The organism is Rhodoferax sp. GW822-FHT02D07 (genome assembly GCF_058802405.1).
In genome coordinates, this window is the sequence record NZ_JBXAOD010000007.1 from 1 (window position 1) to 115,020 (window position 115,020).

Consider the following 115,020-nt stretch of genomic DNA (forward strand, 5'->3'; position numbering starts at 1 on the left):
GCTGGCGACAACGTCGGTATCCTGCTGCGCGGCACCAAGCGTGAAGAAGTGGAACGTGGCCAAGTGCTGTGCAAGCCTGGCTCGATCAAGCCCCACACCCACTTCACCGGTGAAATCTACGTGCTGAGCAAGGATGAAGGCGGCCGCCACACTCCTTTCTTCAACAACTACCGTCCCCAGTTCTACTTCCGTACCACGGACGTGACCGGTGCGATCGAGCTGCCCGAAGGCAAGGAAATGGTGATGCCTGGTGACAACGTCTCCATTACCGTCAAGCTGATCAACCCCATCGCCATGGAAGAAGGTCTGCGCTTCGCTATCCGCGAAGGTGGTCGTACCGTGGGCGCTGGCGTGGTTGCAAAAATCATCGCGTAAGGGTTCTCTAGGGGTATAGCTCAATTGGCAGAGCGTCGGTCTCCAAAACCGAAGGTTGTAGGTTCGATTCCTACTGCCCCTGCCACCTGGGAATAGGTGGTAAGCAAGCCCGCTACGGTGTAGCGGGCTTCAGTGTCTTGAGGATGCTGAAAATTTAGTACAAGTGAAACGCGAATAAAGACTATGGCTACGACACAAGTTCAGACAGTCAACACCAGCGCAGACAAAGCCAAATTGGCAGTGGCTGTACTGTTGGTGCTTGGCGCCTTGACGGCGTTCTATCTGCTGGGCAAGCAAGGTGCCGTGGTCCAGTGGGCTGCGCTGCTGGTGGGCTTGGGTCTGGCTGCGGCGGCGTTCTTCACGTCCGAGTCCGGCCGTCAGCTGATCGCCTTTGGTAAGGATGCCTGGCGCGAAGTGCGCAAGGTGGTCTGGCCCGCACGCAAGGAGGCGATTCAAATCACCGCCTATGTGTTTGGTTTTGTGCTCATCATGGCCTTGTTCCTTTGGCTCACGGACAAGACACTTGAGTGGGTTTTCTACGATCTGATTCTGGGGTGGAAAAAATAATGACTGATGATGTGGTGACTCCCGCAGCAGAGCAGCCCGCGTCCGCGCCTGTGAATCCTGATCTGCGCTGGTATGTTGTGCACGCCTATTCCGGCATGGAAAAGGCTGTTGAGCGCAACATCATCGAGCGCATCAACCGTGCCGGCATGCAGAGCAAGTTCGGCCGTATCTTGGTCCCCATGGAAGAAGTGGTGGAAGTCAAGAATGGCCAGAAGAAAACGACCGAGCGCAAGTTTTTCCCCGGATACGTTCTGGTGGAAATGGTCATGGACGACGACAGCTGGCACTTGGTGAAGCACACCAACAAGGTCACGGGTTTTGTGGGTGGTGCAAAGAATCGCCCGGCTCCGATCTCCGAAGCCGAGGTCATGAAGATCGTCAATCAGATGCAGGAAGGCACTGACAAACCGCGCCACAAGATCGAGTTTGTGGTGGGCGAATTTGTGCGCGTCAAGGAAGGCCCGTTCACCGACTTCAATGGTTCGGTGGAAGACGTCAACTACGAAAAGAGCAAGGTGCGTGTGTCGGTCACGATTTTCGGTCGCTCCACGCCCGTCGAGCTTGAGTTTTCTCAGATCGAAAAGACATAAGGTTTTTCCGCCAGCAATGGTGGATTAGTGTTTGCGTTATCCGACTCGGCGCAGACGTTTTGAAAGAGTCGTTAACCCCGGGGAGCCGGGACCTGAGTGGTTCAGTGTCCAGGCGTTATTACCCGTAAGGAGAAATCATGGCGAAGAAAATCGTTGGTTTCATCAAGCTGCAAGTGCCAGCTGGTAAAGCCAATCCCTCCCCCCCAATTGGTCCGGCCCTGGGTCAACGCGGTCTGAACATCATGGAGTTCTGCAAGGCATTCAATGCCCAGACCCAAGGTGTTGAGCCTGGTCTGCCTCTGCCCGTGGTGATCACAGCATTTGCCGACAAGAGCTTTACCTTTGTCATCAAGACGCCTCCGGCCACCGTGCTGATCAAGAAGGCCATCAAGCTGGACAAGGGCTCTTCCAACCCCCTGAAGGACAAGGTTGGCAAGATCACGCGCGCCCAGCTCGAAGAAATCGCCAAGACCAAGATGAAGGACATGACTGCCGCCGATCTGGATGCAGCCGTTCGCACCATCGCTGGTTCTGCCCGTTCCATGGGCGTGAATGTGGAGGGCGTGTAAATGTCCAAGCTCACCAAAAAGCAAAAAGCCCAAGTGGGCAAGATTGACACCACCAAGCTGTACGCCCTGGCGGACGCTCTGGGTCTGGTGAAAGAGTTTGCCAACGCCAAGTTCGATGAATCCATCGACGTGGCCGTGCAACTCGGTATCGATGCCAAGAAGTCTGACCAAGTGGTGCGTGGCGCTGTGGTGCTGCCCAATGGCACTGGCAAGACAAAACGTGTGGCTGTGTTCGCCCAAGGCGCCAAGGCTGAAGAGGCCAAGGCCGCTGGCGCTGATGTGGTCGGCATGGACGATCTGGCTGCCATGGTCAAGGCTGGCGACATGCCTTTCGACGTGGTGATTGCTGCGCCCGACGCAATGCGTATCGTGGGTACCCTGGGTCAAATCCTGGGGCCGCGCGGCCTGATGCCTAACCCCAAGGTGGGCACTGTGACGCCCGACGTCGCTATGGCTGTGAAGAACGCCAAGGCAGGTCAGGTGCAATTCCGCGTGGACAAGGCCGGTATCGTGCATAGCACTATCGGTCGCCGTTCCTTCGACGCCGCCCAGTTGCAAGGCAACTTGGCTGCACTGGTGGAAGCGCTGAACAAGGCCAAGCCCGCTTCGAGCAAGGGCCAGTACCTGCGCAAGATCGCTGTTTCGTCGACCATGGGTGTGGGTGTCCGCGTGGACCTGCAAACCATCGCGGCGTAATCGCAAAAAATTTGGACAATCGGAAACGGTGGTCCAGAGTGGTGGGCCGCCCTGTTCTTGAATAGGGCGGGCCATCCAAGACCGTTGGTGTGCAAGCGATTGCACTTAATCGTCGGGCTCCCGGGCAACCAGGGTCCAAGCCAACGCAGATGGCGATCCCGCTGCAGATGGAATGAAGTTCTGTTAACAGTTGGTCGCTGCAATGTGGAGCACCCAGTGACGCAAGTTACATGGTGCATTTAAAGGAGTAGACCTTGAGTCTGAATCGCAGTGAGAAAGAAGCGGTCATCAGTGATGTGACCGGCCTCGCCGCTAAAGCTCAAACGCTCGTGATCGCGGAATACCGCGGCATCACGGTCGCTGACATGACCAAACTGCGCAACACCGCGCGCAGCGCTGGCGTGAGCCTGAGTGTTCTGAAGAACACCTTGGCCCGTCGTGCTGTTGCCGGTAGCAGCTTTGACGTTGTTGCTGACCAGATGACCGGTCCCCTGATCTACGGCTTTTCCGAAGACGCAGTGGCTGCCGCCAAGGTGGTGGCCGATTTCGCGAAGACCAACGACAAGTTGGTCATCCGCGGCGGTGCGTACGGCGGCAAGGCCCTGGACGTGAACGGCGTGAAGCAACTGGCAAGCATCCCTTCCAAGGAAGTGTTGCTGGCGCAATTGCTGGGCTTGATGCAATCCCCCATCTCCCGTACGGCCCGTGTGCTGGCGGCGTTGGCGGAGCAACGTGGCGCAGGTGCAGCAGAAGCTGCCCCCGCAGAGGCAGCCGCAGCCTGATCGCTGCCTGTCTGTAGTAACCAATATTGTTAGGAAATCAAAATGGCATTCGATAAAGACGCATTTTTGACCGCGCTGGACAGCATGTCGGTCATGGAACTCAACGACTTGGTGAAAGCCATCGAAGAGAAATTTGGCGTAAGCGCTGCTGCTATGGCTGCTCCCGCTGCTGGCGGTGGCGGTGGCGGTGCTGCTGCTGCTGAAGAAAAGACCGAGTTCAACGTCGTTCTGACTGACGCTGGCGCCAACAAGGTGTCCGTCATCAAGGCCGTGCGTGAAATCACCGGTCTGGGCCTGAAGGAAGCCAAGGACCTGGTCGACGGCGCTCCCAAGGCTGTCAAGGAAGGCATCGCTAAGGCTGACGCTGAAGCCGCTCTGAAGAAGCTGGTGGAAGCTGGCGCCAAGGCCGAACTCAAGTAAGAGTTTGCTTTGCCAGGGCTGGAGGTCCCCACAAGGGCCTCCAGCCTTTGCTGCTTGTGAGACGTGTATTCAGTGCACACTCCAAAGCGGTTCAAAACCGTTTTGGAGTGTCTTCTGATCCCGACTGCAGAAGATGCCTTGGTACGGGCCATGTGCAACGCATGGCCGTCCGCCAGTGATTGGTAGTGGCCAATCGCCAAGCCTGTTGAGAAGAGCGCTCAACGCGACAGTCGCCTAGGACCCCCAGGATTCCTCAGCCTTTGCCCGGAGATCTAATGGCTTACACATACACAGAACGCAAACGCATTCGCAAAAACTTCGGTAGTCGCGAAAGTGTGCTCGAGATCCCTTACCTGCTGCAGATGCAAAAAGATGCGTACACCGCATTCCTGCAGGCAGACGTAGCCCCCAAGAAACGTACCGCAGAAGGCCTGCAGGCTGCCTTCGAAGCCGCCTTCCCCATCGTCTCGCACAACGGTTTTGTGGAGATGAAGTACCTCGAGTACAACCTCGCCAAGCCCGCGTTTGATGTGCGTGAGTGCCAGACCCGTGGTCTGACCTTTGCCTCCGCCGTGCGTGCCAAGGTCCAGCTGATCATCTATGACCGTGAATCGTCCACGGCCCAGAACAAGGTGGTCAAGGAAGTCAAGGAACAAGAGGTCTACATGGGTGAAGTGCCCCTGATGACCGGCAAGGGTTCTTTCATCATCAATGGTACTGAGCGCGTGATCGTGTCCCAGCTGCACCGTTCGCCCGGCGTGTTTTTCGAGCACGACAAGGGCAAGACCCACAGCTCGGGCAAGCTGCTGTTCTCCGCACGCATCATTCCCTACCGCGGCTCCTGGCTGGACTTCGAGTTCGACCCCAAGGACCTGTTGTACTTCCGCGTGGATCGTCGCCGCAAGATGCCGGTCACCATTCTGCTCAAGGCCATCGGCCTGAACAACGAATCCATCCTCGCGAACTTCTTCGTTAACGACAACTTCCGCCTGATGGACAGTGGCGCACAAATGGAGTTTGTGGCCGAGCGTCTGCGCGGTGAAGTGGCCCGTTTCGACATCACCGACAAGAGCGGCAAGGTCGTCGTGGCCAAGGACAAGCGCGTCACGGCACGCCACACCCGCGAGCTCGAGCAGTCCGGTACCTCGCACATCAGCGTGCCGGAAGACTTCCTGATCGGTCGCGTCGTGGCGCGCAATGTGGTTGACGGTGACACCGGCGAAATCGTGGCCAAGGCCAACGAAGAGCTGACCGAAGCACTGCTCAAGAAGCTGCGCACCGCGGGCATCCAGGAACTCGCTTGCATCTATACCAACGAGCTGGACCAAGGTGCCTACATCTCGCAAACCCTGCGCACCGACGAAACGGTGGACGAGTTTGCCGCACGTGTGGCCATCTACCGCATGATGCGTCCCGGCGAGCCGCCGACAGAAGACGCCGTGCAGGCCCTGTTCCAGCGTCTGTTCTACAACCCCGACACTTACGATCTGTCGCGCGTGGGCCGCATGAAGTTCAACGCCAAGATGGGCCGTTCGGAATCGTCCGGCCCCATGGTGCTGACCAACGAAGACATCTTGGCCGTGGTCAAGATCCTGGTGGACCTGCGCAATGGCCGCGGTGACGTTGACGATATTGACCACTTGGGCAACCGTCGCGTGCGTTGCGTGGGCGAACTCGCCGAAAACCAGTACCGTACCGGTCTGGCACGTATTGAGAAGGCTGTGAAGGAGCGTCTGGGCCAGGCTGAGCAAGAGCCCCTGATGCCGCACGACCTGATCAACAGCAAGCCGATCTCGGCCGCACTGAAGGAGTTCTTCGGCGCGTCCCAGCTATCGCAGTTCATGGACCAGACCAACCCGCTGGCCGAAATCACCCACAAGCGCCGCGTGTCGGCCCTTGGCCCGGGCGGTTTGACGCGCGAGCGTGCCGGCTTCGAAGTGCGTGACGTGCACGTGACCCACTACGGTCGCGTCTGCCCGATCGAAACGCCTGAAGGTCCGAACATTGGTCTGATCAACTCGCTGGCCCTCTACGCTCGCCTCAACGAGTACGGCTTTATCGAGACGCCCTACCGCCGTGTGGTTGACAGCAAGGTCACCAACGACATCGACTACCTGTCTGCCATCGAAGAAGGCAAGTACGTGATTGCCCAGGCCAACGCGGCCTTGGACAAGGACGGTACGCTGATTGGCGACCTTGTGTCGGCACGTGAAAAGGGTGAATCCATCCTGGTCGGCGCCGACCGCGTGCAGTACATGGATGTGTCGCCCGCACAGATCGTGTCGGTGGCTGCCTCGCTGGTGCCCTTCCTGGAGCACGACGATGCGAACCGCGCCTTGATGGGCGCCAACATGTCGCGTCAAGCCGTGCCCGTGCTGCGCCCCGAGAAGCCCATGGTGGGCACGGGTATCGAGCGCGTGGCCGCAGTGGACTCCGGCACCGTGGTGACCGCCACCCGTGGCGGCGTGGTGGACTATGTGGATGCGACCCGCGTGGTGATCCGCGTGAACGACGCCGAAGCGCAAGCCGGCGAAGTGGGCGTGGACATCTACAACCTCATCAAGTACCAGCGTTCCAACCAGAACACCAACATCCACCAGCGTCCCATCGTCAAGAAGGGCGACAAGCTCTCCAAGGGCGACGTGATTGCCGACGGTGCATCGACTGACTTGGGCGAAATCGCCATCGGTCAGAACATGCTGGTGGCCTTCATGCCCTGGAACGGCTACAACTTTGAAGACTCGATCCTGATCAGCGAGCGCGTGGTGGCCGAAGACCGTTACACCTCCATTCACATCGAAGAACTCGTGGTGATGGCGCGTGACACCAAGCTGGGTGCGGAAGAAATCACCCGCGACATTCCCAACTTGTCCGAGCAACAACTCAACCGTCTGGACGAGTCCGGCATCATCTACGTGGGCGCGGAAGTGCTGCCGGGTGACACGCTGGTGGGCAAGGTCACGCCCAAGGGTGAGACCACGCTGACGCCCGAAGAGAAGCTGCTGCGCGCCATCTTCGGCGAGAAGGCTTCCGACGTGAAGGACACCTCGCTGCGCGTGGACCAGGGCTCGCAAGGCACGGTCATTGACGTGCAGGTCTTTACCCGTGAAGGCATCCAGCGCGACCGCCGCGCCCAGCAGATCATCGACGACGAACTCAAGCGTTTCCGCCTGGACCTCAACGACCAGTTGCGCATCGTGGAAGCCGACGCTTTCGACCGTATCGAGAAGCTGCTGACCGGCAAGGTCGCCAACGGCGGCCCGCAAAAGCTGGCCAAGGGCACCAAGCTGGACAAGGCCTACCTGGCTTCCGTCGAGAAGTTCCATTGGTTCGATATCCGCCCGGCGGACGAAGAAGTTGCTTCGCAGCTGGAGTCCATCAAGAACTCGCTGGAGCAGACCCGCCACAGCTTTGACCTGGCTTTTGAAGAAAAGCGCAAGAAGCTCACGCAAGGCGACGAGCTGCCTGCAGGCGTGCTCAAGATGGTCAAGGTCTACATCGCGGTCAAGCGCCGCCTGCAGCCTGGTGACAAGATGGCCGGCCGCCACGGCAACAAGGGCGTGGTCTCCAAAATCACGCCCGTGGAAGACATGCCTTACCTGGCAGACGGCACCCCCGTCGACATCGTGCTCAACCCGCTGGGCGTGCCCTCGCGGATGAACATCGGTCAGGTGCTGGAAGTGCACTTGGGCTGGGCCGGCAAGGGCTTGGGCCAGCGCATCGGCGACATGTTGCAGCGCGAAGCCGCAGCGACGGAAATCCGTGGCTTCCTCGAGCAGGTCTATAACAGCGCCGGCCGCAAGGAAGACCTGAGCCAGCTCTCGGACAGCGAAGTCCGCAGCATGGCCCAGGAACTCACCAGCGGTGTTCCGTTCGCCTCGCCCGTTTTTGACGGCGCGACTGAGCAAGAAATCGGCGATATGCTGCAACTGGCCTACCCGGATGATGTGGCCAAGGCCAAGGGCCTGACCGCCGCACGCACCCAGGCGCAGCTCTACGACGGACGCACCGGCGACGCTTTCGAGCGCACCACGACCGTGGGCTACATGCACTACCTGAAGCTGCACCACTTGGTAGACGACAAGATGCACGCCCGTTCGACCGGCCCCTACAGCTTGGTCACGCAGCAACCGCTGGGTGGCAAGGCCCAGTTCGGTGGCCAGCGTTTCGGTGAAATGGAAGTGTGGGCACTGGAAGCATATGGTGCCTCCTACGTGTTGCAGGAAATGCTCACCGTCAAGTCCGATGACGTGCAAGGCCGTACCAAGGTGTACGAGAACATCGTCAAGGGCGAACACTCCATCGAAGCCGGCATGCCGGAATCGTTCAATGTGTTGGTCAAGGAAATCCGTTCCTTGGGCATCGACATCGAACTCGAACGTTCTTAATTGAAAGGGAAAGAGTCACATGAAATCTTTACTCGACCTGTTCAAGCAGTTCACCCCGGATGAGCATTTCGATGCCATCAAGATCGGCATGGCTTCGCCCGAAAAGATCCGTTCCTGGTCTTTTGGCGAAGTGAAGAAGCCCGAAACCATCAACTACCGCACCTTCAAGCCCGAACGTGACGGCCTGTTCTGCGCCAAGATCTTTGGACCCATCAAGGACTACGAATGCCTGTGCGGCAAGTACAAGCGTCTGAAGCACCGCGGTGTGATCTGCGAAAAGTGCGGCGTTGAAGTCACACAGACCAAGGTGCGCCGCGAACGCATGGGTCACATCGACCTTGCCGCGCCCTGCGCCCATATCTGGTTCCTGAAGTCCCTGCCGTCTCGTCTGGGCTTGGTGCTCGACATGACACTGCGTGACATTGAACGCGTGCTTTACTTCGAAGCATATGTGGTGACTGACCCCGGCATGACCCCGCTGAAGAAGTACAGCATCATGTCCGAGGACGACTTCGACGCCAAGTTCAAGGAATACGGTGACGAGTTCACCGCGAAGATGGGTGCGGAAGGTATCAAGGATCTGCTCGAGAGCATCGACATCGAAGGCTCCATCGAGAAGCTGCGCAACGACCTGACTGGTTCCGAGCTGAAGATCAAGAAGAACGCCAAGCGCCTCAAGGTGCTCGAAGCCTTCAAGAAGTCCGGTATCAAGCCCGAGTGGATGGTGCTGGACGTGCTGCCCGTGTTGCCGCCGGACCTGCGTCCGCTGGTCCCGCTGGACGGCGGCCGCTTCGCGACCTCCGACCTGAACGACCTGTACCGCCGCGTCATCAACCGCAACAGCCGTCTGCGCCGTCTGCTGGAGCTCAAGGCTCCGGAAATCATCGCGCGCAACGAAAAGCGCATGCTGCAAGAAGCCGTGGACAGCCTGCTGGACAACGGTCGCCGTGGCAAGGCCATGACGGGCGCCAACAAGCGCGCACTGAAGTCCCTGGCCGACATGATCAAGGGCAAGAGCGGTCGTTTCCGTCAGAACTTGCTGGGCAAGCGCGTGGACTATTCCGGTCGTTCCGTGATTACCGTGGGCCCGACGCTCAAGCTGCACCAGTGTGGTCTGCCCAAGCTGATGGCGCTGGAACTGTTCAAGCCCTTCATCTTCGCGCGCCTAGAAGCCATGGGCATTGCGACCACCATCAAGGCCGCCAAGAAGGAAGTCGAATCCGGCACGCCCGTGGTGTGGGACATCCTGGAAGAGGTCATCAAGGAACACCCCGTGATGCTCAACCGTGCGCCTACGCTGCACCGTCTGGGTATCCAGGCCTTTGAGCCCATCCTGATCGAAGGCAAGGCCATCCAGCTGCACCCCCTCGTTTGCGCGGCCTTCAACGCCGACTTCGACGGTGACCAGATGGCTGTGCACGTTCCCCTGTCGGTGGAAGCGCAAATGGAAGCCCGCACGCTGATGCTGGCCTCCAATAACGTGCTGTTCCCAGCCAACGGCGAACCCTCCATCGTGCCCTCGCAGGACGTGGTGCTGGGTCTGTACTACACCACCCGTGACCGTATCAACGGCAAGGGTGAAGGCCTGATTTTCGCCGATACCGGTGAAGTGCAACGCGCCTTTGACGCGGGCCAGGTCGAGCTCAACGCACGCATCAACGTGCGCCTGACCGAATGGACCAAGGACAAGGCCACCGGCGAATTCGTGCCCTCGACCAAGCTGTGGGAAACCACCGCCGGCCGCGCACTGCTGTCTGAAATCCTGCCCAAGGGCCTGCCTTTTGCCAACATCAACAAGGCGCTCAAGAAGAAGGAAATCTCCAAGCTCATCAACGTGAGCTTCCGCAAGTGCGGCCTGAAGGAAACCGTGGTGTTTGCCGACAAGCTGCTGCAAAGCGGTTTCCGTCTGGCGACCAAGGCCGGTATCTCCATCTGTATCGGCGACATGCTGGTGCCTTCCGAAAAGCACGACATCATCGGTCGCGCCCAGAAGGAAGTGAAGGAGATCGAACAGCAGTACGTCTCCGGTCTGGTGACCGCTGGCGAGCGCTACAACAAGGTGGTGGACATCTGGGGCAAGTCGGGTGACGAAGTGTCCAAGGTGATGATGGCCAAGCTCTCCAAAGAGATGGTGATCGACCGCAACGGCAAGGAAGTGGCCCAGGAGTCCTTCAACTCCATCTACATGATGGCTGACTCCGGCGCCCGCGGCTCTGCCGCCCAGATCCGCCAGGTGGCCGGTATGCGGGGTCTGATGGCCAAGCCTGACGGTTCCATCATCGAGACGCCCATTACCGCGAACTTCCGCGAAGGTCTGAACGTGCTGGAGTACTTCATCTCCACCCACGGTGCCCGTAAGGGTCTGGCCGACACGGCGCTAAAGACTGCCAACTCCGGTTACCTGACACGCCGCCTGGTCGACGTGACCCAGGATCTGGTGGTGACCGAGCAGGATTGCGGCACCCACAGCGGTTACCTGATGCGCGCCATCGTCGAAGGCGGTGAAGTGATCGAATCCCTGCGCGACCGCGTGCTGGGCCGTACCACTGCCGACGACGTGCTGCACCCCGAAAACCGTGGCGTGCTGGCCAAGGCCGGCGACATGCTCGATGAAGACCTCATCGAAGAGCTCGAAGCCGCTGGCGTGGACGAGGTCAAGGTGCGTACCGCGCTGACCTGCGAAACCCGCTTTGGCATCTGCGCCAAGTGCTATGGCCGCGACCTGGGCCGTGGCGGCCTGATCAACGGCGGCGAAGCCGTCGGTGTGATCGCTGCCCAGTCCATCGGTGAACCCGGTACCCAGCTGACCATGCGTACCTTCCACATCGGCGGTGCCGCTTCGCGCGCTGCCATCGCCTCCAGCGTGGAAGCCAAGTCCAACGGCGCCATCGGCTTCAACGCCACGATGCGCTATGTGACGAATAGCAAGGGTGAACTGGTGGTGATTGCGCGTTCCGGCGAAATCATCATCCACGACGAACACGGCCGTGAGCGTGAGCGCCACAAGGTGCCCTACGGCGCCGTGCTGACCGTGAAGGCCGACCAAGCCATCAAGGCTGGCGCCATCCTCGCCAACTGGGACCCGCTGACCCGCCCCATCATTACCGAATTCGCCGGCAAGGCGCATTTCGAGAACGTGGAAGAAGGTCTGACCGTGGCCAAGCAGGTCGACGAAGTGACCGGCTTGTCCACGCTGGTGGTGATCGACCCCAAGCGCCGCGGCGCTGCCAAGGTCGTGCGTCCCCAGGTCAAGCTCATCGACGCCTCCGGCCACGAAGTGAAGATCCCTGGTACCGACCACTCTGTGACGATCGGCTTCCCCGTGGGCGCCCTGGTGCAAGTGCGTGACGGTCAGGACGTGGGCCCCGGCGAAGTGCTGGCGCGTATCCCGATCGAAGGCCAGAAGACCCGCGACATTACCGGCGGTCTGCCACGTGTGGCCGAACTCTTCGAAGCCCGTTCGCCCAAGGACAAGGGTGTGCTGGCCGAAGTGACCGGTACAGTGTCGTTCGGTAAGGAAACCAAGGGCAAGGTGCGTCTGCAGATCACCGACCCCGAAGGCAAGGTCTGGGAAGAACTCGTGCCCAAGGAAAAGAACATCTTGGTGCACGAAGGCCAGGTGGTCAACAAGGGCGAAAGCGTGGTGGACGGCCCGGCCGATCCGCAGGACATCCTGCGCCTGCTGGGTTCCGAAGAACTGGCCCGCTACATCGTGGACGAAGTGCAGGACGTGTACCGCTTGCAAGGCGTGAAGATCAACGACAAGCACATCGAAGTGATTGTTCGTCAGATGCTGCGCCGTGTGGTGGTCGAGAACGCCGGTGACTCCAGCTACATCAATGGTGAACAGGTGGAGCGTTCCGAAATGCTCAACACCAACGACGCCCTGCGCGCCGAAGGCAAGGTGCCTGCGACCTACACCAACCTGCTGCTGGGTATCACCAAGGCATCGTTGTCCACCGACAGCTTCATCTCCGCGGCGTCCTTCCAGGAAACCACGCGCGTGCTGACCGAGGCTGCCATCATGGGCAAGCGCGACGAGCTGCGTGGCCTGAAGGAAAACGTCATCGTGGGTCGCCTGATCCCCGCTGGTACCGGTCTGGCCTACCACGACGCCCGCAAGGTGCGCGAGACCATGGACGACGCCGAACGCCGTGCGATCGCCGAAGCCGAAGCCGCCGAACTGGCGGGTGGCTCCGACGCCGTTGGTGAGGTGGAAACCAACGAAGGCTCTGCAGCTGAATAAGCGGCACGCCTAGCGCGCTTTGCGCCAATGCCCCAAGCATGTCCTGCGCAGCTTGGGGCATTTTTTTTGAAAGTCGCTGACCATGGATCTGTCTTTGCTGTTGTGGCTGGCTCTGGCGCTGCTGCTGTTCTGGGGTGTGGGTTTGTACAACCGCCTCATGCGCTTGCGCGCGCGCGGCCTCGAAGTCATGGGCGTGGTGGAAAAGCACGCGGGGGCCTGCGCTGCGCTGGTTAAACAGGCGCTGGTGCCCCAGGGTGAACTGGAGGCGCGCGTACGCGTGCCCACCTGGGCGGCGTTGGAATCGGCGGCCTCGCATCTGGAGCATGTGCTGGCGCAGGCGCACCTCACGCCCCTGCTTCCGGCCGATGTGCGCGCCCTGTCCGAGGCTTGGTCCGCCATGCAGACCACCTGGGAGCAGGGCTGTGAAACCCCCAATGACCTCGCCGGCCCCGTCATGCCTGCTGAAGTGTTGGAGGCCTGGACAGCGGCCAGCAACAAAGTGCAAAGCGCCAGCGGTGGCTACAACCAGATCGCCGCGCGTTACAACGAAGCGATTGCGCAGCTGCCGGCCCGCTGGGTGGTGCGCACCATGGGCTTCGCGCCCGCAGGAATATTCTGATCCATGAATGAAGTCGTAAAAGCGCCGCCGCTGTGGCGGCAGTTGCAGCAGGTGGCGCGTGTCTGCCACGCGGTCCAGTCCGGTATCTCGGGCACCGTAGCGTTGGAATCTGTGGACTCTGGCCTGCGCGGTGGCGTGCAGGCCCTGTGCTTCCACGCCTGGCGGCGTTGGGGCCAGGCCCAGGCGCTGCGTGCGCAGCTCGCGCGCAAGGCGCCGCCGCCCCTGGCTGATGCCTTGCTCTGTGCCGCACTGGCGCTGGCCAGCGACGCCGAGGCCCAGGCCTACGACGCCTTCACGCTGGTCAACCAATCGGTGGAAGCGGCCAAGCGCATGTCTGAAACCAAGGCCCAAGCCAATTTCATCAATGCTTGCCTGCGCCGCTTCCTGCGCGAGAGCGAGGCCTTGCTGCAGGCTAGCGATGCCGACCCGGTGGCGCGCTGGAACCACCCGCGCTGGTGGATTGCGCGCCTGGAGAAAGACCATCCTGAACATTGGGAGTCGCTGCTCGCTGCGGCCAACCGCCACGCGCCCATGACGCTGCGCGTCAATCCGCGGCGTGCCGAGGTCGGGGCCTATTTGCAGACCTTGCAGGACGCGGGCCTGGCAGCGAGGCACTGTTCTGCCAACACCATTGAGCTGTTGCACCCCGTGCCCGTGGACAAGCTGCCCGGCTTTGCCCAAGGCTGCGTCTCAGTGCAGGATGCAGCGGCCCAGGTCGCCGCGCCGCTGCTACTGGATGGCTATGTGGTCCCGGGCCCGCTGCGCATCCTTGACGCCTGCGCCGCGCCCGGCGGCAAGACCGGCCATCTGCTGGAGCTAGCCGATGCCGAGGTTGTGGCTCTGGAGGTGGATGAGCGCCGTGCCCAGCGCATTGAAAGCAATGTCGAGCGCTTGGGCCTGCAGGCGCAGATCCGGGTGGCCGACGCGGGCGCCGTGGCGAGCTGGTGGGATGGCCGCGTGTTTGACCTCATCCTGCTGGACGCGCCGTGCACAGCCTCGGGCATTGTGCGGCGCCACCCCGACATCCGCTGGCTGCGCCGAGAGGGCGACAGCGCGCAGCTCGCCGCTATTCAGACCGAGTTGCTGCGCGCACTCTGGCCGCTGGTGCGCGCCGGCGGGCGCCTGCTGTTCTGTACCTGCTCCATCTTCCGCGCCGAGGGCGATGCGCAGGTGCAAGCGTTTCTTGCAAACAACACTGACGCCCGTTTGCTGCCTTCTCCCGGCCATTTGCTGCCCCGTAGCAACGTAGGGCCAGGCCTTGTCGCTGACAATCCATTGGGTGACCACGACGGTTTTTTCTACGCACTTTTCGAGAAGCGCGCTGCTTGACCGGGCAATGCGTTGGCTGCTGACCGCCTGCTTGTTGTGCCTGGGCCTGCTGGGCCAGGCACAGGCTTCGGTGGAGCTGGCCTCGTTCGAGCTGGAGCGCGGCAGTGAAGAACTCAGTCTCTCGGCCCAGCTCCAATTCGAACTCTCCACCACGGTGGAAGAGGCCTTGCTAAAGGGCATCCCCATGGTGTTTGTGGCCGAGGCCGAGGTGCTGCGCGAACGCTGGTACTGGTATGACAAAAGCGTGGTCAGCTCGGTGCGCCAGTTCCGGCTCGCGTTCCAACCTCTGACGCGGCGCTGGCGCCTGACTGTCAGCTCCGGTGTCCCCAATGCTGCAGGTCAGGGCTTGGCGCTGAACCAGAGCTTTGACACCTTGCAGCAAGCCATGGCCTCCATCAAGCGTATTTCGCGCTGGCGCATTGCCGGTGCCAGCGAGCTGGATCCGGCATTGCGCTACCGCTTTGATTTCCGATTCCGCCTTGACCAAAGCCAGTTGCCACGCCCCTTTCAGATCGGCGCGATTGGCCAGCCGGACTGGGATATCTCGATTTCTCGCTCCGAAGTTCTGGCGCCTGAGGCTGCCAAATGACAAGGGCCGTGGTGCCGGCGTCGACCGATCGCGTGCTGACTTCGCGTGCGGTGCGACGCACCATCACGCTGGGGGCTGCCGTCATGGTGCTCATTGGCCTGCTGTTGCTCTATCTGTTGACGCAGGCCACCACCAACCGGGAGTTCTATGAGGAGAACTACGCCCGCCTGTTTGTGGTCAATGTCATAGTCGCGTCCGCATTGGCGATCGCCATTGCCTGGGTGGGCTACCGTCTGATGGCTCGGCTGCGCCAAGGGCGTTTTGGTAGTCGCCTGCTGGTCAAGTTGGCAACCATTTTTGCCCTTGTGGGCGTCGGGCCTGGTCTTCTGATTTACGTGGTGTCTTATCAGTTTGTCTCCCGATCCATTGAAACATGGTTTGATGTAGAGGTGGAAGGCGCGCTTGAGGCCGGGCTGAGTCTGGGGCGTGTGACACTCGAAACCTTGTCCAGCGACCTGGCCAACAAGTCCCGGGCAGCGTCGTCTCAATTGGCGGAGGTCAGCGATAGTGGTGTGGGTGAAGTTGCGGAGCGATTGCTGGAGCAGCTTGGTGCCACTGACATCACCGTGTGGACGGGAAGCGGCAAACTGATTGCCAGTGTGGGGCAGTCCCGGTTTCAGTTGAGTCCGGACAAGCCCAGTTCCAGTCAGTTCCGGTCGGCGCGGCAAGCTCGCTCGCTTTCCTGGATTGAGGGATTGGAGGAATCTGCACCCGGGGCTTTGGCCAATGCTCAGATTAAGGCCCTCGTGCCCGTTTCCAGCGCCGTTTTGGGCTTGTCGGCAGATGCCCGCTATTTGTTGGTGTCCCGTACCCTTCCTTCGGGTTTGGTGGCCAATGCCATGGCGGTTGAATCCGCCAACCGCGAATACCAGGAGCGGGCTCTGGGGCGTGAGGGGCTCAAGCGCATGTACATCGGCACCTTGACGCTCAGCCTTTTCCTCGCTGTTTTTGGAGCTGTTTTACTGGCCGTGATTTTGGGGAACCAGATTGCCAGGCCCTTGCTTCTGCTGACAGAGGGCGTGAGCCAGGTGGCAGCAGGGGACTTGACGCCCAAGCTTGCAATGCAGGGACGCGATGAGCTGGGCGGTCTGACGCGCGCCTTTGCGTCCATGACCCAACAGCTTGCAGAAGCACGCCAGTCTGTTGAGACCAGCATGACACAGGTGGATGCAGCGCGTGCCAACTTGCAGACTATTTTGGACAATCTGACGTCTGGCGTGGTGGTGCTGACAGCAGATGGCCGGATTGTTTCCAGCAACCCGGGCGCAACACGCATTTTGCAGTTGCCTCTGGCGTCACATGAAGGCCATGCCCTTGAGGACATCCCGGGGTTGGAGGCCTTTGGCCAGGCTGTGCAGGAGCAGTTCAACCAATACTTTTCGGGTCAAACCGAACACGAGCTGGACCACTGGCAGCAATCGTTCGAGCTGGGCGGCAACGCCGCCGTGCAAAGCCCTTTTGAACGCGCCCTCACACTGGTTGCGCGCGGAGCGGAACTGCCCGGTGCGCAGCGCCTGCTGGTGTTTGACGATATTTCCGAAATTGTTTCGGCCCAGCGCGCGCAGGCTTGGGGCGAAGTGGCACGCCGCCTGGCCCATGAAATCAAGAATCCGCTGACACCGATCCAGCTCTCGGCCGAGCGCCTGGAGATGAAGCTCGCGGGCAAGCTCGAAGGCAGCGAGGCTGTGGTCTTGAGCAAATCCGTCAAGACCATCGTGGATCAGGTCGATGCGATGAAACGCTTGGTCAATGAGTTCCGCGACTATGCGCGCCTGCCCTCGGCCGAACTGAAGCCGGTGGACCTCAATGCGCTGGTGCGCGACGTGCTGCAGCTCTACGAGACCGACGCCAGCAAGGTGCTGGTGCAGGCCGAACTCGACGCTGCCAGTCCACCGGTGCGTGGCGACGCGCAGCAACTGCGCCAAGTCATCCACAATCTGGTGCAGAACGCACAGGACGCCACCGAATCGTCCGGTCTGGCCGAGTCCGGGCACGTCACCATACGCACCCAGTACCAGGCCGCCACCGACCGCGTGCGCCTCTCGGTGCTGGATCAGGGCACGGGCTTTCCCGAGCAGATTCTCAAACGCGCTTTCGAGCCCTATGTCACTACCAAGGCCAAAGGTACGGGCTTGGGGTTGGCCGTTGTCAAGAAAATCGCCGACGAACACGGCAGCCGTGTTGACATCACCAACCGCATGCTGGACGGCAAAGTGGTTGGGGCGCAAGTGTCGTTATCATTGAGCATAGACCACAGCGCACAGGTTTGAGTGCGGACAAGGGCATCAAAGGGACTGCGCTAACAATGGCAAACATACTGGTAGTCGATGACGAGCATGGCATACGGGACCTGCTTTGGGAAATTCTCAATGACGAAGGCCACACCGTAGAGCTCGCAGAGAACGCGGCGCAGGCCCGTGCGGCCCGCCTGCGCGAGCGTCCGGACCTCGTGTTGCTCGACATCTGGATGCCCGATACCGATGGTGTCACTCTGCTCAAGGAATGGTCCACCACGGGTGCCCTGACCATGCCAGTCATCATGATGAGCGGCCACGCCACCATAGATACCGCCGTGGAAGCCACCAAGATAGGCGCGCTGGCGTTTCTGGAAAAACCTGTCACCCTGCAAAAACTGCTCAAGGCGGTGGAGCAGGGGCTGGCCCGTAACAACCTGCGCAAGCCTGCGGCGCTGCCGACCACCAGCCAGCCTGTGGCCGAACCCACCGCTGCGCCTGCCGCCATGGTGGTTGCTACCGTGGACGCCGGCCCCGTGTCTGAGCAGCGATTTATGCTCGACAAGCCGCTGCGCGAGGCACGCGACGAATTCGAGAAGGCCTATTTTGAATACCACCTCGCCAAGGAAAACGGTTCTATGACTCGAGTAGCCGAGAAGACCGGTTTGGAACGCACCCACCTGTACCGCAAGCTCAAACAGCTCGGCGTCGACCTGACACGCGGCAAACGCAACGGCCCCTAAAACTGATGCTATAATTCAAGGCTCAGGCCCGGTAGCTCAGTCGGTAGAGCAGAGGATTGAAAATCCTTGTGTCGGTGGTTCGATTCCGCCCCAGGCCACCAAACCTAAAAATGGCTTCCAGCAATGGAAGCCATTTTTTTTGTCCCGCTACTGTGGAAAGCTAGTCCACCCGGACTCTTGTCGCCCCCGGTCGGTGCAGGTAGTCTTGTGAACCGTAGGTAAACCTCGTTGAGCGCACGGCAAAGCAGGTTGGTAAAACAAATAAGGCTGGAGTAACATGCAGCCGACAGCACGAGGGGAACGCATGTTCAGCAGGTTTCGGGGCAAAGGGGATACAACGGATCCCGCGAGGGATGCGCCGGATTCCCGTGGCCTGGAGGTAAAGGAAGACGACCCGGACACCGCCTGGAGCCTCTGGGACAGTGCCTTGGCCGAGCAAGACTCCCGCTTTGTGGATCTGCCTCCCATCAGCAGTGCAGTACCGCTGGCCGCCGAACCAACTGTGCCAAGCCCGCTCAGGCCCGCCGCTCCCTTCCCTGATCTGGATATTCCCACCCAGCCCATGGGCCTGGAAGAAAGCACGCCGGCCCAGCGCATGAAGGCTGCGCTGGACATTGTGGAGCTGCACCACCACCGCATTGCCAACACCATACGCACGCTATGGGGCTACAAGGAGTGCAGCGTCTACATCAACAAGCTCATCATGAACGGTGGCGACGGCATGGGCAATGCGCGCATTGGCTTCAACCAGGATGCGGCCGACGCCATGATGGTGCTGGCGGATCTGCATGACGCCGAGTTCGGCAGCACCGAGTTTGGCGGCGATCTGGGCTTTGGCGATTCGTCCTTTCACCCCGGCTACAACGGCCACCGCTGAGCGGCGGCCTCTCCTTCCCTTTCCCGATTTACCAGTCCAGCAGCGTCAGCCCGACGCTCAGCACCGTGCGGCGGTGGTTGTAGTCGGTGATGGTGTCGCCATAACCGCTGAACAGCTCGGTGTGGAAGCGCAAGCTGCTGCGGTCGCTATTGGCACCGGCGGAGCCAATCTTGCGCAGCCAGCCCAAGCGTACCGAGCCATTGCCTTCCGCCTTGAGCGAGTGCCGTACCGTGACGGCCAGCGTGTTCACCGGATCCACATTCCAGGCCAGTGCCACTTCCGCCCGGCCCACCATGTCTTCGATGTCGGGGTTGTCGTCACCGGCGGCGCTCTCCGGCAGGCGCTGCCACAGGCTGGCGTTGACGGCCAGGGTGTTGCCCAGCTCGAGCCCGGTGCGGCCGATGATGCGGTTCCAGCTGCGCGAGAGCGGCAGGCTCTGGCCATTGCTCTGGTGGTTGAGGCTGACGCCGGCAAAGCGCAAGCGCCAGCCCGAAGGCAGGGCCGAGGCCAGCGGGAAGATGTAGGTGAGCTCGGGCTCGTGGTCGGTGGCGCGGAAAGGGCGCGACAGGTCAGGGTTGAAGAGCTGCCAGTAGGACTGCTGGCTGTAGGCAAACCACAGCGAATCGAGTCGGTTCGGGTCGCCCCCGGTCAGCAGGCCCTGGGCCACCTTGGTACGCACCGAGAGCTGGATGCGCATTTCCTGCGTGGTGTAGGGCTGGAAGGCGGCCGTATGCCCCGAGGCAGGGGAGCTGGGTGTGGTGTTCACGCCGTCCGAGCCAATGACCGACAGGCTGATGGGCCGGTAGCCGCGCAGGGTGAAGGTGCCGCAGTCACTGGCCGGTTCCAGCTCCCAGAAGCGCGAGAGCGGAGTGGCCGCCGGGTTCTTGCAGCTCACCACCTCCACCGGAACGGGGGTGTCGATGGCTGGCGTGGCCTCGGCCACCGGCAGGTTGCTGGCCAGGGCTCCTGTGTCATTCTGGGCCTTGGCCCCCGTAGATAGTGCGCAAGCAGCTATGAAAATAGTAGCAATTCGGTGGTGGGGTGTCATCGGCTGGAGGCGGCGGCGGCCGCATTGGCTTGGGCTTTGGCGGCAAATTCGGCGCGCAGGGCGCGCAGTTTCTCGCGCGGGTCTTCTTTGGCGGTGGATTGGTCCAGGCCCATTTCGGCAATGAAGCGGCTGGGCAAGGCAGCGACCATTTCGCGGCCCTTTTTGCGCCGGCGTGTCCAGCTCACGGCCAGGCTGCGCTGGGCGCGGGTGATGCCCACATACATGAGGCGGCGTTCTTCCTGCAGGCGCAGGGCCATGTCTTCGTTGCTGGACTCGTCCTCGCGGCTGGAGCCGCCCAGGGTGTCGGCGCCATCCCCCAGCTTGAAGGGCAGCATGCCCTCGGTCACGCCCACTAGCATCACATGCGGCCACTCCAGGCCCTTGGAGGCGTGCAGGGTGGACAGCGTCACCACGTCCTGGTCCTTCTCGCGCTCGCTGATGGTGGAGAGCAGGGCGATGGTTTGGGACACTTCCAGCAGGTTCTTGGTCTCGCGCGTGCTGGTGGTGCCCGCTGCGTCCTCGATCTGGCCGCCGCAGCGCTGCGCCATCCATTCGCAGAACTCCATCACATTGCTCCACTTGGCCGAGGCCACGGACTCGCTGTCCTCGCCGTCGTAGAGGTGCTTTTCGTAGCCAATCTCCTTGAGCCATTCCATGATGAAAGCCATGGCGGCCTCGGCGCCTTCGGTGTGGCGGGCACGGTACTGCAAGTCGTTGATGTAGCGGCCGAACTCCTGCAGGCTGCCCAGCGCCTTGGCGCTCAGCACGCTGGAGAGTGAGGAGGAGAACAGCGCTTCGAACAGGCTGAGCTTGTACTGCGTGGCAAACACGCCCAGCGCACCCAGCGTCTGGTGGCCGATACCGCGCTTGGGCGTGGTGACGGCGCGCAGGAAGGCCGGGTCGTCGTCCTCATTGGCCCAGAGGCGGAACCAGGCGCAGAGGTCGCGGATTTCGGCGCGGTCGAAAAAGCTCTGCCCGCCCGAGACCTTGTAGGGAATGCCAGCCTTGCGTAGCGCCTTCTCGAAGGGCTTGGCCTGGTGGTTGGCGCGGTAGAGGATGGCGAAGTCGCGGAACTCCTTGTACTGCTTGCCTTGCGCGTCCACGGTGCCATTCGCGCGCAGGCTCTGGATGCGGGCCACCACGCGTTCGGCCTCGTGCTCCTCGTTGTCGGCGTCCACAATGCGCACCGGCTCGCCTTCGCCCAGTTCGCTGAACAGCGTCTTGGGGAAGAGCTTGGGGTTGGGGCCGATCACGTTGTTGGCCGCGCGCAGGATGGCGCTGGTGGAGCGGTAGTTTTGCTCCAGCTTGATGACTCGCAGCGTGGGGAAGTCGACTGGCAACTTCTTCAGGTTGTCCAGCGTCGCGCCGCGCCAGCCGTAGATGCTCTGGTCGTCGTCGCCCACAGCGGTGAAACGGGCCTTCTCTCCGACCAGCAGCTTCAGCACCTCGTACTGCGTGGCGTTGGTGTCTTGGTACTCGTCCACCAGCACATGGCCCAGCATGGCCTGCCAGCGTTCGCGTACTTCAGGATAGTCGCGCAGCAGCTTGAGCGGCAGGCTGATGAGGTCGTCAAAGTCCACGCTCTGGTAGGCCACCAGGCGTTCCTCGTAGCGGCCCATGACGGTGGCGATGATGCGTTCGTTGTCGTCGGCCGCCTGGGCCAGCGCCTGCGCGCTGGTCAGGCCCGCGCCCTTCCAGGCGCTGATGGTCCATTGCCACTGGCGGGCGGTGGCAGCGTCCACGGTGCCGCCTGCGTCCTTGAGGATGCTGGTCACGTCGTCGCTGTCCAGGATGCTGAACTGCGGCTTGAGGCCCAGCACCGCACCGTCCTCGCGCAGCAGGCGCACGCCCAGTGCGTGAAAGGTGCAGACCAGCACGTCCTTGGCCGCCTTGCCGATCAGGCTCTTGGCGCGCTCGCGCATTTCGGCGGCCGCCTTATTGGTAAAGGTGATGGCCGCAATGCGGTTGGCCGGCATGCCGGTCTGGATCAGGCGCCCGATCTTGTGCGTGATCACCCGCGTCTTGCCCGAGCCCGCGCCGGCCAGCACCAAGCAAGGGCCTTGCAGGTAATTGACGGCTTCTTGCTGGGCGGGGTTCATGCCATGGTGGGCGTTGGGGGAGGGGGCAGACATCAAAAACGCGGAAGCGGGGAACTCGGGAACGCTGCTCCAAGGGGGCAGAGGGGGGCGCGCCATCTTAACGGGTCAGCAAAAGCCGTGCCCTGGCCGGGCTGCCTGTCAGCCCGGCCAGGGCGCAGGCCAAAAACCCCGCGAGAATAGGGGCCGTGCTGCAAATCCTGATCGTCACCTTCCCCTTCTTTGCCCTGGTGCTGTGCGGCTACATTGCCGCGCGCCGTGGCATGTTGCCGCTGGCGGCCATTCCTGGGCTGAACGGCTTTGTGCTGTTCTTTGCGCTGCCCTGCATGCTGTACCGCTTTGGCGCCAGTACGCCGATTGCCCAGCTGCTGGACCCCAATGTCGCGCTGACCTATCTGCTGTGCGCACTGATCATGGTGGGGTTCATCGTGGCGGTGACCCTGCATGGCCGTATCGGCTGGAACGACGCGGCCTTTGGTGCGCTGGTGGGGGCCTTCCCCAACACCGGCTTCATGGGCGTGCCGCTGCTGGTTGCGCTGATGGGTGCCAAGGCGGCCGGCCCGGCCATCGTCACCATCCTGGTGGACATGGTGATTACCTCATCGCTGTGCATCGCGCTCTCGCGCCTGGGCGAGAACACGGCGGCTGGCGGCGTATCCGCCATGCAGGCCGCCAAGAACGCCCTCAAGGGCGTGGCCACCAATCCCATGCCCTGGTCCATCCTGCTGGGTGCGGTGGTGTCGGCCCTGCAAATTGAGTTCCCCACGCCGGTGGTCAACACCGTGGGGCTGCTGGCCGACGCGGCATCGCCCGTGGCCCTTTTCACCATCGGCGCCGTATTGGCGCGCTCGCAGTTGCTGGCCAAGGACGACAAATCGCACGAGGTGCACTGGCAGGAATATGTGCCGGTGGCCCTGATCAAGCTGTTTCTGCACCCGCTGTTGGTACTGCTCGTGGGCGTGTCGGCGGTGAGCCTGGGCGTGGCCATCGACAAGTTCTCCCTCACCGTACTGGTGCTGCTGGCTGCGCTGCCCAGCGCCAGCAATGTGTCTCTGTTGGCCGAACGCTTTGGGGCAGACAACGGACGCATTGCGCGCATCATTCTGGTGTCCACAGCGGCGGCCTTTTTTACCTTCTCGGGCGCGGTGGCGCTGATGGTGGGGATGTAGTTTTCCGCGTCGGTGCAGCAACCGTATTTTTGCGGGGGCTTGGCGTGCGGACTACCATGGGGCCATGGAAATCATCTTTAACGTGTTGCGCCGCATCGTCAAACTGGTCCTGATTATCTGGGTCAGCCTGCTGGCGCTGAGCATCTTGCTGGTGGTGTTGGCCGCGGTGGCGGCGAACGTGCTGTGGTCCCTGTTGTGTTGGCGTCGTCCGGCCCTGTTTACTACCTACACCCGTTTCCGTCAGGCTTCGCAGCAGTTCCGTGGTGGGGGCTGGAACCGTGCAGAGGGCTTTGCCCGGCCGGTGGCGGAGGATGTGGTGGATGTGCAGGCCAATGAGGTGCGGGAGGCTGTGTTGCCTTTGCCTCCTTCTGCTTCTGACAAGTCCTGAGTTTTTGTTACGGCTTGGTTGGTGGGGCCGGCAGCGTGGCCCGCGTTCTCCGGTTCAGCTCGCGGGCGGGCATTCTTGGTGGTTTGAGGTTTTTGCGCTAAGGCCTTGGTTGGGGCGCCTGCTCTGTGGCAGCCGCGAATCGAACCTGCGCCCGCGGGCCCCACTACCGGCCGAAGTGGCGCACTTGGGTATTGATGTCTTTCACACCGCCACCTCGCAGGGATGGTGAATTGGGTGCCCGGGCGCCGGCCCGATTCGCCGTTGCCACGGAGTTGGCGCACACGGGATGTGTTCACGAACCACTGTCGGCTGACCTGTGTGTTCGCCGGCGAGCCTGGGCCAGAGAACGGGTACCCGGTTCACCAGCCCCACCCATCCGGTAGCGTACCAATCCAAACTAATCGCTATAAAAACAGTAGCTTCTCGCGCAATATCAACGAGTGATAGAGGCGGAAATGTCGTTAAATCGCCAGCGGATCCACATCCACCGCCCAGCGGATCAGGCCCTTGCATTCGGGGCGGCTGCGGCTGGCGTGGAGTACGCTTTGCCAGGCGTTGAGGAACTGCTGCAGCGCCGCGCGGGAGGGGCTCTCGATCAGCATCTGGGCGCGTTCCACATTGGCCACGCGCTGGATGGTCATGGGCACGGCGGGGTAGAGGGTGATCTGGTCCAGCACAGCGGCCCAGCCGTCCCATTGCAGCATCTCATTCTGCGCAAAGTTGCGCGCCGCACTCAGGAAAGCCTGGGCGGCTTCCTGTGTCTTGGCTTCGGCGCGCACCAGGGCCTGGGCGCTGAAGGGGGGCATGGCGGCCTGCTCGCGCTCTTCCAGTTGCTGCGCGGCAAAGGCCGGGTAGTCGTGCTTTTTGAGCGCGGCGTAGAGCGGGTGCGTGGGCTGGAAGGTCTGGATCCAGACCTCGCTGCGCGCGCCTAGGGAGGCATCGCGCCCGGCGCGGCCGGCGGCCTGCATGAGCAGGCTGAACAGGCGCTCAGGCGCGCGGAAGTCGCTGCTGAACAGGGCACCGTCGGGATTTACGGCGGCCACCAGCGTGATGCGGCGGAAGTCGTGGCCCTTGGCAATCATCTGCGTGCCCACCAGCACATCCACATCGCCGGCATGCACGGCTGCCAGTTGCTCTTCCAGCGCGCCCTTGAGCTTGGTGCTGTCGGCGTCGATGCGGGCGATGCGGATGTGCTCGCCCTCCGGCGTTTCGGGCGTGACGGAGCCGGCGCGCCGCACGTCCACCAGCAGCTTTGCCAGGTGTTCTTCCAGCTGTTCGGTGCCGCGGCCAAAGGGGGCGATGTCCACATTGCCGCAGTCCGGGCAGGCACGGGGCACGCGCTCGGTGAAGCCGCAGTGGTGGCAGCGCAGCGTGCGGTCTATCTTATGGAATACGCGGAAGGCGCTGCAGTGCGGGCATTCGCTCTTCCAGCCGCAATCGTCACAGGTCAACACCGGGGCGTAGCCGCGCCGGTTGAGGAAGACCATGCACTGCTCGCCGCGTGCCACGCGCTCCTTGATGGCGTCGATCAGGGGCAGCGAGAAGACGGCGCGCCGGGGCTGGTGGTTCATGTCCACGCGGCGCACCAGAGGTAGCTGGCTCGCTTCGCCAACCCGGCTGGGCATGTGCAGCCGCAGGTAGCGCCCGCCTTCTTCGGCGGGGCGGCTCTGGTGCCAGCTCTCCAGCGACGGCGTGGCCGAGCCCAGGATGACCTTGGCGCCTTCGAGCCGGCCGCGGTAGACGGCCAGGTCGCGAGCGGAGTAGCGGGCGCCCTCACTGCTCTTGTAGCTGGGGTCGTGTTCCTCGTCCACCACGATGAGGCGCAGCTTCGGGCAACTGGCGAACACGGCCATGCGTGTGCCCAGCACGATGCGCGCGGCGCCACCGTGCGCGGCCAGCCAGCTCTTGAGCCGCTGCGGGTTGGTCATGCCGCTGTGCAGGCTGACCACGGCCTGCTCGCCGTAGAGCGGCGCAAAGCGCGCCTTGAAACGCTCTTCCAGCTGCGGCGTGAGGTTGATCTCGGGCACCATGATGAGGGCTTGGGCGTCCGGGTCGGCGGCCAGCAGCTTGTGGACGCAATGCAGATAGACCTCGGTCTTGCCGCTGCCGGTGGCGCCAAACAGCAGGAAAGGTCCGGCATGTGCGTCGATCTGGGCCACGGCCGCGGCCTGCTCCGGCGTGAGGGCGGGCACCGCCAGTACCGCGCCGCTGGCGCCTTCTGCCACCTTTTTGCGTTTGAGGCGGCGCGTCATCTGTTCCGCGGTGAGTTCGCGCAGCTGCGGTGGCAGGGCAGCCAGTGCCACTTCACCGACCGAGCGCTGGTAGTAGCCAGACGCAAATGTAAGCAGTTGTTGCCAATTGGCGCTCAGCGGCGGCAGGCCTTCCAGCACCCCGGCGATGGCGCGCACCTTGGTCGGATCGAACTCACCCGTGGCCTCGGGGGCACCTCCGTCCCAGACCACGCCCAGGGTCTCGCGGCTGCCCAAGGGCACGCGCACCAGCGTACCCGGCGCGAGTGCCTGCTCACTTTGGTAGGTGAGCACGGGACCGAGCGCCGCGTGGGCGGGCGTGTGCACCAAGACAGGTAACCAATGGCTCATGCGGGGCTGTGCGACGGGAGGAATGCGCCGAAGGGGGGAGTGGCTATTTGGGGCTGACTATTCATGTGAACTTGCGAAAGAATTCCTAAGTACTTGATTTCAAAACACTTTACATGCCGTTCACGGTTTCTGTGGATAACTTTGTTGATAGTTATGGTCCGCCGCCTGCGAAGCCTTGTAAATCAAGGGTTTGCTTGCAATGCCCAGAAAAAAAGCAAAGTTGGAAGTCCTTATAAATCAAGTACTTACGCGCGCTATGGCTTTGATAGCGGGCCTCCCCCAAACGGGGGAGGGGATAACCCCCGTACCCCCATTTTTGTGCATAAGTAAGCGCGGGGTGCGTTGGTTTGGCGCAAAAAACGTGGTAATGCGGTTACGCGCGCAGGCGTTTGGAGTGGCTGTGTACCGCGGCCACCAGCGCCGCCACATGCTCGGGCGGCGTGTACTGGCTGATGCCGTGGCCCAGGTTGAAGATGTGCGTGGGACCGGTGCCGCTGCCCTGGTAGGGTGTGCCAAAGCTGTCCAGCACCTTGGCCACTTCGGCTTCGATAGCGGCCGGTGGTGCAAACAGGACGTTGGGGTCGATGTTGCCTTGCAGCGCCTTGCCGGGGCCGTTGTCTGTGCCACCCACCATCGCGCGCGCGGTGCCCAAGTTCACTGTCCAGTCCAGGCCCAGTACCTCGCAGTCCAGCGCCTGCATGTCTTTGAGCCAGAGCCCTCCACCCTTGGTGAACACAATGCGCGGCACCACTTTGCCATCGGTGCCAAAGCGTTTGAGCTGCTTCAGGACGCGAGCGGTGTAAGCCAGGCTGAATGCCTGGAACGCGCCATCGGCCAGCACACCGCCCCAGCTGTCAAACACCATCACAGCTTGCGCACCCGCGTCGATCTGGGCATTCAGGTAGGCGGCCACGGCGTCAGCATTGACGGCCAGCATGCGGTGCATGAGGTCGGGGCGGCTGTAGAGCATGGTCTTGACCAAGCGGTAGTCGTCGCTGCCCTTGCCTTCGACCATGTAGCAGGCCAGCGTCCAGGGGCTGCCGCTGAATCCGATCAGCGGCACGCGGCTCTTGCCATCTACCGTGAGCGCCTTGCGGATGCTGCTGACGGCGTCAAACACGTACTGCAGCTTGGCCATGTCGGGTACTTCGAGCTTGGCCACGTCGGCCTCGGTCTTGACGGGGTGGGCAAAGCGCGGGCCCTCGCCCTGTGCAAAGGACAGGCCCAGGCCCATGGCGTCGGGCACGGTGAGGATGTCGCTGAACAGGATGGCTGCGTCCAGCGGGTAGCGCTCCAGGGGCTGCAGCGTGACTTCCGTGGCGTAGTCGGTGTTGGTGGCCAGGCTCATGAAGCTGCCAGCCTTGGCGCGCGTGGCGACATATTCGGGCAGGTAGCGCCCGGCCTGACGCATCAGCCATAGGGGCGTATGGGGCGTGGCCTGGCGCATGCAGGCCTGCAGAAACGTGGGGTTGTGCAGCGTGTCGAAAGACAGGGAGGCTTGGGCGTTCGGGGTGGTATCGGTCATGGACCGATTGTCGCAGGCTGGCCCTGCCAGACCTTGATCCGGGTCAAGGGGCTGGAGTCAGGGCGCGAGGCGGGCGTGCTCCACCAGCAGGCATTTGTCTTGCACGGTCTGCAGGCCGGCGGTTTGCGCTTTCGCCAGCGCGGCGTCGTGGCGTATGCCCAGCTGCAGCCAGATGGCGGGGGCGCCAATGGCAATGGCTTCATCCACCACGGGCGGCACGTCTTCGCTGTTGCGGAACACGTCCACCAAATCAATCTTCTCGTGTGAGGCGGCCTCGGTCAGGCTCCGGTAGACCTTCTCGCCCAGGATCTCGCTGGCATTGGGGTTGATGGGGATGATGCGCCAGCCCTGGCGCTGCATGTACTGCGCGACCTTGAAGCTGTCGCGGTGCGGTTTGGGCGAGAGGCCCACCACGGCCACGGTGCGCGGTGTACGGACGAGCTGGGCAATGGTCTGGGCTTCTTCGGTCATGGGGGTGTTCACAGGGTGGCCAGCGCCTCGCGCAGCGCGCCGGGGGTGAGGATTTCGGACAGCACCACGGGCGCCTTGCCCGGCGCGTAGAGCACATAGACCGGCACGCCGCTGCGGCCCAGCGCCTGCAGCGCCTGGGTGATGGCGGGGTCGCGCCGCGTCCAGTCCGCGCGCAGCAGCGCGACCTTGCGGGCGGCAAAGTCGGCCTCGACGTCGGCATTGGCGAGGGTGGTTGTCTTGTTCACCTGGCAGGTGATGCACCAGGCCGCCGTGAAGTCCACAAACACCGGCTGGCCCTGCGCCAGCCTGGTCTGCACCGCGTCGGCGGACCAGGGCTGCCACGGGCCGGCGGATGCGCTGACCGCAGCTTGGGTGGGTGCTTCGGTTTTCAAGCCATATTGGGCTGTAGCCCCCATGAAAAGTGCGCAAGCAGCTATGGAAATGGTAGCGAAGATGGTGCGACTGCGGCCCTGCAGGCGCAGCGCCCAGACCAGCATGCTGAGGCCCAGGATCAGCAGCAGCAGGCTGGCCGCGCCGTCCACCCCGCTCAGGTGGCCCAGCACCCACACCAGCCACACCACCGTGGCCGCCATGGGAAAGGCCAGGAAGTGGCGCAGCGTGTCCATCCAGGCGCCGGGGCGCGGCAGCCAGCGTGTGACCGCAGGCACCCAGCTCGCCAGCAAGTAGGGCAGCGCCAGGCCCAGGCCCAGCGTGGCAAACACGGCCAGCGCCTGTGTAGCGGGCAGGCCAATGGCGTAGCCCAGCGCGGCGCCCATGAAGGGCGCGCTGCAGGGCGAGGCCACGGCCACCGCCAGCACGCCCGAGAGCCCGGCCTCGGCCACCGGGTGGCGCATCTGCAGCGTGGCCAGACTTTGCGGTAGCACGCTGCCCACCGTGAGCCAGCCTGCCAGGTTGAGCGCAATGCCGGTGAACAGCAGTGCCAGCGCAATGATCACGCCCGGCGTCTGCAGCTGAAAGCCCCAGCCCAACTGCTCGCCACCCGCGCGCAGCGCCAGCAGCAGGCCGCCCAGCGCCAGGAAGGACAACACCACGCCCGCCGTATAGGCCAGGCCTTGGGCGCGCTGCGAGGCGCGCGATTGCCCGGTTTGCGCTGCAAAGCCCAGCACCTTGATGGCCAGCACCGGGAACACGCAGGGCATGAGGTTGAGGATGAGGCCACCCAGCAGCGCCATGGCCAGCACAAGGGGCAGGCCCTGCGCCGCAGCGGGTGCGGAGCTTTGTGCGTTGGCCGCCAGCGCGGCCTGGAGTGCGGGGCTTACTTCGGCACGGGGCGCCACGGCGGGCCAACTGCCTTGCACCGTGGTTTCGACCCGCAGGCGCTCTTCGCCCTGCACCAGCACCCAGGCCACGTTGCTGGGGCTGCTGCTCCGCTGGGCCGAGTGCGGCACGCTGGCCGTCCAGACGCCGTCGCTCCAGCCCTGGGTGCCGGCTTGGCTGGCGGTGGTGGTTTGCACCGCGTCGGCGGCAGCCGGCAGGGCCGGGGTGTGCAGCAGCTCTGCGGTTTCGGGGAAGGCGTTCACCGCCTTGCCGCGCCAGCTGGCGGGCAGGCCGCTCACGCGCAGGGCCATGCCGCTGTCGGACACGGTGGCCTGCATGGCGCCGGCAATGGGCTTGGGTGCACTGGCCCAAGCGGTCTCGAATGCGGCGCGCTGCAAAGCCGTGGAGACTTTCAATGGAAGGCGCAGCGAGAAGCGGCCCTCTTGTGGGATGCATTCCTGCCGGCAGACCAGCCAGCTCGCGTCCACCCCAATCTCCAGGTCCTGCGCCAGCGCGCTCGGGCGGAAGTCGGAGCCTATGGTCAGCGGTACCGGCAGCAGCACCGTGCCCTCATAGCCCAGGTTGGCCAGGCTGCCAATGGCAATCTTGTGTGGCGTGGGCCAGGCAATGTCGCCCGCGGCCACGCCGGCGGGCAGGTTCCAGCTCAGCGTGGTGGGCAGGCCGGAGTCGCCAGGGTTCTTCCAGTAGGTATGCCACTGTGGCTGGTGCTGCAGCTGCAGGCCCAGCCAGACCTGGGCGCCGGGCACCACGCCTTGCGGCGCATAGGCCATGAGCTCGGCGCGCACCTGCTCGGTCTGCACCACGGCGCTGGCGCTGGGCGACATGCCTGTGCTGGCAGTTTGGGTGCCAATTTGAGCCCTGGCCCCCATGGATATTGCGCCAGCAGCTATCAAAAAAGAAGCAAATCGAAGCGCCTGGTGGCACAGGTAGAGGGCAGCGCGAGAGGTCATTGCAGGGTGGGAGCGGCGGGGCGGACTAAAGTTCCGGGCCCCCCATTGTGCTGGGGACTGAGCGGCGTTATAACAGTCCCCCGGCCTTGGCCGGGTCACATGCCTAACTTCTACCTCAGCACAGGAGATTTGGTGATGAACCCTACCCGCGTATTGCGTTTGGCGTCTCTCGTGTTGGCTGCCGCCCCGCTGGTGGCGCAGGCGGATGAGGCCGGCACGGTCTACACCCAACTGGGCATCAATGGGCTGGGGCTGGGGTACGCCACCTCCGTCAGCCCGGACTGGGCGGTGCGGGGGCAGCTCAACTGGCTACCCAAACAAAATTACACCGGGAACGTGGGCGACTTCGGGTCCAGTGCCAACCTGAACATCGACCTGACCTGGAGCTCTCTGCAACTGGTGGGTGACTGGTACCCCGGGGCTGGCGGCTTTCGCTTCACGGGCGGGGTGGTTTTCAACGACAACAAAATCACTTTGACCGGAACCGGCAACGTGAATGGAACGCCGGGTACGGTGAATGGCGAGATCAAGTTGAGCCAGGATCCGGCCCCTTACTTGGGGCTGGGCTATTCCATTCGCCCGCGTGCCGCCAAGGGGCTGGGTTTCAATGTCGATGCCGGCGTGATGTTCCAGAACCCCAAGGCCAGCCTGAGTGCCACCGGAGGCCCCAGCGCTGCGGATGTTGAGGCCCAGCGTATCAAGATGCAGGAGGCCATTGACCAGCTCAAGGTCATGCCTGTGCTGGCCGTCGGCGTGAGTTACTCCTTTTAGTCTGGCGTCCGCTTCGACTGCGTGAAGACGCAGGCAGTTTTTCGGGGCCCATGCGCCGCTGGTAGTGGCCTGGCGGTGACGCAGGGGCATGCCCGCACATCAGAGTTCGGTATCCAGCGTGCCTTATGCTTGACCTGTGCCAAGCCGGGCGCCGATACTTTGTGCACCCCCACATAGCTGCCATCTTCAGGGAGTCAGGTTTTTGCCCCAGTCCACCGGTTTCCTCGCGCGCCTTCCCCTGCTGTCCCTGCGCCAGACGCTGATGCTGGGTGTCGCGCTGGGCATCTTGTTACCGGCGCTGTTTCTGGCGTATTTCCAGGTCACGGCCAAGCTGCAGACCGAAGTGGCCCTGCGTGTGGAGGCGCCCATGCGCCAGTACGCCGAGGTGCTCTCGCGCGGCATGGCGGTGGCGGTCTGGAACCTGGACCGCGGTGTGGCCGGCGAGCTGGTGGACGCAGTGATGCGCAACCCCGACGTGGTGAGCGTGACCGTGGCCGACGAATTCCAGGAAGTGTTTGTGCGCAGGCACAACGATGGCCTGCAGCCCGGCCCCACGCTGACGGACCAGCGCGACATCATCTACAACGGCACCCGTGTGGGCCGGCTCACCGTGGAAATGACGGCCCAGCGCATTGAGCGCGAGATGCGGCAGGACCTGCTGCGCTTCGCGCTGGCGCTGGTGTTGCAGATGGCACTGGCCTTTCTGGTGATCTGGCCCTTGTTCAACCGCCGGGTGCTCAAGCCCTTGCTGGAACTGCGCGAAGACGCCCGTCGCCTGGCGCGCGGCGAGCTGGCGCTGCCGCTGCTGCCCCAGCGCAAGGACGAGATGGGCGAGCTGGCCGGCGCGCTGGACACCATGCGGCAGGACCTGGCTGCCCTGATGGCCGAGCGCGAGCAGAAGACCCAGGCCCTGCAGCAGGAGCTGATCGAGCGCGCCCGCACCGAAGAAGCCCTGCGCGTGAGCCAGACCAAGTTCAAGGCCATCTTTGACGCCTCTCCCGCAGCCATGTCAGTTTCGCGCGTGAACGAGGAAACCACCACGCTGGACGTCAACAGCGCCTGGGTGCGCCTGTTCGGCCTGGACCGCGATCGTGTGATCGGCTCCAACGGCGCACGCACCGGCATCTGGCGCGACCCCGGCGAGCGCGACCGCGGCATGCGCATCCTGCGCCAGACCGGCGAGCTTTCCGACTACCGTACCTGGATGTACCGCTCCAACGGCCAGGTGGAAATGCTCTGCGAACTCTCGGGCCGGCTGGTGACACTGGGCGACGAGAAGGTGCTCATCATGGCGTTTGACGACATCACCGCCAAGCACCGTTACGAGGAAAACATCCTCCAGCTCAACGCCACGCTGGAACAGCGCGTGACCGAGCGCACGCAGGAACTCTCGACCACGCTGGCCCAGCTCACCGCAGCGCAGAGCGAGCTGGTGCGGGCCGAAAAAATGTCGGCCCTGGGTTCGCTGGTGGCTGGCATTGCGCACGAGCTCAACACCCCCATCGGCAACAGCCTCACCGTGGCGAGCACCTTGCAGGACCACGCCACCAGCTTCTCCGCCAGCATGGGCCAGGGCCTCACCCGCAGCCGGCTGGAGGAGTTCGTCAACAACACCCGCCAGGGCGCAGGCATCCTCATGCGCGGCCTGCAGCACGCGGCCGAGCTGGTGTCGAGCTTCAAGCAGGTGGCGGTGGACCAGACCAGCCTGAACCGCCGCACCTTCAACCTGGCGTCCACGGTGAGCGAGATATTGCTCACGCTGGGCCCCACGATCCGCAAGTCCAACCATTTGGTGGAGTGCGATATCCACGCCGACATCGTCATGGACAGCTACCCCGGACCGCTGGGGCAGGTGCTGACCAACCTCATCAACAACGCGCTCCTGCATGCGTTCGAGGGCATACCGCATGGTGCCGTGCGCGTGACGGCCAACATGGCGGAGGATGGCTCCGTCCACCTGCTCGTGAGCGACAACGGCTCCGGCATTCCGCAGGCCCACCTGGCGCGCGTATTCGACCCCTTCTTCACCACCAAGCTGGGCCAGGGCGGCAGCGGACTGGGCCTGAACATCGTCTACAACCTGGTCACCAAAACCCTGGGGGGCACGGTGCATGTGGCCAGCGAAGTGGGGCATGGCGCTACCTTCCGCATGGTGCTGCCGCGCTCCGCACCGGTGGTGGCCTTTGACGGCGTGGAGCCCGAGGCGCTGGCGCGCTAATGCTCCGGCTCCCCAGCCTCTAAGATAGGCGCATGCAAACCCCTTCCCGTTTCTGGGCCGACTGGAGCACGCGCGAATTTGCGCAGGCGCAAGCCAGCGGCATGCTGGCCTCCACCATTGCCGTGCTGCCCGTGGCCGCTACTGAACAGCATGGCCCGCACCTGCCCTTGCGTGTGGACAGTGCGCTGGCCGATGGCGTGGTTGCTGCCAGCCTCGCGCACATTCCGGCCGAGGTGCCAGCCCTGTTCTTGCCTACCCAGGCGGTGGGTTTCAGCCCCGAGCACACGCAGTTCCCCGGCACGCTCACGCTCAAGGCCGAGACTGTGATCCGGCTATGGACCGAGCTGGGCGAGTGCGTGGCGGCCAGCGGTGTGAAAAAACTGGTGCTGCTCAATGCGCATGGCGGACAGGTGGGTCTTATGGATGTGGTGGCACGCGATCTGCGCGCGCGGTTGGGGCTCTTGGTCTACAGCGTCAACTGGTTTGGTTTGCCGCTCACCGGTCCGGCGGGTGAGGATGTGAATGCGCTGTTCAGCGCGCACGAGCACCGCTTTGGCATCCACGCGGGCGAGATCGAGACGTCCATGATGCTGGCGCTCGCGCCCCAGCAGGTGGACATGGCGCAGGCACAGAACTTTGCCTCCACCTCCGAAGACCGGGCGCGCCAGTTCCCCATTCTGGGCAACGGCAAAAGCGCCAAGCTGGCCTGGCAGATGCAGGACTACAACGCCGCTGGCGCTGTGGGCAATGCTGCGGCCGCTACCGCCGAGAAAGGCCGCGCCGTGCTCGATGCCGCCGGTCGCGCGCTGGCGCAGACCCTGGCCGAAATCCACCGCCTGCCTTCCGACACGCTACGCGATTTGTCCTAGTCGGCGTTACGGCACTGCTGCACTGCGGCGTCGCCGCGTTGCCAGCAGGGGCTGGCGGTGTTGTGGTCGGGTGTGGGAATGCCTTCCATGTCGATGCGGGCGACCCGTGTGTCAAAGGCCTGCACGCCTGTAGCATCCAGGCGCAGACGCAGCACCCAGCCCACGCGCTGGTTGGCGTTGTCGGTTTCCTTCATCACGAAATTACCCACGCTGTAGACAATCGGCTTGCCTCGGTAGTGCTCGATGTCTTGCGTCACATGTGGGTGGCCGCCAATCACGGCATCGGCCCCGGCATCTACCATCAGGCGTGCCAGCTTGCGCTGGCGCACGTTGGATACGGGCTCGTTCTCCCAGCCCCAGTGCATCACGGGGATGACCAGATCCGCCCGGTGCGCGCTGCGTGCGGCGCGGATGTCGGCCACCACCTGTTCGTCCTCGCTCCAGGCTGAGCCCGGGGCGTCGGCATCGGCCTCGAAGCTGCGCGGCATGAACTCGTTGTAGCCCAGGAGCGCAATGCGCAAGCCCTTGCGTTCCACGATCAGCGGCGTATGCGCCTGCTGCAGGTTGTAGCCCCCACCAAAGTAGCCCAGCCCGCTGTGCTGCAGCAGACCCAGCATTTCCGCAAAGGCTTCGCGCCCATAGTCACCCGAATGGTTGTTGGCCAGGGCCATGGCGTCAAAGTGGCGCTTGAGTACCGGCAGCACGCGCGGGTGGGCGCGGAAGGTGTAGTTCTTGTCGCCAGCCGAGCCTGTGGTGGCGACCACGCACTCCAGGTTGCCGAGGCGAATGTCGGCGGTTTTGAACAGGGGCGCAAACGCGGCAAAGGGGTCCTGCCCGCGCGCAATCATGGCGCCGGCCACGTCGTCCAGTACGATGTCACCCGCGAACACCAAGGTGACCGGAGCTTGCTGGGCCAGGGCGGGCAGAGCCCCCTGCAGCGCGAGCAGGACAGGAAGACCTATGCGTAGTAGCGTGCGCCTCATGGAGCTGCCCCCTGCAGGGTGCATTCGTATTGCAGTTCCCGCTCCACGGCACCGGCGTAGACAAACTGCTTGCCGGTCAGTGAAGGGCCAGCCGCAAACGGCGGCAGGTAGGTGGCCTGTTGCACCAGCACCGGCTGGCGCCGTGTCTCCACATAGGCGTAGAGCTTGATGTAGTCCGGCTGCGCCGTGCTACCCACCATGACTGCCTTAAAGCGAAAGCGCCCGCCCACATCGACGGACTCCACCCCATAAGGATTGGCCACGGGCGCAGCTTCCAGTGTCTGGGTGCTGCCGGCATAGGTGAGTTGGCATAGAAGCCGGGGGCTGGCCCAGGCCGTGGGCCAAGCCAGGGCGACCGTGCAGGCCAAGGAGATGGTGCGTATGGGGATACGTGATACGAGGTTGAACTGGCGCATCCGCCCCATTGTGCGGCTTGAGCGCCCCGACGCCATCAGGGCTTTTGCTAGCGGATGCCGCGGATGTAGCGGTGCGCTTCGCTCTCGCTGGCACCGATCAGGGAGTCGGACGCGCCGGGCAGCGGGGCGGGTTTGGTATTGCCACTGATGACGCCAAACAGGCGATCGCGTGTGGGGCGCTGCGCGGGCGTGGGAACCATGGCCAGCTCCAGCTTGGCTGCCCATTCGGCCAGATCGGTGTGGCCGTCTTCTTCGGCGGCGGCGCGTGCAAAGCGCACGATCTCGGCGGCGTATTCGGTGTTGCAGGCCATCCACTCGGTGTCGGTGACGCGCCCGGTCTTGCGGCGCAACAGCACATGCAGGTGGGCGGCAACCGCCAGTTTTTCACTGTTCAACATGCAACACTCCTTGTAAAGGCCCTAAGCCGGGCCGTATCAGGTCCCCAGATGCTCCCGGTGCTGCGAGACATCCAGGCCGGTGAGCTCAGAGTTCTCGTCCACCCGCAGACCCACAATCAGCTTGGTCAACCAGAGCAGGCCCCAGCTCACCAAACCGCTGTACACCACCACCACCAACACGCCCAAGGCCTGGGTGGCCACGCTGCCGCTCACGCCCGAGATGGTTTTGCTTGCAAAGTAGCCCGTCATCAGCGAGCCCACGATGCCGCCAATGCCGTGTACGCCAAACACGTCCAGCGAGTCATCGGCATTGAGCATGCGCTTGAGCCCGGTCGCGCCCCAGTAGCAGGCCAGACCGGCCACGCCACCAAAGATTACTGCCGCACCCGGCGTCACAAAACCGGCGGCCGGTGTGATCGCCACCAGGCCCGCCACCAGCCCCGAGCACAAGCCCAGCAGCGAGGGGCGGCCGCGCATGATCCATTCGCCCAGCATCCAGGCCATGGCACCGGCCGAGGCGGCAATGTGCGTCACCGCCATGGCCAGGCCCGCGCGTCCGTCAGAGGCCACGGCCGAACCGGCATTGAAGCCAAACCAGCCCACCCACAGCATGCCCGCCCCCACCATGGTCAGGCCCAGGTTGAAGGGCTCAAAGGGTTCGCGGCCGTAGCCCTTGCGTGCGCCCAGCATGTAGGCGCAGACCAGACCGGATACGCCGGCATTGATGTGCACCACCGAGCCGCCTGCAAAGTCCAGCACGCCCAGCTGCACCAGCCAGCCGCCCGGCTCCCACACCCAGTGGGCAATGGGCGCATACACGACTACCGACCACATGCCAATGAACCACAGCATCGCAGAGAAGCGCATGCGCTCCACAAACGCGCCCACAATCAGTGCGCAGGTGATGATGGCGAAGGTCAGCTGGAACATGGCGTAGACCGACTCCGGGATGTTTGGTGCCACATGGCTGACGGCGACCATGCCGGCTTCCTTCATGTAGTTGAGGCCGCTGAACCAGAGCCGCTCGGTGCCACCCAGCCAGGTGTGGCCGGGGGTAAAGGCCAGCGAGTAGCCCACCGCGAACCACAGCAGGCTGACCAGCGAGGCAATCGCCACGACACTGGCCATGGTGTTGATCACGCTCTTGCGTCGCACCATGCCGCCGTAGAACAGGGCAATGCCGGGCAGGGTCATCAGCAGCACCAGGGCGGTACTGGTCATCATCCAGGCGGTGTCTGCCGCATTGATGGTGTCCTGGGCCACCACGCTGGGTTTGGTCACCGGGGCAGGGGCTGCGGGCGCTTCTGGTGCGGGCGCAGCGACGGGGGGTGGCGCCGCGGCGGCTGGGGCCGATACCTCCGCCACCGGAGCAGCTGCAGGCGCCGATGCGCCGGCATCCGGGCTGGGTGCCGTCTGTGCCATGCCGGCCAGACTCCAGGTCAAAACACAGGCGCCCAAGAAAGGCGCAACCCACTTCGTTCCGAATCGGTGCATCGTTTTCCTCTGTGCGGTCCAACAGAGGGGGCAAAGCACGAGCCGTGCCAATCACGTCACGCCTTGTTACAAAGCCGACGCGGTTGCCGGAAAGCTCAGGAGTAGGTCACCCAGTCGGCGTGCTGGGCGTCATCCAAGTGCGGCAGGGTGTTGTAGGTCACCAGCATGTGGCGCTTGGGCGTGTAGGCCAGTTCGGTCAGTGAGCTGTTACGGATACGCAGGTTCAGCTCGATGGTCGTCTCGGGCGTGGTGCCCAGGATGTGGCCCACTGCGGTGGAAATGGGCCCGCCGCTGCTGACGATCAGTACATTGCCCGTGTGCGCCTTGCGTACATGGTCCAGCGCGCTGGTCACACCGTGCACAAAATCATCGTAGCTGGACATGCCTTGCGGGCTGATCACGCCGTTCATCCATTGCGTGAGCCCGTCACGCAGCAGCCGGAAGTGGTGGCGGTACATCTCGGGCGTGTCCGGCTTGGCCAGTGGCGCGGGGTGGATCGCCCTGATGACGGCTTCGCTGTCATATTCATTGAGCCCGGGCCATTCCAGTGGCGTGTGGGTGAGGCCGGCCCCTTGGGCAATACCCGCCCAGGTCTGCGCATGGCGCCTGAGCGTGCCGGTGATCACGGCCTCAAACTGCAAGCCCTTGCCCGCAAAGTACTCTCCCAGCCGCACACTCTGCCGGTGGCCGAGTTCGCTGAGCTTGTCGTAATCCGCAGCCCCGAAAGAAGCCTGCCCGTGCCGCACCAGATAGAGATTGCCCATGGGGATATTTAAGCCCAATCGGCACCTGGCGCTTGTTAAATGTGCGACAGCAGCTATGAAAATCAGAGCGCCGTGGCCAGCCAGGAATGCGACTTCTTAGTGCTCGGGCAGGAGCCGGTACCCCATATGGGGCCAATTGCCAGGCCCTGTGGCCAAAGCCTTGATGGCGGCGACGAACTCTTGTCGATGCCGGGGCAGGCGACCTGATTCGACGGCTTGTTCCAGCAAAGCGTGTGCCTCCGAACGGCTCAAAGCCAGATTGCCGGCGAACCAGTCGGTCAGCCGCGCCATGTCGGCCTCGGCCATACCACAAGTGCCTGGTGTGCTTTGAGCCGGTCCAAATGAAGAACGTAATGCGTGAGATATCGATGTACGAGGGTTTGGGGGCATGGTGCATGACTCCACAAAAGGCCCCGGCGGCTGCTCCGGGGCCTTCTGCTACCTGGGCTCAGTAGTCCATATCAGCCGTGGCGGGAGCCACCGGCTTCTCCTCCTTGGGCGCTTCGGCCACGCTGGCGTCCGTGGTCAGGATCAAGCCGGCCACCGATGCCGCGTTCTGCAGCGCCGTGCGGGTGACCTTGGTAGGGTCGATAACGCCCATCTCGATCAGGTCGCCGTACTGCGAAGTGCCCGCGTTGTAGCCCCAGGCGCCTTTGCCAGCCAGGACCTTGTCGATCACCACCGACGCTTCGTCGCCGGCATTGAATGCGATGGCACGTAGCGGCTCCTCAATCGCGCGCAGCACGATCTTGATGCCGGCGTCCTGGTCCTCATTGGCGCCCTTGAGGCCTTTGATGGCTGCACGTGCCCGCAGCAGGGCTACGCCGCCGCCGGGAACGATGCCTTCCTCGACCGCTGCGCGCGTGGCGTGCAGTGCATCGTCCACACGGTCTTTCTTCTCCTTCATTTCCACTTCAGTGGCTGCACCGATCTTGATGACCGCCACCCCGCCAGCGAGTTTGGCAATGCGCTCCTGCAACTTTTCCTTGTCGTAGTCGGAGGTGCTGTTCTCAATTCCGGCACGCAGGGTGGAGACGCGGGCCTTGATGGCGGTTTGGTCGCCCGCGCCATCGATGATGGTGGTGGTGTCCTTGTGGATTTCCACCCGCTTGGCGCGGCCCAAATCGGCCAGCGTGGTCTTGTCCAGTTGCTTGCCCACTTCCTCGGCAATGACGGTGCCGCCGGTGAGGATGGCGATGTCTTCCAGCATGGCCTTGCGGCGGTCGCCAAAGCCGGGTGCCTTGACCGCGGCCACCTTGAGGATGCCGCGCATGCTGTTGACCACTAGGGTCGCCAGGGCTTCGCCTTCCAGGTCTTCTGCGATGATCAGCAAGGGGCGGCCAGCCTTGGCCACTTCTTCCAAGACCGGTAGCAGGTCGCGGATGTTGGAGATCTTCTTGTCATGCAACAGGACCAGCGGCTCGTCCAGCACGCAGGTTTGCTTGTCGGGGTTGTTGACAAAATAGGGGCTGATGAAGCCGCGGTCGAACTGCATGCCCTCGACCACGTCCAGCTCGTTGTCCAGGCTCTTGCCGTCTTCCACGGTGATCACGCCTTCCTTGCCCACCTTTTCCATGGCTTTGGCAATGATGTCGCCGATCGCGCTGTCCGAGTTGGCGGACAGGGCTGCCACCTGGGCAATTTCCTTGTTGGTGCTGCAGGGTTTGGACAAGACTTTCAGCTCGGCCACCACGGCTTCGGTCGCCTTGTCGATGCCGCGCTTGAGGTCCATCGGATTCATGCCGGCCGTCACATACTTCATGCCCTCCTTCACGATGGCCTGGGCCAGCACAGTTGCCGTCGTGGTGCCATCACCCGCCACATCGGCAGTCTTGGATGCGACTTGTTTGACCATCTGGGCGCCCATGTTCTCGAACTTGTCCTTGAGCTCGATCTCTTTGGCCACGCTCACGCCGTCCTTGGTGATCACCGGTGATCCGAAGCTCTTTTCGATCACCACATTGCGGCCTTTGGGGCCCAGCGTGACCTTGACGGCGTCGGCCAGGGTGTTCACACCCTTAAGAATGCGGCTGCGGGCACCGTCATGAAACTTGACTTCTTTTGCTGCCATTTTTCAATCTCCTTGTGTATCTGTGAAATGCGTGTTCAGGCGACCTTTTTGAGAGGTACCGTTGCAGTGGTTTCGATGATGCCCAGCACATCCTCTTCCTTGAGGACCAGCAACTCCTGGTCGTCGACTTTCACCGTCTGTCCGGCGTACTTGCCAAAGAGCACCCGGTCGCCCTTGGCTACCTGCAGGGGGCGGATGGTGCCGTCGTGCAAGAGGCGCCCGGTGCCCACGGCTATCACGTCGCCCTGCTCGGGCTTTTCCGTGGCCGAATCGGGGATGACGATGCCGGAGGCGGTCTGACGCTGTTGATCGATCCGCTTAACGATAATCCGGTCGTAAAGGGGACGAATTTCCATGACGAAATCTCCTGTTCAAAATCAGATTAAGGGTAAGTTCGCCCCGCCTTGGGGGGCGGAGCAGACTGACTCAATGAATCAGCGATTTTTGAAATAGGGATTCGGGAATTTTTTTCAAGCCCTTTTTTTGCCGACCTGCGTTTGGCTTACAGAAGCACGATTCGGCTGCTATGCCCCAGGTGGTAACGGGTCAGGGATTGCCGCACGCCCACCGCCGGGCGGGCCGCAACCGGACAGGGCGGCTGGCGGCTCCCATCAGACTGCAGGGTGTCGTCCGCACCAGCGTCCTTCCACAAGCCATTTTTGACCGGCCTGAACAACCAGCGGATATAACCCACCCGCGCGCCCAAGTGCATCAGCTCTTCCCGGTCGGGTGCCTCGGTCAGCATGAAGTCGTCGGTCTCTTCGCCGAACGGGTGGTCTGCAAAGGCTTGTCGACACTCCAGGGCTTCCCGCTCGGTGGCACCCGCCGTGTTGCAGCCACGTCGTTCTTCCCGCACCAGATCCCAGGCCCCGAGCTGCCATGCCGCACCCAGCATGGCGTCATCCAGGTTCGCCATGCGGGACCAGGGCTCGCTGAGCTGCATGGCTGTGCCCGGAATGCTCGTTAGCGTGTCCTGCGGCAGGGTGGAGGGCGGATCGCGAGTTAGGTCGCGCTTCGCAAAGCCGTGCCAGTGCACGGACAGCAAGACCGGCGTGTTGGCACGGGGCACTGCGGTGAGGGACACCGCGACCACCGGCAATCCCACGGATTGAATCTGCGCTAAGACCTTGTCAAAGACTTGCATCCATTACAACCTCCTTGGCAGAAAAAATTCTGCATCAAGTGATGGCGTTTCGCAACCGCCGGGGCAATGAAGGCACAGGCTCATCCAGGGCTTCAGACTTGCAGTACGTCGGCAAACACCGCCGAATCCACATTCCCGCCGCACAGCGTAATTCCCACGGTCTGGCCGCGCAGGCTCTCGCGTTCTTGCATGGCCGCCGCAAAGCTCGCAGCCCCCGCGCCTTCAGCCACGTTGTGGGTGCAGGCGAAGATCTGGCGCATGGCTTGGGCGACTTCGGCGTCTGTAACCTGCGCGATGTGGTCGATCTCGCCGAGCAAGATGTGCAGGGCCTCGGGGTCGGCCACGCGGCAGGCCATGCCGTCAGCCAGCAGGGTGGTGACGGGGGCTTCGACCACCTTGCCGGCCTTGAGCGAGTCGGCGTAGGTGGTGGCGTGGGCGCTGACGACGCCGACGATGCGGGCGTTGTGGCCCAGAGCCTTTTTTGCGGCCACGGCGCTGCAGGCGCCGCTGCCCTGGCCGATGGGCACGTAGATGACGTCAATGTCAGGCGCGGCTTTGAGCAGCTCCCACCAGTAGGTACTGACGCCGCGCAGCAGGTCGGGGTGGAAGCTGGGCACCATGTGGGCGCCACGTTCCTTGGCAAGGCCTATGGCGAATTCGCGGCTTTCCTGGAAGTCGCTGCCGTGTTCGATGAGGTTGACGCCCAGTGCGCGCATGGCGGCGTTCTTTTCCACCGAGTTGCCATGCGGGACCACGATGGTGCAGGGCACACCGTGAGCCCGCGCCGCCCAGCCAATGCTTTGGCCGTGGTTGCCGCGCGTGGCGCTGATGACTTCGGCAGGCAGGGCGCCGCGCTGGGCGAGCTGGTCAAAGTAGGTCAGGCCGCCGCGGATCTTGAAGGCGCCCACGGGGGTGTGGTTCTCGTGCTTGACCCAGCAACTGGTGCCCAGCAGGGCGTTGAGCTGGCCCCAGCTGTAGTGCGGGGTTGCGGCGAATTCACGGTAGACCACCTGGGCGGCGGCTTCGATGTCGTGCAGGGTTGGGAGCAGGGCGTTGGCGGTCATGCGGTTTTCAGTCGGGCGGGGTCAGTGGGCGTGGGTGCTGCTGCGCAGCAGCTGCAGTCCGGCCAGTCCGAATACGGCGGCCAGCAGGCCTTCAAACCAGCGGCGCGACGTGGTGTAGAGGCGGCGTGCGGTGGGTGTGGAAAACGCCAGCGCGTAGCCAAAGAAGACGAGCACACCCAGCGTCATGCAGCCCGCCAACACGGTCAGCACCACGGCACGCGGCGCATCAGGCGGCAGCGCCAACGTGACGATGGCCAGCCAGGAGAGGATGGCCTTGGGGTTGGTGAGGTGCATGGCGGTGCCGCGCAGGTAGAGTGCGCGGGCGCTGACGTCTTTGGCGGCCGTGGTGGCGTTGGGTGGTGCATCGGCCTGGCAGGCCGAGCGGCCGGACTTGTAGGCCAGCCACAGCAGATAGAGCCCGCCCACGATCTTCATGGCGATGAGCCCGGTACTGAAGGCCGCCAGCACCTGCGAGATACCCATTGCGGCCAGCACACCCCAGAACCACGAGCCGCTGACCACGCCAGCAGCCAGCCACAGCGCGGGCCGGCGCCCGGCGTTCATGGCCATGCCCATGATGGCCATATTGCTGGGGCCGGGACTGGCGGTGTTGACGATGTAGGTGGCCCAGGCCAGGCCCAGGTGGGCGGTGAGCAGCGTGGTGCTCATAGCGCCACCTTGCCTTCAATGCAGGTGACCGAATCGCCACCGACCCAGACCTGGCCCGTTTCATCCTGTTCGATGAAGACGCGTCCATCCCGGCCTATGCAGGTGCCCTGGGCTGCCACATAGCGTGTGGGTGCCAAGCCGTCGGCGATCAGCCATTGCGCCAGGCTGGCGTTGAAACTGCCGGTGACCGGATCTTCGGTGACGCCGATGTCGTCGGCAAAAAAACGCACCTCCACGCTGGGAGTGTCGTCGCTGGCAGTTGGTGCGGCGGCGGTACGGGCGCCAAAGGCACGCGCTTCGCGGTTGCTGCGCACTATTAAATCAGGAGCTGCTTGCGCAATATCCATACCGGCTACACCGATTCCGCGTGCCAAACCCTTGAGGACGGAATGGTCCGGGCGCAGCTCCAGCACTGTCTCCGTACTATCGAGCAGCAGACCCAGCCACACCGGGCCGTTGTCCAGCCACTGCGCGGCGCGGATCTGCCCGGGCTGCACGCCCAAGCCCACCGCCACGCGGGCCAACAAGGCGGCATCGGGTGTGCTGCGTTGCAGGGGCGGCGCGGCGAAGGCCAGGCGGCTGCCGTCGCGCTTGAGCTTGACCAGACCTTTCTTGCATTCCTGCACGATGTGGCCGGCTGCCTGGGGCTGGCCCCCGGCTTCCAGCCAGGCGTGGCAGCTACCCAGTGTGGGGTGGCCGGCAAATGGCAGCTCGTCGGCGGGCGTGAAGATGCGCACTTGGTAGTCTGCCCCCTGAGCCGCAGCGGCCGGGCTGGGCGGGAGCAGAAAGGTGGTCTCGGACAGGTTGGTCCACAGGGCAAAGGCCTGCATGGCCTCGTCGCTAAGGCCACTGCCGTCCATCACCACGCCCAGAGCGTTGCCCAGGTAGGGCACAGCGGTGAAAACGTCGACTTGCCGGTAGGCGCGTGGGGGCATGGAATGGCTCCTGAACAATCAGAGGGTGATTTCGCCGCGTATGCAGGTGACGGAATCGCCACCCACCCAGACCTGGCCGCTGCTGTCCTGCTCAATATGGACGCGGCCCTCGCGCTGGATGCAGACGCCTTGGGTGACGACGTACTTTTTGGGCATGTATTCGTCGGCAATCAGCCACTGGGCCAGATCGCCGTTGAAGCTGCCCGTCACCGGGTCTTCGTTGATGCCTTCAGGCGCGACAAAGGCGCGCACTTCCAGCTGGTTGGCCACCAGGTTGATGGCGTTCTGCACATTGGCCACGCCCGCCACGCCCACCTTGACCCCCATGCGCTTGAGCGCGGGGTAGTCGGGCTGCAGCTGCAGCACGGTCTGGCGGTCGTCCAGCAGCAGGGCCAGCCAGTCGGTGCCGTTGCTCAGTGTTTGCGTGGCCACGATCTGTGCGGCCTTGAGGCCCAGCGCGACCGCTACCTGGGCGAGCTGGCTGGGGCTGGGGTTGCGGCGGCGCACCGGCGGCGCAGCGAAGGCCAGGCGGGTGCCGTCGCGGCAGATCTGCACCAGCCCGCCCTGGCATTGCTGCACGATGCGCTTGCTGTTTTTGGGCTGGCCGCCCGCTTCCAGCCAGGCGTGGCAACTGCCCAGCGTGGGGTGGCCGGCAAAGCCCAGTTCCACCTCGGGCGTGAAGATGCGCACCTGGTAGTCCGCGCCCTGGGCCGCCGCCTCGGGCGTGGGCGGCAACAGAAACGAGGTCTCGCTCAGATTGCTCCATCGCGCAAACGCCTGCATCGCTGCCGTGTCCAGTCCCGTCGCATCCAGCACCACGGCCAGAGGGTTGCCCAGGTAGGGCTGGGCGGTGAAAACATCGACTTGGGCGAAGCGGCGTTGCTGGGGCACGGGAAACCTTTCTGTGGTGGGGGAGGGAACTATGAGAGGGGAAGATCAAGCACACCGCGGGTGGCGGGGCGCTCCAAGATGCTGGCGAACCAGCGCTCCAGATGCGGCCAGGCCGGACGCGCCTGGGGCAGCGCGAACCAGCGGTGCACATCGCAGGCCACGGGAATGTCGGCCATGCTGAACTGTGCGCCGCAGACATAGGCGCGGTCCGCCAGATGGTCGTTGAGCTGGGCCATGGCCGGCTCGGTGGCGGCGGTGGAGCGGGCGATGATGGCGGCATCGCGCTTGTCCTCGGGTGTGCGGAACCATTGCACAAAGGCCAAACCGCTGTCGCGGTTCAGCGTGGTCTGCTGCCAGTCCATCCAGCGTTCGGCGTCAAAGCGCTGTTCCAGATTGGCGGGGTAGAGCTGGTCACTGCCATACTTGGCGCACAGGTAGCGAACGATGGCATTGCTCTCCCAGAGCGTGAAGTCGCCGTCCTGCAGCGTGGGCACCAGGGCGTTGGGATTCATGGACAGGTATTCGGGCGTCTTGACCACGCCGTAGGCCAGGCCTGCGTCGCTGCGGGTGAAGGCCACACCGGTTTCCTGCGCGGCCCAGACCACCTTGCGCACATTGAGGGAGGACAGGCGTCCCCAGATATGAACCGCCATGCTCAGCCCCTTTGTTCTTGAATCGCGGCGGCCAGCGCGGCCACGCCGCGGCGGATTTCTTCCACGCTGGGTGTGACGAAGGACAGGCGCATGGTGCGCGGATCCCCACCGTTGGCGTAGAAGGGCTCGCCCGGCACAAAGGCCACGCCCTTGTCCACGGCGTGGGGCAGCAGGTTCACCGCGTTCATGCCCTTGGGCAGGCGCGCCCAGAGGAACATGCCGCCGGCCGGGGTGTTCCAGGTCAGCGTGTCATTGGCGTTGGCGCCGGCGGGGAAGTGCTGTGCCAGCGCCTCCAGCATGGCGTCGCGCTGCGCCTTGTAGAGCGCGCGGATGGCGGGCACATGGCGGTCCAGAAAGCCGTTTTGCATGACTTCCACAATGGCGCGCTGGTTGAAGCCGGGGCTGTGCAGGTCGGCGGCCTGCTTGGCCTGCAGCAGCTTGGGGTAGACGGCCTTGGGCGCCACGATGAAGCCCATGCGCAAGCCAGGGGCCAGCACCTTGGAAAAAGAGCCCAGGTAGATGCCACCCTCGGGGTTGCGCGCGGTCAGCGGGGCGGGCGGCGGGGTGTCGAACCAGAGGTCGCCATAGGGGTTGTCTTCCATCAGCGGCAGGCCCAGGCGGGCGGCGGTGCTACTCAGGGCGGCACGGCGGGCTTCGCTCATGGTGCGGCCGGTGGGGTTCTGGAAATTGGGCAGCACATAGAGGAAGCGGGCACCGTCGGCCTTCTTTTCCAAGTCAGCAATGTCCACGCCATCGTCATCGCTGGCCACGCTCACTACCTCGGGCTCCATGGGTACAAAGGCGGATACGGCGCCCAGGTAGGTGGGCGACTCGACCAGTACCTTGCTGCCCGCGTCGATCAGGATCTTGGCCACCAGGTCCAGGCCTTGCTGCGAGCCGGTGGTGATCAGCACCTGGCCGGGGTCCACGTTCCAGGGCAGCTGGGCTGCCACCATCTCGCGCAGCGGGCCGTAGCCCTCAGAGGCGGCGTACTGCAGGGCGCCAGCCGGATCGTCCTTCAGCACCTTGGCGCAGGCGTCCCGGAATTCGGGCACGGGGAAAGTCTGGCTCGACGGCAGGCCGCCGGCAAAGCTGATGATGCCGGGCTTCTCGGTCACTTTGAGGATCTCGCGGATCACCGAGGGGTTCATCTTGGCAGCGCGTGCGGCCAGGGTCCAATGGGTCGTCATGGGGTCTCCAGTATTTTGGGTGTGTGGGACAGAGTGTCGCATTTCATTCAATTGACCAGCATGGGGTACAGGGACGCCCCCAGCGCCAGCGCCATGGTGATGTTGAAGATGCGCAGGCGCAGCGGGTCCTGCAGCAGGCCGCGCATGGCTTGGCCAAAACCCACCCAGACCGCCGAGCAGGGGCTGCCCAGTACCAGCGACATCAGCGCCAGCACCATGACCTGCGAGACGCTGGCGTCCGGCGGCAGGTAGGCGCTCATGGCGGTGACGATCATCACCCAGGCCTTGGGGTTGATCCACTGGAAGGCCGCTGCACCCCAGAAGCCCAGGGGCTTGGCGGCGGGGGCGTCCGTGTCTGCGTCCGCAGGGCGGGCCGTGGCCAGCTTCCAGGCCAGCCACAGCAGATAGGCCGCACCGCCCCAGCGCATGATTTGGTAGATGGCCGGAAACTGGTCCAGCACCGCATGCAGGCCCAGGCCCACGCACAGCAGCATGACGGTAAAGCCGATCTGCACGCCGAGCAGGTGCGGCAGCGAGCGGCGCACGCCGAAGTTCACGCCTGAGGCCATGAGCATGGTGTTGTTGGGGCCCGGCGTGACGGAGCTCACGATGAGGAACAGGCCGGCGGCGATCATCAAATCGTGGTTCATGCAGGCAGCCCCTCCAGTGCCGGCGTGATGTGTGCCAGCGCGCGTTCCAGGTACAGCTCTTTTTCGTTGACCGGTGCGAAGTAGTACAGCACCTCACGGGCGTCTTCCAGTCCCTTGAGGCGCGCGATCAGCCAGGCTGCTACGTACTGGGCCGACAGGCAGCCGCCCGCCGTGGCGATATTGCCCTGGGCGTGGAAGGCCTGGTTCACCACGCGCACGCCGGCAGCCTGCACCCAGGGCTTGCTGGTCAGGTCGGTGCAGGCGGCCAGGTTGCCGGTGAGTCCGAGTTTGGCCAGCAAAAAGGTGCCCGAGCACTGCGCAGCAATCAACTGGCGCGCCGGGTCCAGATGCAGCTGGGACAGAAGGGATGGATCGGCTGCAACCTCACGCGTCTTCATGCCACTGCCAATCAGCACGGCGTCGGCTGTGTTGGCGTCCGCCAGACTGCAGTGGGCGTCGATGGTCAGCCCGTTCATGGAGGTCACCCGCGGTGTGGGGCTGGCAATCTGCACCTGCCACGCGGTGTCGCCGCGCAGGGAGATACGCCCCAGCATGCCGTAGGCGATGAGGGAGTCGAGTTCGTTGAATCCGTCGAAAGTGAGAATGGCAATGCGCATGTTCAGGCTCCGCGAGGTGGGGGTGGGCTCGCCAGGCGTTTGCCGGCGAACACGGTGGTGACGACTGCAAGTGCGAAGCCCACAGTCACCACATCCAGCGATTCGCCCAGCAGTGGTACGGCCACCAGAATGCTGAGAAAAGGCTGCAACAGTTGTACCTGGCTGACCTTGAGCATGCCGCCCAGCGCCAGCCCGCGGTACCAGGCAAAGAAGCCGGCCCACATGGAAAACACGCCCACGTACGCCAGCGCACCCCAGGACGCGGCCTGCACCGGCTGCGTGGGCCAGGTGAACCAGGCGCCTGGCAGTGTGACGGGAAGGGCCAGCACGCAGACCCAGCAGATCACACGTTCTGCCCCCAGCGTGGGTGTGACCTTGGCGCCATAGACATAGCCCAGCGCCCCCGCCAGCACGGCGCCCAGCATCAGCAGGTCTGCCCATTCCAGCACCAGGCCGCCGGGCTGGGCGGCGCGCAGCAGCGAAAACGCCACCACCAAGGCCGCCCCCAACACCGCGCAGAGCCAGAAGCCAAGCCGCGCGCGCTGGTGCAGTACCAACGCCGCCACTGCTGCGGTGGCCAGCGGCAGCAGCGCGAGGATCACGGCCGCGTGGCCGGCGCTGACGTGGCGCAGCGCATAGGCGATCAGGATAGGGAAGCCCAGCGCATTGCCCAGCGCGGCCAGCAGCAGCGGCCCGCGTTCGGCCGCCGTGGGCCAGCGTGAGCGTGTGGCGAGCAGAAAGAGAACGGACAACCCGCCCGCCAGCGCCCCACGCCCCAGCGTGATGAACCAGGGGCTCAGTTGTGGCGCATCGGCCGTACCGGTGGCAAGGCGTGTCATGGGCAGCGTGGCCGCGAAGATGGCTACGCCCAGAAAGCCCAGCCAGAGGCCGCGTGCCTCGTTGCTGAGGGTGTTTGCGCTGGAGGCGGTGTTCATAGCGATCCCATCCAGATGGCGGTGGCCACCAGTACAGCGGCCATGCCGCGGTTGAACCAGCGCAGGCGCCGCCCCGTGGCCACACCGTTGACTACGGGGCCACCCAGCCAGTCGCGCAAGAGTGAGCCGATGGCGGCATACAGCAGGTTGCTGAAGAAGCCGAAGGCCAGCATCAGTGGCAGCGTGAGGGCGTAGCGCGCCAGTGCGTCTTCGCGCCCGGCCAGCCAGCCGGCGGTCACGGTCAGGCCCAGCATCCAGGCCTTGATGTTGAGAAACTGCAGCGCCACGCCCTGCCAGAAGGTGACGTTGAGACGGCTGGAATCCGCTTCGCCCAGGCTGCTGGCGCCGGCCAGCTTGAAGGCCAGCCACAGCAGGTAGGCAATGCCCAGCCACTGGATGGCGGTGCGCAAGAGCGGCAGCGCCACCACCAGAGCACCCAGGCCACCGGCACACAGAGTGAACAGCAGGCCCCAGCCCAAAGGCACAGCCAGCACAAAGTGCAGCGCGCCACGCAAACCACGGTTGGCCGCCAGCGCGGTGGACAGCGTGGTGTTGGGGCCGGGCGTGAAGCTGGCTGCGGTGGACAGCAAGAGCAGCGCAGTGAATTCGGCAGGGGGCATGGGGAGCAGCATGCGATTCACTGTACTTTCAAAAACAGCACACTTGCAGTACAGTTTGATGAAACAGTTAATAAACTGTATTGCTGGCACGGCCAACACAGAGGGCAGCACGCATGTTGATGAAAACCACTTCCCAGACCCTGGCTGAGCAGCTCGCCGGGGTGTTTGCGCAGCGCATCCGCGACCGCCTGCTGGCGCCCGGCGCGCGCCTGCCCTCGGTGCGCCTGTGCGCGCAGCAGCAGGGCGTGAGCCCGTCCACGGTGGTGGGCGCCTACGACCAACTGCTCGCCCAGGGGCTGGTGGAGGCTCGCAAGAACCGTGGCTTCTATGTGCGCGATCTGCCCTCGGTGGCCGTGGGCAGTGCGCAAGCAGCTATCGAATCAGGAGCGCACGGGGTGGCCAACCTCATGCTCACCGTGCCCCAGCGCTATGCGCCGCTCAATGCCACGGCCCTGATCCGCGGCATGTTCAAGGGCGTGAGCAGCAAGCCCCAGCCCGGCATGGGCGTGTTGCCCAAGGATTGGTTGCAGACCACCTTTCTGGCCACGGCGGTGCGGCGCAGCTGCAGCGTGGAGGCGCTCAACGCCTTCTCCCTGCAGTACGGCGAGCCAGCGGGTGACATGGGCCTGCGCCGCGCGCTGTCCACCAAGCTGGCGGGACTGTCGGTGCCGGCGGCCCCTGAGCAGATCATCACCACCGTGGGCGCCACCAACGCGCTTGATGTGGTCAGCCGCACCCTGCTGCGCGCGGGGGACTACGTGATGGTGGAAGAGCCCGGCTGGGCGATCGAGTTTGCCCGCCTAGACTCCCTGGGCATGCGCATCCTGCCGGTGCCGCGCCGTGCCGACGGGCCAGACCTGGAGGTGATGGCGCAGTACTGCCAGCAGCACCGACCCAAGCTGTTCGTGAGCGTGAGCGTGTTCCACAACCCCACGGGCTACTGCCTCACGCCCAGCAGCGCCTACCGCATCCTGCAGTTGGCCACGCAGCACGACTTCCACATCGTTGAGGACGACACCTACAGCCACTTCGCGCCCGAGCACTCCACCCGCCTGTGCGCGCTGGACGGCCTGCAGCGCACCATCTATGTGGCGGGCTTCGCCAAGATCCTCGCGCCCAACTGGCGCGTGGGCTACATGGCCGCGCCCAAGGATCTGGCCGAGCGCCTGCTCGACACCAAGCTGCTGTCCACCCTGACCACGCCCGCGCTGCTGGAAAAATCCATGGCCTGGTGCATCGAACAGGGCCAGCTGCGTCGCCACGCCGAGCGCATACGCACCCAGCTGGATGCAGCGCGCGCGCGCAGCGTCAAGCTCGCGCTGGCGCATGGCTGCACCTTTGCGTCGGACCCGGTGGGCATGTTCGGCTGGGTGGAAACGGGGGTCGACACCGACGCCCTGAGCCAGCGCATGCTGGACGAAGGCTACCTGCTCGCGCCCGGTGCGCTGTTCCACGCCCAGCGCACACCCAGCAGCCTCATGCGCATCAACTTCGCCAGCACGCAGGAGGCCCAATTCTGGAAGACCTTTGCCCGCTTGCGCGACGAGCAGGTGCGCGCATGAAGCGCTTGCTGCTTCTGGCGCTGTGGACGGCCTGCGCCGCGCAGGCCGCGCCCGCGTTGCGTTGCGGCTGGTGGGACAACCCCAGCCCCGGCAATGTGTGGCTGCATGACAAGGATGGTGAATGGGAAGTGGCCGTGCAAGGCGGCCACCAGGCCGATGGCGACTGGCCCGAGATTGCCGCGCGTCAGAAAGTGCGCGTCAACGGTAGTTACGGCTACGGTTGCGCCTGTGCTCGCGTGACCGTGAACACCCAGACCCGCCAGGTGCTGCGCATTCTGAGCGCACAAGCCCGCCCCCTGGCCCAGTGCCGTGCCGACGCTGCGCTGGGCAAACCACCCGGCTGATTTTTCAATGGAGACACTTTGATGGTGACGTGCTATCTGCGCTATGTGATCGATCCCTACAAGCTCGCCGAATTCGAGCATTACGGCAAGCTCTGGATTCCGCTGGTGGAACGCTTCGGCGGCCAGCACCACGGCTATTTCCTGCCTTCGGAAGGCGCCAACAACATCGCGCTGGCCATGTTCAGCTTCCCCAGCTTGGCGGCCTACGAGACCTACCGCCAGCAGTCCATGCAGGATGCCGAATGCCAGGCCGCCTTCCGCTACGCCGAAGAGACGCGTTGCATCATCAGCTACGAACGCAGCTTCTTCAGGCCGGTGTTTCGCTAAACCTGCCATGCAGATCCGCCCCGAAACCCCGGCCGACGTGGATGCCATCACGGTGCTCACGGCGCAGGCCTTTCTGCATGCAGAGCACACCAGCCACACCGAGCAGTTCATTGTCAACGCGCTGCGGCGGGCAGGCGTGCTCACAGTCTCGCTGGTGGCGCAGGCAGGGGATGACACGCTGCTGGGCCATGTGGCTTTGTCGCCCGTCACTGTGTCCGAATGCAGCGCGGGCTGGTATGGCCTGGGGCCGATTTCGGTAGCTCCGGCGCATCAAGGGCAAGGCATAGGCAGCCAGCTCATGCAGCGCGCCCTGGACGATCTGCGGGCGCTGGGGGCGGCCGGTTGTGTACTGTTGGGTGACCCGGCCTACTACGCCCGCTTCGGTTTTGCGCCGCGTGCAGGGCTGGTGCTGGAAGGTGTTCCGCCCGAATACTTCATGGCGCTGGCTTTTGGCGAAGAATTGCCACGCGGCGTGGTTCGCTACCACGCTGCGTTTGAGGCCACTGCGTAAACGGTGTTTTGTTTTGGGAAAATTGCTACGTTTTTAGTAGCTGCTTACGCAAATTGCATAAGGGTTATAGCCCTGATTGGCCCGTAATCAGGCTGTGGCCGCCAGCGAGCGCAGCAGCGCGCGGTTGACGTGGTCAGCTGGCAGGTCGTGGGCCTTGCAGACGTCGCGGATCATCTTGGTGGAGCCGCTTTCCAGCGCGCGGGCCACTTCCAGCCAGGGCGCGTAGGGACCGGTGTTGCCCAGCACGGCGGAGGCCACGCGGCCTGGCAGGGGCAGGCGGTGCAGGGCACTGCCCAGGTTGTCGCCCAGCAGCAGGTCCACCTGCGAGAAGATGCCGCAGAGGAAGACCTCGCGGCGCAGATCATCTTCGGCACCCGCGTCAGATAGGCGCTCCATGATGCGTGCGCGCAGCACCATGGCCGCGCGTATGGGGTGCAGGTTGGCGTCGCCGCTGGCGTGGGGCATCTGCTCCATGAGCCAGGCGCGCAGGCGGCTATAGCCCAGGTTCATGAGGCCCTGGCGCACGCTGCCAATCTCGTTGCGCAGCGCCAGTGCCGCCGAGTTGGCGTAGCGCAGAAAGCGGTACATCAGCAGCGGCTCCTCGCCCATGCGGCGCTCCAGCGCTTCCACGGATTCGTCGGCATCGATGGCCTGCACCAGTTCGCGCAGCAGCTGGCGTGCGGGCTGGATCTGCCGGTAGCGGTAGCCGTACAGCATTTCCTCCATCGGCCAGCCGGCCACGCCCCAAACGGCCTGGTGGTCCAGCGCGTGTTCGACCAAAGCCTGGCTGGCCAGGCCTTCATAAATGGTGTCCGGCACGATGGGGCTGGGCACGACGCCAGCCACGCCGCTGCCGCCGTCCTGGGTGCGGCGCAGCGCAGCGCGCAGGGCACGCAGGGCTTCTTCGGGGCTGAGGCTGCGCAGGGTTTTGTGAAAGCAGCCTTGCACCTCGGTGCGGGAGGCCTGGGGGTGTTCCCCGCTCCACACCAGGCGTTTGCTGCGCGCATGGGCCTGGCGCACCTGGTTCACGAGCGTGGCGTTGTCCAGCCAGGCATCGGGAACTTCCAGCCATATGCCGCCGGGCGGGGTGTGCTCCAGCAGGTCGCCCAGCAAGGCGGGCGAGCGCACGCTTAGGAGTTGGGTTTCGCCGCTGGCGGGCCAGAGCTCCTGCACGGCGGCAAGCAGGTGCTGCGCGTCCACGGCCTGGCCATTGACCGGGTCCACCCAGAGGCGGACTCCGCAGCGTTGGCGCCACTGGTTCCACAGGGGCTGGTAGCCCATGGTGACGCTGCCCAGCACCGAGTCGGTCATGGCCAGCCTAGCTGATGAAGTTAAAGAGGGAGAGCTTCTGCACTTGCGCGTAGGACTGCAGGGCGGCCGAGTAACCGGTCTGCTGGTTCTGGAAGTCGGAGATGCCCTTGATCATGTCCAGGTCTTCGGCGCGCGAACGGTTGCCTTCCTGCTCGATGTTGCGCTTGTCGTTGTCGCTGGTGATGCGGTCGGCCCGCCCCAGCAGGTCGCCGGCCTGGCCGCGCACGGCCGAGACGCGGGCCATGCTGATGTCGATATTGTGCAGGGCCTGGGCCACCGCTTGGGTGGCGGCGTTGCCGTTGGCGGCTTTTCCGATGTCGTTGATGGCAGTGTCCAGCACGCTGAAGACGCTGCGCTTGAAGTTCACGCTCACCGTGTCACCCACGGCGGGGCTGCCGACCACGGTGGCACCGGCGTCCTTGTCCGTGGTGGGAGGAATGCCGTTGATGTTGAAGGACAGGCCGGGGATGCCGGTGATGGCGATCTTGGCGGCGCTGCCGGTGGCGTAGGAGGCCGTGCCTCCCGACACCAGCGGGCTGGGGCCGCTCACGGGCGGTGTCTCCACGATGTCGTAGGTGACGGTGGTGGTGCCCGGCGTGGTGGTGGAGTCCAGCGCCGTGAAGGTGATGGTGTAACTGGGGTAGTCCGGGTTACCGGCCGTGGCCTGGGCCAGGGCGGCCGTGCTGGCCACGGTGGCGCTGTTGTTCACCACCACGCCATCGGTGGTCAGCGAGCGAGTGGCCGGGATCAGGCCGGTGCTGGTGTTGCCCACGGTGACGTTGAACACGCCATCGCGCGAGGGCTGGTTCATGAAGGCGGCTTCGCCGTCCAGCGTGAAAGGGATGGCGTACTGCCCGCTGGCGCTTTGGCCGGGCAGGCCGTTGAAGGTGTAGTCGGGTGCGGTGGACTGCGGGCCGACAAAGGGCGCGAGCGCGCTGCCCAGGGCGGCAAACAGGGGCAGTCCGTTGCTGTCCTTGGTGTTGGCCAGCGCGAGGATCTGGTCGCGCATGCCGCTGAGCTGGCCGGCGATGGTGGTGCGTTCCGAGGCGGTGTAGGCGCCGTTACCGGCAGTCACCACCAGTTCGCGGAAGTTCTGCAGCGCGTCGGTGATGTTGCCCAGCGTGCTTTCGGCCAGGGCGATGGAGTTGCGCTGGGCTTCCAGGGCGCGCTGGTCGGTGGCGATGCGGGCAATGCGGTTCATGGCGCGCTCGGCCTGGGCGGCGCCCGTGGGGTCGTCGGCGGCGCTGTTGATCTTCTTGCCCGAGGTAAGGCTTTCCTGCAGCTTGGAAAGATCGGACTGGCGGGTCTGCAGATTGCGCAGCGTGTTGTCGTAGGCGTTGGCCGAGGCCAGGCGGGTGAAGGAGGTCGAAGCCATGCGTTACTCCCGGGCGGCTAGCGCGAAAGGCCCTGGATCAGGGTCTCGAAGATGCTCTGGGCAATCTGGATCATCTTGGCCGAGGCCTGGTAGGCCTGCTGGTACTGCAGCAGCTTGGCGGCTTCTTCGTCCAGGTTCACGCCCGAGACACCGGCGCGGTCTTTTTCGGCATTGGTGGCGATGTTGGTGGACACCTGGGCCGAGTAGTTGGCGCTTTGCGAGCGGATGCCGATCTGCGAAATCAGGCCGGCGTAACCGTCGGTCAGCGCAGCGCCGTCAAACATGGCCACGTCGCGCAGGTCCATCATGGCCGTGGCATTGCCGCCGCTGGTCGCGGCATAGGCGTTCTGGCCAATCGTCACGGTGTCGCTGTTGGCGGGAGAGCCAGTGAGTTTGATGGAAAAGCCCGGAAAGCCGGCCGGCGTGTATTCGATAGCCTGGCCCGACACGTAGGGCTGGGCGGTTACGCCGGGCGTGAGGCCGGTGTTGTCCACGATGCTGTAAGTCGTGCCCGTGGGGCCGGTGGTGAAGGTCAGCGTGAAGCTGGGCTGGGGCACGGTGGAGGCCGTGGTGGCCAGGGTCTTGGCGCTGAGGCTGGAGAGGGCCAGCGAACCGGTGTTGGTGGGCGTGAGCTTGGCCGCCAGCGGTGCGGCCACGGCCAGCGCGCGTGGCGTGGCGAACTCGCGGGCGACCTTGCTGGCCGAGGTGCTGTAGGGCTTGAGCAGGAAGTGGTCGCCTGCGGTGGCTCCACCCGCGCCCGCAGCGGTAATCGTGAGACCGTCCACGGTGACCGGGTTGGTCATGTCGAAGGTGCGCACCAAGCCGTCGCTCATGCGCTTGATGGTGGCATTGGGTGGCGTGGTGAAGCGCACCTCGTAGTCCGACGCTTCCATCTGTGTGACATCGGCCACCGCCATGGACAGGCTGGCGGCCGAGGTCTGGCCGGTGGCCTCGTAGATGTTGGAGGAGCTGAAGGACACCGGTGTAAAGAGGTTGCCACCCACATTGCCGTCCAGGTCCAGGCCCAGCTTGTGCTGGTCGTTCATGGCCGTGGTGACACCAATGGTCAGGCGGCCCAGCAGGTTGCGTCCCTCGGCGAGGTCATTGTTCTGGAAGCGCAGCAGGCCCGACACTTCGCCGCCACCCAGGGCGTTTTCGTCCAGCACCATGGAGCTGCCGTTGCGCGTGATGGCCAGGCGGCTCTTGAGCGTGTCGCCGTATTCGTCGGGGACGATGGAGACGGGGGCCACCTCGGTGCCCAACACCAGGGCCTGGCTGCCGCCAATGAAGATGCCCAGCGTGCCATCGTCCGCCGGGATGGTGGTGGTCTGCACGTACTGGTTCAGGTCGCGGATCAGCTGGTCGCGGCGGTCCAGCAGGTCGTTGGGTGGCTGGCCGTTGCCTTGCGCGCGCGAGATTTGCTCGTTCACGTCGGCAATGTTGTGCGCCAGCGTGTTGATGGCGGTGACTTTCTCGCCGATGGACTGGGCGATGCCGCTTTGCAGGTCGTCCAGGCTTTGCGAGGCAGCGCGCATGCGGCGCGCGGTTTCGTCCACGCGCGTGAGTGCCACGGTGCGGGCGGTCAGGTCGGTGGGGGCGCTGGCCACGTCCGAGAACGCGTTGAGCATGTCGTTGATGCTGGCGCCCAGGCCGTCGGTACCGCCCTGGAAGATGTTGGTGAGCTGGGTGAGGTAGTTGGCGCGGGTGACGTCGGCCGCCTGCGTGGTGCTGGCCAGCGTGCTCTGGCGGTTCAAAAAGGAGTCGAAATTGCGCTGGATGGTCTGGACCGACACACCCTTGCCGATGTAGCCACCACCGGTGAATTGCCCGGCCACGGTTTGCAGCACCACCTTCTGGCGCGAGTAGCCCGCGGTGTTGACGTTGGCAATGTTGTTGCCCGTGGTCTGCAGGGCCACCAGGTTGGCCTGCAGGGCCTGCGCGCCGATGTTGAGAATGCTCATGGGGTTCTCCGCTTACACCTGCACGCGGCGCAGCTGCAGTGTGGTGTTGATGGCGCGGCTCAGCTTGGCGGCGTACTCGGGGTCGGTGGCATAGCCGGCCTTCTGCAGGCCGGTGGCAAAGGCATGGGCCGAGGTCGTGGCAGTGCGCGCCTTGGCGTAGCGCGGGCTTTCCGAAATCAGGCGCGCGTAATCCTTGAAGGAGTCTTCGTAGGAGTCGTAGGCCCGGAATTTGGCGACCTGTTTGCGGGCCACTCCATCCACGTATTCGGTGGTGGTGACTTCGGCCACCTTGCCGGTCCAGCCGGCGCCGGCCTTGATGCCGAACAGGTTGTAGGACTGGGTGCCGCCCTTGCCCTTGATCTCGTACTTGCCCCAACCGGTCTCATGGCCAGCCTGGCCCAGCATAAAGCTGGCGGGAATGCCCGTGGCCTTCTCGACCTTGCTGGCCGTGTCGGAGTGCTTTTTGACGAAGTCGCTCTGGCTTTCGGTGGGTGCGCGCTTGGTCTTGACGGGCGTGATCTTGGCGTCCATACCCAGATCGGTGGTGGCGGTGACTGGGGGGGTGGCGGGCTTGGCGATGGGTTCCGTGCCGGGCATGGTCACGCCCATTTGGCGCGCCAGCTGCTGGGAGATCAGGTCCGACAGGCCGCCGGGCTGGCCCGACATCTGCACGGAAAACTGCTGGTCCAAAAGATCGGTGCCCAGGTCGCTGCCGGGGTTGTCCAGCATGCCAGCCTTCATCGCATTGTTGGCTTCGCGCATGCTTTTGACCAGCTCGCGCATGAAGAGGGACTCGAACTGCTTGGCCGTTTCCTTGATGGTCTCAACCGTGGCCTTGCCGGCCTCCAGCTTGAGGTTGGACAGCGACTGGGAGTCCGCGGCCAGGTTTTGGGTGATGGACGCCGAGGAGGTGCCGTAGATGGAACCGTAGCTCATGTCAGGCCTCCTGCCGAGCCGCCTCAAAGGAGGCCGCGCCCCCCTGGGGGGCAGTGCGTACACGAAGTGATGAACGTGGGGGCTTCATATGACCTCCAGTTCCGCGTTGAGGGCGCCGGCAGACTTGATGGCTTGCAGGATGGCCAGCAGGTCTTGCGGGGTGGCGCCCAGCGAGTTCAGGGCTTTGACCACATCGGTCAGCTGCGCGGCGGCGCCCAGCTGGATCAGTTTGCCGGGCTCGGACTTGATGTCGATGTTGGCCTTTTCGGTTACCACGGTCTGCCCACCTGACAGGGGGCTGGGCTGGCTCACCACCGGGGTGCTGGAGATGCTGATGGAGAGGTTGCCGTGCGCAATGGCGCAGGGGCCCAGCGTCACCGCCTGGTTGAGCACGATGGAGCCGGTGCGTGAATTGATGATGACCTTGGCGGCCGCCACCGAGGACTCGATGGGCAGCTCTTCCATTTCGGCGATGAAGCTCACGCGCTCGTTGGGGTCGAGGGGGGCCTTGACCTGTACGGTACGGCCGTCCTGCGCCTGGGCCACGCCGGTGCCAAACTTGCGGTTGATGGCTTGGGCCACCTTGCGGGCGGTCTGGAAGTCGGAGGAACTCAGGCTCAGGCTGATGCTGTCGCCCTCCTGCAGCGTGGTGGGCACCGAGCGTTCCACCTGTGCACCGTCGGGGATACGGCCCACGCTGAGATGGTTGACGGTGACCTTGCTGCCGCCGGCGGCAGCGCCTGCACCGGCCACGATCAGGTTGCCCTGGGCCAGGGCGTACACCTCACCGTCCACGCCCTTGAGTGGGGTGGAAATCAGGGTGCCACCCTTGAGTGACTTGGCGTTGCCGAGCGACGAGACGTTGATATCCAGCAATTGGCCGGGGCGGGCAAAGGCGGGCAACTGGGCCGTGACCAGCACTGCGGCCACGTTTTTCATCTGCAGCTGGGCGGCCTGGGCGGGTGCCAGCGTCAGGCCCAGCTGTTTCATGTAATTGGCCAGGCCCTGGGAGGTGTAGGGCATCTGGGTGGTCTGGTCACCGGTGCCATCCAGGCCCACGACCAAGCCAAAGCCGGTCAGTTGGTTGGTGCGCACACCCTCGATGGCGGCGACTTCCTTGATGCGGGTGGCGGCCAGGACCGTGCTGCTGGCGGCCACCGTGAGGGCCAGGCACATCGCGCGCAACCAGGGGCGGCTGCGGCGGGAGGGGGCGTGGTTCCAGAGTGTCATGTGCAGAGTCGGTAACGGGGTCGGTCCGACTGGACCTATTACCCCTCGGCACAATTCTGGAGAACTTTAGAAGGGGTTAAAGTTCAAAAAGAACCGGGATAACCAGCCAACTGTTTGGGCTTCGTTCTGGGCGCCGCGGCCCTTGGATTCGACACGGACGTTGGCCACCTGCAGCGAGCTGATCAAATTGTTGGGCTGCAGCATGCGCGGGTTGACGGTGCCGGTGAAGCGCATCACGTCCACGTTCTGGTTCACGCCAATCTGCTTCTCGCCGGCCACCACCAGGTTGCCGTTGGGCAGCACCTCTATCACGGTGGTGGAAATGGAACCGCTGAAGGTGTTGGCGGCTTCGGTGCCGCCCTTGCCGGAGAAGTCGTTGTTGGTCTTGGCCGTCATCTCCAGGTTTTTCAGGTCTGGCCCCAGCATGCTGGGCAGCGGCGGGGTGATGGCGGAGTCGATCGAGGTGTTGCGGTTGACCGTGGACTTGGACACCTGGCTGGCGGCCAGGCTTTCAACAATCTGGATGGTCACGATGTCGCCCAGCGCGCGTGCACGGCTGTCCTCAAAGGCGGGGCGGTAGGTGGCAGGCTGGTACAGGCTGCCCTTGCTGGGACGGGCCTGTGCGGCATTGACGGCAGCGGACTGCTCGGGTTTGACCTCGGCAAAGTCCACCACGGCCTTGGGCGGAATGCCTTGGCAGCCGGTCAACCACAAAGCGCTGGCCAATGCGGCATAAAAACTGCCTCTGGCCCTCATGGTATGTGCGCAAGCAGCTACTGTTTTCATAGCAAGCCTCATAGCTGTCCGAGTTTTTGCAGCATCTGGTCCGAGGTCTGGATCGCCTTGGAGTTCATTTCGTAGGCGCGCTGGGTCTGGATCATGGTGACCAGTTCCTGCACCACGTTGACGTTGGAGGTTTCCACAAAACCCTGCAGCACGGCGCCCAGGCCGTTGGCATTGGGCACGCCTGCGTTGGGTTGGCCCGAGGCGGCGGTTTCCTGGAAGATGTTCTGCCCCTTGGGCTCCAGGCCGGCGGGGTTGATGAAGCTGGCCGTGGTGATGTTGCCCACGGTTTGTGGTGTGGTGTTGCCGGGCACGGTGACGGAGACCGTGCCGTCCTGCGCGATGGACAGGTTGGTGGCGTTGGCCGGTACCGTGATGCCGCCCTGCACCAGCAGGCCGGATGAGGTGACCACGCGGCCCTGGTTGTCGAGCTGGAAAGCACCGTCGCGGGTGTAGCCGGTGGTGCCGTCGGGCATGGTGACCTGGAAGAAGCCGTTGCCCTGGATGGCGACGTCCAGGTTGTTGTTGGTCTGCTGCAGATTGCCTTGCGAGAAGGTGCGGCTGGTGGCCACCGTGCGCACACCCAGGCCCACCTGCAGGCCGGTGGGCAGGGTGGACTGCTCGGAGCTGTTGGAGCCGACCTGGCGCAGGTTCTGGTACATCAGGTCTTCGAAGACGGCGTGCGCCTTCTTGAAGCCGTTGGTGGAGACGTTGGCCAGGTTGTTGGAAATCACGTCCAGCTGCATTTGCTGGGCTTCCATGCCGGTCTTGGAGATCCAGAGGGAGTTGATCATGGTGTGTTTTCCTTAAGCGTTAGCCTTGCAGGCCCAGGAGCTGGCCGGCGGAGCGGTCGTTGGATTCGGCGGTCTGCATGAGGCGCATCTGGGCCTCGAACTGGCGGGCGGTCTGGATCATGCCGACCATGGATTCGATGGCGTTGACGTTGGAGCCTTCGAGCACGCCCACTTGCACGCGGGCGGTGTCTTCGTTGTTGAGCGGGTCGCCAGAGAGCGTGCGGAACAGGCCGTCCTCGCCGCGCTTGAGCGGGTCTTCCGCCGTGGGCACCGCCAGTTTGAGCCGGCCGATCACGTTGGCGGGCTGGCCGCCGGTCTTGGCGCTGATGCTGCCGTCCGGGCTGATGGTGACTTCGGCACCGATGGGCGCTGTGATGGCGCCGCCGTCGCTGGAGAGTACCTGGCGGCCGTTGCCGGTGACCAGGGTGCCGTCGGTGGCGATTTCAAAGTTGCCGTTGCGTGTGTAGGCCTCGTTGCCGTCCAGGCCCTGCACGGCAAACCAGGCGTCGCCCATGGCCATCGCGTCCAGCGCGCGGTCGGTGCGCTGGGCCGGGCCGGGCGTGTTGAGGTGGCCGGCCGTGGCTTCCACGGCAAACACGCGGGTGGTGGCGCCGTCGCCGCGCAGGGGTACGGCGCGGTAGGTGGCCAGCTGGGCGCGGAAGCCGTTGGTGGAGACGTTGGCCAGGTTGTTGGACAGCACCGACTGGCGGCTGGCAGCCGCATTGGCGCCCGTCATGGCGGTATAGATCAGGCGGTCCATGGTGCTCTAGCCTCGGTTAGCGCAGGTTCACCAGGGTCGACATGACCTGGTCTTGCGTCTTGATGGTCTGGGCGTTGGCCTGGTAGTTGCGCTGCGCGGTCATCATGTTGACCAGCTCGGCCGTGATGTCCACGTTGGATTCCTCGATGGCGCCGGCCCGGGTTTCGCCGAACTTGCCCACACCGGGCTTGCCCAGCACCACGTTGCCGGACTTGAAGGTTTCCAGGTACTCGCCGCCGCCAATCGGCGCCAGACCCTGCAGGTTGCGGAAGTCGCCCAGCGCGATCATGCCGCCGGTCTTGAGGGTCTGGCCGTTGGAGTAGCTGGTGCTGATCACGCCCTTGCTGTCGATGGACAGGCTGGTGAATTCACCGGCTGCGTAGCCGTCCTGGGTGAGGTTGGTCACGCTGAAGGCCGCGCCGAACTGCGAGACGTTGCTCAGGTCCACCGTGATGGGGTCCGGCAGCATGCGCACGCCGCCCACCACAGTGGTTTCGTTAGGGTTGTTGGACGGGATGGTGCTGCCCGGGATGGTGATGCCGAAGCCGCCTGAGCCCAGCGCGGGGCCGGTGACCTTGCCGGTGGAGTCAAAGGTGATGGTGCCCACCGGTGTGGTGCTGGTGAGGTCGGTATAGACGTCCCAAGAGTTGGCCACGCCATCGGTCTTGACGAAGTACATATTGGCCGAGGAGGCCACGCCCTGCGCGTCATAGACGCTGATGGAGGTGCCATAGGTGGCACGCGGTGAGGGCGTGACGCCAGCGGCGGCGGACTGGGTCGCGTCCTTGGCGCGGGCGTCGAGGTTGAATTCGGCGGTGATGGAGGTGCTGGCCTTGGCCGGGATGGGCGTGCCCGTGGGCAGTACCAGCTTTTGCGGCGTGATGCTGGTGGCCACGCCGTTGGTATCGGTGGGGTAGCCCATCAGGAAGGAGCCGGTGTTGGTGATCAGGTTGCCACTCTTGTCGAGCTTGAACTCACCGTCGCGCGAGTAGGCAATGGTGCCGTCGGTCTTGGTGACCTGGAAGAAGCCTCCGCCGTTGATGGCCACATCCAGGCTGTTACCGGTGATGTTGATGTTGCCCTGGGTGAACTGCTGGGCGATGGCGGCTGTTGCCGCGCCAATGCCTGCGGAGTTGCCGCCGCCGGTGCCCAGGGAACCCGCTACCAGTTCCGAGAACTCGTTGCGCGAGGACTTGAAACCCACGGTGCTGGAGTTGGCGATGTTGTTGCCAATCACGTCCAGGCTCTTGCTGGATACATTGAGACCGGAGAGTCCTGTTTGAAAGCTCATGGGGTGGTCCTGTTCTTCGGGTTTACAGAATGGATTTGATGTCGCTGTAGGCGACGGCGCTGCGGCCGGCCAGTTCCACCGTGAGGTTGCCCTCGTTGGAGCCGACGGCGACCACGGTGTCGTAGGCCAGCGGCGTGTTGGCCACGGTCTTGCCGTTCAGGGTGGCGGTGACCTTGAACACTGGCGAGCCTGTGCCCGTGTAGTTGGAGGCATCCCACTGGAAGCCGGCCAGGCCCGCTTCCTGGGCGCCGAGCTCGATCTTGTCGACCTGCTGGCCGCCGGGCGTAAGGATCTGGATGGTGACCTTGTCGGCCTTGGTCTCCAGGTTGACTGCACCGGCAGCCACTTTGTTTTTGATCGTCAGCGTGTTGGACTCCAACATCACGCCCTTGCCCACCATGGCCGAGCCTTGCAGGAACTGCATGGCGTTGAACTGCGTGGCCATGGACTTCATGGTCTCGTTGAGCTGCTGGATCCCCGAGACCGTGTTGATCTGCGCCATCTGACTGGTCATCTGGGCGTTGTCCATGGGGTTCATGGGGTCCTGGTTGTTGAGCTGGGCGACCAGCAGCTTCAGGAAACGGTCGGTCTGCGCCTCGGCACTGGTCAGTGCGGTGGTGCTGGAGGTGTTGGTGGAGGAGGTGTTGTTGACGGCGGCGACCATGGTGCGAGTCCTTCCTGTTATTGACCCATTTGCAGTGTCTTGAGCAGCAGCGTCTTGGCCGTGTTCATGACTTCCACGTTGTTCTGGTACGAGCGCGAGGCGGAGATCATGTTGACCATCTCCTCCACCGGGTTCACGTTCGATTGCATGACGTAGCCGTCGGCGTCGGCCGAGGGGTGAGTCGGGTTGTGTACCCGGCGCAGCGGGTCGTTGTTCTCGCGGATGGAACTGACCTTGACGCCTGCAGATGCATCGGAGCCCATGGGCACAGTTTCGAACACCACCTGGCGCGCCTTGTAGCCCTGGCCATCGGGGCCAGCCACCGCATCCGCGTTGGCCAGGTTGCTGGCCACAACGTTGAGCCGCTGCGACTGGGCGCTGACGGCGCTGCCCGAGACGTTGAAGATGGAAAACATGGACATGGTGTGTCTCCGGTGGCGGCGCAGGCGGTTTACTGCCCTTGGATCGCGCTCAAGATCGTGCGCGAAGAGCCGTTAATGAAACGCAGGGTGGCTTCGTAGCGCACCGAGTTGTCCACAAAGTTGGCACGTTCGCGGTCCATGTCCACGCTGTTGCCATCCATGGCAGGCTGGCTTTGTGTGGTGTAGTCCAGCTTGGCCTCGCCGTTCTGGCCCGCGCCCAGGGTGCTGGGCAGGGGGATATGGCGGGGGTTGGTCGTGCCATCGCTGGCTAGGCCGCGGCTGCTGCTCAGGGCCAGCGTGAGGTTGGAGCCTTCGCCGGTGGCGTCGGCCATGGCCTGCTTGAAATTGAAGTCGCGCCCGCTGTAGCCGGGTGTGTCGGCGTTGGCGATGTTGCTGGCAATGACGCGTTGGCGCTCTGCGCGCAGCACCAGGCCTTTCGCTTGAAAGTCCAGGGCATTGGTCAGATTGGCAAACATGGGTTACCTCGGCTAGGGGCGTCCTGTCCAGACGGGTGGCCGGGACGGGGACGTGCGGCAATTATGGGAAAAGCTTTAATTTTTTAGCTCGTGAATAGCGGGGTGAATGGCCTGCATTTGCCGGGTTTGCGCGCGCGGGTGGCTGCCTATAGTGGTGGCAACTTAGGAGTGCCGCCATGTCCCCGTGTCTGCCATCTGCGCATTTGTTGACCCGCACGTTGCGGCGTGGTCTGGCGCTGGCAACGCTGTTGCTGGCCCCGGCCGTCTGGGCGCAGGAGATGGCCCTCGCCGATCTGCAGGCCATGGCCCAGCGCTGGGTGCGGGACGCCGTGGCGCGAACCAATGCCGACAACCCCGGCTTGCGCATGGAAGCCACGGTGGGTGCGCTGGATGGCCGCTTGCGTCTGGCGGTGTGCGGCAATGTCGAGGCCTATATACCGCCCGGTGCTCGCCTCTGGGGGCGCAGCCGTGTGGGCTTGCGCTGTGCGGACGGTATGGGCCGCTGGAATGTGTCGTTGCCGGTGGTCGTCAAAGCGGTGGGGCCGGCCTGGGTGTTGAAGAGCCAGATCTCGCCCGGGGCCGTGTTGAGCGAGTCGGATGTGATGGCTGCAGAGGTGGATTGGGCGGAAGAGCCCACTGCCATCTTGCAGGACCGCGCCTTGTGGCTGGGCCAGACGACCACCCGCGTGCTGGTGGCGGGGCAGCCCCTGCGCCAGGGCATGGTCCGGCCGGCCCAGGTATTTCAGCCAGGAGCCCAGGTACGGGTTGTGGCCCAAGGGCCGGGGTTCCAGGTTTCCAGCGATGGCCAGGCGCTGTCTGCGGGCGTGGTGGGGCAATCTGCCCGGGTAAAAATGGACAACGGGCGCGTGACTTCTGGCACGGTACTGGATATGCGAACAGTTCGGATCGACCTTTGAATGCCACTTTTTCTGCAAAGAACCCTAAAGTCCGTCATGATTCGGCCGATACAGATGCCACGAGGCCGCGCATGTTGCGGCTTTGGAGAACGCCATGAAAATAGGTCAACCCACCGATATCCCTTCGTCCGTCACGTCCACGGTGTCTGGCGCTGCCCAAAAAGCGGCCCAGAACAGCAGCGCCAGCACGGCAGCCGCCAACAGTGCGGCGGAAGGTACGCGCTCGGCGGGGGTGGCCGTCACCGTGTCCACCCTGGCACGGTCGCTGGAGAAACCCGACCGCAGCGAAGTGGCGGATGTGGACGCCCAGAAAGTGGCTTCCGTGAAGGCGGCCATCGAGGACGGAACCTATGTGGTGAACGCCGAGGCGATCGCCGACCAACTTCTTTCCAACGCGCAGGAAATGCTGAACCGCACCACGCGGTAAACAGAGCCCCTCAGCCGGCCTGCGCACTTTTCACAGTGCGGAGGTACCGGAATGTCTGACAACACGTCTACAGGTTTTGAGGCGCTAGAACAGCAGTTCGGTGCCGTGTCATCCGCCTTGCGCGACGGGGACTCCACCCAGTTGGAGGTGCTGAGCGGCCAGCTTCAGCAGATGACCGTCGATTTTGCGCGTGCCATCCAGGACGCGCCTCCCCAGAATGCCATGTCAGCCACCCAGTTGCGGCGTATCCGCGCTTTGGGCCAGGGCTTCCAGGTTTTGCGCGAAAGTCTGGCCCGGCGCCAGGCCTTGGTCGACCAGGCCCTGCGCGTCGTGGTACCTGCGGTGCAGACCGCGACTTACGGCGCGCCCACGGGTAGCCCTTATGGCGCGGGCCCCAGGGCTTCCGGCAAATTGCATGGTGTGCAGGCCTGAGGCGGGTCTGGTTTTTCCACAAAAAAAGCGGCCATCTGGCCGCTTTTTTGTTCCACCGGAACCCTCAGTGCGATCGCATCTTGGCGCGCAAGCGGGCGATAGACTGGCTGTGCAGCTGGCAGACGCGTGATTCGGTCACATCCAGCACGGCAGCGATTTCCTTGAGGTTCATGTCCTGTTCGTAGTACATGCTCATGATGTACTGCTCGCGTTCCGGCAGCGACTTGATGGCGGCCACCAGGGACTGGCGCAGCCGTATGTCGCGCAGCAGGCTCATCGGGTCCGCATCATTGTCGGCCACATGGCGATCGAGGAAGGTGTCGTCGTCCTCGTTGCGGCCAGTCATGTCTTCCAGGTAGACCAACTGAGTGCCACGCACCTTGCCCAACAGCGTCTGGTAGTCCGCCAGGCTCATGCCCAGTTCAGCGGCGATCTCGGATTCCACGGGGCTCCGGCCCAGCTTGTGCTCCAGCTTGCGCAGGGCGCTTTCAATTTCCTTCTGGCTTTTGCGCGATCCGCGCGACATCCAGTCGTTCTCGCGCAGCTCGTCGAGCATGGCGCCACGGATACGCTGGGTGGCAAACGTCTCGAACTGCACACCCTGTGACGCTTCGTATCGCGTCAACGCGTCAGAGAGGCCGATGAGGCCCACCTGAATCAGGTCGTCCACCTCCACGCTGGCGGGAAGCTTGGCCATCATGTGATGGGCCAGCCGGCGCACCAGGGGCTGGTATTGCTTGATCAGGGCCGTACGGTCCAGCTGACCTTTGGCGGAGTACATCAATGGGCCCCCGCGGGATAGTGGTTGCGAATCTGCGGGGCGTAGGGGCGGGCTGTGCTGATCCAACCACCCTGCAGTGCCAGGGCGTTTTCCAAGAGGCCCAGTACCAGCCGTTCAATGTCCGCCGAGGGGCGGTCCTCATTGCTGGAGGCCGCGATATTCAGTGCATTCACTTCGTAGTTCAAAAAATACTTTGCGCAATCATTCAGGCTGGTCGGCGTGCGCTGCGGCGCTGCCGAAATTCCTGTCTGCGCATTGTCCACCACATTCACGATGGTAGGCGCGAGTAGGCCTTTGAGCAACAGGCGCTTGAGCGCCAAATAGCTGGTCAGCAGTGAGGTTCCGGCTGCTGAAACGGCCAACACCGGACGAACCTGGCTGCCGTGCAGCAGTTGGGCCAGGATTTGCGCGGTGCTGTAGAGCACTACCACTTGGTCTTGCGCAAAGAGGCGCCCAGTACTCGCCAGCGCATTCAGCCCGGCCCCATTGCCGGCCGACAGCGTTTGCAGCCCAAGGCGTGCCGGTAACACCGACCAGCTTGGGCTATCGCTTTCGGTTACAGGCGGGATCTGGTTGTCGTACAGCTGGGCCAAGCCCGGGTTGTCGGGGGCCTCCTGTACGGTGCCATCGAGCACCGTAACGGAATGTCCCAGGCGTGTCAGCGCGGTACACATTTGCAGCAACAGGGGCAGCTCCACCGCATCGTCGCCGTGGCTGACCATGGCGATCAGTTGTGGCGAGGGCCTGATGGCCAGATCCAGCAAGCCCGTCGCCTGATGGTGGGAATGGTCAAGCACCCATGCGCCCCTGTGCGTTGCTGGTTTTGGCCGGAGGGCTGAAGAAAAAGCCCAGGTCGTCTACCTTGGGGTCATAGGCCGACATGCCAGAGGTCCGCATGGACTGTCGTACCAACTGGGACGCGACAGCGGGTTCCCAATCTTCGGGCACGCGCTGGCCGTTGGTCACACCACGCAGCACCAGCTGGTGGCGGATAACGGCGTCAATGGCAGGGCCGAGTTTCACTGCTTCGTCGGTCTTGGACAGGATGGCCTGTTGCGGCGTGGGCGTCTTGAAGCAGCTCACCGCCTCGTCCAGCGTATCGCCGTGGCCACCTGCATTGAGGACCAACAGGCGCTTGATGCGGGGCAGATCCAGCAGTTCCAGCAGCTCGCGTTTGCGCGGATCGCGCGGGGCTATGCCGGTGGTATCGATCAGCACCATCTTCTTGTTGGCCAGCAGGCCCAGGAGATCCTGCAGCGCGGCCTTGTCGTGGGCCAGGTGGGCCACCACACCCAGCATCTTGCCGTAGGCGCGCAGCTGTTCGTGCGCGCCGACACGGTAGGTGTCCAGGGTGATGAGTCCCACACTGCTGGGGCCATGGGTGCGTGCGCACAGGCCGGCGAGCTTGGCGGTTGTAGTGGTTTTGCCCACGCCGGTGGCGCCGATCAGGGCGAAGACACCGCCCTCTTCGTGCAGTGCGGGGGTACTAGCGTCGGTGCGAAGATTCCGTTCGAGCACGTCCATGACCCAGCGTACCGATTCAGCCGCGTCGATGTCTTCGGGCAGGCGCTCCAGAATGGTCCGCGACAGCGTGGGCGAGTAGCCCGCGCGGATCATCTTCAGCATCAGGTTGGACTGGATGGGGTTTTGCCGCGCCTGGCCCAGCCAGTTGAGCGTGTTGAAGCGGTCTTCAATGAGCTCCTTCATCGCGTGCAGCTCATCCATCATGTTCTGCGGAATGACACCGGTCGGCGCCGCTGCGGGCTTGCGCACGGTCGTGATACGCGGGGGCGGGGTCTCCATGTCCATGGGGATGCGCTGCAGCATTGGCTGGGGCGCAGCCGCCTTCGGTGGGCTGGGCAGGGTGGGTTGGGGGGCGCTTTGCCCGCCGTCCTGGCGGCGTCGGGCCATGCGTTCACGCACATAGTCCTGAAAGGAGAGGGTGCTCATGGCGAGCTGGTCGGCATCGTCCTCGACCTTGCTGGCGGCCGGCTGGTAGCTGGGGGCGTTCAGGCGTGGGGAGGCGGGGCGTGCACCTCCGGCCTGTTGGTCCAGTGCGGCCAGTGTGTCTTCGGCCGTGGCCATGACTTCAACGCCATGCTCGGTGGGACGGTTGGAGAGGATCAGCGTGCCTTCGCCAAAGGCGGCACGCGCCTTGGCCAGAGCTTCCCGGGAGGTGGCGGCGGTAAAGCGTTGGATGTTCATGGTGTTGCACCTCTCAGGATCGGGCCAATTCGGATAGTGTGGGTTTCAGGTATTTCGCTGTGGGCCAGGACTTGCAGGCGGGGCGCCACGCGACGCACCAAACGGGAAATGGCACCGCGAATCTGGTCAGGCACCAGCAGGCAGGCAGGCACACCAATCTCCTCCTGCTTGAGCGCGGTTTCTGCGGCCGTGCGCGTGAGCATGTCGGCTACGCCGGGGTCCAGCGCCGGGCCGGAGGCACCGCCCAGGGCTTGCACCAGCAGGCGTTCCAGACCGGGGTCGATGGCAATGACGTTGAGTTCCCGGGTCGGGCCGTAGATCTGTTGCACGATGGCCGGCGACAGGGCCACGCGCACGCGGCGCGCCAGTTCCATCGGGTCGGAGGTGCTGGCGGCGTGTTCGGCAATCGATTCGATGATGGTGCGGATGTCGCGAATATGGACAGACTCTTCGAGCAGGAGTTGCAGCACCTTCTGGAAGACCGCGACCGAGACCATCTTGGGCACGACTTCTTCGATCAGTTTGGGGGCCAGCTTTGCCACGTGTTCCACGAGTTGTTGTGTTTCTGTCCTGCTCAGCAGCTTGGCGGCCTGGACTTGCATCAAGTGTGACAAATGGGTGGCCATGACGGTCTCGGAATCAACCACCGTAAACCCGGCCATTTGCGCTGCTTCCTTTTGCTTGTCGTCGATCCAGTGGGCAGGCAGGCCAAAGGCCGGGTCGGTGGTGGCTGCGCCGATCAGTGGTGTGGTGATGCCGCCGGGGTTGATGGCCAGGAACATGCCGGGGAAAGCCTCGCCTTCGCCCACGATGACACCGCGCAATGTGATGCGGTAGGCGCTGGGCTTGAGTTCGAGGTTGTCGCGCACATGCACGGCGGGTGGCAAGAATCCCACCTCTTGTGCGAACTTGCGGCGCACGCCCTTGATGCGGTTGAGCAGGTCGCCCTGGCGGGTTTTGTCGACCAGGGCGATGAGGCGGTAACCCAGCTCCAGGCCCAACTGGTCCACGGGTTGCAGATCGTCCCAGGAGGCTTCGCCATCACCAGCCGGTGCTGCAGCCTGGGGGGCAGGCTCCGCAGGGGGCGGGCGGTGGGCCAGTGTCCATGCGGCGTAGCCCAGAATGGCTGACAGACTCAGAAACACCAGGTGCGGCATGTTGGGGATGACGCCCAGGATGAAGAGGATGGCGGCGGTCACGCCCAGCACCTGGGGCGAGACAAACATCTGGCCCACGATCTGCTTGCCGATGTCCTTGTCCTTGCCCACGCGCGAGACCACCATGGCGGCTGCCACCGAGATCAACAGACCCGGGATCTGGGCGACCAGCGCGTCACCGACGGCCAGCAGGATGTAGGAGTTGGCGGCCTGGCTGGCGCTCAGGTCGTGCTGCAGGATGCCGATGGCAAAGCCGCCGAAGATGTTGATGAGCAGGATCAGGATGCCGGCGATGGCATCGCCCCGCACGAATTTGGAGGCACCGTCCATGGAGCCGAAGAATTCAGCCTCGTCGCCGATTTCGGCGCGGCGGCGTTTGGCTTCTTTCTCGTCAATAAGGCCTGCATTCAGGTCCGCGTCCACCGCCATCTGCTTGCCGGGCATGGCGTCCAGGGTGAAGCGGGCCGACACTTCGGCGATACGTTCCGAACCCTTGGTGACCACCACGAAGTTGATGACCACCAGGATGGCGAACACGATCAGACCCACGGCAAAGTTGCCACCGATCAGGAAGTGGCCAAAGGCCTCGATCACGGCACCTGCAGCGCCGGGGCCGGTATGGCCTTCCAGCAGCACCACGCGGGTGGAGGCCACGTTGAGCGAGAGCCGCATCAGGGTGGTCAGCAGCAGTACCGAGGGGAAGGCCGCGAAATCCAGCGGGCGGATCATGTAAGCCGCCACCATCATGACCATCAGCGCCACAGCTATGTTGATGGTGAAGAAAGCGTCCAGTAGCAGCGGTGGAAGGGGCAGCACCATCATGGCCAGGATGGCCACAACCAGCATGGGCGCAGCCGCGCCCTGGAATGCGCGGGTGTTGCTGGTCAGCCAGCTTTGGATGGAGCGGAATTGGGCGTTCATGGCGTGGCCGCCTTCAGGGTTTTGGAGTACGGATCGAGTTCAGGGGGCACATAGGGCTGGGGCACTTCCTGCGGCATGGCGCCTTCGCCGCGCAGCGCTGCGCGCACGCGGTACACATAGGCCAGCACCTGGGCGACGGCGGTGTAAAGCGTGGAGGGGATGTTCTGATCCAGCTCCGCATTGGCGTACAAGGCGCGCGCCAACATGGGGGACTGCAACACGGGCACAGAATGCTGTTTGGCAATGTCGCGGATCTTCATGGCCAGCAGGTCTGCGCCCTTGGAAACCACGCGGGGTGCGACCATGGTCTTTTCGTCGTAGCGCACGGCCACGGCAAAGTGGGTCGGGTTCATGACCACAAAGTCCGCCTTGGGCACCGCGTTGACGCTGCTTTTCTGGGCCAACTCCCGCTGCTTCTGGCGGATCTTGCTCTTGAGTTGCGGGTTGCCGTCCGACTCCTTGTTTTCTTCCTTGACCTCCTGGTACGACATCTTCATCTGGTCTTTGTGAAGAAAGATCTGCAGGGGCACGTCCACCATGGCAACGAGGAAGATCACCAGCAACAGCAGGCCAATGCCACCGGTGATCCATTGCGTCAGGGTGATGATGGCGGCTGAAGAGGGTTGGCGTATCAGGGCCGCCATGGTTTGCAAGCCGGAACTCAGAAACCACGCCGCAATGGCGAACAGCACGCCGGTCAGGAGCAGCATCTTGAGCGTGTCCAGCAGCCGTTTTTTGGTGAACATGTTGGCCAGCCCGGACAGGGGGTTGAGTCGGCTGAAATCCGGCATCAGGGGCTTGAGGCTGTTGACCCATCCGCCGGTAGCAATCGTGGCGAGGATCGCGGAGGTCATCACGATGGCGGCGAAGGCGACACAGCCGGCCAGACCCACAGTGGAGGCGTCGCCCAGACGTTGCAGCATGGTGCCGGGGCGCATGACAGTGGCCGCATCAAAGGACAGCTGCTGGCCAAGGGTCTCTTTGAGATGGTCAAACAGGACGGGGGCAAGCACCAGAACGGCGACAGCGCCCGACCCCAGCACGGCAAGGTGCGTGAGGTCTTGCGAGCGACTGACCTGGCCGTCTTCGCGCGCTTTCCGGAGCTTGCGTTCTGAGGCCGGTAAGTTGCGGTCTTGGCTGCCTTGGTCCATGGTGAAGAAGCTCTTGAGTTCTCACCATTGTCGCAACCGACCCCTCAAACTAAAGTGCAAAAAGCGGGGTGTTCCCCCGCTTTATCAAAGAGGCTAGCTCTCTGTCAGAAACCCAGGCTGGCCAGCAGGTCGTCGACTTGGGATTGGTCAGTGACGACTTCCTGAAAAGCCTGACCTTCGACCACAGGGCCGGCCAGTGCGGGCGTGTACTCCGGGGCCGCAGCGGCCGCCGCTGCCTTGGCCTCGGCCGGGGCTGTCTGCAGCAGCAAGAGCACGAGCTGCTCTTCGATGGTGGCAGCCAGATTGACCACCTTGGCGATCACCTGGCCGGTCAGGTCATGGAAGTCCTGCGCCATCATGATTTCGGTCAGGTGCTCGTCCACCTTCTTGCTGGACTGCTCCACATCGGTGATGAAGTTCATCACATGGCCCTTGGCCACAGCGGCTACCGGGTCCTTGACGATGAGGGCGCCGATGCGGCGGGTTTCTTCGGCAATGTGGTCGTGCTCGGCCTTGGCCTGGTCGACACGGTTCAGCACCTTTTCGGCGGCCTGACCAGTCAGGCGCGCAATATAAGAGAGGCGGCTCTTGGCGTCTGGCAGCTCGCCTGCCCAGTCTTTCACTTTGTCAGCCAGTCCCAATCCGTTCAGGGAGTCGTGCAGCTGACGCGTCAGGGCGCCCAGTTGCTGGTGAACTTCGCCCGTGGACAGCGTCGAAGGAAGGTTTTCCGCGGCCGACATGGTTACTTCAATCCCATCTTGGTCAGGATGTGGTTGACCTTGTCTTCCAATGTCGCCTTGGTGAAGGGCTTGACGATGTAGCCGGCAGCGCCTTGCTGGGCGGCGAGCACGATGTCTTCCTTGCGGGCTTCGGCTGTCACCATCAGGACAGGCAGGTGCTTGAGCTTGTCATCTTTCTTGATTTCCGCCAGCAACTGGAAGCCGTTCATATTGGGCATGTTGATGTCGCTGACCACGAAATCAAACGTGCTGTTGCGCAGCTTCTGCAGGGCGATCAGACCGTCCTCGGCCTCATCGGCATCGGCGTACCCGCTTTCTTTCAGCAAGTTGCGCACGATCCGCCGCATCGTGGAAAAGTCATCAACAATGAGGAAGCGCAGTTCTTTGGACATAGATAAGCCTTTGCCAGCCGATTTTCGAATTTCTTTAGTATGACTGAATTTTCGCAGAGTTACGGCGGGGATTTTGCCTCTGCCGCCGCTGCGGAGCCAGTGTTTTCCGCTTCACTTTCCAACGGCACTGCGCGCACGCCCAGCAGCCGTTCTTCGGCCTCCTTGGTCATGACCAGGATGCTGATGCGCCGGTTGCTGGGGTCCAGGGGATTGTCCGGGTCCAGTGGCACGCTGGATGCCATGCCCACCACACGGGCCAGTTTGTCCTCGGGCATGCCCGCAGCGATGAGTTCGCGTCGTGAGGCATTGGCCCGGTCGGCCGAAAGCTCCCAGTTGCTGTAGCCGCGCGCTGCGTTGCCATAGGCCTGGCGGTCGGTGTGGCCGTCGAGGCTGATCTTGTTGTCAACCTCGGCCAGGGTGAGGCCGATTTCGCGCAGGATGTCGCGCATATAGGGTTTGACCGAGGCGCTGCCGCTGTCGAACATGGGGCGGCGCTGGTCGTCCACGATCTGGATTTGCAGGCCGTCGGGGGTGATCTCCAGCTTGATTTGCGAGCTGAACTCGGCCATCTTGGGGTTGTTGGAGATCGCGGTGGCGATCTTGGCGGCCAGTGTGGCCATGGCCTTTGCGTCCTTTTTAGCGCGCTCGATCTTGGCCTGTTCTCCCGACATCTTTTTGGCTGACTTCTCTTCGCCATCGCCACGCCGGGATTGGCCAGCCTGCTGGGTCAGGTCATTGCCGCCGCCACTGATCACGCTGTTACTGGCGCCCGCCCCCGGGCCGCCCTGCATGGCAACTTTGAGCGGGGACTGGAAGTAGTCGGAGATACCTTTCTTGTCGCCCTCGGTGGTGCTGCCCAGCAGCCACATGAGCAAAAAGAAGGCCATCATGGCGGTCACGAAGTCGGCGTAGGCAATCTTCCAGGCACCGCCGTGCGCAGCGTGGCCGCCTTTCTTGACCCGCTTGATGATGATCGGCTGGAGTTTCTTGGCGTCTCCGGCCATGCTCAGGAGGCCTTATTTCTTCTTGACATGGGCCTCCAGCTCGGAGAAGGAGGGGCGTTCCGTGGAGTAGAGCACCTTGCGGCCGAATTCAATGGCGGTGGACGGGTTGTAGCCCTGCATGCTCGCCAGCAGGGTGGTCTTGATGCATTGGAATTCCTTGCTGCCTTCTTCGACCTTCTGCTCCAGCAGGCCGGCTAGGGGCTCGGCAAAGGCGTAGGCCAGCAGAATCCCGAGGAAGGTTCCCACCAGGGCGGAGCCGATCATGCCACCCAGCACGGCCGGGGGCTGGCCCACCGATCCCATGGTGTTCACCACGCCCAGCACGGCGGCCACGATCCCGAAAGCAGGCAGACCACCGGCAATGCGCTGGATGGCGGCCACGGCGGCATGCTCTTCGTGGTGGTGGGTTTCGATCTCGCTGTCCATCAGCGATTCGATCTCGTGGGCGTTGAGGTTGCCAGAGACCATCATGCGCAGGTAGTCGGTGATGAACTCCACCACGTGGTGGTCAGAGCCGACCGTGGCGTATTTCTTGAAGATTTCGGACTGCTCGGGCTCTTCGACGTCCTTTTCGATGGCCATCAAGCCTTCCTTGCGGGCCTTTTGCAGGATGTCGAACATCAGGGCCAGCAGCTCCATGTACCGGTCTTTGGTGTACTTGCTGCCCTTGAAGCAGGCACCCAGACCGGCCATGGTCTTCTTGATGACCTTCATCTGGTTGTTGGCCACAAAGGCACCAATGGTGGCGCCGCCGATGGTGATCAACTCGAAGGGGAGTGCGTGCAACACCACGGAGATGTTGCCTCCGTGGGCGATGAACACCCCGAAGACACAGCCCAGACAGATAAGCCAGCCGACGATTACAAACATAGCTTCATTGTGACAGGGAAGCCGGAGGCTTCAATAGTGGAACAGCCACGTTTTCAGGGGCTTTCCCTATCTTATCGTCAGTCGATGCTGTCAGCTTGAGTTTATTGCCAAATATGGCAATAGCCCCCGTGGAATGTGCGCAAGCAGCTATCAAATCAATAGCTAGTGCAGCAGGATGCCGCCAGCGGCACTGCCCTTGCCGGCGCGGGCAGGGGGGCTGCACAGTCCGCATTCGAAGTGGCGGGAGGTCTCGTAGGCCTCCGAAACAAAGTGGCCGCCGCACTTGGAGCACTTGGTCATGGACAGCATGTTGTTGTCAATGAACTTGACCAGACGCCAAGCGCGCGTGATGGAGAGCAGGGGTTCGACGCCGCAGGCCGCGATCTGCTCTGTATAGAGGCGGTAGGCCGCCATGATGGCGTCGATGTCCTCCATGGCGCTGACCTTGGTCAGGTATTCATAGGTGTTCTGGAACAGCGAGGCGTGGATATTGGGCTGCCAGGTCAGGAACCACTCGGTGGAAAAGGGCAACTGGCCCTTGCTGGGGGAGCGGCCGGCCACTTCCTTATAGAGGCGCAGCAGGCGCTCGTAAGAGAGATTGGTCTCGCTTTCCAGCACCTGGAGGCGTGCGCCCAGCTGGATCAGGGAAACGGCGCGCTCCACTTGCTTGGAGTCGTGCAGAACGCTTTTGGTGGCCATGGCGTGCTCCTGCGGGTGGGGGTTAGACGGCTTCGGCGAAACGGCCGGCCATGAGGATGCTGGCGTGCAGCTTGGTCGTGGCGTCGTTGTCCACCTTGGTGGCCGAGTGGTTGGTGAGCAGGTTCCAGACGATGTCGTCATCGACGCGGAAGCGGCACAGCAGCATGTTGCCGGAGGCAATGCGCAGGATCTGAGCGGGCGACAGGGCACCAATCATGTTGGCCGCTTCCTCTGACATGCCCAAGCGGAAGAGGGCTTCCGCCTTGTCCTTGCGGATCAAGGTCTGGGCAAGCATGAGGTAGGTCATATTGGCTTCGCGGATCTGGGCCAGCAGCTGTTCGTCGTTCATCATCGGCTCCTGTGAAGGGCGGCAATTCGTCTGAATCACCATGGAGCGAATTCTGGTTGCCGGGGCGTGAAACTTGAATCGGAAAACGGCTAATCCGCGTGCCGGAAACGCGGAAGCAGCCTGTAGGTCAAATTCCTACAAGCCATCAATGGGATGTGCTGTGGCGAAGGCCGCCTGTGACAGGGCGACACCATGAGGCGGCACCTGCTAACCGCTGTATCGGCCAGACCACCGCGAACTTGAGAACAATGTTTCGGAGGCGTACGACGCCACCCACCGCCGCGTCGGGCGATGCGCCAAGGCGCTGAGCCTGGAGCTCAGCCCTTGAGCAGTTGCAGTACCGATTGGGGCAGCTGGTTGGCCTGGGCCACCATCGCAGTGCCGGCCTGTTGCAGGATCTGCGTACGCGTGAGGTTGGCGGTTTCCAGCGCGAAGTCCGCATCCTGGATACGTGAGCGCGAGGCGCTCAGGTTTTCCGAGGTGGTTTGCAGGCTGCTGATGCTGGTCTCGAAACGGGATTGCAGGGCACCGAACTTGGCACGCTGGGCCGAAATGACCGACAGCGAGGAATCTACGGTGGATAGCGTACGGGTCGCTGCTTCCACGGTGGACACGTCCATGGTGGAGGCCGGCTGCAGTTCGCTGGCTGAGTTGGTGGTGGTGAAGTAGCTCGCGCCATTACCTGAGCTTTCGCCGTTGGCATTGCTCACGCTGAAGCTGCCGTTGGAATCCAGCGTGAGGGAGCCCACGATATAGGCGCTACCACCGCCGGCCGCCACAGCGACTGCCGTTCCGGGTGTTGTTACCCCGGCAACCGGGCCTATAGCCTTGTTGACGATATCAAAGGTGCTGGTGGCCGACGGAGACGCGTTGTTGATCTGGATGTCAGCGCCTGCGTCATTGGTTAGCGTGATGCCGTTGCCGGCTCTGTTGATTTTGGCGGTGACGCCGGTTTGGGATGAGTTGTCGTTGAATGCGGTGATTGCGGCGGCCAGGCCGTCATTGGTGTTGAGGGCGGCACCTACGTTGAACGCGACGGTGACTGGGGTAGCCGCCGGGTTGTTGGACACTATGTTCAGGGAATAGCTGCCTGCAACGAAGTTGCCGAGGTCAATTTCGGTGCGTGCCGTGGCGGTGACACCAGTGATGCCGGCCTGGGCATTGATGGCTGCAGCCACCGTCTTGGCGCTGTCGCCTATGCCGACGGAGACGCTGGCGGCGCCGGTGGAGCCGTTGATCACGAGCGTATCGGCGGTAGTGACCGGGCTGGTGGCGCCGGTCACGCCAGTGGTCGGGTTCGTGCCCGCGCTGGTCGTGCCCAGCACCAGGTCACCTGGTCCGCCCGTGGTGCTTGCCACCGAAGCGCCCATACGGTTGTTGCCGTACTTGGTGGTCGTGAAGTTGGCCGTGGTGGCGATGATGGTCTGGTTGGCGTTGGCACCGACCTGGAAGGTGGCCGAGGTGAAGGAGCCATCCAGAATGTTCTGGCCGTTGAACTGCGTGGTCTGGGCGATGCGGTTGAGTTCGGCGGTCAGCTGGTTCACTTCGGCGTTCAGGGCGGCGCGGTCCGAAGAAGAGTTGGTGGCGTTGGCCGATTGCACTGCCAGCTCGCGGATACGCTGCAAGATGCTGGACGCGCTACCCAGTGCGCCTTCCGCCACCTGGGCCAGCGAGATGCCGTCGTTGGCATTGCGTGCCGCCTGGTTGACGCCGCGGATCTGCGCGGTGAAGCGCTCACTGATGGCCAAACCGGCAGCATCGTCCTTGGCGCTGTTGATGCGCAAACCCGAAGACAGGCGCGCCATGGAAGTGCCCATCGCCGACTGCGAATTCGCGAGGTTACGCTGCGCAGTCAGCGACTGGACGTTGGTGTTGATGGTTGAGGCCATTGCGGAACTCCTAAAAAGTGAATCAGCGTCGCCGCCGATTGCATAGCCTGCTAGCCCGCAGACAATCAGTAACGATGGGTGAATTCTGGAGAAGCCCTCTGCGCGCATATGTCTGATAAGCACGGCAAAAGTCCGCCTAATTTCTTGGTGCAGATGAATCTTGATAGGGGTAAACCCTATGTTTTTTGAATTGACGGGAAAACACCCTGCTGATCTCGAAAGCGCTGAAAAAACAGCGTGTTAGAGGCGCTTTGCACCGAAGCCCCTAAAGTTTTTCGAAAGACTCCCGAAAACAGTTGCAACGGGCCTTAGCGGGCCTGTTGTCCGGAAGGCGCCACTGTGGCGCACCGGTCATGGCGGTCTGTAGCAATGCAGGCGTTGAGATCGGCATCTCGCCGGATTTACAGGTTCTTAACAGGAGTTTTGAAATGGCACAAACCATCAACACCAACATCAATTCGTTGACTGCGCAGCGGAACTTGACGACGAGTCAGTCCTCGTTGAGTACTTCGATTTCCCGCTTGTCTTCGGGCTTGCGCATCAACAGCGCCAAGGACGATGCGGCTGGTCTGGCCATCAGCGAGCGCTTCACCTCGCAGATCCGCGGTCTGAACCAAGCTTCGCGCAACGCCAACGACGGCATCTCGCTGGCGCAAACCGGTGAAGGCGCCTTGGGCTCCTCCAGTGCAATCCTGCAACGTGTGCGTGAACTGGCCGTGCAATCGGCCAACGCGACCAACAGTGCCAGCGACCGCAAGGCGATCAACGCTGAAGCGAACCAACTGCTGGCCGAACTGGATCGCATTGCGACCACCACCCAGTTCAACGGCACCAACCTGCTCGACGGCTCGTCCTCGACTTCTGTGTTCCAGGTCGGCGCGAATGCCAATCAGACCATCACCACGACCACCAGCAACTTCCGCACTAACAACTACGGCGTGCAGCTGCTGGACTCCACATCTGTGGCTGCTGGCGCAACGGCAACTTCCCTGGCTGGCGTCTTTGTGATCAACGGTGTGAAGACTGCTTCTGTCACGCTGAGTGCTACCGACACTGCCAAGACGGCCGCCGCCGCGATCAATGGCCAGACCGAAACCACTGGTGTGGCTGCAACGGCACGCAATAATGCTGAACTGAAGTTCACTACAAACACCGGCACTGTGCTGCTGGCTGTCAAGGGCGCGAACACCACGGCCACGACCGTGTCCTTCACCGCCGCCACCAACGATGCCGATGGTTTGGCGAATGCAGTGAACGCCTTTAACGATGTGTCGGCCAGCACCGGTATCACCGCGTCCTTGAATTCCGCCAAGGACGGCATCATCCTGACCAGCAGTGCCGGTGACAACATCGACCTCACCAACAACTCCGCCACGGCTGCGTTTACGTTGGCAGCCGAAGACAACACTACGACCGCGCTGGACTACGGTGCGACGGTCGCGGCGGCGGCGGCGGGTGGTACCGCGGTTGCGCAAGGGTCTGTGCAGTTGACCTCCGAAAAGAGCTACTCCATCGGCGCCTCCGCATCTGCACAATTCGCCGCCAACGGAGCTTCCACGCTCAACGCCGTTAGTTCCATCGACCTGTCCACTGTTACAGGTGCAACCTTGGCTCTGAAGATTGCCGACGCGGCTTTGGCCTCGGTGAACTCCCAGCGTGCAGCCTTCGGTGCTATCCAGTCGCGTTTCGAGACCACGGTGTCCAACCTGGCGGTGACTGCGGAAAACGCTACAGCATCCCGCTCACGCATCCAGGACGCCGACTTTGCGGTGGAAACTGCCAACCTGTCCCGCGCCCAGATCCTGCAACAGGCCGGTACGGCGATGGTGGCCCAAGCCAACCAGCTGCCCCAAGGCGTGCTGGCTCTGCTGCGTTAATCGGTATAGGCGGCGACAAGCGGTCTCAAGTCGCCGCCGCAACGTCCGATATAGAGGGCGGTACGAGAGAAATCTCGTGCCGCCCTTTGTTTTTTGGCGGAAAACCGGGGCTTTTCGGGGCTTATTCGCGGCGCTATGGTGCGACACTGATGAGTCTCAGACTGAACAGGAGGCTGAAATGGCTACCATTTCGTCATTAGGGGTGGGTACCAACGGGGCGCTGGATTCGGAAGCCATCGTGACCAAGCTGGTCGAGCTGGAAAAGGCGCCGCTGACCGCCTTGAAGACCCAGGCTACCCTGGATCAGGCCAAGATTACATCTTTCGGCCAAATTCAGTCCCAGTTTTCTGCACTTGCCGATGTGGCTGCACGCATTGCTTCGACCTCCGTTTGGTCATCGCGTGTCGCCACATCGTCCAATACAGCCGCAGCCACCATCACTGCCACTGCATCGACAACGGCGACCTCTTTCACGCTGGATGTCGATGCTTTGGCCAAAGAGCAGTCCAATTCGTCGGCTTCGGTCGCTATCGGCTCTCTGGTGGGCGCCGGTACTTTGACCTTCAGAACCGGTACCTGGTCTGACTCTGGTGGCTCGACGTTTGCCACGAACAGCAGTAGTTCAGATGTTGCGATTACGGTCACGGCCTCTGATACCGTGACCACTTTGGCTGCCAAAATCAATGCCTCGTCTGCAGGCGTTGTCGCGACGGTATTCAAGGATGGGACCGGCGAACGTCTTTTGCTGCGGTCCAAGTCCACGGGGGCGGACGCCGGGTTTCGTATCCAGGCGACTGACGCAGATGGCGTCAACACCGACAACAGTGGCCTCTCGCGCTTTGCCTATGACCCCGAAACCGGCGCCTTCGGCATGGCCAGCGCGGGGATCCCGGTGCAAAACAGCCAGGACGCCAAGGTGCGCATCAACGGTCTGGCGGTGACCTCCAAGACCAATACGCTGACGGACAACATCCCGGGGGTGACCATTACCTTGGCGGCGACGACGACAACTGGCTACGGTACGGTGAGCGAAGTGCGCTCGCCTGCGACCATGGCGATCCGCGAGGACGTGACGCCGGCTGTGAAGAATGTGCAGGACTTTGTCACGGCCTACAACGCGCTGGCAGCCTCGCTGGCCGATATGACCAAATACGATGCCGCGACCAAGACACCGTCCATTTTCCAGGGCGACTCGGCTGTGGTGGGGCTGCAGAACATTCTGCGCAATATGGTGAGCTCCATTAGCTCGGGTTCGGCTTACCAGCGCCTTTCAGATGTCGGCATCGAGCGCCAGCTGGACGGGTCGCTCAGCCTCAACACCACCAAACTCAGTACGGCCGCTAACAATGGCACCGAGCTGCAGAAGCTGTTCACCAACACCAATACCGGCAACGCCCAGACCGATGGCTTCGCCGTGAAGTTCAAGACCCTGGCTCAGGGCGTGCTGGCCTCAGGCGGCTCGGTGACCAACAAGGCCAAGGCGCTGCAAAAGGACCTGGACCGCAATGCCACAGAACAAGAGCGCGTGAATGATCGCGCGGCTGCGGTTGAGGTTCGTCTGCGCAAGCAGTACACGGCGCTGGACACCAAGATGGCCAGCCTGACGGCGCTGAGCACGTATGTGAGTCAGCAGATCACGACTTGGAACAAGTCCACCAGCTAATAGGTAAACGCGCATGATCCGGCCGGTACTTTCCTGCTTGATGGCCGCTGTGCTGCTGGCCGGCTGCTCGGCACCGCCCGTGCAGCAGGTGGCGCTGAATCAGCCCATGGGTGCGCCCATGGATGCCAAGACGCGCATCATCCAATTCCGCAAAGCGACTGACCTGTTGCCCAAAAGTGACCCCATTGGCAAGACGCGTTTTGGCGCCCTGTGCATTCCGGGCAAGGCGCTGGCCTGGCGCGATGGCCGTGTCAGTCTCACCGACGACGAGCTGGCCGAGAGCTTCCGCAAGGAAGTAGAAAAAGCCAAATTCGCTGTGCTGGCCGAGCCGGGCCCCATGCTGGAGGCGCCGGTCAATAGCAAGACCGAGTACGTGGTCTCGGCGCAGCTGCTCAAGCTCAATGTGGACGCCTGTTCACCCTGGTCGGATTTTGGCAACTGGCGCGACGCCAAGGGCGGCGCCTATGTCAAGGTGCAATGGCAGGTCTACAACGTGGCCCAGCGCAAGGCCATGTTCGAGGCAGTGAGCGAGGGCTCTTTCCAGACCGACGAATCGGTCGAGGGCGGGCTCAATGAGTTGATTCGCAACGCCTTTGGCGCGGCTACCCAGAACCTGCTGGCCGACACCTCCTTCTACCGCGCCATCCACGGCGAGCCCAAGGCCAAGCCCCAAGCAGTGGGACCCATGACGGTAGACGCTGTGCGTACCATTGAGCAGAACAAGACCGAGCCGGCCAGCACCGAGCCCAAGACGGCAGTGTTCACCGTGATTGCAGGCGCAAACCGTGGCACCGGCTTTGTGGTCAGCACCGATGGCTATCTCATCACCAACGAGCGCACGGTACGCGATACCCAATTGGTCAAGCTCAAATCGGCCTCGGGGCGCGAGTCGCTGGGCTTTGTGGTGCGGCGCGATCCGCAGAATGATTTGGCCCTGGTCAAGCTGACCGAGCGCAGCACGGCTTCGCTGGCCATGCGCCCCGCCCCTGTTGTAGTGGCTGGTGAAGAGGTTTATGTGCTGGATCCCTCGGTGGCCCGTCCGCCGGATGTGGGCATGCGCCGAGGCGTGATTGGCCCGGCCAAGGAGCTGGCTGGCGCAGGCGTGGTGCGCACGACGGTGCCGTTGACGCCTCTGGACGCGGGAGCCCCCTTCTTTGACAAGACCGGCAAGGTGGTGGGTGTGGCGGTCTGGCCGGCCGCCGAAGGTGGGGCGCAGTCGGTGGCGGGAGGCTTTGTGCCGATTGCCGTGGCCATGGAGCGCTTGGCCCTGAGTTTGAAATAGAGCCAGGTTTTGGCTTTAATGGGGGCTTGATTTCGATTCGAATGCCCTTTAGTCGGCGCCGGGTGTGCCGATATAGGTTGCAAGAAGAGAAGGAATTGCAGCATGTTTACATCCGTCAGCGCCCGTTCCGCATCCGCCTACAAGCGTGCGAGTGTGGATGCCAGCGTGGAGATGGCCTCTCCGCACCAACTGGTAACGCTGTTGTTTGAAGCGCTGCAGCGCTCCTTGGGCGCCGCCGCCTTGGCCATGGAAGCTGGTGATATTCCCGGCAAATGCAAACACATTGACTCCGCCATCCGCATCCTCGAGGAAGGCCTCATCGCCCCTCTGGATATGGATCGCGGCGGTGAGATTGCACGCAATCTGCACAATCTCTACGAATACTGCGTGAGCCGTCTGGTGTTCGCCAATGCCAAGAACGACCCGGCACTGCTGCAGGAAGTCAAGCGCCTCATCGAGCCCGTGGTGAGCGGCTGGAAGCAGATTGACAGTCAAGGCCCCGCGTATTTAAAAGCGGTCTGAGTTGCAAGGGGTTTTCCATGCCGAACGCGCTGATTGAGTGTTACCGCGCTATCGAAGCCAGTAGTCTGCAGATGCTGGAAGCCGCCCGCTCCCAGGATTGGGACACTGTGGTTCACTATGAAGGCGTCTGCGCCGTGCTCATCGAGCAGTTGCGCAACCAGGCGCGCCAGGTGGAACTTGATGCCAGCGACAAGGCTGAGAAGTCCCGCATCATGCTGCGCATCCTTGGCAATGACGCCTTGGTGCGCGATCTCACCGAACCCTGGTTGGCCCATTGCGAGGCCCATCTGGGCTCTCAGGGCCGGGTGCTGCACTAATCTAGAGATCAGCGACCAATTGCTGGAGCGACTGCTCCAGATTCCTGACAAAGCGCGGCGTGTCAAACAACACGCCGTTTTTCTTTTCCTCGGCCAGATGGCGGCGCAGGCGGACCAGCTCGGCGGGCTGCTGGGCCAGTGCCACGGCTTTTTCCTCGTAGTCCGCCAGCGTATAGGTGATGAGCTCGGGCAGACGGGCCGCCGTTAGCAGGGCGCCGGCCATGCGCGAGGCGAAGGAGCGGCCGGTGTAGGTCAGCAGGGGCAGCTCCATCCACAGCGCGTCGTTGGCGGTGGTGCCGGCGTTGAAGGGGAAGGTGTCCAGGAACAGGTCGGCCACCGCATAGCGTGCCAGGTAGTCTGGCGGCAGCACGCGCGGGGCAAAAAACAGGCGCGAGGCATCCACGCCATGCGCTTGGGCATGTTCGCGCAGATGGGCTTCTGCCCAAGGGTTATCGGCCAGCAGCCAGAGTACGCTTCCGGGCGTGCGCTGCAGGATGCGCATCCAGGTGCCAAAAACCTCGGGCGTGTACTTGTAGGTGTTGTTCAGCGAGCAGAACACAAACGCGTCCTCGGGCAGTCCACAGGCGGTACGCGTGGGCCGGGCGCCGACGGCCCGCTGGCGGTCGCTGACCTGGTACACATCGGGCATGTACAACGGTTTCTCCGAATAATAAGGCGCGTAGTCTTCGGGGATCAGGAAGCGGTCGGCGATCACATAGTCGATGGAGGGCAGGCCTGTGGTGGCCGGCAGGCCCAGGTAGGTGATCTGGATGGGGGCGGGCCGGTAGGCCAGTAGGTTGGCGCGCGCGCCTGCGGTCTGGCCTTGTAGGTCGACCAGGATGTCGATTTCGTGCGCGCGTATGAGCTGGGCGGCCTCCTCATCGCCCATCTTGTCGATGCGGTGGAACTGGTCCATGCTCTTGATCACGCGGCGGCGCAGGTCCGAGCCGTCTTCCGGGCTCCAGCAATAACCATAGACCTCAAAGGCGTTGCGGTCGTGCAGCTCGAACAGCTCGGCGGTCAGCATGGAGACTGGGTGCAACGAGAAGTCCGACGAAACATAGGCAATGCGCAGCTTGGCGTGGCCATATGCCTTGGTCGGCGACAGGCGTGGCACGTTGGAGATCACCTTCTTTTCGACAAAACGGCGCGCAGCCTCGAGCTGCTGGGCAGGTTCGTCGGAGACATTGATCATGGCCAGCGCTGAAGTCGCTAGGCGCATGGCCTCGGGGCTGACGCCGGGCAGCGGTGTGTAGACCGGCCACAGGCACTGCTTTTGCCGTAGGTGCACCCAGTGGTGAAGGGCGTCCTCCTGCTCGGGGTTGAGCGCCAGGCTCCTGGTCAGCCACTCCGAGGCTTCCTGCATCTGCTTCTTGCTCTCCAATACCCGCCCCAGGTGGTTGCAGGCCATGACCACCAGTGCCCGGTTCTCGGGCGCCTCGGCCGGAATGTTGTTGGCCACCCAGCGCCACTCGGTCAAGGCTTTGTCGATCTGGCCCATGCGCTCGAACAGTGAGCCCAGGTTGAGGCGGGGCTGGGGGAAGGTGGGGAACAGCTCGATGGACTTGCGATAGGCTGCTTCGGAGTTGCCGAAGTCATTGAGATTGGACAGCGTCACGCCCAGGTTGAAGTAGGCCGCATAGGCATAGGGCGAGTTGCTGCGGCTGGTCCAAGTCTGGTAGAGCACGGCCGACAGCGGGGCGAGCTTGCGGGCCTCGAGCTGGCCGGCGCAGTCCAGCAGCTGGGCGAACTCCAACTGCCCGTTCCAGGCACGCATGATGACGTCTAGGTAGTTTTCCTCAAAAGATGCCACTGTGCTGGGACTTTCACTGGGTTAGGAAGAGGGAGGCTGCCATTACAACAAGCCCGGCTGCGCGGCAAACCCGCAAAACCGGGGGAAAAGGGCGACATTTGTGGTCTTGCCGCCCGTTCGGCCCACGTAGTATCCATGCGTGCTTGGTTTTCCCGGATCTATGTACAGAGCCTATTTTCTTGCTGCATTGTCACTGCTGCTGACTGCCTGCTCGCAAACCGAGCTGCAGCGCCCGGCCGCGCCCATACCGGCCAAATGGGCCATGGCGGGTGAGCCCAGCAGCTTTGATGCCACCCCCGCGCACTGGCGCTCCTTTTTCACCGATCCGCGCCTGCGCACCCTGCTGGAGACGGCGTTGGAGAACAACCGCGACCTGCGCATTGCCGCTGGCCGCGTGCAAGAGGCACGCGCCCAGTACGGCGTGGCACGCGCCGACAAGGTGCCCACTGTCAGCCTGGGCCCGGCCACCGGAACCGCCATCACTACCGGTTACAGCGCGCCTCTGCTGAGCGCTTTCTATGAGTTGGACTTCTGGGGTCGCGTGAGCGGCATGAATGAGGCGGCCCGCTTCAGCTACCTGGCTACGGAGGAGGCGCGGCGCGCGGTGCAGCTCACGCTGATTGCCGATGTGGCCAACGCCTATTACGAAATCCTGCAGCTCGACGAACTCATCGGCCTGCTGCGCGCGGCCGTGGACCTGCGCGAGCACAGCCTGGAGCTGGTCGGGCGTGGGCGCGACATCGGTGCCACCAACGACAACGAATTCCTGCAGATGAGCGTGGCGCTGGAGTCCAGCCGCAGTGGCCTGGCCGTGCTGCGCCATCAGCGCGTGGTAGCCGGCAACCGGCTGGACTTTCTGGTTGGCAAAACCGGCGTGGCCGTGCCCGAGGGCAAAGCGCTGGAAGAGCCCAGCTTTGACCGCCTGCTCAAGCCCGGCGTGCCCAGCGAGGTGCTGCTGCTGCGCCCCGATGTCATGGCCAGCGAGCAGCGCCTGCGTGCGGCCCATGCCAATATCGGTGTGGCGCGCGCGGCTTTCTTCCCCAAGATTCTCATCACTGCCGGCTTTGGCACGGCAGCTGGCGGGCTCAACAGCCTTTTCGCGCCCGACACCAGTACATTGGCGCCCCTGGTTTCTCTGCCTGCCTTGTGGGATGGTGGCCGCACTTCGGGAGGCGTGGCGGTGGCCGAGGCGCGCGAGACCATTGCCGTTGCCGAGTACGAGCGCACCATCCAACAGGCCTTCCGCGAGGTGGCCGACCAGCTCTCCTTGCGCGATTCGATTGCCAGGCAGCTGCGCGCCGCGCTGGCCAACAAGACCGCGCAGGAACGGCGCCTGCAGATTGCCCAAGGCCGCTACGACGGTGGCGTCACTGCCTACCGCGAGGTCATCGACAGCCAGCAGGACCTTCTGAGCGCCCAGCAGTCCCTGATCAGCCTGCGCCGCTCCCAGTTGGAGGCGGAGGTGCAGCTCTATAAAGCCCTGGGGGGCGGAGACCAGCGTGTCCAGTAATCTGAAGCCCTCTCTGCCATGACCACCAGCCGCGAAAAAATCCTGTTTGCCCGCACGCTCAAGTCCGCGCGCCTGGGTTTGCCCGATGCCCAGTACGAGGTGGGCCTCATGTATGCCAATGGCGTGGGCGGCCCGCAGGACTTCAAACAGGCCGTCCACTGGATACGCCAGGCTGCCGAGCGCGGCCATGTGCCGGCCCAGTATCTGCTGGCCACACGCTATGCCAGCGGCGTAGCGATAGAAAAAAGCGAAGCCCAGGCCTTTCACTGGTTCCTGCGCGCTGCCGCCCAAGGCCACCCCAAGGCGCATTACCGCCTCGGCCGCCTGCACTCCGCGCCGCAGGCCGAGGCCGCCTTTTCCAGCTACCTCAAGGCCGCCGAACTGGGCATGGCTGAGGCCCAGTTGGCAGTGGCCGAGGCTCTGGCCAACGGCCAGGGCGTGACCCAGGACCTCGAGCGCGCTTGGGGCTGGGCGTACAAAGCGGCAGAGCAGGGTCTGGCCACGGCCCAACACCGGCTGGGTGATATGTACCTGCACGGCGAAGGCGTGGCGCCCGATGCCGAGCAGGCCTTCCTCTGGTATCGGCGTGCCGCCGCCCAGCGCCATGCGCCTGCCCAGGTCGCCATGGAAATGCTGGAAGACAGCGATACCTCCCTGCCCACCGGGCGCAGCGGCGCGCGCCGCAAGCGCGGGGGCGCTGAGCGTCGCCAGGCTCAACCGTCTGACTGGGCTGCCGCAGCAGAACATGGCGACGCCAATACCTGGTACCACTTGGGCTTGATGTTTGCGCAGGGCCTGGGCGTGCCTGAGGATGAGGAGCAGGCAGAACACTGGTACCAGCGTGCCGCCCTTGCTGGCGACGCGCGCGCGCAGTTGGGTCTGGCAGAGCTGCTGGAGGCCCGGCAGGCCTTCGGCGCCGACGAGTGGTACCAGCGTGCCGCCGAACAGGACCAGCCCACCGCCCAACTGGCGCTGGCGCGCAGGCTCACCGAGACCGGCCATGGCGCGCTTCGCGACCCCATGCAAGGCCTGGCCTGGTATCTGCGCGCTGGCGAGCATAAGGACGCCAGGGGCTGGCGCGAGCTGGCTGAGCTACTGGCTGGCAGTGCGTCCGAGCTGGCGCAAATCAGTTACCGCAAGGCGGCCGACGCAGGCGATGCCCAAGCCCAGTATGTACTGGCCCAGCAATACGCCACGGGCAGTGCGGGCGCGTCCCTGGACGCGGTCGCTGCATTCCGCTGGTACCAGCTGGCGGCTGAGCAGGGCCACAGGGAGGCGCAAAGCGCGCTGGGCGCCTGCTATCTCGCGGGCAATGGCGTGGCACGCGACCCGCACCAGGCGCTCACTTGGTTGCTCAAGGCGGCCGAGCAGGGCGACCCCAAGGCCCAGTGGAACCTGGGCGCGGTCTACACCAGTGGCCAAGACGGGCTCAAGCGCGACCTGCCACTGGCCTTTCGTTGGTGCCAGAAGGCTGCCTCTGCTGGCTTTGTGCCGGCCCAGGCCACGCTGGGCGTGATGTTTGCCAAGGCCAAAGACTTTGAGCAGTCCGCGCGCTGGCTGCACAAGGCCTCCGCTCAGGGTGACGCCGAGGCCCAGTACAACCTGGCCAATGCCTATATCAAGGGGCTGGGGGTGCCGCAGGACCTGCATCAGGCGTTTGTGTGGATGGTGTCGGCTGCCGAGCAGGGTATTCCCCAGGCCCAGTCGCGCCTAGGCCTGATGTTTGCGACCGGAGAGGGCGCGGTGCTGGATCCGGTGGAGGCCCACAAATGGCTGTTGATTGCGGCGCAGGCGGGTGATGCCACAGCCTTACCCAATCTGAAGCGCTCGGAAATCCTGTTGGGGCTGGCGCAAATCAGGGAAGCCAAGCGCCGGGCGGAGGCTTGGTTTAAGGTTAGTGAGGGCAAACTTTCTTGAAAATAAATGCAACAAAGGTGACTGGCGCGTAAAAATACCTACTTTTCCCGCCTCTATCCTGTGTTTCTGGTGCGGGGTTGTGCGGTAAGGTGCTGCTTTTATAGGCAGTCCTGCCCTTGAGTCGAAGCAAAACGCAGAATTGATTTAAGTTTTGAAAAAAGATGTCGTTATGAAGGAACGGGCGAACTCCATTGGTGGAGGGCGTTTGCGCGTTTTCGTGGTCGGCGACTCATTTGCATCATCGTGGTGGATGCAAATAAATAGGAATAGAGGTTAAACATGGCAGCATCAAATTTCATTCTGGGTAGTACAACCGCGCAGATTGCGGCCCTGACTACCAAACAGATCACTGGGCTGTCCACCGATGACTTTGGGGCGTTGACGACGGCCCAGATAGGGGCCCTGACTACGGCCAACCTTGTCATCCTCACCTCCGACCAGTTCCAGTCGCTGTCCACCACGGCAATAGGTGCGTTGCGCACCAACCAGGTCCAGGCCCTCACCACCGACGAAGTCGTTGCGCTGACCACCGCGCAGATCGGCGTGCTGAGCTCCGGTGCCCTGGCTGCCCTGAGTACCAAGCAGCTGGCCGCGATCGAAACCACCGACATTCAGGCCCTGTCCACCTACCAGGTCTCCAACCTCTCGACCACCTTCCTGCAGTCGCTGACCACCGATCAGATCGCTGCCATCGAGACTCAGGACATCCGTGCGCTGACCACCACCCAGCTCGGCGCCATTGGCACCAGCACGATTGCGGCCCTGTCGACCGACCAGATTCAAGCGCTGGACACCAAGCAGCTTGGCGCCCTCAGCACCACTGGCGTTAAAGCGCTGACCACCGACCAGATCGTGGCATTGACCACGGCCCAGGTCTCGGGTCTGAGCACGCGTACCGTCCAAGCCCTGACCACCACGGCGATTGCGGCCCTGACCACCGACCAGATTGGCGTGATTAACACGACCAGCTTGGCGGCACTCACCACTGGCCAGATCAAGGCCCTGAGCACCGACGCGATTGCTGCGCTGTCTACCTACCAGGTTGCTAACCTGACCACGGGCACCATGGCTGCGCTGACGACTGCGCAGGTGGCCGCCATTGAGACCACCGATATCCAGGCCCTGCGTACCAGTCAATTGGCCGGCCTCGCCACCTCGACTGTCCAGGCGCTGACCACCGACCAGATCATCGCGCTGACCAGCGATCAGGTTTCGAACCTGACCACGGCCACCTTCAAGGCTCTGACCAGCGACCAGATTGCTGCCATTGAGACCACGGACATCCAGGCTCTGCGTACCAGCCAATTGGCCGGCCTCGCCACCTCGACTGTCCAAGCGCTGACCAGCGATCAGATCATTGCGCTGACGACGTCCCAAGTCTCCAACCTGACTACAGCCACGCTGGCTGCGCTGACGACGGCGCAAGTTCAGGCGATTGAAACAACCGACATCCGCGCGCTGACTACAGGTCAACTGGGTGCCATTGGTACCAGTACTGTTGCTGCACTGTCTACTGATCAAATCCAGGCCCTGGATACCAAGCAGCTCGGTGCCTTGGGTACTGCGGCGGTGAAGGCGCTGACGACTGACCAGATCGTTGCGCTGACCACGGACCAAGTTTCCGGTCTGAACACGCGTACCGTACAGGCGCTGACCACCACGGCGATTGCCGCGCTGACCACCGAGCAGATCGGTGTGGTCAATACCGCCGGCTTGGCCGCGCTGACCACGGGCCAGATCAAGGCCTTGTCCACCGACGCGATTGCTGCGTTGTCGACCTACCAGGTCGCCAACCTGACCACCACTATCCTGGGCTCACTTACCACGGCGCAGGTCGCCGCCATTGAGACCACCGATATCCAGGCCCTGCGTACCAGCCAACTGGCCGGCCTCGCCACCTCGACTGTCCAGGCGCTGACCACCGACCAGATCATCGCGCTGACCAGCGATCAGGTTTCGAACCTGACCACGGCCACCTTCAAGGCCCTGAGCAGCGACCAAGTCGCGGCGATCGAGACCACCGACATCCAGGCGTTGCGCACCAGCCAGCTCGCGGGCCTTGCGACCTCGACCGTTCAGGCGCTGACCAGCGATCAGATCATTGCGCTGACCACTACCCAGGTCTCCAATCTGACGACGGCAACCTTGGCTGCGCTGACTACAGCGCAAGTTCAGGCGATTGAAACAACCGACATTCGCGCGCTGACCACGGGTCAACTGGGTGCCATTGGCACCAGTACCGTTGCCGCGTTGTCCACTGATCAAATCCAGGCGCTGGATACCAAGCAGTTGGGTGCCTTGGGCACCTCGGCCGTACGTGCATTGACCACTGATCAGGTGGTGGCGCTGACGACCAGCCAGGTCTCCGGCTTGACCACGCGCACCGTTCAGGCCCTGACCACAACTGCGATTGCGGCCCTGACCACCGACCAGATTGGTGTCATCAATTCTGCTGGCCTGGCCGCACTGACCACCGGCCAGGTGAAGGCCTTGAGCACCGACGCGATTGCTGCGTTGTCCACCTACCAGGTCTCGAACCTGACGACAGGGACGCTGAGTGCGCTGACCACCGACCAGGTGGCCGCGATCGAGACCACCGATATCCAGGTGTTGCGCACCAGCCAGTTGGCAGGCCTTGCCACCTCCACCGTCCAGGCTCTGACGAGCGACCAGATCATTGCGCTGACCAGCGATCAAGTCTCCAACCTGACCACGGCTACCCTCAAGGCTTTGACCAGTGACCAAGTCGCTGCAATTGAAACGGCTGACATCCAGGCCCTGCGCTCCAGTCAACTGGCCGGTTTGGCCAGTTCCACGGTCCAGGCCCTGACCAGTGACCAGATCATCGCGCTGACAACAACGCAGGTTTCCACGCTGACCACGGCCACCTTGGCCGCACTGACCACGGCACAAGTCCAGGCGATTGAAACCAGTGACATCCGCGCGCTGACAACCGGCCAACTGGGTTCCATTGGCACCAGCACCGTGGCGGCCCTGTCGACCGACCAGATCCAGGCATTGAGCACCAGCCAACTGGGTGCTTTGGGTACCTCTGCCGTGCGTGCCCTGACGACCGATCAGATTGTCGCGCTGACCACCAGCCAAGTCTCCGGCCTCAATACTCGCACTGTGCAGGCGCTGACGACCACGGCCGTGGCCGCGCTGACGACCGACCAGATCGGCGTCATTAACACCGCCGGCTTGGCCGCATTGACCACCACGCAGGTCAAGGCGCTGAGCACCGATGCGATTGCCGCGCTGTCGACCTACCAGGTTTCTAACCTGACCACCGCTACCCTGGGTGCGTTGACCACAGAACAAGTCGCTGCCATTGAGACGACCGATATCCAGGCCCTCCGAACTAGCCAACTGGCCGGCCTCGCCACTTCGACGGTCCAGGCCCTGAGCAGCGATCAGATCATTGCGCTGACCAGCGACCAAGTCTCCAACCTGACTACTGCCACCCTCAAGGCCCTGACCAGCACGCAGATCCAGTCCATCGAGACAGGTGACATCCAGGCACTTCGTTCCAGCCAGTTGGCTGGTCTCGCCAGTTCCACGGTCCAGGCCCTGACCAGTGACCAGATCATTGCGCTGACGACGCAGCAGGTCTCCACGCTGACCACGGCCACGCTGGCCGCATTGACGACGACGCAAGTCCAGGCGATTGAAACCAGTGACATCCGTGCGCTGACCACCGGTCAACTGGGTTCCATCGGAACCAGCACGGTTGCCGCTCTGAGCACCGATCAGATTCAGGCCTTGAGCACCAGTCAGCTGGGTGCCTTGGGCACTTCTGCAGTCCGTGCTTTGAGCACCGATCAGATCGTTGCGCTGACGACCAGCCAGGTCTCCGGCCTCAATACCCGCACGGTCCAGGCGCTGACCACTACCGCGATTGCCGCGCTGACGACCGACCAGATTGGCGCTATCAACACCACCGGCTTGGCGGCCCTGACGACCACTCAGGTCAAAGCGCTGTCGACCGATGCGATTGCCGCGCTGTCGACCTACCAGGTCTCCAACCTGACCACGGCCACCATGGCTGCGCTGACGACTGCGCAAGTGGCAGCCATTGAGACCACCGATATCCAGGCCCTGCGCACCAGCCAGCTGGCCGGGTTGGCGACTTCCACGGTTCAGGCCCTGACCACCGACCAGATCATCGCGCTGACCAGTGACCAGGTTTCGAACCTGACCACGGCAACTTTCAAGGCCTTGAGCAGCGACCAGATCGCCGCTATCGAAACCGCCGACATCCAGGCTCTGCGCAGCAGCCAACTGGCTGGCCTCGCGACCTCGACCGTGCAGGCACTGACCAGCGACCAGATCATTGCGTTGACAACAACGCAGGTCTCCACGCTGACGACGGCGACACTGGCTGCCCTGACGACTGCACAAGTCCAGGCGATTGAGACCAGCGACATTCGTGCGCTGACTACCGGCCAACTGGGCTCCATTGGCACCAGCACCGTGGCGGCCCTGTCGACCGACCAGATCCAGGCCTTGAGCACCAGTCAGCTGGGTGCCTTGGGCACTGCTGCGGTACGTGCGCTGAGTACAGATCAAATTGTGGCTTTGACCACGAGCCAAGTCTCTGGCCTCAATACCCGTACCATCCAAGCGCTGACCACGACCGCGATTGCCGCCCTGACGACCGATCAGATCGGCGTTGTGAACACAGCCGGCTTGGCTGCCTTGACGACCACGCAGGTCAAGGCGCTCTCGACTGACGCGATCGGCGCGCTTTCGACCTATCAAGTCTCCAACCTGACTACGGCCACTCTGGGGGCGTTGACCACAGAACAAGTCGCTGCCATTGAGACGACCGATATCCAGGCCCTCCGAACTAGCCAACTGGCCGGCCTCGCCACTTCGACGGTCCAGGCCCTGAGCAGCGATCAGATCATTGCGCTGACCAGCGACCAAGTCTCCAACCTGACTACTGCCACCCTCAAGGCCCTGACCAGCACGCAGATCCAGTCCATCGAGACAGGTGACATCCAGGCACTTCGTTCCAGCCAGTTGGCCGGTCTCGCCAGTTCCACGGTCCAGGCTCTGACCAGTGACCAGATCATTGCGCTGACTACGACTCAGGTCTCTACACTGACCACGGCGACGCTAGCAGCTCTGACGACGGCACAAGTCCAGTCGATTGAGACCACGGACATCCGTGCGCTGACGACCAGCCAGTTGGGTTCCATTGGTACCAGCACGGTTGCCGCCCTGAGCACGGATCAGATCCAAGCGTTGAGCACCAGCCAACTGGGTGCGCTGGGTACCGCAGCGGTGAAGGCTCTATCCACCGATCAGGTGGTGGCGCTGACGACCAGCCAAGTCTCCGGCCTGAGTACGCGTACTGTGCAGGCGCTGACGACCACCGCCGTGGCTGCGCTGACCACCGACCAGATCGGTGTGATCAACACGACCAGTTTGGCGGCTCTGACCAGCGGTCAGATCAAGGCCCTGTCGACCGACGCGGTTGCTGCCTTGTCTACATACCAAGTGGCCAACCTGACCACGGCCACCATGGCGGCGCTCACAACAGCGCAAGTGGCGGCTATTGAAACCACCGATATCCAGGCCCTGCGCACCAGCCAGCTGGCCGGTTTGGCGACCTCTACGGTTCAAGCGCTGAGCAGTGATCAGATCATTGCGCTGACGACTGACCAGGTGGCCAACCTGACGACAGCTACGCTCAAGGCCCTGAGCAGCGACCAGATTGCTGCCATCGAGACGACGGACATTCAAGCGCTGCGTAGCAGCCAACTGGCTGGCCTCGCGACCTCGACTGTGCAAGCGCTGACCAGCGACCAGATCATTGCGCTGACCACTACCCAGGTCTCCACGCTGACCACGGCGACCTTGGCGGCCCTGACGACTGCACAAGTGCAGTCGATTGAGACCAGCGATATTCGTGCGTTGACCACCGGTCAACTGGGCTCCATCGGCACCAGCACCGTGGCCGCCTTGAGTACCGACCAGATCCAGGCCCTGAGCACCAGCCAGTTGGGCGCTCTGGGTACGGCGGCGGTGAAGGCGCTGTCCACTGATCAGGTGGTGGCACTGACGACCGGTCAGGTCTCGGGTCTGAGCACCCGCACCGTCCAAGCCCTGACCACGACGGCGATTGCAGCCCTGACGACCGACCAGATCAGTGTGGTCAACACAACCAGCTTGGCGGCCCTGACCACGGGTCAGATCAAGGCCTTGTCCACTGACGCGATTGCGGCCTTGTCCACTTACCAGGTGGCCAACCTGACCACCGCTACCATGGCTGCGCTGACGACCGCGCAAGTGGCAGCGATCGAAACTACGGACATTCAGGCTCTGCGTACCAGCCAACTGGCCGGCCTTGCGACCTCCACCGTCCAGGCGCTGAGCAGCGACCAGATCATTGCGCTGACGACTGACCAGGTTGCCAACCTGACGACGGCGACTCTGAAGGCCCTCTCCAGCGACCAAGTGGCTGCGATCGAAACTGCGGACATTCAAGCGCTGCGTAGCAGTCAACTGGCTGGCCTCGCGACCTCGACCGTACAAGCGCTGACCAGCGACCAGATCATTGCGTTGACAACGACGCAGGTGTCCACGCTGACGACGGCGACCTTGGCGGCGCTCACGACGGCCCAAGTGCAGTCGATCGAGACCAATGACATCCGTGCGCTGACGACCAGCCAGCTCGGCTCCATCGGAACCAGCACGGTGGCCGCCCTGAGCACGGATCAGATCCAGGCCCTGAGCACCAGCCAGTTGGGCGCTCTGGGTACCTCGGCTGTGCGTGCCCTGACCACCGACCAGATCGTGGCCCTGACCACGGCCCAGGTCTCTGGCCTCAATACCCGCACCGTGCAGGCGCTGACGACCACTGCTGTGGCGGCGCTGACCACCGACCAAATTGGCGTGATCAACACGACCAGTCTGGCCGCGCTGACGACCACTCAGGTGAAAGCCCTGAGCACTGATGCGATTGCCGCGCTGTCTACCTACCAGGTCTCCAACCTGACAACGGCGACCTTGGGTGCGCTGACGACAGCGCAAGTTGCCGCGATTGAGACGACCGACATCCAGGCGCTGCGATCCAGCCAGCTCGCCGGTTTGGCGACGGCTACGGTGCAGGCGCTGACCAGCGACCAGATCATTGCCCTGACGACAACGCAGGTTTCCAACCTGACGACTGCGACCCTCAAGGCCTTGACCAGCGACCAAGTGGCTGCCATCGAGACGACGGACATCCAGGCCCTGCGTTCCAGCCAGCTTGCCGGCTTGGTGAGCACGACAGTGCAAGCGCTGACCAGCGACCAGATCATTGCGCTGACGACCACCCAGGTCTCCACGCTGACCACGGCGACCCTGGCGGCGCTCACGACCGCGCAAGTGCAGTCGATTGAGACCAGCGACATCCGTGCGCTGACCACCAGCCAGTTGGGCTCCATTGGCACCAGCACGGTGGCTGCTCTGAGCACGGACCAGATCCAGGCCCTGAGCACCAGCCAGCTGGGTGCCCTGGGCACCTCTGCGGTCCGTGCCTTGACGACCGACCAGATCGTGGCGCTGACGACCGATCAAGTCTCCGGCCTGAGCACACGCACGGTCCAAGCGCTGACGACGACCGCAGTAGCTGCGCTGACGACCGACCAAATCGGTGTAGTCAATACTGCTGGCTTGGCTGCGCTGACGACCACGCAGGTCAAGGCGCTTTCCACCGATGCGGTGGCGGCCCTGTCCACCTACCAGGTCTCCAACCTGACTACGGCTACCCTGGGTGCCTTGACGACTGCGCAAGTAGCGGCCATTGAGACCAGTGATATTCAGGCCCTGCGCACCAGCCAACTGGCCGGTCTGGCCACAGCGAATGTGCAGGCCCTGACCAGCGACCAGATCGTTGCGCTGACCAGTGACCAGGTCTCCAACCTGACGACCGCCACCTTGCGTGCGCTGACAACGGCCCAGGTGCAGTCCATCGAAACGGCTGACATCCAGGCCCTGCGTTCCAGTCAGCTCGCCGGTTTGGTGAGCACGACAGTGCAAGCGCTGACTAGCGACCAGATCATCGCGCTGACGACCACCCAGGTTTCCACGCTGACCACGGCGACGTTGGCGGCGCTGACGACGGCTCAGGTGCAGTCGATTGAGACTACGGACATCCGTGCGCTGACGACTAGCCAGCTGGGTTCGATTGGTACCAGCACTGTGGCAGCCCTGAGCAGCGATCAGATCCAGGCCTTGAGCACCAGCCAGCTGGGCGCCCTGGGGACCTCGGCTGTGCGTGCCCTGACCACCGACCAGATCGTGGCCCTGACTACGGGCCAGGTCTCCGGTCTGAGCACCCGTACCGTGCAAGCGCTGACGACGACTGCAGTAGCTGCGCTGACGACCGACCAGATTGGTGTGGTCAATACTGCCGGCTTGGCTGCGCTGACGACCACACAGGTCAAGGCGCTGTCGACCGATGCGATTGGAGCGCTGTCGACCTACCAGGTTGCCAACTTGACGACGGCGACCCTGGGTGCACTGACCACAGACCAAGTCGCTGCGATTGAGACCACGGACATCCAGGCACTGCGCACCAGCCAACTGGCCGGTCTGGCCACCTCCACGGTGCAAGCGTTGACCAGCGACCAAATCGTTGCGCTGACGACCGACCAGGTCTCCAACCTGACCACGGCTACGCTGAAGGCGCTGACCACGACCCAGGTGCAGGCGATCGAGACGACCGACATCCAGGCGCTGCGCTCCAGCCAGCTGGCCGGTCTGGTGAGCACCACGGTGCAGGCCCTGACCAGTGACCAGATCATTGCGCTGACCACCACCCAAGTCTCCACGTTGACCACGGCGACCTTGGCCGCGCTGACGACGGCCCAGGTGCAGTCGATCGAGACCGCGGACATCCGTGCGCTGACGACCAGCCAGCTGGGTTCCATTGGTACAAGCACGGTGGCAGCCCTGAGCACGGATCAGATCCAGGCCTTGAGCACCAACCAGCTGGGTTCTCTGGGCACCTCTGCGGTGAAGGCCCTGACGACGGACCAGATCGTGGCCCTGACCACGAGCCAGGTCTCCGGTCTGAGCACGCGCACCGTGCAAGCGCTGACGACCACATCCGTGGCGGCGCTGACGACTGACCAGATCAGTGTGATCAACACAGCTGGTTTGGCTGCGCTGACGACGACACAGGTCAAGGCCCTGAGTACCGAGGCGATTGGAGCACTGTCCACTTACCAAGTCTCCAACCTGACGACGACAGCGCTGGGTGCCCTGACTACGGCGCAGGTGGCTGCAATCGAGACGACAGACATCCAGGCCATGCGCACCAGCCAGTTGGCAGGTCTCTCGACCTCCACGGTGCAGGCGCTGACCAGCGACCAGCTGATTGCGCTGACTACGGATCAGATCCAGGCCATCTCTACCGCCGGTATCAAGGCGCTGAGTACCGACCAGATCGTGGCGATCGAGACGGCGGATATCGCGGTGCTGACCACCCGTCAGCTCAGCGCCATGTCTACGGCACAGACTTACTCGTTCACGACCACCCAGGTCGAGGCGCTGCAGTCTAGCCAGATTGCCGCCTTCGGCACAGCCGCCTACCAGTACCTGACGACGGGCACGCCAATCATCCTGGATCTGAATGGTGATGGGGTGCGCACGCAAAGCATCGATGCGGGCGTGAAGTTCGACTTGTTCGCTGAAGGTTCTGCCATCCAGACGGGCTGGGTCAGCTCCAGCGACGGTTTGCTGGTCTTGGACCGCAACCACGACGGCAAGATCAACGACGGCTCCGAACTGTTCGGTTCGTCCACGGTCCTGTCCAACGGTCAGAAGGCCAGCGACGGTTACACCGCCCTGCGTGAGCTCGACAGCAACCAGGACGGCGTGATCAGCAGCGATGACGAGGCTTACGGCGCCCTGCGTGTCTGGATTGACAGCAACTCGGACGGTATCAGTAACGAAAGCGAACTCCACACGCTGTCCTCGCTTGGCATCGCCAAGATCAGCGTCAATGCGACGGCGGGTACTGGCACCGATAACGGCAACATCCTGGGCTTGAACTCCAGCTACGAGACTACGGATGGCGTCACCCATGACGCGGCCGACGTATGGTTCTTGGCCAACCGTACCCCGACAGCGGCGACCACCACGCCGACGGCGACCAGCACCGTGGACAGCGCCATTGCGGCCCTGAACACAACGACGGCCAGTACCACTGCGGTGGAGACTCCGCCAGCGCAGGGCGCCGTAGCAGCTACCGCAGCGGCGGCGGAGTTGCCGCCAGTGGTGGCGGCCGCAGCGGCCAGCACCGGGGCCAGCGAGGCACCGCCCGCGGTGAGCGGCACGACCAGCGCGTTGCGCGCCCAGGTCAGCAACATGGCGCAGGCCATGGGCTCCTTCGTCGAGGCTGGTCTGAACCCGCCTGCAACGGCAGCACCTGGCGCAGCGGCGGGCGAAACAGCGGCCTCGTCGCTCAGCCCGGTGGCGCTGGCTGTCAATAGCATGGCCGACGCGATGAAGCAGTTCGATGCCAATGGCAACGCAGCGGGGGCGCCGAGCCTGGGGGTTTCTGCCCAGCCGGCACTCAAGCTCAACACTGGAGCCAACCCGGGGGCGGGGGATATCCTCACCACAGGGGGAAAGACCTGATTTAACTTCCATGTGAAGCCACATCGGCCGCTGGGTTACGTGATGCAAAGGCTGCTCAACGTCCTGCCCATTCCCTATCCAGGGGCTGATGTGCCATGACCGGGTCCATGAACTATGTGGTATCTATTGCTATTGCTGGTATCACCGTCCATAGGAAGATTCGCTGAGACCCTTTCCGACCGTTTTGCCGAATTTGGCAATTGGCTGACCAATCTGTTCGGGCTCAAGGAACGTGCAGCGGATCCTCCGGCCCCGCCGGTTGTCGTCTACCCTCCCGTCTATCCGCTTAACACGGCGACGATTCCAGGGCTCACCACCGCCCAGGTGCAGCAGATCACGACTTCACAGATCGTGGCGCTCAACACCGAAGAAGTTCAGTCCTTTACGACGGATGGCATCGCCGCGCTGCTGACCTCGCAATTGGCCGCGCTCGAAACGATCGATTTCGCCGCACTCACCACCGACCAAATCGTCGCGCTCACCACCTATCAGGTGCCCAATCTGGTGACGGCTGATGTGGCCGCGCTGACGACCGACCAGGTTGTTGCCATCGAAACCCGGGATGTGGCCACGCTGACGCAAAGCCAGGTGGTCGCGTTGACCACGGACCAGATCGTGGCGCTGACGACGGACCAGATCTCGGCCATTTCGACCAACTCCCTGCAGGCCCTGACAACCGGCCAGGTGCGCGCCATCGAAACCCAGGACATCGAGGCGCTGAGCACCAACCAGGTCCGCGCCCTGACCACGCGCGAGGTGAATGCACTAACTACCGACCAGATCGTGGCGCTGACCACGGGTCAGATTTCCGCCATCACCACCAATGCGATACGCGCGCTGACCACCGAGCAGGTGCGTGCCATCGAGACCCAGGACATCCAGGCGCTGACCACAACCCAGGTGCGTGCCATGACCACGCAGGAACTTAGCGTGTTCACGACCGGCCAGGTGCTGGCGCTGACTACGGCGCAGTACAACGCACTGACCACAGCGCAGCAGGCGGCACTGCCGCCCATGCCGCTCTACATCCCGGGCTTGAGCACGGCCCAGATTGCTGCGCTGACCACGGCCCAGATCGTTTCACTCTCCACCGACGACATCGTCATCCTCTCCACCGCCCAGATTCAGGCCCTGACCACGCGTGCCATCACGCTGCTCAACACCGAGCAGATTCAGGCCATGGAGACGCAGGACGTGGCGGTGCTGCTGACATCCCAGATCGCCGTCATCAGTTCGCAGCAAACCATGGTCATGACCACCACCCAGGTGGAGGCGTTGACCAGCGAGCAGATTCCGGCCTTCACCACCACCGCCTACCAGTACCTGACCACGGGCACGCCCATCATCCTGGACCTGGACGGCAACGGTGTGCGCACCCAGGGTATCGACGCCGGTGTGCGCTTCGACCTGTTTGCCAACGGCTCGCCGGTGCGCACCGGCTGGGTCAGCGCCACCGATGGTCTGTTGGTGTTGGACCGTAACCACGATGGCAAGATCAACGACGGCTCTGAACTATTCGGCTCGTCCACCGTGCTCTCCAACGGGCAGAAGGCCAGCGACGGCTACGCCGCGCTGCGCGAACTCGATAGCAACCACGACGGCGTCATCAGCCAGGACGACACCGCCTATGGCGATCTGCGCATCTGGATAGACGGCAACTCTGACGGCGTCAGCGACGAGAGCGAGCTGCACACCTTGACCTCGTTGGGTATTGCCAAAATCAACCTCGCCACGACGGCGGGTACGGCCACCGACAACGGCAACATCCTGGGCCTGAACTCCAGCTACGAAACCACCGACGGTGCCACCCATGACGCGGCTGACGTCTGGTTCCTGACGGACCGCCTGTCCGCAGCGCAGACGGTCACGCAGACGGCTGCACCTGCCATGACGCAGCCCACGGCGCGCGTCACAGGATCGGTGGACAGTGCAATTGCGGCGCTCAACCCCGCCATCGTCGCCCCGACTCCGCCGCCTGCGGCAGCCCCTGCGCCGATACAACCCACAGCGCAGCCAGCCGTGTTGGCGGTAGCCCCTGTCAGCGAGCCACAGCCGCTAGTGCTGGGCAATACAAGTGCATTGCGTGCCCAAGTCAGCAATATGGCCCAGGCGCTGGGCTCTTTTGTCGACGCGGGCATGACGCCCGCTGCACCAACCGCAGCCAACACAGAGGGCAGGGCAGGCGCGTCCGGCCCGGTTGCTTTGGTCGTGAGCAGCATGGCCGACGCTATGCAGCAGTTCGATGCCCATGGCCAACGGGTCGCCATGCCCGGGCTCGGCGTGGCCAGTCCTTCTGCACCCAAGTTCCACTCCGGTGCCCCGCCCGGCAGTGGCGGTGTGCTCGCCAGTGCCGAGCCGAAATAGCCCGTTTTTTCGCCCCCAATTGGTGGGTTTACATCGTTGATGCCATGTTGAAATAGTTGCTCCCCCAGTGGGACTTACTTCAACCATGGCCGATCGTTTTCCGCATACCACCATCCAGTGCCTAGCCGCTATTGCGCAGCATCACCGCCTGCCAATCAACCCTGAGCGCTTGATTGAGGACTACGCTTTGGGCGCGGAAGAGCCCACCAAGGCCACGGTGCTGCGCATTGCGGCCGATATCGGCCTCAAGGCCCGTGTCGACACGCTGAGCTGGGATGCGCTGCAGGCCCAGGGCGGCGTGTTTCCCATCATTGCGCGCATGAAGGATGGCAACTGCGTCATCGTCATGGCCGCTTCCCCCAACGAGGGCGGCCAGGTCGCCATCCTCAACCCCCTGGCCGACAATCCCACCGCGGTGTTGCTGGTCGGGCGCGAGCAGTTCACGGCACAGTGGGGCGGCGAAGTCTTCTTCATGAAGCGGATCTTCGCCAACACCGAGACCGCACAGCCTTTCGGGTTCCGCTGGTTCCTGCCTGAAATCCTGCAGCAGAAGTCGGCCTTCCGCGACATTGCCATCGCCGCCATGGCCATGCACTTTCTGTCGCTGGCCTCGCCCATGTTCTTCCAGCTGGTCATCGACAAGGTGCTGGTGCACCAGAGCATCTCCACGCTGTGGGTGTTGGGCGTGGGGGTGGTGATGGCGCTGGCGTTTGACTCCCTGCTGGGTTTTTTGCGCCAGATTCTTACCATCTCGGCCTCCAACAAGATCGACATGCGCCTGACCCGGCGCACCTTCGCCCATCTGCTCTCGCTGCCGATTGACTATTTCGAGACCACCACGGCCGGTGTGGTGACGCGCTACATGCAACAGGTCGAGCGCATCCGCGCCTTCCTCACCGGGCGCATGTTCTTTACCGCGCTGGATGCGACCTCGCTGATCATCTTTCTGCCCATCCTGTTCGCCTACTCGGTGCCGCTGGCGCTGGTGACTCTGGTGTTCACGCTGATGATTGCGGGTGTGGTCATGATCATGGTGCCCATCTTCCAGCGCCGCCTCAACGACCTGAATATTGCCGAGGGCTCACGCCAGTCCATGCTGGTGGAAACCATCCACGGCATGCGCACCATTAAAGCGCTGGCTATCGAGCCCGCGCAGCGCCGCCAGTGGGACCAGCGCTCGGCCCAGGCCATCAACATGCATTTCCGCGTGGGCAAGGTCGCCATCACCGGCAATGCCATCACCGACTTTCTGGGCAAGCTGCTGCCCGTGGTCATCATCGTCATGGGCACCCAGCTGGTGTTTGATCAGACCCTCACGGTGGGCGCGCTGATTGGTTTCCAGATGATTTCCGGGCGCGTGATCTCGCCGCTGCTGGCCATTGTGTCCCTGGTCAATGAATACCAGGAAGTGGCGCTGTCGGTGCGCATGCTGGGCGAGGTGATGAACCGGCCCTCCGAAGGCCGTGCCGGTGCCGGCGGGCTGCGGCCCGAGCTGGTGGGTGAGATCTCGTTTGACAACGTCACCTTCCGCTACCCCGGCTCCAGCGTGACCGCGCTGGACCGCGCCAGCCTCACCATCCAGGCCGGCACCGTGGTCGGCATCGTGGGCCGCAGCGGCTCGGGCAAGACCACGCTAACCAAGCTGATCCAGGGTCTGTACAGCGTGCAGGAAGGCATCGTGCGGTTTGACCGCGTGGATGCGCGCGAGATTGAGCTGGCCCACATGCGGCGCCAGATTGGTGTGGTGTTGCAGGAGAATTTCCTGTTCCGAGGTACCATCCGCGAGAACATTGCCGCGGCCCGGCCCGAGGCGCCGTTTGAAGAGATCGTGGCGGCGGCTGACGCTGCAGGTGCGGCCGAATTCATCGAGCGCATGCCCCAGGGCTACAACACCATGCTGGAAGAAAACGCCACCAACCTCTCCGGTGGCCAGAAGCAACGGCTCTCGATCGCGCGCACGCTGCTGACCAAGCCACGCATCCTGATCCTGGATGAAGCTGCCAGCGCGCTGGACCCTGAGAGCGAGGCCATCTTCATCAACAACCTGTCCCGCATCGCCGTGGGGCGGACGGTCATCATGATTTCGCACCGCCTGTCCACCCTGGTCAATGCGCACGCCATCCTGGTCATGCAGCAGGGCAAGCTCATGGACAGCGGACGCCATCAGGAGCTGTTGACCCGCTGCGAGCCTTACCAGCATCTCTGGAACCAGCAGACCAGCCACCTATGAGCAAGTGGTTCACATCCTCCCGTGGCAAAACGGTCATCGAGTACCTGCCCGATGCCGACGAGCTCGAGCGCAGCCCGGTACCGCGCTGGGCGCAGGTCACGCTGCGCGTGCTGCTGCTGGCCGTATTCAGCTTTGGCGCCTGGGCGGCCATCTCCGAGCTTGACCAGGTGGTTGTGGCGCGGGGCAGCCTGGTGAACCCCATGCCGAACGTGGTGGTGCAACCGCTGGAAACCTCCATCGTGCAAAGTATCGACGTACGCATCGGCCAGCTCGTCAAAAAGGGCGATTCCCTCGCCACACTGGACGCTACCTTCATCCAGGCGGATGAAAACGTGTTGCGCTTGCGACTGGACAGCCTGGAAACCCAGGCCAAGGGCCTGGAGGAAGAGCTGGCCGGCAAAGTCGCCGCCAGGCCCAAGACCGGCAGCAGCGAAGACGACGTGCTGCAGGCCAACCTGGTCAACGAACGCCGCGCCAACTACCGGGCCCAGCAGCAGCGCATTGCAGAGTCCGTGGGCCGGCTGCGCGCTGCGCTGGCCGCCAACCGGCGCGACCAGAAGCTGGCTGCTGCGCGCCTGGCCTCGCTCAAGAACATCGAAACCATGCAGGAAAAGATGGTGGCGCAGAAGTTTGGCGCACCGCTGCAGCTCATGGAAGCGCAGATCAAGAGCAAGGAAGTCGAGCGCGATCTGGAGGCGGTGACCAACCGCGAGCAGGAAATCGTGCGCGAACTCGCCGCTGCCGAGGCCGAGAGTGTGGCGTTCGAGAAGGGCTGGCGCCAGAAGGCCATGGAAGACCTGCTCAGCGTCACGCGCGAGCGCGACGCGGTGCGCGAGCAGATCCAGAAGGCCGACAAGCGCCACCGCCTGGTCACGCTGACCGCGCCGCTGGACGCCGTGGTGCTCGACATCGCCAAATTCTCGCCGGGCTCCATCGTGCGCGAGGCCGAGACCTTTTTCACGCTGGTACCCATCAACGCTCAACTGGAGGCCGAGGTGCAGATCGACTCCGCCGATATTGGTTATGTCAAATCCGGTGCCGAGGCCCGGCTCAAGCTCGACGCCTTCCCCTTCCAGCGCCACGGCACCATGAATGCCAAAATTCGCACCATCAGCGAAGACGCCTTCCGCCGCGACAACTCCTCCAAGGGCAATGGCGAGGTCTACTACCTCTCGCGCATGACCCTGGACGGCGTGGCGCTCAAGAACATGGTGGAAAGCGCACGCCTCATGCCTGGCATGACCCTGTCGGCCGAAGTCATCGTGGGCAAACGCTCGGTCCTGTCGTACCTGGCCTGGCCGCTGACCAAGGGTCTGGGCGAAGCCGCCCGGGAGCCCTGAGTCTTCCCTCTGGTGGGTTGTGCTTGCCATGGCCAGCCCTCCGTTCGAGGAAATAGCATTCCATTTACCCGGCATATCTCGCCGTGGGGTGTGGGCGGTCCCATTAGGATGGCCGCATGCAGTCAACTGGCAAGTTCCCGGTCAAGCCGCGCGGTATAAAGCGTGAGAATGCAGGCGTTTTGGTTTGGGGGCCGGAGCGTCCGCAGACCGTGGCCGCCTCGGGCAGGGTGCTGGCTGCTATACATTACATAGCTGCTTGCGCACATTCGACGCGGGCTGGAACCCTATTTGGCTACTAATCGTTTGCACATGGACGCATCCCGAAAAACGCTGGTGGTAGAAGGTTGGCGCGGCATCAACCATTCGTTTGCCTTGGTCAACCAATTCCAGCTGCTGGAACTGATCCGGCGGCAGGATACAGCGCTGCGCCATGTGGACGCGCCCTTCCACTACCCGCATTGGAGCCGTGCCATCAACGGTGCCGGCTTCAGCGCCGCCGACGAGGCTAGCCTCTCGGCCGTCCCGGCCTGGGAAGGGCAGGGCCTGGCCGATTGGCAGTACCGCATCTTTTCCCCCGTGGACCTGCGCGCGCCCCAGTACGGCCGGCGCCTGGCCGTGTTTGCCGTGACCGAGTGCGGTCTGGATGCCAAGTACTTTGCGCCCGGGAGCGATGTGAAGAGTTTCGAGGCCCAGGGCAGCATCATCGTCACCCCCAGCCACTGGTCACGCGACCGCATCATTGACTTCGGCTTCCAGCCTGAGACCGTGCAGGTGGTGCCCCATGCGGCCAGCGCCAGCTACTTCCAGCCGCTGCCGGCCGAGGTCAACACGGCGCAGCGCAGTGCCCTGGGCTTTGGTGCGGACGAGGTGCTGCTGCTCAATATTGGCGCGGCGATCTGGAACAAGGGCATCGACGTGCTGCTCAAGGGTTTTGCGTTGGCACGCCAGCAGCGCAAGGACCTGCGCCTGGTGTTCAAGGACCAGCGCAACACCTATGGCATCTCGGGCGAGAACTTCGTGCAGACCACGCTGGCCGCGGCCGGTCTGCTCTCGGCCGATGTGCTGGGCGCCATCACCCTGATTCCCGCGAATCTGACCATGGCGCAGATGAATAGCATCTACAACGTCTGCGACTGCTATGTCTCGCCCTACCGGGCCGAAGGCTTCAACCTGCCGGTCTACGAAGCCCTGGCCTGCCAGACCCCGGTTATCGTCACTGAAGGCGGTGCCACCGACGACTTCGCACGCGGCGAAGGTGCGCGCACCATTCGTTCCACCCTGTACCGCAATGCCGTGGTGCAGCAGCGAGAGGTCTCGGGTTACTGCGAGCCTGATGTGGACCATCTGGTCGAGCTGCTGGTGCAGACGGGTCAGAAGTCCGGCCGCGCCGCGCCTGTGCCGCCCCCCACCATCCATGACTGGCAGGCGCCCGTGGCGCAGCTGCTGGCGCTCATGCCCTAACCCAGATCGGCGAGGCCCCGACTCCATGCGTTCCATCCATATCTATTGCGACGGCGGTTTTGGCAACCGCTTCAACGGCCTGATTGCCGGCCTGGCCCTGGCCAAGGCGGCGGGTCTGGCGCCCATCGTGGTCTGGCCGCGCAACAACTGGTGTGGCGCCTCCTACGAGGAGCTCATCGCTACCCCCGCGACCGTGATCGAGCGTGAGCTTTCTTCTTACGCTCCCGAGAAGGACCAATTTCAGTTCTTCACCATTGAGGACCATCTGGGCATGGGCTTCCCATTCCAGTCGCCGCTGCAGATGCCCAGTCTGGATAGCGCCTTGAGCTACCTGCACTCCAGCGACAAGGATGTGCACTTTCACACCCCGCTGATCCCGCCCTTTCTGGAGCCCACTGCGGTGTACCCCGAGGTACAGGCCCTGCAATTTCAACCTGCCTTGTTGGCCCAGGTGCAGGACTTCATGGCGCAGCAGCAGCTTACCGAGTTTTTTGGCATCCATATCCGCAAGACCGACTTTGGTGCCAATGCGTCGGACGATGTGAACCTCTACCAGCTGGTGCGCGATGTGCCGCACAAGCGCTTCTTTGTCTGCTCCGACGACAAGGATGTGGAGGCGCGCTTTGGTGCCCTGCCCAATGTGGTGATGTACCCCAAGCGCGCCTATGTGGAAAAGCTGGTCGATGGCGGCTGGAACACGCCCACGGCCGATCACAGCGGCCGCGTCTATGCCTGCAATGTGAATCGCAGCGCGCTCAGCGTGGAGGACGCCATCATTGACCTGCTGCTGCTCTCGTACTCGCAGATCGTGAGCACCTCCAACAGCACCTTCCGCAATACCGCACTGCTGCTGCAGAACGTGCGCCGCGTTGCTGCGGCAGCCGCTGCTTGAAAAGATCGGAAACAAGGAGACACCATGAAAGCCGTACTGCTCGCCGGTGGACTCGGAAGCCGGATTTCCGAGGAAACCCATCTCAAGCCCAAACCCATGGTGCTGATCGGGGGCAAACCCATCCTCTGGCACATCATGAAGATGTACTCCGCCCACGGCGTCAACGAGTTCGTGATTTGCTGCGGCTACAAGGGCTATGTCATCAAGGAATACTTCGCCAATTACTTCCTGCACATGTCGGACGTCACCTTTGACATGGCCGACAACCGCATGGAGGTGCACCAGCGCCATGCCGAACCTTGGCGCGTCACGCTGGTGGACACGGGCGAGGACACGCTGACCGGCGGGCGCCTCAAGCGCGTGGCCAGCTATATCGAGAACGAAGAGGCCTTCTGCTTCACCTATGGCGACGGCGTCAGTGATGTGAACATAGGCGCGGCTATCGCCTTTCACCGCCAGCACGGCAAGCTCGCCACGGTCACCGCCGTGCAGCCCCCGGGCCGCTACGGTGCACTCAACCGCGATGGTGACCAGGTCACCGGCTTCACCGAAAAGCCGCGTGGCGAGGGCGGTCTCATCAATGGCGGCTTCTTTGTGCTCTCGCCCAAGGTGCTGCAGTTCATCGAGGGCGACAGCACCAGCTGGGAAGCCACGCCGCTGGAGCAGCTCGCCCAGCGCGGTGAGATGATGGCCTATGAGCACAACGGCTTCTGGCAGCCCATGGACACGCTGCGCGAGAAGAACCTGCTCGAAGAACTCTGGGCCACGGGCAAGGCGCCCTGGAAAACCTGGCAATGAGTGCAGCATGGGTTAACCCCAGCCCCGCCTTCTGGCGGGGCAAGCGCGTCCTGTTGACCGGTCACACGGGGTTCAAGGGCGCCTGGCTGGCCTTGTGGCTGCGGCGCCTGGGGGCCCAGGTCGTGGGTCTGGCGCTGCCACCCAGCACCACGCCAAGCCTGTTTGGCTTGGCCCAGGTTGAGCGCGTGTGCGACAGCCATTTCTGCGATATCCGGGATGCGCAGGCCCTGGCCGAACGCGTGCGCGAGAGCCGCGCCGAGATAGTCTTCCACCTCGCTGCCCAGGCCCTGGTGCGCGCCAGCTACCGCGACCCGCTGGCCACCTTTGCCAGCAATGTCATGGGTACGGCCAACACCCTGGAGGCGGTACGCCAGTTGCCCTCGGTGCGCGCCGTGGTGGTCATCACTACCGACAAGGTCTACGAAAACCTGGAGCACGCGCTGCCTTACCGCGAGACTGATGCGCTGGGCGGTCACGACCCCTATAGCGCGAGCAAGGCGGCCTCGGAAATCGTCATCGCCAGCTATCGGGACTCCTTCTTGAAGGCCCAAGGCGTGGCCGTGGCCTCGGCACGGGCGGGCAATGTCATTGGTGGAGGGGACTGGTCCGAAGACCGGCTCATTCCCGACGCCATACGTGCCTGGCAGGCGGGCAGCAGCCTGCAGATCCGCCGCCCGCAATCCGTGCGGCCCTGGCAGCATGTGCTCGAACCCCTCAACGGCTATCTGCGCCTGGCCGAGCAGCTCCATGCCAATCCGGCGCTAGCCGGTGGCTATAACTTCGGCCCCCATACCCATGAAGCCGCCACCGTGCGCAGCGTGGTGGAACTGGCCCAGGCCGCCTACGGACGCGGCAACGTGGTTTGGGGCGACGGCAGCGAAGGCCCGCACGAAGCTGGTTGGCTGGCACTGGAGATTGCCAAGGCGCGCACCCTGCTGGGCGTGGCGCCGCGCTGGTCGCTGGCCGAATCGGTACGCCGCACCGTGCACTGGTACCGCCAGCAGCAAGACGGTCAGGATGCCGCTGCGCTGTGTGCGGCCGACATTGAAGCCTTTGAGGCAGCCGCATGAGCCACTTCAGCATCACGCCCACTGCGCTGGCGGGTCTAGTACGCTTGGACCGCCAGTTGCTGGGCGATGCACGCGGTTTTCTCACGCGCCTGTTCTGCGCGGAAGAGCTCGCCGCAGCTGGCTGGGACGGCCCCGTCGCCCAGGCCAACCATACGGCCACGGCGCAACAGGGCACGGTGCGTGGCATGCACTTCCAGCATCCGCCGCATGCCGAAATCAAACTGGTGACCTGCGTGCGCGGTGCCGTCTGGGATGTGGCGGTGGACCTGCGCGCCGGCTCTCCCACCTTTTTACAATGGCATGCCGAGGAGCTGTCGGCTGAGAACCACCGCTCGCTGCTGATCCCCAAGGGCTTTGCTCACGGCTTTCAGACGCTCACCGATGACTGCGAGCTCATCTACCTGCACAGCACGCCCTATGCGCCCACGTTTGAGGCCGGCCTGCGCGCCGACGATCCTGCCCTGGCCATTGCCTGGCCCCTGCCGATTACGCAGCGCTCAGCGCGCGATACCCAACACCCCCTGCTTCAAGCGCCATGGAAAGGTTTGACGCTATGAAATGCCGTCACTGCGGTGCGCCGCTGCAACACACGTTTTTGGACCTGGGCTACGCGCCTCCGTCCAATGCCTACCTCAAGCCGGCCGACCTGGTGCGGCCCGAGACCTACTACCCGCTCAAGATCAAGGTTTGCGACAGCTGCTGGCTGGTACAGACCGAGGACTACACCGAGGCCGACGCCCTGTTCAGCCCTGAGTACGCCTACTTCTCCAGCACCTCCACCGGCTGGCTGGCCCATGCGGCGCACTACGCGGCCGACATGACCGAACGCTTTGCGTTGGGCAAGAGCAGCTTGGTGATTGAGGTGGCGTCCAATGACGGCTACCTGCTCAAGAACTTTGTGGCCGCCGGCATCCCCTGCCTGGGCATTGAGCCGACGGACAGCACGGCCGAGGCGGCCGAGGCGCTGGGCATACCGGTGCTGCGCGAATTCTTTGGCGAAGCCTTGGGTAAGCAACTGGCAGCCCAGGGCCGGCAGGCAGACCTGATTGCGGGCAACAACGTCTACGCCCATGTGCCCGATATCAACGACTTCACGCGCGGCCTGGCCGCCGCGCTCAAGCCGCAGGGCACCATCACGCTGGAGTTTCCGCACTTGCTGCAACTGCTGCAGCACACCCAGTTCGACACGGTCTACCACGAGCATTTCTCCTACCTGTCGCTGACCGCCGTGCATCGCATCTTTGCGACCGCCGGTCTGCGCGTCTGGCATGCGGAGACCTTGCCCACGCATGGCGGCAGCCTGCGCGTGTTCGGCTGCCATGCGGCGGACGCACGCGCCAATACCGCCACCGTGGCCAAGATGCTGGCCGAGGAAGAGCGCCAGGGCCTGTTGTCGCTGGCTACCTATCTGAACTTCCAGGCACGTGCCGATGAAGTCAAGAACGGGTTGCTGAGCTTCCTGCTCGAACAAAAGCGCCTTGGCAAAAGCGTGGCCGCCTATGGCGCGGCTGCCAAGGGCAACACCCTGCTCAACTACGCCGGCGTCAAGCCCGACCTGCTGCCCTTTGTCTGCGACGCCGCCGCGGCCAAACAGGGCAAGTACATGCCCGGTAGCCATATCCCCATCTTGCCGCCCGCCGCGCTGGCCGAGCGCCGCCCAGACTATGTGCTGATCCTGCCCTGGAACATTGCCGCCGAGGTGCGCACCCAGAATGCCGCATTGGCGGCGTTGGGCACGCGCTTTGTGACGGCCGTGCCGCAGCTGGAGATTGCATGAGCCAGCGCCTGGTGCTGCTCACGGGTGCTACCGGCTTTGTGGGGCGGCAGGTGCGCCGCGCGCTGGCCGCTCAGGGCGTGGGCCTGCGTCTGGTGGTGCGCACGGGCAGCGAGGCGCGACTGGAGCCGCTGGGGCCGCTGGGGCCGAATGAGTCGGTGTGCCTGACGCCAGACCTGTTTGCAGAAAACGCCGACTGGTGGGCCCGGGCCTGCGCAGGTGTGGATACGGTGGTGCACGCGGCCTGGTACGCCGAGCCAGGGCTGTACCTGCAGTCCCCCAAGAATCTGGACTGCCTGCTGGGCACGCTGCAGTTGGCCAAAGGCGCAGCGCGTGCCGGTGTGCGCCGCTTTGTCGGTGTGGGCACTTGCTTTGAATACGACCTGGCGCCCGGTCATCTGTCGATCGACACACCGCTCAAGCCGCTCACGCCCTACGCGGGCGCCAAGGCCGCAGCCTTTCTGGCCCTCTCGCAGGTGCTGCCGCAGGAAAAGCTGGAGTTCGCCTGGTGCCGCCTGTTTTACCTGTTTGGTGAAGGCGAGGATGCGCGCCGCTTTGTGCCCTATCTGCGCAGCCGCCTCAGCGCAGGCCAGGCCGCCGAGCTGACCACGGGCGAGCAGATTCGCGACTACCTTGATGTGGTCGAGGCTGGGCGGCGCATTGCCGATTGCGCGCTGGGCAGCATGCAAGGCCCCGTGAATGTGTGCTCGGGCCAGGGCATGACGATACGCGCGCTGGCCGAGCGCATTGGCGATGAATTTGGCCGGCGTGATTTGCTGAAGTTCGGCGCGCGCGCGGCCAATCTGGTGGACCCGCCGTGCGTGGTCGGTGTTCTGTAAGCCACCTTTGACGAGAACCAAGCATGAACCTCTTTGAATTGCTGAAATCGGTGAATCTGGAAGGCCCCAAAGGCATTCTGCAGGTGGGCGCCAGCTACGGCCAGGAACTGGACATGTTCCTCAACAACGGCGTCAAGGCCGGTATCCTGATCGAGCCGCTGCCCGAGCCCTTTGCCCACATTGGCAATATCTGCAAGCAGATCCCGAACTTTGTGGCCATCAACACGCTGTGCACTGATGTGGCGGGCGAGACGCACAAATTCCATGTGGCTTCCAACGGCGGCATGAGCAGCAGCATCCTCAAGCCCACCGGCCATCTCAAGGAATTCGACTACGTTAAGTTCGAGCAGGACGTCGAGCTGGTCTCCTCCACGGTGGACGATGTGATGGCATTTCTGGCCAGTAACGGCCATGCCGCGGTGACCAGCCAGATGGATACGCTCTACATGGACGTGCAGGGCGCCGAGTACAAGGTGCTGCTGGGTGCGGTGCGCACGCTGCGCAGCATTCGCTATATTTCAATGGAGTTCATCCGTGGCGACCTGTATGAGGGAGGTGAGACCATGCAGACGTATTGCGCCTTCCTGGAGGCCCAGGGCTTCACCCTGAACAACCTGAACTTCAACGAGCACCACCACGCGGACGCGCTATTCGTACGCAAGTCCATTCTCGGTCTGCACTAAGGCGACCACACTTTTACTTCCCCCTGACACTGACGAGGAGTTCCCATGAGTGATTTTCAACAAGAAGTTGCCGACCGTATCGCCGCGATTGCGGCCGACAAGTCCTTTTGCGACAAGGGTCATGCCTTTCTGCAGGCCTCGGTGGAGCCCAAGTACTCCTACAACTTTGCCTGGCTGGGGCGTCCCATCATCCAGTACCCGCAAGACATCGTGGCCATGCAGGAGCTGATCTGGACGGTCAAGCCCGATCTCATCATCGAGACCGGTATTGCCCACGGCGGCTCCCTGATCTTCAGCGCCTCCATGTTGGCCCAGCTCGACATGTGCGACGCCATCGAGCAGGGCGTGACGCTGGACCCTGCCAAATCCAAGCGCAAGGTGCTGGGTGTCGACATCGACATCCGAGAGCATAACCGCAAGGCCATTGAGGCGCATCCCATGGCCTCGCGCATCCAGATGATCCAGGGCTCCAGCATTGATGCCGACATCATCAAGCAGGTGCACGAGGTCGCGGCCGGCTACAAGCGCGTGCTGGTGTGCCTGGACAGCAACCACACCCACGACCATGCGCTGGCGGAGCTGCATGCCTACGCCTCGCTGACCTCCAAGGGCAGCTACTGCGTGGTGTTTGATACGCTGATCGAAGACATGCCCAAGGAGGTCTACCCCGATCGCCCCTGGGGCCCGGGCAACAACCCCAAGACGGCGGTCTGGGAATTCCTCAAGACGAATTCCGAGTTCGAGATCGACAAGTCCATCCCGGACAAACTGCAGATCACCGTGGCCCCCGACGGTTACCTCAAGCGACGTTGAACCGGCAGCATGGGCAAGATCGCAGTATTCATCCCGGTCCATAACGAAGAGGCCTATATCGCCAAGACGCTGGACAGCCTGCTGGTGCAGGACTATCCGGATTTCGAGGTGCTGGTCTCCGAAAACCATTCGACCGATGGCTCGCTGGCCATACTGCGAGAGTACGAGGCGCGCGACCCCCGCGTGCGGGTGCTGCGGCCCGAGCACAAGCTCAACTCGCACGGCAATATGTGCTTTCTGGCCGACAGGGTCAATGAGGGTGACTACTTCGCCAGCATGATGCTGGGCGGCCATGACCTGGTTTCGCACAATGTGCTGTCCACGGCGGCCCGCTATCTAGAGACCAACCCGTCGTGTGCCATTGCCTACCAGCGCGCCTCCTTTGAGCTCGACGAGCAGGACAACCCGACGCGCCGCTGGCCGACTTGCCATGAGTCGGGTTTCATGAACACCAGTTTCGATGCGTTGTTCACCTTGCTCACGCTGATGTACAACACCCCCATCTTCGGGCTGTGGCGCCAGTCGGTGCGGAAGAAGTCTGCATTTCGCTACCCCTGTGTGGGGGGTGATCACCTGTACGTGGCCGAGGCGGCGCTGCACGGCAGCATCACGCC

98 protein-coding genes and 2 tRNA genes (1 of these 100 only partly in view) are annotated in these 115,020 nt (G+C 63.5%); 50 read left to right on the top strand and 50 right to left on the bottom strand.

The window, feature by feature from the left end; genetic code table 11:
- The 17 genes from AC1RNN_RS15360 to AC1RNN_RS15440 all read left to right on the top strand — a co-directional run.
- The coding region (locus AC1RNN_RS15360; protein ID WP_493090319.1) for an EF-Tu C-terminal domain-related protein at positions 1-375 on the top strand (375 nt) is incomplete at its 5' end.
- A gap of 9 nt (positions 376-384) precedes the next feature.
- Positions 385-460: transfer RNA gene (locus AC1RNN_RS15365), tRNA-Trp, on the top strand.
- Positions 461-558: 98 nt separating this feature from the next.
- The gene (secE, locus tag AC1RNN_RS15370) at positions 559-942 is read left to right on the top strand and encodes a preprotein translocase subunit SecE (RefSeq protein ID WP_493090317.1); all 384 of its coding nucleotides are present in this window, start codon (positions 559-561) and stop codon (positions 940-942) included.
- Positions 942-1,532 (top strand): transcription termination/antitermination protein NusG, encoded by a 591-nt coding sequence (gene nusG / locus AC1RNN_RS15375; protein ID WP_493090315.1) that lies wholly within the window; start codon positions 942-944, stop codon positions 1,530-1,532. The genes secE and nusG overlap by 1 nt, the downstream gene beginning before the upstream one ends.
- 137 nt (positions 1,533-1,669) lie before the next feature.
- Positions 1,670-2,101, top strand: a complete 432-nt coding sequence (rplK, locus tag AC1RNN_RS15380) for a 50S ribosomal protein L11 (RefSeq protein ID WP_057674553.1) — start codon at positions 1,670-1,672, stop codon at positions 2,099-2,101.
- A complete protein-coding gene (rplA, locus tag AC1RNN_RS15385; protein ID WP_493090313.1) occupies positions 2,102-2,797 on the top strand; it encodes a 50S ribosomal protein L1 in 696 nt (231 codons plus the stop codon).
- A 254-nt stretch (positions 2,798-3,051) separates the two neighbouring features.
- Positions 3,052-3,579, top strand: coding sequence for a 50S ribosomal protein L10 (rplJ, locus tag AC1RNN_RS15390; RefSeq protein ID WP_493090311.1), 528 nt, complete (start codon positions 3,052-3,054; stop codon positions 3,577-3,579).
- A gap of 42 nt (positions 3,580-3,621) precedes the next feature.
- On the top strand, positions 3,622-3,999 hold the full coding sequence (gene rplL, locus AC1RNN_RS15395; RefSeq protein WP_493090310.1) for a 50S ribosomal protein L7/L12: 378 nt from the start codon (positions 3,622-3,624) through the stop codon (positions 3,997-3,999).
- A 275-nt stretch (positions 4,000-4,274) separates the two neighbouring features.
- Positions 4,275-8,387 (top strand): DNA-directed RNA polymerase subunit beta, encoded by a 4,113-nt coding sequence (rpoB, locus tag AC1RNN_RS15400; protein ID WP_493090309.1) that lies wholly within the window; start codon positions 4,275-4,277, stop codon positions 8,385-8,387.
- A gap of 19 nt (positions 8,388-8,406) precedes the next feature.
- Complete coding sequence (gene rpoC, locus AC1RNN_RS15405) at positions 8,407-12,633, top strand: DNA-directed RNA polymerase subunit beta' (protein ID WP_493090307.1); 4,227 nt, start codon at positions 8,407-8,409, stop codon at positions 12,631-12,633.
- A gap of 82 nt (positions 12,634-12,715) precedes the next feature.
- The gene (locus AC1RNN_RS15410; RefSeq protein ID WP_493090305.1) at positions 12,716-13,252 is read left to right on the top strand and encodes a hypothetical protein; all 537 of its coding nucleotides are present in this window, start codon (positions 12,716-12,718) and stop codon (positions 13,250-13,252) included.
- A 3-nt stretch (positions 13,253-13,255) separates the two neighbouring features.
- Positions 13,256-14,581, top strand: coding sequence for a 16S rRNA (cytosine(967)-C(5))-methyltransferase RsmB (rsmB, locus tag AC1RNN_RS15415; RefSeq protein WP_493090304.1), 1,326 nt, complete (start codon positions 13,256-13,258; stop codon positions 14,579-14,581).
- A gap of 7 nt (positions 14,582-14,588) precedes the next feature.
- Positions 14,589-15,170 carry a DUF4390 domain-containing protein gene (locus AC1RNN_RS15420; RefSeq protein WP_493090303.1) on the top strand — a complete coding sequence of 194 codons (582 nt, stop codon included), beginning with the start codon at positions 14,589-14,591 and terminating at the stop codon, positions 15,168-15,170.
- Positions 15,167-17,440, top strand: coding sequence for a sensor histidine kinase (locus AC1RNN_RS15425; protein WP_493090302.1), 2,274 nt, complete (start codon positions 15,167-15,169; stop codon positions 17,438-17,440). The genes AC1RNN_RS15420 and AC1RNN_RS15425 overlap by 4 nt, the downstream gene beginning before the upstream one ends.
- Before the next feature lie 35 nt (positions 17,441-17,475).
- Positions 17,476-18,147, top strand: a complete 672-nt coding sequence (locus tag AC1RNN_RS15430; RefSeq protein ID WP_493090301.1) for a response regulator — start codon at positions 17,476-17,478, stop codon at positions 18,145-18,147.
- Between the two features lie 25 nt (positions 18,148-18,172).
- A tRNA-Phe gene (locus AC1RNN_RS15435) sits at positions 18,173-18,248 on the top strand.
- Between the two features lie 203 nt (positions 18,249-18,451).
- Complete coding sequence (locus AC1RNN_RS15440; RefSeq protein ID WP_493090299.1) at positions 18,452-19,024, top strand: hypothetical protein; 573 nt, start codon at positions 18,452-18,454, stop codon at positions 19,022-19,024.
- Positions 19,025-19,052: 28 nt separating this feature from the next.
- Here the strand turns inward: AC1RNN_RS15440 and AC1RNN_RS15445 are convergent, their stop codons facing one another.
- Positions 19,053-20,072 (bottom strand): phospholipase A, encoded by a 1,020-nt coding sequence (locus AC1RNN_RS15445; protein ID WP_493090298.1) that lies wholly within the window; start codon positions 20,070-20,072, stop codon positions 19,053-19,055.
- Entirely contained in the window at positions 20,069-22,204 is a 2,136-nt protein-coding gene (locus tag AC1RNN_RS15450; protein WP_493090297.1) for an ATP-dependent helicase, read from the bottom strand. The genes AC1RNN_RS15445 and AC1RNN_RS15450 overlap by 4 nt, the downstream gene beginning before the upstream one ends.
- A 152-nt stretch (positions 22,205-22,356) precedes the next feature.
- On the opposite strand from AC1RNN_RS15450, the gene AC1RNN_RS15455 reads away from it, so the two are divergent.
- Both AC1RNN_RS15455 and AC1RNN_RS15460 read left to right on the top strand, forming a co-directional pair.
- Entirely contained in the window at positions 22,357-23,337 is a 981-nt protein-coding gene (locus AC1RNN_RS15455; protein WP_493090295.1) for an AEC family transporter, read from the top strand.
- Between the two features lie 64 nt (positions 23,338-23,401).
- Positions 23,402-23,725, top strand: a complete 324-nt coding sequence (locus AC1RNN_RS15460; protein ID WP_493090293.1) for a hypothetical protein — start codon at positions 23,402-23,404, stop codon at positions 23,723-23,725.
- Between the two features lie 461 nt (positions 23,726-24,186).
- Here AC1RNN_RS15460 and priA read toward each other — a convergent pair whose 3' ends face one another.
- The 4 genes from priA to AC1RNN_RS15480 form a co-directional block, all read right to left on the bottom strand.
- Positions 24,187-26,325 (bottom strand): replication restart helicase PriA, encoded by a 2,139-nt coding sequence (gene priA, locus AC1RNN_RS15465; RefSeq protein ID WP_493090292.1) that lies wholly within the window; start codon positions 26,323-26,325, stop codon positions 24,187-24,189.
- 373 nt (positions 26,326-26,698) lie between these two features.
- Positions 26,699-27,817 (bottom strand): uroporphyrinogen decarboxylase, encoded by a 1,119-nt coding sequence (hemE, locus tag AC1RNN_RS15470; protein ID WP_493090331.1) that lies wholly within the window; start codon positions 27,815-27,817, stop codon positions 26,699-26,701.
- A 90-nt stretch (positions 27,818-27,907) separates the two neighbouring features.
- Complete coding sequence (locus tag AC1RNN_RS15475) at positions 27,908-28,321, bottom strand: CoA-binding protein (RefSeq protein WP_493090291.1); 414 nt, start codon at positions 28,319-28,321, stop codon at positions 27,908-27,910.
- A gap of 8 nt (positions 28,322-28,329) precedes the next feature.
- On the bottom strand, positions 28,330-30,489 hold the full coding sequence (locus AC1RNN_RS15480) for a protein-disulfide reductase DsbD family protein (protein ID WP_493090290.1): 2,160 nt from the start codon (positions 30,487-30,489) through the stop codon (positions 28,330-28,332).
- Positions 30,490-30,705: 216 nt separating this feature from the next.
- Here AC1RNN_RS15480 and AC1RNN_RS15485 point away from each other — a divergent pair, with 216 nt between their 5' ends.
- From AC1RNN_RS15485 to AC1RNN_RS15495, 3 genes are all read left to right on the top strand, one after another.
- The gene (locus AC1RNN_RS15485; protein WP_493090289.1) at positions 30,706-31,341 is read left to right on the top strand and encodes a hypothetical protein; all 636 of its coding nucleotides are present in this window, start codon (positions 30,706-30,708) and stop codon (positions 31,339-31,341) included.
- 202 nt (positions 31,342-31,543) lie between these two features.
- Positions 31,544-33,559, top strand: a complete 2,016-nt coding sequence (locus AC1RNN_RS15490) for an ATP-binding protein (RefSeq protein WP_493090287.1) — start codon at positions 31,544-31,546, stop codon at positions 33,557-33,559.
- A gap of 32 nt (positions 33,560-33,591) precedes the next feature.
- Complete coding sequence (locus tag AC1RNN_RS15495; protein WP_493090286.1) at positions 33,592-34,428, top strand: creatininase family protein; 837 nt, start codon at positions 33,592-33,594, stop codon at positions 34,426-34,428.
- On the opposite strand, the gene AC1RNN_RS15500 is transcribed toward AC1RNN_RS15495, so the two are convergent.
- From AC1RNN_RS15500 to AC1RNN_RS15590, 19 genes are all read right to left on the bottom strand, one after another.
- Positions 34,425-35,411 carry a CapA family protein gene (locus AC1RNN_RS15500; RefSeq protein WP_493090284.1) on the bottom strand — a complete coding sequence of 329 codons (987 nt, stop codon included), beginning with the start codon at positions 35,409-35,411 and terminating at the stop codon, positions 34,425-34,427. The two genes, AC1RNN_RS15495 and AC1RNN_RS15500, sit on opposite strands and share 4 nt — an antisense overlap.
- Positions 35,408-35,827, bottom strand: a complete 420-nt coding sequence (locus AC1RNN_RS15505) for a hypothetical protein (protein ID WP_493090283.1) — start codon at positions 35,825-35,827, stop codon at positions 35,408-35,410. Before AC1RNN_RS15505 ends, AC1RNN_RS15500 begins: the two co-directional genes overlap by 4 nt.
- A 47-nt stretch (positions 35,828-35,874) precedes the next feature.
- The gene (locus tag AC1RNN_RS15510) at positions 35,875-36,225 is read right to left on the bottom strand and encodes a hypothetical protein (protein WP_493090282.1); all 351 of its coding nucleotides are present in this window, start codon (positions 36,223-36,225) and stop codon (positions 35,875-35,877) included.
- A 36-nt stretch (positions 36,226-36,261) separates the two neighbouring features.
- Positions 36,262-37,647 (bottom strand): ammonium transporter, encoded by a 1,386-nt coding sequence (locus AC1RNN_RS15515; RefSeq protein ID WP_493137457.1) that lies wholly within the window; start codon positions 37,645-37,647, stop codon positions 36,262-36,264.
- 167 nt (positions 37,648-37,814) lie between these two features.
- A complete protein-coding gene (locus tag AC1RNN_RS15520; protein ID WP_493090279.1) occupies positions 37,815-38,483 on the bottom strand; it encodes a histidine phosphatase family protein in 669 nt (222 codons plus the stop codon).
- A gap of 96 nt (positions 38,484-38,579) precedes the next feature.
- Positions 38,580-38,789, bottom strand: a complete 210-nt coding sequence (locus tag AC1RNN_RS15525; protein ID WP_493090278.1) for a hypothetical protein — start codon at positions 38,787-38,789, stop codon at positions 38,580-38,582.
- Positions 38,790-38,931: 142 nt separating this feature from the next.
- Complete coding sequence (gene groL, locus AC1RNN_RS15530; protein ID WP_493090277.1) at positions 38,932-40,554, bottom strand: chaperonin GroEL; 1,623 nt, start codon at positions 40,552-40,554, stop codon at positions 38,932-38,934.
- Between the two features lie 35 nt (positions 40,555-40,589).
- Positions 40,590-40,910 carry a co-chaperone GroES gene (locus AC1RNN_RS15535; protein WP_493090276.1) on the bottom strand — a complete coding sequence of 107 codons (321 nt, stop codon included), beginning with the start codon at positions 40,908-40,910 and terminating at the stop codon, positions 40,590-40,592.
- Between the two features lie 146 nt (positions 40,911-41,056).
- Positions 41,057-41,698: a diguanylate cyclase gene (locus AC1RNN_RS15540; RefSeq protein WP_493090275.1), complete on the bottom strand. Its 642-nt coding sequence runs from the start codon at positions 41,696-41,698 to the stop codon at positions 41,057-41,059.
- A gap of 92 nt (positions 41,699-41,790) precedes the next feature.
- On the bottom strand, positions 41,791-42,762 hold the full coding sequence (locus tag AC1RNN_RS15545; RefSeq protein WP_493090274.1) for a threonine dehydratase: 972 nt from the start codon (positions 42,760-42,762) through the stop codon (positions 41,791-41,793).
- A 21-nt stretch (positions 42,763-42,783) separates the two neighbouring features.
- Positions 42,784-43,431 carry a LysE family translocator gene (locus AC1RNN_RS15550; RefSeq protein ID WP_493090273.1) on the bottom strand — a complete coding sequence of 216 codons (648 nt, stop codon included), beginning with the start codon at positions 43,429-43,431 and terminating at the stop codon, positions 42,784-42,786.
- A complete protein-coding gene (locus tag AC1RNN_RS15555; RefSeq protein WP_493090272.1) occupies positions 43,428-44,366 on the bottom strand; it encodes a PhzF family phenazine biosynthesis protein in 939 nt (312 codons plus the stop codon). The genes AC1RNN_RS15550 and AC1RNN_RS15555 overlap by 4 nt, the downstream gene beginning before the upstream one ends.
- A gap of 18 nt (positions 44,367-44,384) precedes the next feature.
- On the bottom strand, positions 44,385-45,257 hold the full coding sequence (locus AC1RNN_RS15560; RefSeq protein ID WP_493090271.1) for a PhzF family phenazine biosynthesis protein: 873 nt from the start codon (positions 45,255-45,257) through the stop codon (positions 44,385-44,387).
- Positions 45,258-45,286: 29 nt separating this feature from the next.
- Positions 45,287-45,910 (bottom strand): glutathione S-transferase family protein, encoded by a 624-nt coding sequence (locus AC1RNN_RS15565; RefSeq protein WP_493090270.1) that lies wholly within the window; start codon positions 45,908-45,910, stop codon positions 45,287-45,289.
- Positions 45,911-45,912: 2 nt separating this feature from the next.
- Entirely contained in the window at positions 45,913-47,100 is a 1,188-nt protein-coding gene (locus tag AC1RNN_RS15570; protein WP_493090269.1) for an aminotransferase-like domain-containing protein, read from the bottom strand.
- Positions 47,101-47,147: 47 nt separating this feature from the next.
- Positions 47,148-47,750, bottom strand: a complete 603-nt coding sequence (locus tag AC1RNN_RS15575; RefSeq protein WP_493090267.1) for a LysE family translocator — start codon at positions 47,748-47,750, stop codon at positions 47,148-47,150.
- Positions 47,747-48,367 carry a DJ-1/PfpI family protein gene (locus tag AC1RNN_RS15580; protein WP_493090266.1) on the bottom strand — a complete coding sequence of 207 codons (621 nt, stop codon included), beginning with the start codon at positions 48,365-48,367 and terminating at the stop codon, positions 47,747-47,749. The genes AC1RNN_RS15575 and AC1RNN_RS15580 overlap by 4 nt, the downstream gene beginning before the upstream one ends.
- 2 nt (positions 48,368-48,369) lie before the next feature.
- Entirely contained in the window at positions 48,370-49,302 is a 933-nt protein-coding gene (locus AC1RNN_RS15585; RefSeq protein ID WP_493090264.1) for a DMT family transporter, read from the bottom strand.
- Positions 49,299-49,922 (bottom strand): LysE family translocator, encoded by a 624-nt coding sequence (locus AC1RNN_RS15590; protein WP_493090329.1) that lies wholly within the window; start codon positions 49,920-49,922, stop codon positions 49,299-49,301. Before AC1RNN_RS15590 ends, AC1RNN_RS15585 begins: the two co-directional genes overlap by 4 nt.
- A gap of 113 nt (positions 49,923-50,035) precedes the next feature.
- Here AC1RNN_RS15590 and AC1RNN_RS15595 point away from each other — a divergent pair, with 113 nt between their 5' ends.
- From AC1RNN_RS15595 to AC1RNN_RS15610, 4 genes are read left to right on the top strand one after another with little or no spacing between them, the layout of a single operon-like run.
- Positions 50,036-51,484 (top strand): aminotransferase-like domain-containing protein, encoded by a 1,449-nt coding sequence (locus tag AC1RNN_RS15595; protein ID WP_493090262.1) that lies wholly within the window; start codon positions 50,036-50,038, stop codon positions 51,482-51,484.
- Entirely contained in the window at positions 51,481-51,828 is a 348-nt protein-coding gene (locus AC1RNN_RS15600) for a DUF4087 domain-containing protein (protein WP_493090260.1), read from the top strand. Before AC1RNN_RS15595 ends, AC1RNN_RS15600 begins: the two co-directional genes overlap by 4 nt.
- Positions 51,829-51,849: 21 nt before the next feature.
- Positions 51,850-52,155, top strand: coding sequence for an NIPSNAP family protein (locus AC1RNN_RS15605; protein WP_493090259.1), 306 nt, complete (start codon positions 51,850-51,852; stop codon positions 52,153-52,155).
- Positions 52,156-52,162: 7 nt separating this feature from the next.
- Positions 52,163-52,666, top strand: coding sequence for a GNAT family N-acetyltransferase (locus AC1RNN_RS15610; RefSeq protein ID WP_493090257.1), 504 nt, complete (start codon positions 52,163-52,165; stop codon positions 52,664-52,666).
- Between the two features lie 87 nt (positions 52,667-52,753).
- Here the strand turns inward: AC1RNN_RS15610 and AC1RNN_RS15615 are convergent, their stop codons facing one another.
- From AC1RNN_RS15615 to flgB, 12 genes are all read right to left on the bottom strand, one after another.
- Positions 52,754-53,977 carry an HDOD domain-containing protein gene (locus AC1RNN_RS15615; protein ID WP_493090255.1) on the bottom strand — a complete coding sequence of 408 codons (1,224 nt, stop codon included), beginning with the start codon at positions 53,975-53,977 and terminating at the stop codon, positions 52,754-52,756.
- A 7-nt stretch (positions 53,978-53,984) separates the two neighbouring features.
- On the bottom strand, positions 53,985-55,352 hold the full coding sequence (gene flgL, locus AC1RNN_RS15620; protein ID WP_493090253.1) for a flagellar hook-associated protein FlgL: 1,368 nt from the start codon (positions 55,350-55,352) through the stop codon (positions 53,985-53,987).
- A 17-nt stretch (positions 55,353-55,369) separates the two neighbouring features.
- On the bottom strand, positions 55,370-57,313 hold the full coding sequence (gene flgK / locus AC1RNN_RS15625) for a flagellar hook-associated protein FlgK (protein ID WP_493090251.1): 1,944 nt from the start codon (positions 57,311-57,313) through the stop codon (positions 55,370-55,372).
- Between the two features lie 12 nt (positions 57,314-57,325).
- Positions 57,326-58,249: a flagellar assembly peptidoglycan hydrolase FlgJ gene (gene flgJ / locus AC1RNN_RS15630; protein ID WP_493090250.1), complete on the bottom strand. Its 924-nt coding sequence runs from the start codon at positions 58,247-58,249 to the stop codon at positions 57,326-57,328.
- 84 nt (positions 58,250-58,333) lie between these two features.
- Entirely contained in the window at positions 58,334-59,425 is a 1,092-nt protein-coding gene (locus AC1RNN_RS15635; protein WP_493090327.1) for a flagellar basal body P-ring protein FlgI, read from the bottom strand.
- A 120-nt stretch (positions 59,426-59,545) separates the two neighbouring features.
- On the bottom strand, positions 59,546-60,235 hold the full coding sequence (locus AC1RNN_RS15640) for a flagellar basal body L-ring protein FlgH (RefSeq protein WP_493090248.1): 690 nt from the start codon (positions 60,233-60,235) through the stop codon (positions 59,546-59,548).
- A gap of 38 nt (positions 60,236-60,273) precedes the next feature.
- Positions 60,274-61,056 (bottom strand): flagellar basal-body rod protein FlgG, encoded by a 783-nt coding sequence (gene flgG / locus AC1RNN_RS15645; protein ID WP_493090246.1) that lies wholly within the window; start codon positions 61,054-61,056, stop codon positions 60,274-60,276.
- A 19-nt stretch (positions 61,057-61,075) separates the two neighbouring features.
- Positions 61,076-61,816: a flagellar basal body rod protein FlgF gene (locus AC1RNN_RS15650; RefSeq protein ID WP_493090244.1), complete on the bottom strand. Its 741-nt coding sequence runs from the start codon at positions 61,814-61,816 to the stop codon at positions 61,076-61,078.
- 16 nt (positions 61,817-61,832) lie between these two features.
- Positions 61,833-63,107, bottom strand: a complete 1,275-nt coding sequence (flgE, locus tag AC1RNN_RS15655; protein ID WP_493090243.1) for a flagellar hook protein FlgE — start codon at positions 63,105-63,107, stop codon at positions 61,833-61,835.
- A gap of 22 nt (positions 63,108-63,129) precedes the next feature.
- Positions 63,130-63,771 carry a flagellar hook assembly protein FlgD gene (locus tag AC1RNN_RS15660; RefSeq protein WP_493090241.1) on the bottom strand — a complete coding sequence of 214 codons (642 nt, stop codon included), beginning with the start codon at positions 63,769-63,771 and terminating at the stop codon, positions 63,130-63,132.
- 17 nt (positions 63,772-63,788) lie between these two features.
- Positions 63,789-64,193 carry a flagellar basal body rod protein FlgC gene (gene flgC / locus AC1RNN_RS15665; protein WP_493090239.1) on the bottom strand — a complete coding sequence of 135 codons (405 nt, stop codon included), beginning with the start codon at positions 64,191-64,193 and terminating at the stop codon, positions 63,789-63,791.
- Positions 64,194-64,222: 29 nt separating this feature from the next.
- Positions 64,223-64,669 carry a flagellar basal body rod protein FlgB gene (gene flgB, locus AC1RNN_RS15670; protein ID WP_493090237.1) on the bottom strand — a complete coding sequence of 149 codons (447 nt, stop codon included), beginning with the start codon at positions 64,667-64,669 and terminating at the stop codon, positions 64,223-64,225.
- 176 nt (positions 64,670-64,845) lie between these two features.
- On the opposite strand from flgB, the gene flgA reads away from it, so the two are divergent.
- The 3 genes from flgA (at position 64,846) to AC1RNN_RS15685 (ending at position 66,445) form a co-directional block, all read left to right on the top strand.
- Positions 64,846-65,586: a flagellar basal body P-ring formation chaperone FlgA gene (flgA, locus tag AC1RNN_RS15675; protein ID WP_493090235.1), complete on the top strand. Its 741-nt coding sequence runs from the start codon at positions 64,846-64,848 to the stop codon at positions 65,584-65,586.
- 94 nt (positions 65,587-65,680) lie between these two features.
- Complete coding sequence (gene flgM / locus AC1RNN_RS15680; protein ID WP_493090233.1) at positions 65,681-66,013, top strand: flagellar biosynthesis anti-sigma factor FlgM; 333 nt, start codon at positions 65,681-65,683, stop codon at positions 66,011-66,013.
- Positions 66,014-66,064: 51 nt separating this feature from the next.
- Complete coding sequence (locus AC1RNN_RS15685) at positions 66,065-66,445, top strand: hypothetical protein (protein ID WP_493090231.1); 381 nt, start codon at positions 66,065-66,067, stop codon at positions 66,443-66,445.
- Positions 66,446-66,509: 64 nt separating this feature from the next.
- Here the strand turns inward: AC1RNN_RS15685 and AC1RNN_RS15690 are convergent, their stop codons facing one another.
- The 12 genes from AC1RNN_RS15690 to AC1RNN_RS15745 all read right to left on the bottom strand — a co-directional run bounded on the left by AC1RNN_RS15690 (position 66,510) and on the right by AC1RNN_RS15745 (position 78,603).
- Positions 66,510-67,226, bottom strand: a complete 717-nt coding sequence (locus tag AC1RNN_RS15690) for an RNA polymerase sigma factor FliA (RefSeq protein WP_493090230.1) — start codon at positions 67,224-67,226, stop codon at positions 66,510-66,512.
- Positions 67,226-68,023, bottom strand: coding sequence for a hypothetical protein (locus AC1RNN_RS15695; RefSeq protein WP_493090228.1), 798 nt, complete (start codon positions 68,021-68,023; stop codon positions 67,226-67,228). Before AC1RNN_RS15695 ends, AC1RNN_RS15690 begins: the two co-directional genes overlap by 1 nt.
- A complete protein-coding gene (gene flhF, locus AC1RNN_RS15700) occupies positions 68,016-69,431 on the bottom strand; it encodes a flagellar biosynthesis GTPase FlhF (RefSeq protein ID WP_493090226.1) in 1,416 nt (471 codons plus the stop codon). Before flhF ends, AC1RNN_RS15695 begins: the two co-directional genes overlap by 8 nt.
- Positions 69,428-71,509 (bottom strand): flagellar biosynthesis protein FlhA, encoded by a 2,082-nt coding sequence (gene flhA, locus AC1RNN_RS15705; RefSeq protein WP_493090225.1) that lies wholly within the window; start codon positions 71,507-71,509, stop codon positions 69,428-69,430. Before flhA ends, flhF begins: the two co-directional genes overlap by 4 nt.
- Positions 71,506-72,660: an EscU/YscU/HrcU family type III secretion system export apparatus switch protein gene (locus AC1RNN_RS15710; RefSeq protein WP_493090223.1), complete on the bottom strand. Its 1,155-nt coding sequence runs from the start codon at positions 72,658-72,660 to the stop codon at positions 71,506-71,508. The genes flhA and AC1RNN_RS15710 overlap by 4 nt, the downstream gene beginning before the upstream one ends.
- A gap of 104 nt (positions 72,661-72,764) precedes the next feature.
- Positions 72,765-73,400, bottom strand: coding sequence for a protein phosphatase CheZ (locus AC1RNN_RS15715; protein WP_493090221.1), 636 nt, complete (start codon positions 73,398-73,400; stop codon positions 72,765-72,767).
- Between the two features lie 2 nt (positions 73,401-73,402).
- A complete protein-coding gene (gene cheY, locus AC1RNN_RS15720; protein WP_493090219.1) occupies positions 73,403-73,792 on the bottom strand; it encodes a chemotaxis response regulator CheY in 390 nt (129 codons plus the stop codon).
- A 59-nt stretch (positions 73,793-73,851) separates the two neighbouring features.
- Positions 73,852-74,796, bottom strand: a complete 945-nt coding sequence (gene motB, locus AC1RNN_RS15725) for a flagellar motor protein MotB (RefSeq protein WP_493090217.1) — start codon at positions 74,794-74,796, stop codon at positions 73,852-73,854.
- A gap of 12 nt (positions 74,797-74,808) precedes the next feature.
- Entirely contained in the window at positions 74,809-75,666 is an 858-nt protein-coding gene (motA, locus tag AC1RNN_RS15730; protein ID WP_294769455.1) for a flagellar motor stator protein MotA, read from the bottom strand.
- 162 nt (positions 75,667-75,828) lie between these two features.
- Positions 75,829-76,365 carry a flagellar transcriptional regulator FlhC gene (gene flhC, locus AC1RNN_RS15735; RefSeq protein WP_493090215.1) on the bottom strand — a complete coding sequence of 179 codons (537 nt, stop codon included), beginning with the start codon at positions 76,363-76,365 and terminating at the stop codon, positions 75,829-75,831.
- A gap of 22 nt (positions 76,366-76,387) precedes the next feature.
- Positions 76,388-76,714 carry a flagellar transcriptional regulator FlhD gene (gene flhD, locus AC1RNN_RS15740; RefSeq protein WP_493090213.1) on the bottom strand — a complete coding sequence of 109 codons (327 nt, stop codon included), beginning with the start codon at positions 76,712-76,714 and terminating at the stop codon, positions 76,388-76,390.
- Positions 76,715-77,031: 317 nt separating this feature from the next.
- The gene (locus AC1RNN_RS15745) at positions 77,032-78,603 is read right to left on the bottom strand and encodes a flagellin N-terminal helical domain-containing protein (protein WP_493090211.1); all 1,572 of its coding nucleotides are present in this window, start codon (positions 78,601-78,603) and stop codon (positions 77,032-77,034) included.
- Positions 78,604-79,031: 428 nt separating this feature from the next.
- On the opposite strand from AC1RNN_RS15745, the gene AC1RNN_RS15750 reads away from it, so the two are divergent.
- The 5 genes from AC1RNN_RS15750 (at position 79,032) to AC1RNN_RS15770 (ending at position 84,264) form a co-directional block, all read left to right on the top strand.
- Positions 79,032-80,480, top strand: a complete 1,449-nt coding sequence (locus AC1RNN_RS15750) for a flagellin N-terminal helical domain-containing protein (protein ID WP_493090209.1) — start codon at positions 79,032-79,034, stop codon at positions 80,478-80,480.
- A 178-nt stretch (positions 80,481-80,658) separates the two neighbouring features.
- A complete protein-coding gene (gene fliD, locus AC1RNN_RS15755; protein WP_493090207.1) occupies positions 80,659-82,143 on the top strand; it encodes a flagellar filament capping protein FliD in 1,485 nt (494 codons plus the stop codon).
- A gap of 40 nt (positions 82,144-82,183) precedes the next feature.
- Entirely contained in the window at positions 82,184-83,425 is a 1,242-nt protein-coding gene (locus AC1RNN_RS15760) for a S1 family peptidase (protein ID WP_493137460.1), read from the top strand.
- Positions 83,426-83,527: 102 nt separating this feature from the next.
- Positions 83,528-83,947, top strand: coding sequence for a flagellar export chaperone FliS (gene fliS, locus AC1RNN_RS15765; RefSeq protein ID WP_493090203.1), 420 nt, complete (start codon positions 83,528-83,530; stop codon positions 83,945-83,947).
- Positions 83,948-83,964: 17 nt separating this feature from the next.
- Entirely contained in the window at positions 83,965-84,264 is a 300-nt protein-coding gene (locus AC1RNN_RS15770; RefSeq protein ID WP_493090202.1) for a flagellar protein FliT, read from the top strand.
- Between the two features lies 1 nt (position 84,265).
- Here the strand turns inward: AC1RNN_RS15770 and AC1RNN_RS15775 are convergent, their stop codons facing one another.
- A complete protein-coding gene (locus AC1RNN_RS15775) occupies positions 84,266-86,041 on the bottom strand; it encodes an O-linked N-acetylglucosamine transferase, SPINDLY family protein (RefSeq protein ID WP_493090200.1) in 1,776 nt (591 codons plus the stop codon).
- A 223-nt stretch (positions 86,042-86,264) separates the two neighbouring features.
- Between AC1RNN_RS15775 and AC1RNN_RS15780 the strand changes: the two genes are divergently transcribed.
- The 16 genes from AC1RNN_RS15780 to AC1RNN_RS15855 form a co-directional block, all read left to right on the top strand.
- Positions 86,265-87,587, top strand: coding sequence for an efflux transporter outer membrane subunit (locus tag AC1RNN_RS15780; protein ID WP_493090198.1), 1,323 nt, complete (start codon positions 86,265-86,267; stop codon positions 87,585-87,587).
- An 18-nt stretch (positions 87,588-87,605) separates the two neighbouring features.
- Positions 87,606-89,504, top strand: a complete 1,899-nt coding sequence (locus AC1RNN_RS15785; protein WP_493090197.1) for an SEL1-like repeat protein — start codon at positions 87,606-87,608, stop codon at positions 89,502-89,504.
- A 279-nt stretch (positions 89,505-89,783) separates the two neighbouring features.
- On the top strand, positions 89,784-100,142 hold the full coding sequence (locus tag AC1RNN_RS15790; RefSeq protein WP_493090195.1) for a beta strand repeat-containing protein: 10,359 nt from the start codon (positions 89,784-89,786) through the stop codon (positions 100,140-100,142).
- A gap of 126 nt (positions 100,143-100,268) precedes the next feature.
- On the top strand, positions 100,269-102,506 hold the full coding sequence (locus AC1RNN_RS15795; protein ID WP_493137462.1) for an SPM autocatalytic domain-containing protein: 2,238 nt from the start codon (positions 100,269-100,271) through the stop codon (positions 102,504-102,506).
- A gap of 85 nt (positions 102,507-102,591) precedes the next feature.
- The gene (locus AC1RNN_RS15800; RefSeq protein ID WP_493090191.1) at positions 102,592-104,736 is read left to right on the top strand and encodes a peptidase domain-containing ABC transporter; all 2,145 of its coding nucleotides are present in this window, start codon (positions 102,592-102,594) and stop codon (positions 104,734-104,736) included.
- Positions 104,733-106,076 (top strand): HlyD family type I secretion periplasmic adaptor subunit, encoded by a 1,344-nt coding sequence (locus AC1RNN_RS15805; RefSeq protein WP_493090190.1) that lies wholly within the window; start codon positions 104,733-104,735, stop codon positions 106,074-106,076. Before AC1RNN_RS15800 ends, AC1RNN_RS15805 begins: the two co-directional genes overlap by 4 nt.
- Positions 106,077-106,385: 309 nt before the next feature.
- On the top strand, positions 106,386-107,537 hold the full coding sequence (locus tag AC1RNN_RS15810; protein WP_493090189.1) for a glycosyltransferase: 1,152 nt from the start codon (positions 106,386-106,388) through the stop codon (positions 107,535-107,537).
- A gap of 25 nt (positions 107,538-107,562) precedes the next feature.
- Positions 107,563-108,429 (top strand): O-fucosyltransferase family protein, encoded by an 867-nt coding sequence (locus AC1RNN_RS15815; protein WP_493090187.1) that lies wholly within the window; start codon positions 107,563-107,565, stop codon positions 108,427-108,429.
- 24 nt (positions 108,430-108,453) lie between these two features.
- Complete coding sequence (rfbF, locus tag AC1RNN_RS15820) at positions 108,454-109,227, top strand: glucose-1-phosphate cytidylyltransferase (RefSeq protein WP_493090185.1); 774 nt, start codon at positions 108,454-108,456, stop codon at positions 109,225-109,227.
- Positions 109,224-110,297: a CDP-glucose 4,6-dehydratase gene (gene rfbG, locus AC1RNN_RS15825; RefSeq protein WP_493090183.1), complete on the top strand. Its 1,074-nt coding sequence runs from the start codon at positions 109,224-109,226 to the stop codon at positions 110,295-110,297. Before rfbF ends, rfbG begins: the two co-directional genes overlap by 4 nt.
- Entirely contained in the window at positions 110,294-110,854 is a 561-nt protein-coding gene (locus tag AC1RNN_RS15830; RefSeq protein ID WP_493090181.1) for a dTDP-4-dehydrorhamnose 3,5-epimerase family protein, read from the top strand. Before rfbG ends, AC1RNN_RS15830 begins: the two co-directional genes overlap by 4 nt.
- Entirely contained in the window at positions 110,851-112,074 is a 1,224-nt protein-coding gene (locus AC1RNN_RS15835; protein ID WP_493090180.1) for a class I SAM-dependent methyltransferase, read from the top strand. Before AC1RNN_RS15830 ends, AC1RNN_RS15835 begins: the two co-directional genes overlap by 4 nt.
- A complete protein-coding gene (locus AC1RNN_RS15840; protein ID WP_493090179.1) occupies positions 112,071-112,910 on the top strand; it encodes an NAD-dependent epimerase/dehydratase family protein in 840 nt (279 codons plus the stop codon). Before AC1RNN_RS15835 ends, AC1RNN_RS15840 begins: the two co-directional genes overlap by 4 nt.
- 23 nt (positions 112,911-112,933) lie before the next feature.
- On the top strand, positions 112,934-113,593 hold the full coding sequence (locus AC1RNN_RS15845) for an FkbM family methyltransferase (protein WP_493090178.1): 660 nt from the start codon (positions 112,934-112,936) through the stop codon (positions 113,591-113,593).
- 45 nt (positions 113,594-113,638) lie between these two features.
- Positions 113,639-114,406: a cephalosporin hydroxylase family protein gene (locus AC1RNN_RS15850; RefSeq protein WP_493090177.1), complete on the top strand. Its 768-nt coding sequence runs from the start codon at positions 113,639-113,641 to the stop codon at positions 114,404-114,406.
- A gap of 9 nt (positions 114,407-114,415) precedes the next feature.
- Positions 114,416-115,020, top strand: partial view of a glycosyltransferase family 2 protein gene (locus AC1RNN_RS15855; protein WP_493090176.1) — the 5' portion only. The gene runs 370 nt beyond the window's last position; 605 of the gene's 975 nt are visible here — the first part of the coding sequence; its start codon is at positions 114,416-114,418; the stop codon falls past the right edge of the window.

What these genes read in the sequence shown, in the direction of transcription:
- secE (WP_493090317.1), top strand. Translation starts at nt 559, where the DNA reads ATGGCTACGACACAAGTTCAGACAGTCAACACCAGCGCAGACAAAGCC.
- nusG (WP_493090315.1), top strand. Translation starts at nt 942, where the DNA reads ATGACTGATGATGTGGTGACTCCCGCAGCAGAGCAGCCCGCGTCCGCG.
- rplK (WP_057674553.1), top strand. Translation starts at nt 1,670, where the DNA reads ATGGCGAAGAAAATCGTTGGTTTCATCAAGCTGCAAGTGCCAGCTGGT.
- rplA (WP_493090313.1), top strand. Translation starts at nt 2,102, where the DNA reads ATGTCCAAGCTCACCAAAAAGCAAAAAGCCCAAGTGGGCAAGATTGAC.
- rplL (WP_493090310.1), top strand. Translation starts at nt 3,622, where the DNA reads ATGGCATTCGATAAAGACGCATTTTTGACCGCGCTGGACAGCATGTCG.
- rpoB (WP_493090309.1), top strand. Translation starts at nt 4,275, where the DNA reads ATGGCTTACACATACACAGAACGCAAACGCATTCGCAAAAACTTCGGT.
- rpoC (WP_493090307.1), top strand. Translation starts at nt 8,407, where the DNA reads ATGAAATCTTTACTCGACCTGTTCAAGCAGTTCACCCCGGATGAGCAT.
- AC1RNN_RS15410 (WP_493090305.1), top strand. Translation starts at nt 12,716, where the DNA reads ATGGATCTGTCTTTGCTGTTGTGGCTGGCTCTGGCGCTGCTGCTGTTC.
- rsmB (WP_493090304.1), top strand. Translation starts at nt 13,256, where the DNA reads ATGAATGAAGTCGTAAAAGCGCCGCCGCTGTGGCGGCAGTTGCAGCAG.
- AC1RNN_RS15420 (WP_493090303.1), top strand. Translation starts at nt 14,589, where the DNA reads ATGCGTTGGCTGCTGACCGCCTGCTTGTTGTGCCTGGGCCTGCTGGGC.
- AC1RNN_RS15425 (WP_493090302.1), top strand. Translation starts at nt 15,167, where the DNA reads ATGACAAGGGCCGTGGTGCCGGCGTCGACCGATCGCGTGCTGACTTCG.
- AC1RNN_RS15430 (WP_493090301.1), top strand. Translation starts at nt 17,476, where the DNA reads ATGGCAAACATACTGGTAGTCGATGACGAGCATGGCATACGGGACCTG.
- AC1RNN_RS15440 (WP_493090299.1), top strand. Translation starts at nt 18,452, where the DNA reads ATGTTCAGCAGGTTTCGGGGCAAAGGGGATACAACGGATCCCGCGAGG.
- AC1RNN_RS15445 (WP_493090298.1), bottom strand. Translation starts at nt 20,072, where the DNA reads ATGACACCCCACCACCGAATTGCTACTATTTTCATAGCTGCTTGCGCA.
- AC1RNN_RS15450 (WP_493090297.1), bottom strand. Translation starts at nt 22,204, where the DNA reads ATGTCTGCCCCCTCCCCCAACGCCCACCATGGCATGAACCCCGCCCAG.
- AC1RNN_RS15460 (WP_493090293.1), top strand. Translation starts at nt 23,402, where the DNA reads ATGGAAATCATCTTTAACGTGTTGCGCCGCATCGTCAAACTGGTCCTG.
- priA (WP_493090292.1), bottom strand. Translation starts at nt 26,325, where the DNA reads ATGAGCCATTGGTTACCTGTCTTGGTGCACACGCCCGCCCACGCGGCG.
- AC1RNN_RS15475 (WP_493090291.1), bottom strand. Translation starts at nt 28,321, where the DNA reads ATGACCGAAGAAGCCCAGACCATTGCCCAGCTCGTCCGTACACCGCGC.
- AC1RNN_RS15480 (WP_493090290.1), bottom strand. Translation starts at nt 30,489, where the DNA reads ATGGGGGCCAGGGCTCAAATTGGCACCCAAACTGCCAGCACAGGCATG.
- AC1RNN_RS15485 (WP_493090289.1), top strand. Translation starts at nt 30,706, where the DNA reads ATGAACCCTACCCGCGTATTGCGTTTGGCGTCTCTCGTGTTGGCTGCC.
- AC1RNN_RS15495 (WP_493090286.1), top strand. Translation starts at nt 33,592, where the DNA reads ATGCAAACCCCTTCCCGTTTCTGGGCCGACTGGAGCACGCGCGAATTT.
- AC1RNN_RS15500 (WP_493090284.1), bottom strand. Translation starts at nt 35,411, where the DNA reads ATGAGGCGCACGCTACTACGCATAGGTCTTCCTGTCCTGCTCGCGCTG.
- AC1RNN_RS15505 (WP_493090283.1), bottom strand. Translation starts at nt 35,827, where the DNA reads ATGCGCCAGTTCAACCTCGTATCACGTATCCCCATACGCACCATCTCC.
- AC1RNN_RS15510 (WP_493090282.1), bottom strand. Translation starts at nt 36,225, where the DNA reads ATGTTGAACAGTGAAAAACTGGCGGTTGCCGCCCACCTGCATGTGCTG.
- AC1RNN_RS15515 (WP_493137457.1), bottom strand. Translation starts at nt 37,647, where the DNA reads ATGGCACAGACGGCACCCAGCCCGGATGCCGGCGCATCGGCGCCTGCA.
- AC1RNN_RS15520 (WP_493090279.1), bottom strand. Translation starts at nt 38,483, where the DNA reads ATGGGCAATCTCTATCTGGTGCGGCACGGGCAGGCTTCTTTCGGGGCT.
- AC1RNN_RS15525 (WP_493090278.1), bottom strand. Translation starts at nt 38,789, where the DNA reads ATGGCCGAGGCCGACATGGCGCGGCTGACCGACTGGTTCGCCGGCAAT.
- groL (WP_493090277.1), bottom strand. Translation starts at nt 40,554, where the DNA reads ATGGCAGCAAAAGAAGTCAAGTTTCATGACGGTGCCCGCAGCCGCATT.
- AC1RNN_RS15535 (WP_493090276.1), bottom strand. Translation starts at nt 40,910, where the DNA reads ATGGAAATTCGTCCCCTTTACGACCGGATTATCGTTAAGCGGATCGAT.
- AC1RNN_RS15540 (WP_493090275.1), bottom strand. Translation starts at nt 41,698, where the DNA reads ATGCAAGTCTTTGACAAGGTCTTAGCGCAGATTCAATCCGTGGGATTG.
- AC1RNN_RS15545 (WP_493090274.1), bottom strand. Translation starts at nt 42,762, where the DNA reads ATGACCGCCAACGCCCTGCTCCCAACCCTGCACGACATCGAAGCCGCC.
- AC1RNN_RS15550 (WP_493090273.1), bottom strand. Translation starts at nt 43,431, where the DNA reads ATGAGCACCACGCTGCTCACCGCCCACCTGGGCCTGGCCTGGGCCACC.
- AC1RNN_RS15555 (WP_493090272.1), bottom strand. Translation starts at nt 44,366, where the DNA reads ATGCCCCCACGCGCCTACCGGCAAGTCGACGTTTTCACCGCTGTGCCC.
- AC1RNN_RS15565 (WP_493090270.1), bottom strand. Translation starts at nt 45,910, where the DNA reads ATGGCGGTTCATATCTGGGGACGCCTGTCCTCCCTCAATGTGCGCAAG.
- AC1RNN_RS15570 (WP_493090269.1), bottom strand. Translation starts at nt 47,100, where the DNA reads ATGACGACCCATTGGACCCTGGCCGCACGCGCTGCCAAGATGAACCCC.
- AC1RNN_RS15575 (WP_493090267.1), bottom strand. Translation starts at nt 47,750, where the DNA reads ATGAACCACGATTTGATGATCGCCGCCGGCCTGTTCCTCATCGTGAGC.
- AC1RNN_RS15580 (WP_493090266.1), bottom strand. Translation starts at nt 48,367, where the DNA reads ATGCGCATTGCCATTCTCACTTTCGACGGATTCAACGAACTCGACTCC.
- AC1RNN_RS15585 (WP_493090264.1), bottom strand. Translation starts at nt 49,302, where the DNA reads ATGAACACCGCCTCCAGCGCAAACACCCTCAGCAACGAGGCACGCGGC.
- AC1RNN_RS15590 (WP_493090329.1), bottom strand. Translation starts at nt 49,922, where the DNA reads ATGCCCCCTGCCGAATTCACTGCGCTGCTCTTGCTGTCCACCGCAGCC.
- AC1RNN_RS15595 (WP_493090262.1), top strand. Translation starts at nt 50,036, where the DNA reads ATGTTGATGAAAACCACTTCCCAGACCCTGGCTGAGCAGCTCGCCGGG.
- AC1RNN_RS15600 (WP_493090260.1), top strand. Translation starts at nt 51,481, where the DNA reads ATGAAGCGCTTGCTGCTTCTGGCGCTGTGGACGGCCTGCGCCGCGCAG.
- AC1RNN_RS15605 (WP_493090259.1), top strand. Translation starts at nt 51,850, where the DNA reads ATGGTGACGTGCTATCTGCGCTATGTGATCGATCCCTACAAGCTCGCC.
- AC1RNN_RS15610 (WP_493090257.1), top strand. Translation starts at nt 52,163, where the DNA reads ATGCAGATCCGCCCCGAAACCCCGGCCGACGTGGATGCCATCACGGTG.
- AC1RNN_RS15615 (WP_493090255.1), bottom strand. Translation starts at nt 53,977, where the DNA reads ATGACCGACTCGGTGCTGGGCAGCGTCACCATGGGCTACCAGCCCCTG.
- flgL (WP_493090253.1), bottom strand. Translation starts at nt 55,352, where the DNA reads ATGGCTTCGACCTCCTTCACCCGCCTGGCCTCGGCCAACGCCTACGAC.
- flgK (WP_493090251.1), bottom strand. Translation starts at nt 57,313, where the DNA reads ATGAGCATTCTCAACATCGGCGCGCAGGCCCTGCAGGCCAACCTGGTG.
- flgJ (WP_493090250.1), bottom strand. Translation starts at nt 58,249, where the DNA reads ATGAGCTACGGTTCCATCTACGGCACCTCCTCGGCGTCCATCACCCAA.
- AC1RNN_RS15635 (WP_493090327.1), bottom strand. Translation starts at nt 59,425, where the DNA reads ATGTGCCTGGCCCTCACGGTGGCCGCCAGCAGCACGGTCCTGGCCGCC.
- AC1RNN_RS15640 (WP_493090248.1), bottom strand. Translation starts at nt 60,235, where the DNA reads ATGAGGGCCAGAGGCAGTTTTTATGCCGCATTGGCCAGCGCTTTGTGG.
- flgG (WP_493090246.1), bottom strand. Translation starts at nt 61,056, where the DNA reads ATGATCAACTCCCTCTGGATCTCCAAGACCGGCATGGAAGCCCAGCAA.
- AC1RNN_RS15650 (WP_493090244.1), bottom strand. Translation starts at nt 61,816, where the DNA reads ATGGACCGCCTGATCTATACCGCCATGACGGGCGCCAATGCGGCTGCC.
- flgE (WP_493090243.1), bottom strand. Translation starts at nt 63,107, where the DNA reads ATGAGCTTTCAAACAGGACTCTCCGGTCTCAATGTATCCAGCAAGAGC.
- AC1RNN_RS15660 (WP_493090241.1), bottom strand. Translation starts at nt 63,771, where the DNA reads ATGGTCGCCGCCGTCAACAACACCTCCTCCACCAACACCTCCAGCACC.
- flgC (WP_493090239.1), bottom strand. Translation starts at nt 64,193, where the DNA reads ATGTCCATGTTTTCCATCTTCAACGTCTCGGGCAGCGCCGTCAGCGCC.
- flgB (WP_493090237.1), bottom strand. Translation starts at nt 64,669, where the DNA reads ATGTTTGCCAATCTGACCAATGCCCTGGACTTTCAAGCGAAAGGCCTG.
- flgA (WP_493090235.1), top strand. Translation starts at nt 64,846, where the DNA reads ATGTCCCCGTGTCTGCCATCTGCGCATTTGTTGACCCGCACGTTGCGG.
- flgM (WP_493090233.1), top strand. Translation starts at nt 65,681, where the DNA reads ATGAAAATAGGTCAACCCACCGATATCCCTTCGTCCGTCACGTCCACG.
- AC1RNN_RS15685 (WP_493090231.1), top strand. Translation starts at nt 66,065, where the DNA reads ATGTCTGACAACACGTCTACAGGTTTTGAGGCGCTAGAACAGCAGTTC.
- AC1RNN_RS15690 (WP_493090230.1), bottom strand. Translation starts at nt 67,226, where the DNA reads ATGTACTCCGCCAAAGGTCAGCTGGACCGTACGGCCCTGATCAAGCAA.
- flhF (WP_493090226.1), bottom strand. Translation starts at nt 69,431, where the DNA reads ATGAACATCCAACGCTTTACCGCCGCCACCTCCCGGGAAGCTCTGGCC.
- flhA (WP_493090225.1), bottom strand. Translation starts at nt 71,509, where the DNA reads ATGAACGCCCAATTCCGCTCCATCCAAAGCTGGCTGACCAGCAACACC.
- AC1RNN_RS15710 (WP_493090223.1), bottom strand. Translation starts at nt 72,660, where the DNA reads ATGGACCAAGGCAGCCAAGACCGCAACTTACCGGCCTCAGAACGCAAG.
- AC1RNN_RS15715 (WP_493090221.1), bottom strand. Translation starts at nt 73,400, where the DNA reads ATGTCGGCCGCGGAAAACCTTCCTTCGACGCTGTCCACGGGCGAAGTT.
- cheY (WP_493090219.1), bottom strand. Translation starts at nt 73,792, where the DNA reads ATGTCCAAAGAACTGCGCTTCCTCATTGTTGATGACTTTTCCACGATG.
- motB (WP_493090217.1), bottom strand. Translation starts at nt 74,796, where the DNA reads ATGGCCGGAGACGCCAAGAAACTCCAGCCGATCATCATCAAGCGGGTC.
- motA (WP_294769455.1), bottom strand. Translation starts at nt 75,666, where the DNA reads ATGTTTGTAATCGTCGGCTGGCTTATCTGTCTGGGCTGTGTCTTCGGG.
- flhC (WP_493090215.1), bottom strand. Translation starts at nt 76,365, where the DNA reads ATGGCCACCAAAAGCGTTCTGCACGACTCCAAGCAAGTGGAGCGCGCC.
- flhD (WP_493090213.1), bottom strand. Translation starts at nt 76,714, where the DNA reads ATGAACGACGAACAGCTGCTGGCCCAGATCCGCGAAGCCAATATGACC.
- AC1RNN_RS15745 (WP_493090211.1), bottom strand. Translation starts at nt 78,603, where the DNA reads ATGGCCTCAACCATCAACACCAACGTCCAGTCGCTGACTGCGCAGCGT.
- AC1RNN_RS15750 (WP_493090209.1), top strand. Translation starts at nt 79,032, where the DNA reads ATGGCACAAACCATCAACACCAACATCAATTCGTTGACTGCGCAGCGG.
- fliD (WP_493090207.1), top strand. Translation starts at nt 80,659, where the DNA reads ATGGCTACCATTTCGTCATTAGGGGTGGGTACCAACGGGGCGCTGGAT.
- AC1RNN_RS15760 (WP_493137460.1), top strand. Translation starts at nt 82,184, where the DNA reads ATGGCCGCTGTGCTGCTGGCCGGCTGCTCGGCACCGCCCGTGCAGCAG.
- fliS (WP_493090203.1), top strand. Translation starts at nt 83,528, where the DNA reads ATGTTTACATCCGTCAGCGCCCGTTCCGCATCCGCCTACAAGCGTGCG.
- AC1RNN_RS15770 (WP_493090202.1), top strand. Translation starts at nt 83,965, where the DNA reads ATGCCGAACGCGCTGATTGAGTGTTACCGCGCTATCGAAGCCAGTAGT.
- AC1RNN_RS15775 (WP_493090200.1), bottom strand. Translation starts at nt 86,041, where the DNA reads ATGCGTGCCTGGAACGGGCAGTTGGAGTTCGCCCAGCTGCTGGACTGC.
- AC1RNN_RS15785 (WP_493090197.1), top strand. Translation starts at nt 87,606, where the DNA reads ATGACCACCAGCCGCGAAAAAATCCTGTTTGCCCGCACGCTCAAGTCC.
- AC1RNN_RS15790 (WP_493090195.1), top strand. Translation starts at nt 89,784, where the DNA reads ATGGCAGCATCAAATTTCATTCTGGGTAGTACAACCGCGCAGATTGCG.
- AC1RNN_RS15800 (WP_493090191.1), top strand. Translation starts at nt 102,592, where the DNA reads ATGGCCGATCGTTTTCCGCATACCACCATCCAGTGCCTAGCCGCTATT.
- AC1RNN_RS15805 (WP_493090190.1), top strand. Translation starts at nt 104,733, where the DNA reads ATGAGCAAGTGGTTCACATCCTCCCGTGGCAAAACGGTCATCGAGTAC.
- AC1RNN_RS15810 (WP_493090189.1), top strand. Translation starts at nt 106,386, where the DNA reads ATGGACGCATCCCGAAAAACGCTGGTGGTAGAAGGTTGGCGCGGCATC.
- AC1RNN_RS15815 (WP_493090187.1), top strand. Translation starts at nt 107,563, where the DNA reads ATGCGTTCCATCCATATCTATTGCGACGGCGGTTTTGGCAACCGCTTC.
- rfbF (WP_493090185.1), top strand. Translation starts at nt 108,454, where the DNA reads ATGAAAGCCGTACTGCTCGCCGGTGGACTCGGAAGCCGGATTTCCGAG.
- rfbG (WP_493090183.1), top strand. Translation starts at nt 109,224, where the DNA reads ATGAGTGCAGCATGGGTTAACCCCAGCCCCGCCTTCTGGCGGGGCAAG.
- AC1RNN_RS15830 (WP_493090181.1), top strand. Translation starts at nt 110,294, where the DNA reads ATGAGCCACTTCAGCATCACGCCCACTGCGCTGGCGGGTCTAGTACGC.
- AC1RNN_RS15835 (WP_493090180.1), top strand. Translation starts at nt 110,851, where the DNA reads ATGAAATGCCGTCACTGCGGTGCGCCGCTGCAACACACGTTTTTGGAC.
- AC1RNN_RS15840 (WP_493090179.1), top strand. Translation starts at nt 112,071, where the DNA reads ATGAGCCAGCGCCTGGTGCTGCTCACGGGTGCTACCGGCTTTGTGGGG.
- AC1RNN_RS15845 (WP_493090178.1), top strand. Translation starts at nt 112,934, where the DNA reads ATGAACCTCTTTGAATTGCTGAAATCGGTGAATCTGGAAGGCCCCAAA.
- AC1RNN_RS15850 (WP_493090177.1), top strand. Translation starts at nt 113,639, where the DNA reads ATGAGTGATTTTCAACAAGAAGTTGCCGACCGTATCGCCGCGATTGCG.